This is a genomic window from Candidatus Nitrosopumilus sp. (assembly GCF_029882185.1).
Lineage (GTDB): Archaea > Thermoproteota > Nitrososphaeria > Nitrososphaerales > Nitrosopumilaceae > Nitrosopumilus.
Map to the genome: position 1 here is coordinate 1 of NZ_JAOULD010000003.1, position 88,696 is coordinate 88,696.

110 protein-coding genes, 3 tRNA genes and 1 pseudogene are annotated in these 88,696 nt (G+C 31.7%); 59 read left to right on the top strand and 55 right to left on the bottom strand.

Going from position 1 to position 88,696, the window contains the following annotated elements:
• A partial coding sequence (locus OEW78_RS01425; protein WP_300323054.1) for a hypothetical protein occupies positions 1 to 450 on the top strand: 450 nt, incomplete at its 5' end.
• Positions 451 to 546: 96 nt separating this feature from the next.
• On the top strand, positions 547 to 1,014 hold the full coding sequence (locus tag OEW78_RS01430; protein WP_300323056.1) for a transcriptional regulator: 468 nt from the start codon (positions 547 to 549) through the stop codon (positions 1,012 to 1,014).
• Positions 1,015 to 1,069: 55 nt separating this feature from the next.
• Here OEW78_RS01430 and OEW78_RS01435 read toward each other — a convergent pair whose 3' ends face one another.
• A complete protein-coding gene (locus tag OEW78_RS01435) occupies positions 1,070 to 1,717 on the bottom strand; it encodes a Snf7 family protein (protein ID WP_300323058.1) in 648 nt (215 codons plus the stop codon).
• Positions 1,718 to 1,856: 139 nt separating this feature from the next.
• Between OEW78_RS01435 and OEW78_RS01440 the strand changes: the two genes are divergently transcribed.
• The 4 genes from OEW78_RS01440 (at position 1,857) to OEW78_RS01455 (ending at position 4,367) form a co-directional block, all read left to right on the top strand.
• Positions 1,857 to 2,288: a hypothetical protein gene (locus OEW78_RS01440; protein WP_300323060.1), complete on the top strand. Its 432-nt coding sequence runs from the start codon at positions 1,857 to 1,859 to the stop codon at positions 2,286 to 2,288.
• 262 nt (positions 2,289 to 2,550) lie between these two features.
• Positions 2,551 to 3,294 (top strand): SDR family oxidoreductase, encoded by a 744-nt coding sequence (locus OEW78_RS01445; protein ID WP_300323062.1) that lies wholly within the window; start codon positions 2,551 to 2,553, stop codon positions 3,292 to 3,294.
• Between the two features lie 40 nt (positions 3,295 to 3,334).
• Positions 3,335 to 3,541, top strand: coding sequence for a hypothetical protein (locus OEW78_RS01450; RefSeq protein ID WP_300323065.1), 207 nt, complete (start codon positions 3,335 to 3,337; stop codon positions 3,539 to 3,541).
• A 10-nt stretch (positions 3,542 to 3,551) separates the two neighbouring features.
• A complete protein-coding gene (locus OEW78_RS01455; protein ID WP_300323067.1) occupies positions 3,552 to 4,367 on the top strand; it encodes a 3'(2'),5'-bisphosphate nucleotidase CysQ in 816 nt (271 codons plus the stop codon).
• Here the strand turns inward: OEW78_RS01455 and cysC are convergent.
• Both cysC and OEW78_RS01465 read right to left on the bottom strand, forming a co-directional pair.
• Positions 4,359 to 4,874, bottom strand: a complete 516-nt coding sequence (gene cysC, locus OEW78_RS01460; protein ID WP_300323069.1) for an adenylyl-sulfate kinase — start codon at positions 4,872 to 4,874, stop codon at positions 4,359 to 4,361. The two genes, OEW78_RS01455 and cysC, sit on opposite strands and share 9 nt — an antisense overlap.
• Before the next feature lie 37 nt (positions 4,875 to 4,911).
• Complete coding sequence (locus OEW78_RS01465) at positions 4,912 to 5,454, bottom strand: hemerythrin domain-containing protein (protein WP_300323071.1); 543 nt, start codon at positions 5,452 to 5,454, stop codon at positions 4,912 to 4,914.
• 100 nt (positions 5,455 to 5,554) lie between these two features.
• Between OEW78_RS01465 and OEW78_RS01470 the strand changes: the two genes are divergently transcribed.
• A complete protein-coding gene (locus tag OEW78_RS01470; protein ID WP_300323073.1) occupies positions 5,555 to 6,937 on the top strand; it encodes a cation:proton antiporter in 1,383 nt (460 codons plus the stop codon).
• A gap of 1 nt (position 6,938) precedes the next feature.
• Here the strand turns inward: OEW78_RS01470 and OEW78_RS01475 are convergent, their stop codons facing one another.
• Both OEW78_RS01475 and OEW78_RS01480 read right to left on the bottom strand, forming a co-directional pair.
• The gene (locus tag OEW78_RS01475; RefSeq protein ID WP_300323075.1) at positions 6,939 to 7,844 is read right to left on the bottom strand and encodes a TFIIB-type zinc ribbon-containing protein; all 906 of its coding nucleotides are present in this window, start codon (positions 7,842 to 7,844) and stop codon (positions 6,939 to 6,941) included.
• 96 nt (positions 7,845 to 7,940) lie between these two features.
• The gene (locus OEW78_RS01480; RefSeq protein WP_300323077.1) at positions 7,941 to 8,240 is read right to left on the bottom strand and encodes a hypothetical protein; all 300 of its coding nucleotides are present in this window, start codon (positions 8,238 to 8,240) and stop codon (positions 7,941 to 7,943) included.
• 111 nt (positions 8,241 to 8,351) lie between these two features.
• Here OEW78_RS01480 and OEW78_RS01485 point away from each other — a divergent pair, with 111 nt between their 5' ends.
• On the top strand, positions 8,352 to 8,561 hold the full coding sequence (locus OEW78_RS01485; protein ID WP_300323079.1) for a hypothetical protein: 210 nt from the start codon (positions 8,352 to 8,354) through the stop codon (positions 8,559 to 8,561).
• Positions 8,562 to 8,615: 54 nt separating this feature from the next.
• Complete coding sequence (locus OEW78_RS01490) at positions 8,616 to 8,888, top strand: hypothetical protein (protein ID WP_300323081.1); 273 nt, start codon at positions 8,616 to 8,618, stop codon at positions 8,886 to 8,888.
• A gap of 6 nt (positions 8,889 to 8,894) precedes the next feature.
• On the opposite strand, the gene OEW78_RS01495 is transcribed toward OEW78_RS01490, so the two are convergent.
• Together OEW78_RS01495 and OEW78_RS01500 are read right to left on the bottom strand one after the other, a co-directional pair.
• A complete protein-coding gene (locus OEW78_RS01495; protein WP_014966096.1) occupies positions 8,895 to 9,125 on the bottom strand; it encodes a hypothetical protein in 231 nt (76 codons plus the stop codon).
• A gap of 6 nt (positions 9,126 to 9,131) precedes the next feature.
• A complete protein-coding gene (locus tag OEW78_RS01500; protein ID WP_300323086.1) occupies positions 9,132 to 9,512 on the bottom strand; it encodes a CrcB family protein in 381 nt (126 codons plus the stop codon).
• Between the two features lie 134 nt (positions 9,513 to 9,646).
• On the opposite strand from OEW78_RS01500, the gene OEW78_RS01505 reads away from it, so the two are divergent.
• Positions 9,647 to 9,838 carry a DUF1059 domain-containing protein gene (locus OEW78_RS01505; protein WP_300323088.1) on the top strand — a complete coding sequence of 64 codons (192 nt, stop codon included), beginning with the start codon at positions 9,647 to 9,649 and terminating at the stop codon, positions 9,836 to 9,838.
• A gap of 176 nt (positions 9,839 to 10,014) precedes the next feature.
• Positions 10,015 to 10,935 (top strand): transcription initiation factor TFIIIB, encoded by a 921-nt coding sequence (locus OEW78_RS01510; RefSeq protein ID WP_300323090.1) that lies wholly within the window; start codon positions 10,015 to 10,017, stop codon positions 10,933 to 10,935.
• A gap of 15 nt (positions 10,936 to 10,950) precedes the next feature.
• Here OEW78_RS01510 and OEW78_RS01515 read toward each other — a convergent pair whose 3' ends face one another.
• From OEW78_RS01515 to hsp20, 4 genes are all read right to left on the bottom strand, one after another.
• Complete coding sequence (locus OEW78_RS01515; RefSeq protein ID WP_300323092.1) at positions 10,951 to 11,388, bottom strand: hypothetical protein; 438 nt, start codon at positions 11,386 to 11,388, stop codon at positions 10,951 to 10,953.
• 74 nt (positions 11,389 to 11,462) lie between these two features.
• Positions 11,463 to 11,681 carry a hypothetical protein gene (locus OEW78_RS01520; protein WP_014966091.1) on the bottom strand — a complete coding sequence of 73 codons (219 nt, stop codon included), beginning with the start codon at positions 11,679 to 11,681 and terminating at the stop codon, positions 11,463 to 11,465.
• Positions 11,682 to 11,715: 34 nt separating this feature from the next.
• Positions 11,716 to 13,851, bottom strand: a complete 2,136-nt coding sequence (locus OEW78_RS01525; protein ID WP_300323094.1) for a CDC48 family AAA ATPase — start codon at positions 13,849 to 13,851, stop codon at positions 11,716 to 11,718.
• Between the two features lie 27 nt (positions 13,852 to 13,878).
• Positions 13,879 to 14,379, bottom strand: a complete 501-nt coding sequence (gene hsp20 / locus OEW78_RS01530; protein ID WP_300323096.1) for an archaeal heat shock protein Hsp20 — start codon at positions 14,377 to 14,379, stop codon at positions 13,879 to 13,881.
• Positions 14,380 to 14,498: 119 nt separating this feature from the next.
• Here hsp20 and OEW78_RS01535 point away from each other — a divergent pair, with 119 nt between their 5' ends.
• Both OEW78_RS01535 and OEW78_RS01540 read left to right on the top strand, forming a co-directional pair.
• A complete protein-coding gene (locus OEW78_RS01535; protein ID WP_300323098.1) occupies positions 14,499 to 15,149 on the top strand; it encodes an ACT domain-containing protein in 651 nt (216 codons plus the stop codon).
• A 69-nt stretch (positions 15,150 to 15,218) separates the two neighbouring features.
• Positions 15,219 to 16,577, top strand: coding sequence for an NAD(P)/FAD-dependent oxidoreductase (locus OEW78_RS01540; RefSeq protein WP_300323284.1), 1,359 nt, complete (start codon positions 15,219 to 15,221; stop codon positions 16,575 to 16,577).
• Positions 16,578 to 16,582: 5 nt separating this feature from the next.
• Here the strand turns inward: OEW78_RS01540 and OEW78_RS01545 are convergent, their stop codons facing one another.
• A complete protein-coding gene (locus OEW78_RS01545; RefSeq protein WP_300323099.1) occupies positions 16,583 to 18,091 on the bottom strand; it encodes a peptidylprolyl isomerase in 1,509 nt (502 codons plus the stop codon).
• A 72-nt stretch (positions 18,092 to 18,163) separates the two neighbouring features.
• On the opposite strand from OEW78_RS01545, the gene OEW78_RS01550 reads away from it, so the two are divergent.
• Positions 18,164 to 18,655, top strand: coding sequence for a hypothetical protein (locus OEW78_RS01550; protein ID WP_300323101.1), 492 nt, complete (start codon positions 18,164 to 18,166; stop codon positions 18,653 to 18,655).
• Between the two features lie 2 nt (positions 18,656 to 18,657).
• Positions 18,658 to 19,371 carry a precorrin-6y C5,15-methyltransferase (decarboxylating) subunit CbiE gene (cbiE, locus tag OEW78_RS01555; protein WP_300323103.1) on the top strand — a complete coding sequence of 238 codons (714 nt, stop codon included), beginning with the start codon at positions 18,658 to 18,660 and terminating at the stop codon, positions 19,369 to 19,371.
• On the opposite strand, the gene OEW78_RS01560 is transcribed toward cbiE, so the two are convergent.
• Both OEW78_RS01560 and OEW78_RS01565 read right to left on the bottom strand, forming a co-directional pair.
• Positions 19,368 to 20,261 carry a hypothetical protein gene (locus OEW78_RS01560; RefSeq protein WP_300323105.1) on the bottom strand — a complete coding sequence of 298 codons (894 nt, stop codon included), beginning with the start codon at positions 20,259 to 20,261 and terminating at the stop codon, positions 19,368 to 19,370. The two genes, cbiE and OEW78_RS01560, sit on opposite strands and share 4 nt — an antisense overlap.
• Positions 20,262 to 20,350: 89 nt before the next feature.
• A complete protein-coding gene (locus tag OEW78_RS01565; protein ID WP_300323107.1) occupies positions 20,351 to 20,884 on the bottom strand; it encodes a stage II sporulation protein M in 534 nt (177 codons plus the stop codon).
• A gap of 76 nt (positions 20,885 to 20,960) precedes the next feature.
• Here OEW78_RS01565 and OEW78_RS01570 point away from each other — a divergent pair, with 76 nt between their 5' ends.
• Positions 20,961 to 22,406 carry a DNA-directed DNA polymerase II small subunit gene (locus OEW78_RS01570; protein WP_300323109.1) on the top strand — a complete coding sequence of 482 codons (1,446 nt, stop codon included), beginning with the start codon at positions 20,961 to 20,963 and terminating at the stop codon, positions 22,404 to 22,406.
• Here OEW78_RS01570 and OEW78_RS01575 read toward each other — a convergent pair.
• Positions 22,383 to 23,585 (bottom strand): AAA family ATPase, encoded by a 1,203-nt coding sequence (locus OEW78_RS01575; RefSeq protein WP_300323111.1) that lies wholly within the window; start codon positions 23,583 to 23,585, stop codon positions 22,383 to 22,385. The genes OEW78_RS01570 and OEW78_RS01575 overlap by 24 nt on opposite strands.
• A 488-nt stretch (positions 23,586 to 24,073) precedes the next feature.
• Between OEW78_RS01575 and OEW78_RS01580 the strand changes: the two genes are divergently transcribed.
• The gene (locus tag OEW78_RS01580) at positions 24,074 to 24,460 is read left to right on the top strand and encodes a hypothetical protein (protein ID WP_300323113.1); all 387 of its coding nucleotides are present in this window, start codon (positions 24,074 to 24,076) and stop codon (positions 24,458 to 24,460) included.
• 4 nt (positions 24,461 to 24,464) lie between these two features.
• Here OEW78_RS01580 and OEW78_RS01585 read toward each other — a convergent pair whose 3' ends face one another.
• The 3 genes from OEW78_RS01585 to OEW78_RS01595 all read right to left on the bottom strand — a co-directional run bounded on the left by OEW78_RS01585 (position 24,465) and on the right by OEW78_RS01595 (position 25,839).
• Positions 24,465 to 24,626, bottom strand: a complete 162-nt coding sequence (locus tag OEW78_RS01585) for an AbrB/MazE/SpoVT family DNA-binding domain-containing protein (protein WP_109877580.1) — start codon at positions 24,624 to 24,626, stop codon at positions 24,465 to 24,467.
• A gap of 122 nt (positions 24,627 to 24,748) precedes the next feature.
• Positions 24,749 to 25,351 carry a winged helix DNA-binding protein gene (locus OEW78_RS01590; protein ID WP_300323287.1) on the bottom strand — a complete coding sequence of 201 codons (603 nt, stop codon included), beginning with the start codon at positions 25,349 to 25,351 and terminating at the stop codon, positions 24,749 to 24,751.
• A gap of 125 nt (positions 25,352 to 25,476) precedes the next feature.
• Complete coding sequence (locus OEW78_RS01595) at positions 25,477 to 25,839, bottom strand: hypothetical protein (RefSeq protein WP_300323116.1); 363 nt, start codon at positions 25,837 to 25,839, stop codon at positions 25,477 to 25,479.
• Positions 25,840 to 25,903: 64 nt separating this feature from the next.
• Here OEW78_RS01595 and OEW78_RS01600 point away from each other — a divergent pair, with 64 nt between their 5' ends.
• Entirely contained in the window at positions 25,904 to 26,656 is a 753-nt protein-coding gene (locus tag OEW78_RS01600; protein ID WP_300323118.1) for a geranylgeranylglyceryl/heptaprenylglyceryl phosphate synthase, read from the top strand.
• 12 nt (positions 26,657 to 26,668) lie between these two features.
• On the top strand, positions 26,669 to 30,046 hold the full coding sequence (locus tag OEW78_RS01605; protein WP_300323120.1) for a DNA polymerase II large subunit: 3,378 nt from the start codon (positions 26,669 to 26,671) through the stop codon (positions 30,044 to 30,046).
• Between the two features lie 2 nt (positions 30,047 to 30,048).
• Here the strand turns inward: OEW78_RS01605 and OEW78_RS01610 are convergent, their stop codons facing one another.
• Positions 30,049 to 31,371 (bottom strand): serine hydroxymethyltransferase, encoded by a 1,323-nt coding sequence (locus OEW78_RS01610; protein ID WP_300323122.1) that lies wholly within the window; start codon positions 31,369 to 31,371, stop codon positions 30,049 to 30,051.
• Between the two features lie 103 nt (positions 31,372 to 31,474).
• Between OEW78_RS01610 and thsB the strand changes: the two genes are divergently transcribed.
• Together thsB and OEW78_RS01620 are read left to right on the top strand one after the other, a co-directional pair.
• Positions 31,475 to 33,169 carry a thermosome subunit beta gene (gene thsB, locus OEW78_RS01615; RefSeq protein WP_300323124.1) on the top strand — a complete coding sequence of 565 codons (1,695 nt, stop codon included), beginning with the start codon at positions 31,475 to 31,477 and terminating at the stop codon, positions 33,167 to 33,169.
• Positions 33,170 to 33,221: 52 nt separating this feature from the next.
• Positions 33,222 to 33,500: a hypothetical protein gene (locus OEW78_RS01620; RefSeq protein WP_300323126.1), complete on the top strand. Its 279-nt coding sequence runs from the start codon at positions 33,222 to 33,224 to the stop codon at positions 33,498 to 33,500.
• On the opposite strand, the gene glnA (OEW78_RS01625) is transcribed toward OEW78_RS01620, so the two are convergent.
• Positions 33,497 to 34,957: a type I glutamate--ammonia ligase gene (glnA, locus tag OEW78_RS01625; protein WP_300323128.1), complete on the bottom strand. Its 1,461-nt coding sequence runs from the start codon at positions 34,955 to 34,957 to the stop codon at positions 33,497 to 33,499. The two genes, OEW78_RS01620 and glnA (OEW78_RS01625), sit on opposite strands and share 4 nt — an antisense overlap.
• 53 nt (positions 34,958 to 35,010) lie before the next feature.
• On the opposite strand from glnA (OEW78_RS01625), the gene OEW78_RS01630 reads away from it, so the two are divergent.
• Both OEW78_RS01630 and OEW78_RS01635 read left to right on the top strand, forming a co-directional pair.
• Positions 35,011 to 35,568: a hypothetical protein gene (locus OEW78_RS01630; RefSeq protein WP_300323130.1), complete on the top strand. Its 558-nt coding sequence runs from the start codon at positions 35,011 to 35,013 to the stop codon at positions 35,566 to 35,568.
• Between the two features lie 31 nt (positions 35,569 to 35,599).
• A complete protein-coding gene (locus OEW78_RS01635) occupies positions 35,600 to 35,884 on the top strand; it encodes a hypothetical protein (RefSeq protein ID WP_300323132.1) in 285 nt (94 codons plus the stop codon).
• A gap of 2 nt (positions 35,885 to 35,886) precedes the next feature.
• On the opposite strand, the gene OEW78_RS01640 is transcribed toward OEW78_RS01635, so the two are convergent.
• Positions 35,887 to 36,108 carry an AN1-type zinc finger domain-containing protein gene (locus OEW78_RS01640; RefSeq protein ID WP_300323134.1) on the bottom strand — a complete coding sequence of 74 codons (222 nt, stop codon included), beginning with the start codon at positions 36,106 to 36,108 and terminating at the stop codon, positions 35,887 to 35,889.
• Positions 36,109 to 36,217: 109 nt separating this feature from the next.
• Between OEW78_RS01640 and OEW78_RS01645 the strand changes: the two genes are divergently transcribed.
• Positions 36,218 to 36,958: an SDR family oxidoreductase gene (locus OEW78_RS01645; protein ID WP_300323136.1), complete on the top strand. Its 741-nt coding sequence runs from the start codon at positions 36,218 to 36,220 to the stop codon at positions 36,956 to 36,958.
• Between the two features lies 1 nt (position 36,959).
• Positions 36,960 to 38,108 (top strand): FAD/NAD(P)-binding oxidoreductase, encoded by a 1,149-nt coding sequence (locus OEW78_RS01650; protein WP_300323138.1) that lies wholly within the window; start codon positions 36,960 to 36,962, stop codon positions 38,106 to 38,108.
• 1 nt (position 38,109) lies between these two features.
• Here the strand turns inward: OEW78_RS01650 and OEW78_RS01655 are convergent, their stop codons facing one another.
• On the bottom strand, positions 38,110 to 38,319 hold the full coding sequence (locus OEW78_RS01655; RefSeq protein ID WP_300323140.1) for a hypothetical protein: 210 nt from the start codon (positions 38,317 to 38,319) through the stop codon (positions 38,110 to 38,112).
• 56 nt (positions 38,320 to 38,375) lie between these two features.
• Here OEW78_RS01655 and OEW78_RS01660 point away from each other — a divergent pair.
• Positions 38,376 to 38,449: transfer RNA gene (locus tag OEW78_RS01660), tRNA-Pro, on the top strand.
• Here OEW78_RS01660 and OEW78_RS01665 read toward each other — a convergent pair.
• The 3 genes from OEW78_RS01665 to thpR are packed head-to-tail and all read right to left on the bottom strand — an operon-like array spanning position 38,450 to position 41,056.
• On the bottom strand, positions 38,450 to 39,211 hold the full coding sequence (locus OEW78_RS01665) for an RIO1 family regulatory kinase/ATPase (RefSeq protein ID WP_300323142.1): 762 nt from the start codon (positions 39,209 to 39,211) through the stop codon (positions 38,450 to 38,452). It lies immediately after the preceding tRNA gene.
• Positions 39,186 to 40,517, bottom strand: a complete 1,332-nt coding sequence (gene cca / locus OEW78_RS01670) for a CCA tRNA nucleotidyltransferase (protein ID WP_300323144.1) — start codon at positions 40,515 to 40,517, stop codon at positions 39,186 to 39,188. Before cca ends, OEW78_RS01665 begins: the two co-directional genes overlap by 26 nt.
• Complete coding sequence (thpR, locus tag OEW78_RS01675) at positions 40,514 to 41,056, bottom strand: RNA 2',3'-cyclic phosphodiesterase (RefSeq protein ID WP_300323290.1); 543 nt, start codon at positions 41,054 to 41,056, stop codon at positions 40,514 to 40,516. Before thpR ends, cca begins: the two co-directional genes overlap by 4 nt.
• Before the next feature lie 69 nt (positions 41,057 to 41,125).
• Between thpR and OEW78_RS01680 the strand changes: the two genes are divergently transcribed.
• From OEW78_RS01680 to OEW78_RS01690, 3 genes are all read left to right on the top strand, one after another.
• Entirely contained in the window at positions 41,126 to 41,677 is a 552-nt protein-coding gene (locus OEW78_RS01680; RefSeq protein WP_300323146.1) for an AAA family ATPase, read from the top strand.
• On the top strand, positions 41,674 to 42,072 hold the full coding sequence (locus tag OEW78_RS01685) for an RNA-binding domain-containing protein (protein WP_300323148.1): 399 nt from the start codon (positions 41,674 to 41,676) through the stop codon (positions 42,070 to 42,072). Before OEW78_RS01680 ends, OEW78_RS01685 begins: the two co-directional genes overlap by 4 nt.
• A gap of 84 nt (positions 42,073 to 42,156) precedes the next feature.
• A complete protein-coding gene (locus OEW78_RS01690) occupies positions 42,157 to 42,867 on the top strand; it encodes a hypothetical protein (protein ID WP_300323150.1) in 711 nt (236 codons plus the stop codon).
• On the opposite strand, the gene OEW78_RS01695 is transcribed toward OEW78_RS01690, so the two are convergent.
• The 5 genes from OEW78_RS01695 to OEW78_RS01715 are packed head-to-tail and all read right to left on the bottom strand — an operon-like array spanning position 42,862 to position 48,100.
• Entirely contained in the window at positions 42,862 to 43,587 is a 726-nt protein-coding gene (locus OEW78_RS01695; protein WP_300323152.1) for an NAD-dependent deacylase, read from the bottom strand. The genes OEW78_RS01690 and OEW78_RS01695 overlap by 6 nt on opposite strands.
• Position 43,588: 1 nt before the next feature.
• Positions 43,589 to 44,488 carry a ribonuclease Z gene (gene rnz, locus OEW78_RS01700; RefSeq protein WP_300323154.1) on the bottom strand — a complete coding sequence of 300 codons (900 nt, stop codon included), beginning with the start codon at positions 44,486 to 44,488 and terminating at the stop codon, positions 43,589 to 43,591.
• A complete protein-coding gene (locus OEW78_RS01705) occupies positions 44,485 to 45,432 on the bottom strand; it encodes a DNA methyltransferase (protein ID WP_300323156.1) in 948 nt (315 codons plus the stop codon). Before OEW78_RS01705 ends, rnz begins: the two co-directional genes overlap by 4 nt.
• Positions 45,432 to 46,310 (bottom strand): ribose-phosphate pyrophosphokinase, encoded by an 879-nt coding sequence (locus OEW78_RS01710; protein WP_300323158.1) that lies wholly within the window; start codon positions 46,308 to 46,310, stop codon positions 45,432 to 45,434. Before OEW78_RS01710 ends, OEW78_RS01705 begins: the two co-directional genes overlap by 1 nt.
• A 41-nt stretch (positions 46,311 to 46,351) precedes the next feature.
• Complete coding sequence (locus OEW78_RS01715) at positions 46,352 to 48,100, bottom strand: mechanosensitive ion channel domain-containing protein (RefSeq protein WP_300323160.1); 1,749 nt, start codon at positions 48,098 to 48,100, stop codon at positions 46,352 to 46,354.
• A gap of 140 nt (positions 48,101 to 48,240) precedes the next feature.
• Between OEW78_RS01715 and OEW78_RS01720 the strand changes: the two genes are divergently transcribed.
• From OEW78_RS01720 to OEW78_RS01730, 3 genes are all read left to right on the top strand, one after another.
• Positions 48,241 to 49,605 (top strand): lysine 2,3-aminomutase, encoded by a 1,365-nt coding sequence (locus tag OEW78_RS01720; RefSeq protein ID WP_300323162.1) that lies wholly within the window; start codon positions 48,241 to 48,243, stop codon positions 49,603 to 49,605.
• Positions 49,606 to 49,679: 74 nt separating this feature from the next.
• Complete coding sequence (gene glnA / locus OEW78_RS01725; protein ID WP_300323164.1) at positions 49,680 to 51,125, top strand: type I glutamate--ammonia ligase; 1,446 nt, start codon at positions 49,680 to 49,682, stop codon at positions 51,123 to 51,125.
• 88 nt (positions 51,126 to 51,213) lie between these two features.
• A complete protein-coding gene (locus OEW78_RS01730; RefSeq protein WP_300323167.1) occupies positions 51,214 to 51,873 on the top strand; it encodes a hypothetical protein in 660 nt (219 codons plus the stop codon).
• Here OEW78_RS01730 and OEW78_RS01735 read toward each other — a convergent pair.
• The 4 genes from OEW78_RS01735 to OEW78_RS01750 form a co-directional block, all read right to left on the bottom strand.
• A complete protein-coding gene (locus OEW78_RS01735) occupies positions 51,866 to 53,092 on the bottom strand; it encodes a cation:proton antiporter (RefSeq protein ID WP_300323169.1) in 1,227 nt (408 codons plus the stop codon). The two genes, OEW78_RS01730 and OEW78_RS01735, sit on opposite strands and share 8 nt — an antisense overlap.
• 61 nt (positions 53,093 to 53,153) lie before the next feature.
• Positions 53,154 to 54,440: an amino acid permease gene (locus OEW78_RS01740; protein WP_300323171.1), complete on the bottom strand. Its 1,287-nt coding sequence runs from the start codon at positions 54,438 to 54,440 to the stop codon at positions 53,154 to 53,156.
• Between the two features lie 6 nt (positions 54,441 to 54,446).
• Positions 54,447 to 55,133: a VIT1/CCC1 transporter family protein gene (locus OEW78_RS01745; protein ID WP_300323173.1), complete on the bottom strand. Its 687-nt coding sequence runs from the start codon at positions 55,131 to 55,133 to the stop codon at positions 54,447 to 54,449.
• 47 nt (positions 55,134 to 55,180) lie between these two features.
• Positions 55,181 to 56,008 (bottom strand): CBS domain-containing protein, encoded by an 828-nt coding sequence (locus tag OEW78_RS01750; protein ID WP_300323175.1) that lies wholly within the window; start codon positions 56,006 to 56,008, stop codon positions 55,181 to 55,183.
• A 124-nt stretch (positions 56,009 to 56,132) separates the two neighbouring features.
• Between OEW78_RS01750 and OEW78_RS01755 the strand changes: the two genes are divergently transcribed.
• The 3 genes from OEW78_RS01755 (at position 56,133) to OEW78_RS01765 (ending at position 58,472) form a co-directional block, all read left to right on the top strand.
• Positions 56,133 to 56,555, top strand: a complete 423-nt coding sequence (locus OEW78_RS01755; RefSeq protein ID WP_300323177.1) for a universal stress protein — start codon at positions 56,133 to 56,135, stop codon at positions 56,553 to 56,555.
• 95 nt (positions 56,556 to 56,650) lie between these two features.
• The gene (locus OEW78_RS01760) at positions 56,651 to 57,799 is read left to right on the top strand and encodes a J domain-containing protein (RefSeq protein ID WP_300323179.1); all 1,149 of its coding nucleotides are present in this window, start codon (positions 56,651 to 56,653) and stop codon (positions 57,797 to 57,799) included.
• 73 nt (positions 57,800 to 57,872) lie between these two features.
• On the top strand, positions 57,873 to 58,472 hold the full coding sequence (locus OEW78_RS01765) for a P-II family nitrogen regulator (RefSeq protein WP_300323181.1): 600 nt from the start codon (positions 57,873 to 57,875) through the stop codon (positions 58,470 to 58,472).
• A 221-nt stretch (positions 58,473 to 58,693) separates the two neighbouring features.
• Here OEW78_RS01765 and OEW78_RS01770 read toward each other — a convergent pair whose 3' ends face one another.
• Positions 58,694 to 59,023 (bottom strand): P-II family nitrogen regulator, encoded by a 330-nt coding sequence (locus OEW78_RS01770; protein WP_300323184.1) that lies wholly within the window; start codon positions 59,021 to 59,023, stop codon positions 58,694 to 58,696.
• A gap of 203 nt (positions 59,024 to 59,226) precedes the next feature.
• On the opposite strand from OEW78_RS01770, the gene OEW78_RS01775 reads away from it, so the two are divergent.
• From OEW78_RS01775 to OEW78_RS01790, 4 genes are all read left to right on the top strand, one after another.
• Positions 59,227 to 60,555 (top strand): ammonium transporter, encoded by a 1,329-nt coding sequence (locus OEW78_RS01775; protein WP_300323186.1) that lies wholly within the window; start codon positions 59,227 to 59,229, stop codon positions 60,553 to 60,555.
• On the top strand, positions 60,552 to 60,917 hold the full coding sequence (locus tag OEW78_RS01780) for a DUF6659 family protein (protein ID WP_300323188.1): 366 nt from the start codon (positions 60,552 to 60,554) through the stop codon (positions 60,915 to 60,917). Before OEW78_RS01775 ends, OEW78_RS01780 begins: the two co-directional genes overlap by 4 nt.
• A 62-nt stretch (positions 60,918 to 60,979) precedes the next feature.
• Positions 60,980 to 62,737: a cache domain-containing protein gene (locus OEW78_RS01785; RefSeq protein WP_300323190.1), complete on the top strand. Its 1,758-nt coding sequence runs from the start codon at positions 60,980 to 60,982 to the stop codon at positions 62,735 to 62,737.
• 101 nt (positions 62,738 to 62,838) lie between these two features.
• Positions 62,839 to 63,831: a plastocyanin/azurin family copper-binding protein gene (locus tag OEW78_RS01790; RefSeq protein ID WP_300323192.1), complete on the top strand. Its 993-nt coding sequence runs from the start codon at positions 62,839 to 62,841 to the stop codon at positions 63,829 to 63,831.
• Positions 63,832 to 63,867: 36 nt separating this feature from the next.
• Here the strand turns inward: OEW78_RS01790 and OEW78_RS01795 are convergent, their stop codons facing one another.
• Together OEW78_RS01795 and OEW78_RS01800 are read right to left on the bottom strand one after the other, a co-directional pair.
• Positions 63,868 to 64,167 carry a 4Fe-4S binding protein gene (locus OEW78_RS01795; protein WP_007402606.1) on the bottom strand — a complete coding sequence of 100 codons (300 nt, stop codon included), beginning with the start codon at positions 64,165 to 64,167 and terminating at the stop codon, positions 63,868 to 63,870.
• 111 nt (positions 64,168 to 64,278) lie between these two features.
• A complete protein-coding gene (locus OEW78_RS01800) occupies positions 64,279 to 64,893 on the bottom strand; it encodes a hypothetical protein (RefSeq protein WP_300323194.1) in 615 nt (204 codons plus the stop codon).
• Between the two features lie 26 nt (positions 64,894 to 64,919).
• Between OEW78_RS01800 and OEW78_RS01805 the strand changes: the two genes are divergently transcribed.
• Complete coding sequence (locus OEW78_RS01805) at positions 64,920 to 66,071, top strand: aminotransferase class V-fold PLP-dependent enzyme (RefSeq protein ID WP_300323196.1); 1,152 nt, start codon at positions 64,920 to 64,922, stop codon at positions 66,069 to 66,071.
• Here OEW78_RS01805 and OEW78_RS01810 read toward each other — a convergent pair.
• Entirely contained in the window at positions 66,066 to 66,323 is a 258-nt protein-coding gene (locus OEW78_RS01810; protein ID WP_300323198.1) for an Lrp/AsnC ligand binding domain-containing protein, read from the bottom strand. The two genes, OEW78_RS01805 and OEW78_RS01810, sit on opposite strands and share 6 nt — an antisense overlap.
• Positions 66,324 to 66,398: 75 nt before the next feature.
• Between OEW78_RS01810 and OEW78_RS01815 the strand changes: the two are divergent.
• Both OEW78_RS01815 and OEW78_RS01820 read left to right on the top strand, forming a co-directional pair.
• Positions 66,399 to 67,040: pseudogene (locus OEW78_RS01815) on the top strand (cyclase family protein).
• 47 nt (positions 67,041 to 67,087) lie between these two features.
• Positions 67,088 to 67,582, top strand: a complete 495-nt coding sequence (locus OEW78_RS01820) for a dual specificity protein phosphatase 23 (protein ID WP_300323200.1) — start codon at positions 67,088 to 67,090, stop codon at positions 67,580 to 67,582.
• Between the two features lies 1 nt (position 67,583).
• On the opposite strand, the gene OEW78_RS01825 is transcribed toward OEW78_RS01820, so the two are convergent.
• Genes OEW78_RS01825 through OEW78_RS01835 form a run of 3 tightly spaced genes read right to left on the bottom strand, consistent with a single transcriptional unit; the run spans position 67,584 to position 68,460 of the window.
• Positions 67,584 to 67,730, bottom strand: coding sequence for a hypothetical protein (locus OEW78_RS01825; RefSeq protein ID WP_300323202.1), 147 nt, complete (start codon positions 67,728 to 67,730; stop codon positions 67,584 to 67,586).
• A 9-nt stretch (positions 67,731 to 67,739) separates the two neighbouring features.
• Entirely contained in the window at positions 67,740 to 67,892 is a 153-nt protein-coding gene (locus OEW78_RS01830; RefSeq protein WP_179362696.1) for a hypothetical protein, read from the bottom strand.
• A gap of 31 nt (positions 67,893 to 67,923) precedes the next feature.
• On the bottom strand, positions 67,924 to 68,460 hold the full coding sequence (locus OEW78_RS01835; RefSeq protein ID WP_300323204.1) for a hypothetical protein: 537 nt from the start codon (positions 68,458 to 68,460) through the stop codon (positions 67,924 to 67,926).
• Positions 68,461 to 68,511: 51 nt separating this feature from the next.
• Here OEW78_RS01835 and OEW78_RS01840 point away from each other — a divergent pair, with 51 nt between their 5' ends.
• The 6 genes from OEW78_RS01840 to cobJ are packed head-to-tail and all read left to right on the top strand — an operon-like array spanning position 68,512 to position 73,681.
• Positions 68,512 to 68,790 carry an RpoL/Rpb11 RNA polymerase subunit family protein gene (locus tag OEW78_RS01840; protein ID WP_300323206.1) on the top strand — a complete coding sequence of 93 codons (279 nt, stop codon included), beginning with the start codon at positions 68,512 to 68,514 and terminating at the stop codon, positions 68,788 to 68,790.
• A 1-nt stretch (position 68,791) separates the two neighbouring features.
• Entirely contained in the window at positions 68,792 to 69,109 is a 318-nt protein-coding gene (locus tag OEW78_RS01845; RefSeq protein ID WP_300323208.1) for a transcription factor S, read from the top strand.
• A 34-nt stretch (positions 69,110 to 69,143) separates the two neighbouring features.
• Positions 69,144 to 69,890: a proliferating cell nuclear antigen (pcna) gene (pcn, locus tag OEW78_RS01850; protein WP_014966024.1), complete on the top strand. Its 747-nt coding sequence runs from the start codon at positions 69,144 to 69,146 to the stop codon at positions 69,888 to 69,890.
• 35 nt (positions 69,891 to 69,925) lie between these two features.
• Positions 69,926 to 71,329 (top strand): aspartate kinase, encoded by a 1,404-nt coding sequence (locus tag OEW78_RS01855; RefSeq protein WP_300323211.1) that lies wholly within the window; start codon positions 69,926 to 69,928, stop codon positions 71,327 to 71,329.
• Positions 71,330 to 71,366: 37 nt separating this feature from the next.
• The gene (locus tag OEW78_RS01860; RefSeq protein ID WP_300323213.1) at positions 71,367 to 72,827 is read left to right on the top strand and encodes a hypothetical protein; all 1,461 of its coding nucleotides are present in this window, start codon (positions 71,367 to 71,369) and stop codon (positions 72,825 to 72,827) included.
• Between the two features lie 47 nt (positions 72,828 to 72,874).
• Entirely contained in the window at positions 72,875 to 73,681 is an 807-nt protein-coding gene (cobJ, locus tag OEW78_RS01865) for a precorrin-3B C(17)-methyltransferase (protein ID WP_300323215.1), read from the top strand.
• On the opposite strand, the gene OEW78_RS01870 is transcribed toward cobJ, so the two are convergent.
• Positions 73,665 to 74,711, bottom strand: a complete 1,047-nt coding sequence (locus OEW78_RS01870; protein WP_300323217.1) for a tyrosine--tRNA ligase — start codon at positions 74,709 to 74,711, stop codon at positions 73,665 to 73,667. The two genes, cobJ and OEW78_RS01870, sit on opposite strands and share 17 nt — an antisense overlap.
• 94 nt (positions 74,712 to 74,805) lie before the next feature.
• Between OEW78_RS01870 and OEW78_RS01875 the strand changes: the two genes are divergently transcribed.
• Positions 74,806 to 75,015, top strand: a complete 210-nt coding sequence (locus tag OEW78_RS01875; protein ID WP_300323219.1) for a hypothetical protein — start codon at positions 74,806 to 74,808, stop codon at positions 75,013 to 75,015.
• A gap of 3 nt (positions 75,016 to 75,018) precedes the next feature.
• Here the strand turns inward: OEW78_RS01875 and OEW78_RS01880 are convergent, their stop codons facing one another.
• Together OEW78_RS01880 and OEW78_RS01885 are read right to left on the bottom strand one after the other, a co-directional pair.
• Positions 75,019 to 75,207: a C2H2-type zinc finger protein gene (locus OEW78_RS01880; protein WP_014966018.1), complete on the bottom strand. Its 189-nt coding sequence runs from the start codon at positions 75,205 to 75,207 to the stop codon at positions 75,019 to 75,021.
• A 67-nt stretch (positions 75,208 to 75,274) separates the two neighbouring features.
• Entirely contained in the window at positions 75,275 to 75,847 is a 573-nt protein-coding gene (locus tag OEW78_RS01885; protein WP_300323224.1) for a hypothetical protein, read from the bottom strand.
• A 79-nt stretch (positions 75,848 to 75,926) separates the two neighbouring features.
• Here OEW78_RS01885 and OEW78_RS01890 point away from each other — a divergent pair, with 79 nt between their 5' ends.
• Both OEW78_RS01890 and OEW78_RS01895 read left to right on the top strand, forming a co-directional pair.
• Positions 75,927 to 77,012 carry a DegT/DnrJ/EryC1/StrS family aminotransferase gene (locus OEW78_RS01890; RefSeq protein ID WP_300323227.1) on the top strand — a complete coding sequence of 362 codons (1,086 nt, stop codon included), beginning with the start codon at positions 75,927 to 75,929 and terminating at the stop codon, positions 77,010 to 77,012.
• Positions 77,009 to 77,413 carry a tetrahydromethanopterin S-methyltransferase subunit A gene (locus tag OEW78_RS01895; protein WP_300323230.1) on the top strand — a complete coding sequence of 135 codons (405 nt, stop codon included), beginning with the start codon at positions 77,009 to 77,011 and terminating at the stop codon, positions 77,411 to 77,413. Before OEW78_RS01890 ends, OEW78_RS01895 begins: the two co-directional genes overlap by 4 nt.
• 61 nt (positions 77,414 to 77,474) lie before the next feature.
• Here OEW78_RS01895 and OEW78_RS01900 read toward each other — a convergent pair whose 3' ends face one another.
• From OEW78_RS01900 to OEW78_RS01910, 3 genes are read right to left on the bottom strand one after another with little or no spacing between them, the layout of a single operon-like run.
• Positions 77,475 to 77,825: a dUTPase gene (locus tag OEW78_RS01900; protein ID WP_300323233.1), complete on the bottom strand. Its 351-nt coding sequence runs from the start codon at positions 77,823 to 77,825 to the stop codon at positions 77,475 to 77,477.
• Positions 77,826 to 77,864: 39 nt separating this feature from the next.
• Positions 77,865 to 78,758, bottom strand: a complete 894-nt coding sequence (locus tag OEW78_RS01905; RefSeq protein ID WP_300323235.1) for a PfkB family carbohydrate kinase — start codon at positions 78,756 to 78,758, stop codon at positions 77,865 to 77,867.
• Between the two features lie 11 nt (positions 78,759 to 78,769).
• Positions 78,770 to 79,219 carry a hypothetical protein gene (locus OEW78_RS01910; RefSeq protein ID WP_300323238.1) on the bottom strand — a complete coding sequence of 150 codons (450 nt, stop codon included), beginning with the start codon at positions 79,217 to 79,219 and terminating at the stop codon, positions 78,770 to 78,772.
• Positions 79,220 to 79,350: 131 nt separating this feature from the next.
• On the opposite strand from OEW78_RS01910, the gene OEW78_RS01915 reads away from it, so the two are divergent.
• Positions 79,351 to 79,839, top strand: a complete 489-nt coding sequence (locus OEW78_RS01915; protein WP_300323241.1) for a hypothetical protein — start codon at positions 79,351 to 79,353, stop codon at positions 79,837 to 79,839.
• Here the strand turns inward: OEW78_RS01915 and OEW78_RS01920 are convergent.
• On the bottom strand, positions 79,832 to 80,023 hold the full coding sequence (locus tag OEW78_RS01920) for a hypothetical protein (protein ID WP_300323244.1): 192 nt from the start codon (positions 80,021 to 80,023) through the stop codon (positions 79,832 to 79,834). The two genes, OEW78_RS01915 and OEW78_RS01920, sit on opposite strands and share 8 nt — an antisense overlap.
• A gap of 48 nt (positions 80,024 to 80,071) precedes the next feature.
• On the opposite strand from OEW78_RS01920, the gene OEW78_RS01925 reads away from it, so the two are divergent.
• Positions 80,072 to 80,227 carry a hypothetical protein gene (locus OEW78_RS01925; protein ID WP_300323247.1) on the top strand — a complete coding sequence of 52 codons (156 nt, stop codon included), beginning with the start codon at positions 80,072 to 80,074 and terminating at the stop codon, positions 80,225 to 80,227.
• Here the strand turns inward: OEW78_RS01925 and OEW78_RS01930 are convergent.
• Together OEW78_RS01930 and OEW78_RS01935 are read right to left on the bottom strand one after the other, a co-directional pair.
• Entirely contained in the window at positions 80,214 to 81,110 is an 897-nt protein-coding gene (locus tag OEW78_RS01930; RefSeq protein WP_300323250.1) for a hypothetical protein, read from the bottom strand. The genes OEW78_RS01925 and OEW78_RS01930 overlap by 14 nt on opposite strands.
• Positions 81,111 to 81,587 carry a peptidylprolyl isomerase gene (locus OEW78_RS01935; protein ID WP_300323253.1) on the bottom strand — a complete coding sequence of 159 codons (477 nt, stop codon included), beginning with the start codon at positions 81,585 to 81,587 and terminating at the stop codon, positions 81,111 to 81,113.
• A 244-nt stretch (positions 81,588 to 81,831) separates the two neighbouring features.
• On the opposite strand from OEW78_RS01935, the gene OEW78_RS01940 reads away from it, so the two are divergent.
• Positions 81,832 to 82,062, top strand: a complete 231-nt coding sequence (locus OEW78_RS01940; protein WP_300323256.1) for a hypothetical protein — start codon at positions 81,832 to 81,834, stop codon at positions 82,060 to 82,062.
• Between the two features lie 82 nt (positions 82,063 to 82,144).
• Positions 82,145 to 82,618, top strand: a complete 474-nt coding sequence (locus OEW78_RS01945) for a hypothetical protein (RefSeq protein WP_300323259.1) — start codon at positions 82,145 to 82,147, stop codon at positions 82,616 to 82,618.
• Positions 82,619 to 83,184: 566 nt separating this feature from the next.
• On the opposite strand, the gene OEW78_RS01950 is transcribed toward OEW78_RS01945, so the two are convergent.
• The 3 genes from OEW78_RS01950 to bluB all read right to left on the bottom strand — a co-directional run bounded on the left by OEW78_RS01950 (position 83,185) and on the right by bluB (position 84,595).
• Positions 83,185 to 83,715: an NADPH-dependent FMN reductase gene (locus OEW78_RS01950; protein ID WP_300323262.1), complete on the bottom strand. Its 531-nt coding sequence runs from the start codon at positions 83,713 to 83,715 to the stop codon at positions 83,185 to 83,187.
• A 52-nt stretch (positions 83,716 to 83,767) separates the two neighbouring features.
• Positions 83,768 to 83,860: transfer RNA gene (locus OEW78_RS01955), tRNA-Arg, on the bottom strand.
• A 24-nt stretch (positions 83,861 to 83,884) separates the two neighbouring features.
• Complete coding sequence (gene bluB, locus OEW78_RS01960) at positions 83,885 to 84,595, bottom strand: 5,6-dimethylbenzimidazole synthase (protein ID WP_300323265.1); 711 nt, start codon at positions 84,593 to 84,595, stop codon at positions 83,885 to 83,887.
• Between the two features lie 69 nt (positions 84,596 to 84,664).
• Here bluB and OEW78_RS01965 point away from each other — a divergent pair.
• Positions 84,665 to 84,738: transfer RNA gene (locus tag OEW78_RS01965), tRNA-Val, on the top strand.
• 8 nt (positions 84,739 to 84,746) lie between these two features.
• Here the strand turns inward: OEW78_RS01965 and OEW78_RS01970 are convergent.
• On the bottom strand, positions 84,747 to 85,223 hold the full coding sequence (locus OEW78_RS01970; protein ID WP_300323268.1) for a hypothetical protein: 477 nt from the start codon (positions 85,221 to 85,223) through the stop codon (positions 84,747 to 84,749).
• A gap of 99 nt (positions 85,224 to 85,322) precedes the next feature.
• On the opposite strand from OEW78_RS01970, the gene OEW78_RS01975 reads away from it, so the two are divergent.
• Positions 85,323 to 85,820 carry a CopD family protein gene (locus OEW78_RS01975; protein WP_300323271.1) on the top strand — a complete coding sequence of 166 codons (498 nt, stop codon included), beginning with the start codon at positions 85,323 to 85,325 and terminating at the stop codon, positions 85,818 to 85,820.
• Here the strand turns inward: OEW78_RS01975 and rtcA are convergent.
• Positions 85,797 to 86,822 (bottom strand): RNA 3'-terminal phosphate cyclase, encoded by a 1,026-nt coding sequence (gene rtcA / locus OEW78_RS01980; RefSeq protein WP_300323274.1) that lies wholly within the window; start codon positions 86,820 to 86,822, stop codon positions 85,797 to 85,799. The two genes, OEW78_RS01975 and rtcA, sit on opposite strands and share 24 nt — an antisense overlap.
• 61 nt (positions 86,823 to 86,883) lie before the next feature.
• Here rtcA and OEW78_RS01985 point away from each other — a divergent pair, with 61 nt between their 5' ends.
• Entirely contained in the window at positions 86,884 to 87,378 is a 495-nt protein-coding gene (locus OEW78_RS01985) for a nicotinamide-nucleotide adenylyltransferase (RefSeq protein ID WP_300323278.1), read from the top strand.
• Positions 87,379 to 87,417: 39 nt separating this feature from the next.
• Complete coding sequence (locus OEW78_RS01990; RefSeq protein WP_300323281.1) at positions 87,418 to 88,563, top strand: alanine--glyoxylate aminotransferase family protein; 1,146 nt, start codon at positions 87,418 to 87,420, stop codon at positions 88,561 to 88,563.
• Positions 88,564 to 88,696: the final 133 nt, after the last annotated feature.

Here is an 88,696-nt window from a genome sequence, read left to right on the forward strand (position 1 = left end):
AGAGAATATGGAGCAATTATTACTGAAAAAATGGTTGATGGGAAGCTAATAGTCAGTCATCATGCGATATCTGATGAACTATCAAAAGAGGACTATGAGAAAAAATTGTCATTTAAGGGCCAGACATCATGGGCATATGTCAATTATAGTGCATATAATTCGGGGATTGTTATCTTTAATGGGAAAATAACTAAAATTGGAGATGGTCTATTGAATATTTCAACTGACAAAAATATCTTTGAAGATCTAAGTTTCAAAGTGATATTTTCTGAAAAAAATGCTGAAATAGATCAAGAAAATGCATTTGTACTTTTTTTAATGAATTCAGTAATGAAATATCCTGAGATAACTCATGATATCAAAATACTACATACAGGAGAAATGGTCATAAATTCAGAAAAATCAAATGGAATCAACCAAGAATTTAGAAATTCAGTATCAGTAAAATAATCACCATTTTTCTTTAATTGAATAAAAATCATTCACAAGGTCAGCTTTGAGATGCAATGTAACTTTTTATTCCCATTTTGAAAAGTAAATCATAAAATGTTTGATAAATTCAAAAATGATGAGGGTGGAGAAATGGTAGAAGAAAGAAATGAGGGAGTTGATTCTGAAGAATCTAGTTCCATAACTCATTCATCTAGTCAAATTGGAATTGGAGAATTAATGGGAAAGCGGGCAAAATTAGAAGAAGCCATAGATTATGTTGGTTTAATGATAAAGAATCTCAAAGATAAGAGAACTTTACTTGAAAAAGATATTGAAGAGGAGTCAGTCGATATTAAAAATCTAAAAGAAAAGCTTCAGAAAGTTAGTGAATATATTGATGATGAAAATAGAGGAATAGAAGAACTAGTCAATAAAAGAAAACAAGTAGAAAACGAAGCTGATGAAGTAGGCTCAATAATCAATAACCTAAGAGAAAAATTATCTAGTGTTGATAGAGTTATTGATGATGAGGGTAGTAGAGTTAAGAAAATTAAAGAATCAAGGGATTCTCTAGAAAGTTAGATCTAAAAAATCAGATAATTCTTACAAATAAAAATAATTTTTCAAAATATTGTGTTTAATAAAACTTTGAGGTTGTTGCAACTGATGAATTTGTATCAGAAGGAACTGATGGGAACATTTGTCCTGTAGAACTTTCTGCAACAGCAGCAGCCTCTTTAAGAATACTTTCAGATTCAGCGCTAGTAGTTGCATCATTTCCAAATGCTGTATCTCCAGAGAAACTATCTGTCATAAAGCCTCCAAGCATCTCAGCCATTTGACCAATTTCTTGTTCTGCTCCTGGCATGATTTTTCCAAGGGATGATTTGAGATTTTTCATCAATCCCATTGTAGGCATTATTGCTACTACAGTATCTCCAAGATCACTACATGTAGTTAATCTTAATTCGATTTGTTCTAAGGCTATTCTAGCACCACTCAGAATCTTTGTAACTTTTCTCACTTCTGCTAATTCATTTCCAAGAACTTTGGTAGTTTGAGTGTCATGCTTTTGTGTTGCTTCTACAATTCGTTGAAATAATTTTGCATCACGGGCTTGTAGATTTGTCAACATAGAATCTAATTTTTTAATTTGTAATTGTAATTTTTTAATTCCTTCTTGAACTCTTGGTTTCAAGGCACCTTTAGGCTTGATTGTATCATTGAGTTTTTCAGTAATACTAGGTTTAGGCTGACTGGACCATTTATCAGACAGATTAGGCATGAGTTTAATTTTATAATATGTACTTAATTTCCTGTGTAAAGAATGGTTAACAGGACATTAAAAATTACTAACCAATATAGGAGACGATAGGCTTTCGAGATAGATTTTTCTAATTTGAGATAAGGAAATGCATGTAATAATGAATAAAAAATTGATGATAATTCCACTAGTTTTGATAATCATATTTGGGATAGCTGGTTTTTCAACAGATTCATCTGATAATGAAAATAATACTATTTTTCATGTAACATTTGCAGATCCTAATCTTTACAAAAATGGAGAGTACAATAATTCATTAATTCTTGAGAAAGGAGAATATTTTTTTAGATTTGTTCCAAATGGAAGTAGTCCTAAAATTTTGTCAATATCACTAAACGGAAATACATTTGATTTTTCTGAAGATTTCAAACTTGTAGGCACGTTACACAAGACTACAATTTCTGAATATTTTACTTGGGATTATGATGGAGAAAAAGAATTTTCAATTTCTGAAATGCAAGAAATCGTAATTTCTATTAATCCAAATGGAGAAACTATGGGCTCAATATCAGTAGATATTTTAGAAAATTAAAAGGCGTACACCCCTTTGTTACAGAACATTGAGAGATTTCCTCTCTTCGTCAACCGTTAACGGCTGATCACCTTTTTCGTTCTGCGGGGCTACGCAGTTTTAGTCGATAGTGATTATATCTTTCGACATTGTTTACTATAAGAACTTCAAGTATTTAAAATTTAATATTAAAATTTATATAAAATTATCATTTTTAATGTAATTTTTAAAATCTATCATAGACTAATGGATCTATAAATTACGAATTTGGCTTTGGACATTATTGAAATTATCAGGTAAGATCGCACTAGTAACTGGTGGAAGTCGTGGTATAGGATTAGCTACTGCAAAAATATTGTCAGAACATGGAGCAACTGTAATAATTACTGCAAAAAACAAAGAAAGATTAGAAAAAGCAGTGTTAGAAATTCCCAATACAATAGGTATTGCAGCTGACATTAGAAAAACAAATGATGTAAAAAATGTCATGAACAAAATTATTGAAAAATTTGGTAAATTAGATATTCTTGTAAATAATGCTGGAATATTTCCAGAGATAAAAAAATTACATGAAATTGATGAAGACGAGTGGAATAAAGTATTAGATGTAAATCTCACAGGGCAGTTTAGATATACAAAAGAGGCAATTCCTCATTTACAGAAAACATCTGGTTCAATAATCAACATTTCATCAGATGCAGGAATCAAGGCATATCAAGGATTTAATGCAGATGCATATTCTGCATCAAAAGCTGCTTTGATATTATTAACAAAATGTTGGGCATTAGAATATTCTAAAGACAAAATTCGAGTCAATTGTATTTGTCCTGGAGTTGTAGATACGGATATGACTAAACCATTTTTGAAAACTGAGAAAGATAAAGAATTTATGAATAATGAACACCCTATTGGAAGAATTGGACAACCAGACGAAATAGGAAAAGCAGTGTTGTATTTTGTCTCAGATGATGCATCTTGGACTACGGGAGCGGTTCTCACTGTAGATGGAGGGGAATCAATTAAATGAATTCACATGAATTTAATACAACTCTAGAGATTGAAAGATTATGAAAGATCGAAAAGCCAAGGCAAAATTGATTATTCTTTTAGGAATTATTTGGATAATTATCACTTTACCATTACCATGGGTAGTCAACAATCCCGATGTCTCGACTGCACAATTCAATACAATAATTGCGATTATAGGAGTAATGTCAATCCCATTCATTGTTTTAGGAGTTGCCTGGACACTAAAGCCAGAACTCACAACTTAGGTAATTTCTATTGAAAGACATTCCAATTCCTGATAAGATTCCTGAATTAGATATTGCTATCAAGGCAGCAAATGAAGCTGGGAAAGCTATTTTAGAAATTTATCAAGGAGATTATGAAACATCTACAAAAAATGATGATTCTCCTATTACAGATGCTGATCTTAAGAGTAATGAAGTCATAAAGAAAATTCTTTCACAGTCAAAGCACCAAATTTTATCTGAAGAGGATAAAGATGATCTAAGTAGATTATCAAAGGAAATAATTTGGATTGTAGATCCTCTTGATGGAACTTCAGATTTCATTGATAAGACAGGAGAATTTACAGTAATGATTTCATTAATTAAAAACAAAAAACCAATTCTTGGTGTAATTGGGTGGCCTACAGAAAAAACATTGTTTGTGGCACAAAAAGGTAATGGTGCATTTAGATTTTCAAATGAAGAGTGGAAAAAAATATCAGTTACAAAAGTTTCAGAAATCTCAAAATGTAGAGCTGTTGGATCAAGACATCATTTATCAGATAAAGAAAAAGCATTCATTAAAAAATTAGGTATTGAGGATTTTACAAGTATTGGCAGCTCATTAAAAGTTGGAAAGATTAGTTCGGGTGAAGCAGAAGCATACATTACAACTACAAACAAAATGAAAGAGTGGGATTCGGCTGCATCATATTGTATAATTTTAGAAGCGGGGGGCAAGATGACTGACATGTCAGGAAATGATCTCATATACAACAACAAAGATGTGCATCACCAAAATGGAATTCTAGTGACTAATGGATTAGTTCATAATAAAATAGTTGAAGAATTTAAAAAATTAGAGTAAGTTTCTTCCCTTAAGGAAGTCCTTTACTTTGTTTGCACTATCTGAAAGCGAATCATGTTCTGTATCTATTACTAAATCAGCTTTTTCTGGAGCCTCATACGGATCATCAATTCCTGTAAATCCTTTGATCTCTCCTTTTCTTGCCTTAGCATACATACCTTTGACATCTCTTTCTTCACATTTTTTAAGTGAACATTTTACATAACATTCTGCAAATTGATCACCTGCATCGATAATCTCTCTGGCATTTTCTCTGTTCTCAAGATATGGAGATACTAGAGAAACTGCACTTGGAACACCATGTTTTAGTAAAAGCTTTGCCAAATGAGCTACTTTTTTGTTATGTTCATCACGTCCAGCTTTTGAAAAGTCTTTTGGAGAAAACCATTCTCTTAGTTCATCTCCATCAAGCATTGCCAAATTTGGAATATCTTTCTGCAAATCTTTTACGATTGTAGTCTTTCCTGAACAAGGAAGACCAGTCATCCAAAGAACGAAAGGTTTCATGATCAAAAATATCGGAATAACCCATAAAGAGCTTACGTTAATTTTTTGCCCAAGGTTGGTTTTCTAAATAATCAATTTCAGCGATCATTTCATCTACTTTTTTCACTATTGCAAACACTGATCTGTATTGCTCATACATCTCAATTTCTTCTTCTTTAGATAATACGTCTGCTTCAGCTTCATCAAAAAATTTGTTTTCCTTGTTGAGATGGTCATTTAGGAATATACCATAAGTTCTCAAATATCTTGATACTGGTTCTTGTGCATCTTCTCCATCTTTCCACCTTTTAAGATGATTTGATATTTGACGTGCAATGTTTCTTCCAAATTCATGTTCAATCATAAATTTTCGAATTTCTTCTTTCAATGAATCATAGCTTGCTACACAAGGAAAATACGAATCCTCTTCTCGTGAATGATGAATAGTGTCAACGAATTCTGAAATTATTATAGTAATTTTGGTTAGATCCGAAAATGGAATTTTAGTACCTTTGTATAGTTCGTCAGCACATTTGGCAACTAATTTTTCTAAACGACGAACTTGGATATGATCTGCACGTAGTTGATTTGTAGCACTCATAATGTTCTAATCAGTAATATGTTATTTAAAAATCAGTAAATAGCCTATAATAGTGAATTAACCGAGTTTAACTTTAATCCAGAAATATTTACAATTATTCATGAATTTTATAGTTTTATCAATCTTGAATTTGTTTCAAGGTCAAATTGACAATATTCAGTTATCCAATTTTGATATTTCTATGATTTTTGACAAATTTACAGAATTGCAAGATTCCATAGGAGCATTATCAGCTCATGATGGACCCATTGCTGAAGCTCATATTATTTTACTTGCAGCAGGAGTGGTTATTTTCCTAGGAGTAGCTGGTGAAGCATTTTTCAAAAAAACTGGCATTCCAGATGTTGCTTTTTTAATGATTTTAGGTGTAGTTATTGGACCAGTACTTGGATTAATTCAGCCTGAAGCAGTAATCCAAGTTGTTCCATATTTTGCAGCACTTGCATTAATTATAATCATGTTTGATGGTGGGTTAAATCTAGATATCAAACATGTCATAAAAACTGCTCATTTTTCAGTTACACTAGCAGTACTTGGTTTTATTTTATCAGTTGTAATGATTACTCTTGCTGCTCATTTTGCTTTAGGATGGTTATGGTTAGAAAGTATTCTTTTAGGATCAATTGTTGGTGGTAGTAGCTCTGCAATAGTTTTTGGTCTAGTCAGAAATGTAAAAATTTCAGAAGAGACTAAATCTATGTTAAGTTTTGAATCTGCGTTAACTGATATTTTAGCTACAATCATTGCATTCATTTTATTTGAGGCTGTATTAGCAGGTCATTTTGATATTCAAACATTACAAGAAACTATTGGAAGAGCTGTTGTTGTAGGTTTAGTTCTTGGATTTGGAGTGGGTATTCCATGGATGTATGTTTCAACAAAACTTGGAAATGCTCAACACGGCTATATGCTTACATTAGGTGTTTTGTTTGTTTTATTTTTCTTAGCAAATTCATTTGGAGAATCTGGTGCATTAACTGCATTGGTTTTTGGTTTGATGGTTGGAAACAAAAGCCATCTAGCAAAGGTACTCAGATTCAAATTACCAAGAATTGAATTAGATGATCCTACACATAATCAATTGACATTTTTGGTAAGATCCTTTTTCTTTGTATTTGTAGGTTTGATGGCAAGTTTTGGCCAAATCGAGTATTTGGTTTTTGGAGTCTTCATGACAATTGTTGTATACTTTGGAAGAGTGTTTGTTGGAAAGATTACATTGACAAAAAGATTTTCACATTTGGATAGGGCTGTAACAAACTCAATGATTCCACGAGGTTTGGCTGCTGCTGTACTTGCAACATATCCTATAACTATGGGATTACCAAACGCAGAAGCGTATCCACAACTTGTGTTCTTTATTATTTTATCATCAGTAGTTATTACAACAATAGGATTAGGAAAATCAAAGAAGATCCCCCCTCCAGAATCGGTTGAGGGTGGATTTGTAAAAAAAGAATTTGATAATTCTAAAAAAGAATAGATTATAGTTCTAGAGATTCTTTGAGACCTTTGTACCTATTTCGAATTGTAACTTCTGTAACATTTGCAGCCTCTGCAATGTCACGCTGAGTCTTGTCTTCACCATTTTTCACACAAGATAGGTACAGTGCTGCAGCTGCCAATCCCATTGGATCTTTTCCTGCAGATACTTCGTTTTCTTGTGCCATTTTCAACACTTTGGTAGCATATCTTTTTGTTTTCTCAGCAATTCCAATCCTGCTTGCAATTCTTGCAACACATTGAATTGAATCAGTTACAGGCATTTTCAAATCTAATTCTTTGATCAATAATCTGTAACATCTTGCAATATCTTTTCTTTTGATGTTAGCTGCTTGCTCTACGTCTTTTAGATTTCTTGGAGTTGATGTATCACGACATGCAGCATATAGTGCTGCAGCCATTAATGCTGAAATAGAACGACCTCTAACTAGTCCTTTTTCTAGTGCTTTTCTGTAAATGTAAGCTGCTTTCTCAATTACAGAGTCAGAAATTGCAAGTTTGTCTTTTAATCTGTTTAATTCACTGAATGCTTGTCTGAAATTTCTATCAACTGGCTCATGTACTTGGCTTCTACTATCCCAAGTTCGTAGTCTCTCAATGGTACTTTTCATAGATGCTGAAAGTGGTCTACCAGATGCATCCTTGTTGACAGGGTTGATAATTGTTGCAAGACCCATATCGTGCATTGTTAATGATGTTGGTGCCCCAGCTCTTGCTTTGTTGCCACCCTCATCTTGGGTAAAGGATCTCCATTCAGGGCCTGCTTCTTGTAGTTTTTCAGTAATTACAAATCCACATTTAGAGCAGAACATTTCTCCTGACTCATTATCAGTAACAAGCTTTCCCTGAGCACATCTAGGACACAGTTCTTTTGTTTTGCTTACCATGAACGATTCTGGAGTTGTATGTTGTTTGGTATTTATGAATCAACAGGTTTTTTACAAATTAGCCATAAAAATAACTAAAAATTGTAGATTAGAAAGTTATGATTCGAGTTTTTCTTTAATTGATTGGATGTATTTTTGATTATATACATTGAACATCTGAATTTTATCTTGAGCCAATGCCATGGCACCAGGTCTGCTGTTGATGTGGGTTTCAGCAATTTTTTGTTCATCTAAAAGTTTTTCAAGATTAATTTTTGGTTGTGACGATAATTCTGTAAGTAGTGTTGAGAGTTCTTTTTCAAAATTATCTCTGGTTTCAGGTATTGCCGGCGGATCTGCACCTATAATTTCTTTGGTTGTAATGTTTCCAAATACTTTTTTGTCTAATTCAATCAATAATGAAAAGTAGAATCAGTTCTATAAATTTAATTTCATTTTAAAAGAAATTTGAAAAAGTGAGTGCAGTGCAATCAAACTTTTTATCTTTGGATAATTTTATTTTATTTTATGACATATTGTATAGGCGAATGCAAAAAATACAAGGCAATAAAACCATCAGAAATAGGCAGATATGCTGCTGGACAAAAAAGATGTAATTATTGTGAGATTTTTGTTGAATATGAGGGAATTGTTTGTCCATGTTGTAATAGACAGTTAAGATGTCTGCCAAGAAGCAGAAAAGGTAAAGAAAAGTACATGACTCAAATCGTTAGATAAATTCATGCCTAAGAATTAAAGTTCTGTTTATAAGAAGTCAATACAAGGATAGTTATGGCAATACCTGCAGATGTTCAAGAATTTGTAGAGAAGCATATCAAATTAATGATTTCTCAGACTGAGACATATTTGCCATTTATCAAAGTTGCATTTCCTTATTCAAATAATATTGCAGATGGAGTATACAATCTGATCATTGGAAGTGCATTATCTGTATTTGTTAATCAATTTGCTATGAAGATGAAATATCCAACAGCTGATGATTTTACAGATTTTGGAAAAATTGCCTTAAAGTATAGAGATCAAGTTGATCAGTTTTTCAAATAATCTATCTTAAGCTAATTCGCCTAGAAAATGAATAGTATGATTTGTAACAACAACGGTTCTGTCTTTTGGTACATGGTATAGTTTTTTGGAGCCGTTTGCAGATTGAACAATAAGTTTAGCAAAAGGATCCTTAAGTGATTTGTAAAGAATGCCTTTATCACCTACTGACTGAGACCAATGATTTCCTTGTACAAAAGAAATTGTTTGGAACTTTACAACTTGATATGAATAGACCATTTCTAATTAATTATTAATAATTGCACTCATTAATGACTTTCCTCCAATTAGTGCTGCAATAGATAATCCTACGTTAGCAATTAGGTTGATTGCAAATGCTCCATAATGGCTTTGTTCAAGAAAAGTATTGGATTCAAGTGCAAGACCAGACATTGTAGTAAGTGAACCACAGAATCCTATAGCAGCAAAAAGAGAATATTTTCCATCAAGATGCCAGTGTTGAGACATTACAATAAATGCTCCCAGAATAAATGCCCCTAACACATTGACTACTAGAACATTAACAGGTAATGTATTGAAAAGCAAGGGCGATTCAATGACTTTGAATCTCAGATATGCCCCTAACAGAGATCCCACTGCAAGAAAAACAAATTCTAGACCTTTCATCTATACATTATAGAAATCAAATGACATTATTAGTGCTATTTGAATGAAATTTAGGTTCATTTTGTTCCTGTTATTGTTTAATTTAGAAAAATAAGTCTACAGTTTTTATAGGTTCAATATTTTTCCCAGACTGAATGACATTAAAATTGAGATGTGATGACTATGGTTTTGAATGTGAATTTATCCTAGATGGAGAAAAAACCGTAGGACTAATCGAAGAATTAAGAAATCATTTTGAAGAAGAACATGGAATTGATTATACCATAGAGGCAGTAACTCAAATGATCCAAAACCGTGGCCATTCTTTAGAATCAATCAGAAAATAGATTTTTCAAAAAGTTATTTTCATTTTTAACATTTATTATAATGTGTGTTGTATAGGGATTAAGAATCAAGTTTTAACAAAAATTTAAGGAATTTTTAGTATGTAGAGAATAGTTTTGAATCTAAAATTACCTGAATCATATTATTTTTATTTTATAATCACTTATAGAAAATAATAGTGGTAGAAAATTATTCAAACGATTATGATGTAAAGTGTCAACTAGATACTTGCAAAACCTACCCTGCAATAACAGATTCTGAAAGAGGAGAAATTGTTTGTGGGGGTTGCGGTCTTATCTTATTGCAAAATATGGCTGACGCATCATATGAAAACAACGGTTACACCTCGGAAGACTTTATGAAAATGTCAAGAACAGGTCCTGCATCATCACTAACAATGAATGATAGAGGATTATCAACTGTTATTGGCACGAATAAAGATTCTACTGGAAAAGCATTATCTAGCAAAACAAAATATGAGTTTAACAGACTACGAACTTGGGATCAAAGAAGTAAATCTAGAAAGACTGCCAGTTTGAGCAAGGCATTCACTTTACTTCACGGAATGAAAACAAAGTTAGCAATATCAGATAACGTAGTTGAAAATGCTGCATATATTTACAGAAAAGTGGTTGGTGTAAAACTGACCAGAGGAAGAACAATGGCCTCATTGATTTCAGCCTCACTTTACGCAGCATGTAGAGAGAACAATATTCCAAGAACATTAGACGATATTGCAAATGCTGGTAATGTAGAAAGAAGAATACTTTCTCGAGATCTGAGAACCATAATCAAAAAGCTTGGAATGAATCTTAACCAATATGATACCACCTCATTCATCTCAAAAATTTCAAACAACATGAATCTAAAAGAGAAAACAAAACGAGATGCGTTTGAAATCCTTAGAAGATGTGAAAAAGAGGGAATCACTGCTGGAAAACACCCTGTAGCACAGGCTGCAGCATCATTATACATTTCATGTATAATGAATGGAGAAAAAATTAGTCAAAAGAAATTTTCAGTAGAATCTGGAGTAAGTGATGTCACAATCAGAAACAGAACTGTATTGATTAGGAAAACATTAAAGCTTGTTGAGTAGATAACCCAAAAAATCCTACAATTTTATTGTAGGAGAAAATATTTTTTCAAAGATTGTTTCTTTTAGTTGATTTACTAAATCCATAATTATTCGAACTTGCTCTAATGTAATTTCTCTGAGTTTTTGAACTGAATCATTAAGTTCTGAAATTTCTTCTTGTAATCTTAATTTGTCATTTTTAAGAGAAGATATTTGATTATGTAGATCAGTATTTTGTTGTTTTAATTTGTTATTTTCTTCAGTTAATCGTTTTACTTTTTCTGAATCAATTTCTCCTGGAAAAGGATCTGGTGCAGGCGGAGGTTCTGGTATTCTTATTGGTTCTGGAGGTGGACTAGGTTCTGGTATTTGTGGTGGTTCTGGTTCTTGTTCTGTTTCAAATGCTAATGTAATTTGAAAAAAACTGACAGATGCAAGTAAGGTAATGATACCAAAAAGTAGGATAGATTTCATTTTAAAACCTCACAAAAATATTAGAGCAGTTTTGTATATGAATATAATTACTAATTTCTAAGAATGAAAAAGGATTATTTGTAGAAATCAGGTTCTTGATCTCTTTTTTGTTTTGGAAGATCTTCCATAACTGCTTGAACAACTTCATTGTGATTGTATGTTAGATGTCTGAGAAACTTTGCTGATTCATCAGCTCTAGTTTTGTCATCAGCAAATAACATCTCAGGACTGCTCAATTCAGTCATCATTGTATTGCATTCTTTGCATGGTTCAAAGTCAAGATAGAGTTTCATGATTTTTCCACATTTTCTTAGTATTTAGACTATTTTATGGATTAGGTATTGGTGCCTCTTTCTTTCGAGGCTTTACCTTATCCACAGCGTCAATAAGATCTTGTTGAGTAATCTTGATCTCCTTGACATTCTTTGATTTACCAGCAACATATCTTTTCAAAGCTGCAATAGCTGCTCTGTTTGTAACTGCTTCAATCTCAGCACCGCTAAAGTCATGAGTCAATTTCACAATTTCTGGGATTTTTACATCAGTTGCAAGAGGCTTTTTCTTTGTATGAATCTCAAAGATATGTTGTCTTCCTTTTTCATCAGGATTTGGAACTTTTATGATTCTATCAAATCTGCCTGGTCTGAGAAGTGCTTCATCTACAATGTCTAATCGGTTTGTTGCGCCAATAATCAACACGTTGTGTAGTTCTTCTAATCCATCAATTTCTGTTAGGATCTGAGATACTACATTTTCTGTAACATGTGAATCAGAGCCACCACTTCCTCTTCTTGGAACAAGTGCATCAACTTCATCTAGGAATATGATACATGGAGCTGCTTGTCGTGCCTTTCTGAATATTTCTCTGACTCCTTTTTCAGACTCTCCAACCCATTTTGAAAGTAGTTCAGGACCCTTGATGCTAATAAAATTAGACTCTGTCATTTTTGCAAGAGCTTTTGCTATCAATGTTTTGCCGGTTCCTGGAGGACCATGAAGTAGAATTCCTTTTGGTGCTTCCACATCAACATAATCATAGGCATCCTTGTATTTGATTGGCCATTCAACTGCTTCTTTGAGTTCTTCTTTTAATTCATCTAAACCACCAACATCATCCCAGCTTACATTAGGAATTTGGACTTGTACTTCTCTAAGTGCACTTGGTCTGACTTCTTTTAATGCATCTCTAAAGTCATCGCTGGTGATTTGGATCTTTTGAAGAATTTCTGTTGAAATCTTTTCTTCATCAAGATCAATTTCAGGAAGAATTCTACGAAGAGATCTCATTGCAGCTTCTTTAGATAATACTTCTAAATCAGCTCCTACAAATCCATGTGTAGTTTTTGAGATTTGTTTCAGATCTACTTTTTCATCAATGGGCATACCACGTGTATGAATTGAAAGAATATCGAATCTACCTTCATCATCAGGAATTCCAATTTCAATTTCCCTATCAAATCTACCTGGTCTTCTTAGTGCAGGATCGATTGAATCTGGTCTGTTAGTAGCTGCAATAACTACAACTTTACCTCTAGATTTCATTCCGTCCATTAGAGTAAGTAATTGTGAAACAATTCTTTTCTCTAGCTCACCAGAAACTTCGTCTCGTTTTGGAGCAATAGAATCAATCTCATCGATGAAAATTATGCTAGGAGCATTTTCTTCAGCCTGAGTAAAGATTTCTCTGATTCTTTCTTCACTTTCTCCATAATGCTTTCCCATTATTTCAGGACCGCTTAAGGAGATAAAGTGAGCATTTGTTTCTCCAGCTACTGCCTTTGCCAGTAGTGTTTTACCAGTACCTGGAGGACCATACAAAAGAACACCCTTTGGTGCTTCCACGCCTATTTTATCAAATAATTCTGGATGTCTCATTGGTAGTTCTACCATTTCGCGAATTTTTTGAACTTCATTTTTTAAACCTCCAAGTTCATCATATGTAATTCTTGGAACAGAAGAATCAACAGCTTTGGTCATTGCTCCAAGTTTGAATACAGTATTTTCTGTAACTAAAACTGGCTTTGACGGTTTTGTACTTGTTACAATAAACTGAACTCTTCCGCCCATCTGTGTGTTAAGAGATATTGAATCTCCTGTTGTAAATACATGATTAAGATAGTTGTAAATCATATATTCTTGCAATCCTTCTGCAGAAATCTTTTCAGTTGGAGACAAAACAATTTGTTCAGCATTTACAGCTTCTACTGATTTTAGTGAAATTTTATCACCAATTCCAGCTCCAATGTTTTGCCTTGTCATTCCGTCTATTTTGATAATACCTGAACCATATTCTTCAGGTGCACCTGGCCAAAGTTTTACATGTGTTTTTTTATTATATGTTAATTCTAGTATTTGTCCAGTATTCCATTTTTGATCCTCAATAGTTTTTGGATCAACTATAGCTCTTCCTCGTCCAACATGTTGTTGTGGACTCTCCTCAATTTTTAAAACTATTTCACTCATATTATTACCTCAAAAATAAAGAGGGGTTTATTCAACCTCCACTGTTTTACCTTTTGGTTTTTCCTCTTCAATTAACTTGAAGGTAATTTGCAAAACCCCGTTTTTGTAAGAAGCTTTTGCTGAGTCTTCATCAACTTTGTGTTGTACAGGAACTTTTACATGATATTTCTTGTCACCGTGTTGTGCTGAAAGATCAACTGTCTTGTTTTCAACAACAATTTTGACATCAGACTTTTCAACTCCTGGCATCTCAGCTATGAGTTTTACTACTTTTTCTTTTTCGTCGACAATTGTGTCAACTATTGGTTCTCGTGTATCAGAAGTTGGTAAAAGTCCTGGTTTGACATTTCCATACTCCTTTACAACAGGTTTTCCATCAGGACCAACGGTCATTGTATAACCATAATAATATGGACCAGATTCAGAACCATTTCCCTTGAATTCCTCAAAAATGTCATCTATATCAAAAAAAGAGCTTGACATTCTTTTGAAAATTCTATCAAATTCACTATCAAAGAACATTGTCATATTCACCTATGTTATGTAATATGTATGACATTATATAAAGATTATTGATATTAATTTGATTTCTTACATAATCCTATTATAACTGACATATTATAATAATTTTGATGAGGACTGCAAATATGTCCATACCAGAAATTGTAAGAGAAATCATCACCAGAAATCGTTCGATTTATGATTGTATGAAGATGGATTTGATTAACTATACAGCTCTGGCAGTAAAAATCCAACCAGAGATTGAAAAAATTCTGGGAAATTCTGTGAATCTCAATACTGTAGTTGTTGCAATCAAAAGATATGCTGATTCATTTGAGATTAAAGACGAAGTAAGAGAAGAATCAGTTTTGAAAAATGCAAGATTGGCTTTGACTGATGGTATAATGGATATCAAATTTTCAGTAAAGGATTCAAACGAAATAGATCCTATGATAATTTTAGACAAATTCTCCAAGGTAACGAATAACTATGATTTTTTCAGACTATCTGATTCGTTTAGATTTCTAACAGAGGATATGGATGATATTAGACAGATTTTCAGTAATGTATCAAAAAATAATGAAATGTTTAGTACGGGTCTTGCAAAAATTAGAATTTCAATTCCCAATTCCCAAAATCAATCAGACGTAGTATCTTATGTTGCTGAAGTTTTACATACAAATGGGGTAGAACTAGTTAATGCATTTTTCAGTCAGGATAGCATTACAATCATTCTAAACGAAAGGGATTCATCCAGAGCCTATGATATTTTACATTCAGATATTATGAGAACCTGAGGCTAATAAGGGACATATTGAAAATTGTTCTTATAGCATATATTCACCCAATTTGTGAAGAAAACACAATTGGCAAGAAATAAAAAAAAAATTGTAATTTTAGGGGGAGGATTTGCAGGTGTGGAATGTGCAAGACAATTAGAATCAGAGTTTGGAACTGATTCAGAAATAGAACTAGTTATGGTAAGTGAAGATAATTTTCTATTATTTACACCAATGTTACCACAAGTTGCTTCTGGAATGATTGAAACCAGACATATTGTTTTACCAATCAGAACTATTTGTAAAAAAACAAAATTCTATGAAGGCAGAGTCAAAAATATTGATCCTTATGGAAAATTAGTAACATTATGGGGAACTGGAGATAAAAGAAGTATTTCAATACATTATGATTTTCTAGTGGTTGCACTTGGCAGTGAGACGAATTTTTTTGGGATGGCTGATGTTGAAAAAAATGCTTACACTATGAAGACGCTCAATGATGCTGTAATGTTAAGAAATAGAGTAATTGATATGCTTGAACAGGCAGAAAATGAAACTAATCCAATACTAAGAAAAAGTTTTTTGAATTTTGTTGTTGTTGGTGGAGGATTTGCAGGAATTGAGACTGCAGGAGAATTAATGGATCTTCTTTTAGATGCAAGAAAACATTATCCAACAATTCACAAAGAAGATCTCAAAGTAATTGTATTAGAAGCTCTGGGAATGATTTTGCCTGGATTTAATACGAAATTGGCAGACTTTGCAAAAGACAAGATGGTAGAAAGAGGAATCGATATCAGATTAAAAACTGCGGTAACAAGTTTTGATGGAAATGAAGTCACTATCAAACCATTAGATGAACATCCAAAAGATTCAGTAGATACTTCTAAAATTGATTCAATAGTGACAAAGACTTTGATTTGGACTGCAGGTGTTACACCAGTTAATACAATTAAGAGATCTATGTTCAAAACTGATAAAGGAAAAGTTATTGTAAATGATTATTTGGAAGTTTCAGATTTTCCAGGAGTATTTGCTATTGGTGATTGTGCATTACATTTAGATCCTGAAACACAAAGACCATTACCTCCAACTGCTCAAATTGCAGAAGCTCAAGCAAAAATTGCAGCTAAAAATTTGATTGCAATAATTAAAAATTCTAAAAAAGAAAAATTTGTTTATCATTCAAAAGGACAAATGGCAATTATTGGAAAAAGATCAGGAATTGCTACATTTTTGGGAATGAATATTTCAGGATTTTGGGCTTGGCTAATTTGGCGAAATGTATACCTCTCAAAAATCACAACATTTGATAAAAAAACTCGTGTGTTTCTTGATTGGACAATAGATTTGTTCTTTGATAGAGATATTTCTAGACTAAAATTAATGAAACGTGAAACCGAGAAAGAATACAAACTACTTGATGAAGTAGATGATGTTTGGTAAAAAAATTATTTTCTAATTTTATAGATAATTATTGTAGGTGCTATAAAATACATTCCAATGTTAAGAATAATCAGACTAATTCCATAACCTAGAACTGATTCTTCTGAATTTACATCTACATAATTAAGAATTGATAGGGATGTAAGTAGTGGTGTTAGGGTAATCTTTACTGCTTCCTTGAAAAGAGGGTTTTCACGTTCTAAATCTGCAATCATAGGTGAAAATGAGTAATAGAATTGATTAAATCCGCTCATAAATGCAGTACCTGATTTTGTTGATAAGATGAGATTATCTCTAATCTCTCTTAATTGTTGAACTTGAGGAGCTAATTCTGAACCATATGTTGCAGTTGCAATTAGACAGCCACCACCTTCTTTATTTTGTGATAATATTTCAAATGAATCAATTGTTTCTTCAAATCTTGGAAGTTGTGAATCAAATTCGTTAACTCCATTGCTATATGCAAATGTGTAAACTTTTTCCGTATCAAAAATCATAATTTCTCTGAATTTTACATCAAAACTTTCATTATTTGAAAAGAATGTACCTATTGCATTTATCGCATAAGCTTGATTTCCATTAACAGAAATTTTTTCTTGTGAAATTATGTCTAGGTTACCTGCCTCTACAACTTGCTTAATTGTTTCAGTTTTATTGAAAATAAGATCATCCATAGTTCTTTGATTGGTTTCTTCTACTGTTAATGAAATCACAGGATTTATGGCTCCAATTTTTGGTCCTACTGCTACTACGTCAGGAGAATTTGGTGTTGTTTTATTTGGAGTTTGTAATAACCACCCTTCAGGTACACTAAATCCTATTTCATGCTCAGTGCTTTCATATTTTTGATTACCAGTAGATGGAGTAATGGTTGATTCAGTACGTTCTGGTTCTTGTAATTCAAGAATATTTGAGACTTCTGAACGATTAACTATTGTAACTTTAGTAATTCGTACTTGTTCAGGATCTTGTGGTCTGTCTTGAGTAGTTTCCACTGATGCAATTTTATCTAATGTTTCAAAACTTTCTTCAGTTATAATTCTACCAAATACAGTATATTGTTCATCAAGAAAATTTGAGTCAGCATGCACGATAAAGAATTGTGAGCCACCACTGTTTGGATCAGCAGATCTTGCCATTGAAACAATTCCTCGATTATGTTTTATTGTGTTAAATTCAGCATCCACACTTGTTTTTGGGCCACCAGTTCCCCAAGTACTAGGATCACCTTCTATTGTGTTTGGATCGCCTCCCTGAATCATAAATCCAGGAATAATTCTATGGAAAAGAGTTCCATCATAAAATCCAGATTGAGATAATTTAATAAAATTTTCAACGTGTTTTGGTGCATCATTATAAAAAAATTCTATTGTAATGTTTCCAAGATTGGTCTCTAAAACTACTACAGGATCTACAAAGTTAATTTTGTTAATCTCATTTTCTTGCGCAAATGTATAGTTTCCAAAACTAACTAAAAGTAATGAAATTGTCAAAATTAGGAAGATTTTATTCAATATTTTTTTCCATAAATTCTTACTTAAAAGCTAATTGTATTGATTTTTAACAAAGTCAAATAAATCAAGTACATGGAACCTGAAGAAAAGATTCAGGCACACATAGTTTCAGTGTGGAGAGAATCCAAGAAATTCTTTTCAATTGGTGGGAAAGAAGGTATGTTGGTATTAACTGACAAACATTTGATGTTTATTCATAAGACAGAAGCTAAAATGAATTGGTGGAAAGCTATTACTCAAAGACAAGTAATCAATTTTATTAAATCAAAAAATACAATGATCCGCCATGATGGGTATAATGAAGAAGATTTGATGAATGATTGCGAAGATGACAGGAATATTGAGTTAGGGTTTGATGATATTTCCAGTATTAGTTTTACAGAAAAAGATTGGGGAAATTCATTACAACTAGAATATCAAAAGAATGGAAAAGATGAGAAATTTCAGTATTCAATAGCCCAAGACTGGGTGAAATATCCTGTAAAAGAGCCTACAAAATACATGAAAGTGGATTGGAAGCCTTTTGTGCAATATATTAAAGACAGACAGAAATTTACAAAATAAAATTGAAGGTTTATGCTGTAGGTGTCGGGCCTGGTTCTCCAAAATATGTGACAGAAATAGTGAAAGAGATTATTCAAAATTGTGATGTAGTTATCGGTTACAAATACACTCTAAAAACTATTGAAGAGTTGATTGTAGGAAAAGAAATCTATGAAATTACTATGAATGATCAAGAAGATTCCTATCAAAAGATTCTGCCAGAGCTTGGTGACAGAACATTAGTGATTCCATTTACAGGCGATGTAAATTTTTCAGAATCAGAAGTAGTTGACAGATTAATAGAAATTTTTGGCGAAGTAGAAATTATTCCAGGCATTAGTTCAATTCAAGTTGCTGCATCAAGAGCAAAGGTTCCTCTTGATAAATCAAAAGTAATTACAATGCATGTAACTACTCCAATTGAAGATAAAAAATTAGAATTACAAAAGGCATTGATTGATGGTTTTAGTGTTGTTTTGGTTCCAAGACCTTGGCCAAAACAACCAGATAAGCATTTTATGCCTTCTGAAATAGCCATTTATCTTCGAGAATATGGTTTTGATACTGAAAAGATGAAGGTTCATGTTTTTGAGGCAATAACCACTGAGAATGAAATATGTTTTGAAGGTACGGTAAAAGATTTGGAAGAGAAAGAATTTTCTGATTTGTCGGTAATGGTGTTCAACCAAGTAAGTCTTGATTCATATATGAATTATAGATGGCAGTGGGAGAGTTAATTTCCTTGTTTATTTTTTGATGTACCAAACGAAACATTATCCACGTTAGGGAAACTTGCTACTTCAATTTTCATATAATTATAGTCTGGATCATATAATTTGTAAATTCCTATACCATCAAATGTAATATTAGCAGATTCGCCAGGTGCAATATATCCAGTTAAAATTCTTCCATCAGGTGTAAATGGATTGTATCGATCACCATACTTTTCTTTTCCACTAATTATGCTATGTTGTACTACATCATCATTTACTAAAGTAATAGTAGTACCTGGCTGTACTGAAAGTCTATCAATAGAAAAGAATCTAAGATAACTTGAGCTGTCAAATCCAGGAACAGTGTTATCAGTTTTTTGTGCAGATGAACCTCTAAGAATGTGAATAATTAGATTTGATTTTTCAGTGTCTGTTGAAGTTGGTGTGATTTTAGAAAAAGTTGACAGTTTTGTTGTGTAAATAATCTTATATGTTTCATCAGATGTCGTAATTCTTCCAGTAAAACCATAAATTGATGCATCTTTACTTTCTTCAACTAGTCTTCCAAAAAAGCTAATTGATGTATCAAAACCAGTTGAACTTTCAACTAGACCATTTATTCGAATATATTTTCCTTCACGTAAAAATTTTCCTTGTAAATTGGAAATTACAAATTCTTCATCATTTAATGTGATAAAACCATCATGTACAAGAAAATTAATCGTACTTCCACTCTGTTTTTGAGAAGATAGACCAAGATCAATTTCCGATATTTTGATAATTTCCTCAGTTACAGCAAATCCAGATCCTTCTAAAAGAAATGCTTGATTTTCAGAAATTTCCGCAAATGAGGTATTTGCAAAATATCCAGATGAAATCAAAAGTAAAACTAATAGTGAAATGGTTGCTTTCATGATTAAATTCTCATCTAATTTGGTTTATAATTTGCTACTAAATTATTTTAGACTGATTAGGCAAAACGAGAGGAATTAAAGATCAGAATTCAGGCATTGTTCATTAGACCTTCTTTTTGAGCTATTTCTATCATGTAAAATTCAATATATCCACCAGCTAAAAGAAGACCCGTAACAATTCCAATTTCAATTAATGTTGGTTTGATAAATGGCATCAAATCAAATTTTTTGAGAATTGCTCTGATCAAAATAAAACTCCTAGAAATTCCAAGAGAATATGCTACTAGTTCGATTAAACCAAACGGAGAAAAGAAAAGAATTGACAGTGGTGGAATCTCACCAATTTCTGGTGCAGTAAAGGCTATTGATGCAAATGCAAATCCTGTAGACCATGAAGCAAATAATCCCCATACAATCCCAAATCCAGGAATAAACATTGGAAGAGCTATGGTCAAATTATGTGTAAATATTCCAAATGCATCAATATCCAAAACAAGTGCTTCAAATTCTGCCATAAATGCATCTGCTTCCTCTTCAGTAACAGTAGATAATGAGCCGATTTGAAATAAAGCTGCAAAAAGCCCTAAAAATACAAAGAATGAGATAATTCTAAGTTTATTCACACAGCATAATATTATGAACAATATTTGAGGGTTGGTGCAGGCGCAGATTTAATTAAACCAGATTGTACTTTTTGATATGAAAAAGGAACTTACTTTTGCATTAAATTATGCGTTAAACAAGGGATTCCAGATTCATCCGGACGCTTTTAAAATTTTAGAAGATATAGATGTAAAAAAATTGGAGAAGATAATAAAAGAAATAGTCAGAGAGAAAACTAGACAAAAATTATTCCAGATTAATCAAGATGATTTAGAAACATATCTTGGAATTAAAGACGATCTTTCATTACAAAATGAAATTAAAATATTATCAGATCCTACAAGTAAGATAACTTCAGGTGAAGGGGTAAAAGGATACAATGCATTATTTTCTAGTCGTTTTAACAAACTTAAACGAATTATTTCAGACAGACCAGAGTCAAAAATGCTCAAATCTGCAGCATCTCTAAAAAATACAAAAATTGAAGATGATTTGTATGTTTGTGGATTAGTTTCAGTTAGAAGTTCTGAGAGAAACATCACAAAAATCGTTCTTGAAGACCCATCAGGCTCATTTGAAGGCATTATTTTTGATGAGGAATTACAAAAAACTGCTGGTACTTTGTTATTGGATCAATTTGTAATGGCAAGAGTAGGTTCGGCTAAAAACTCTGGATATATCATCAAGGATTTAATTTTGCCAGATATTCCAGAACAGGCTAAAAACAAGTCAGAAAGTGAAGCATATGCCGTATTTCTTTCTGATTTGCATATAGGAAGCAGATATTTCATGGAAGAAGAGTTTTCAGATTTTGTATCATGGATCTCTAGTCCTGATCCAATTGCAAAGAAAATTAGGTTTGTCTTGATTGGAGGTGATGTTGTAGATGGAGTAGGAATCTATCCAAATCAGAATAAAGAACTGGTATGTCAGACAATCCAAGAACAGTTAAAAAAAGCAGAGGATTTGATTGACAAAATCCCAAAAAATGTAAAGATCATCATAATGCCTGGAAATCATGATCCTGGAAGAAGAGCACTACCACAGCCAGCCATACCTCAAAAATATAATTCTGGTTTGTGGGAAAGGGAAAATGTGTTTATGGTGGGTAATCCTGCCGTAGTCTCATTAAATGGAGTTAAGGTTTCAATGTTTCACGGACAAAGTATAGATGATATTGTAAAGACCACCCCAGGTCTAAGTTATGATAGACCTACAGATGTGATGAGACATCTTCTTAGAGCAAGACATTTGAGTCCAATTTATGGTAACCAGACACCGATAGCACCTGAGATGGAAGATCTTATGGTAATTCAAGATATTCCAGATATTTTTCACGTCGGTCATGTCCATAGAGCACAACTAGACATGTACAAGGGAATTTTATTGATAAACTCAGGTTCATGGCAAAAGCAAACACCATTTCAAGCCAGTGTTGGGATGACACCAAATCCAGGAATTGCTATTTTAGTAAATCTCAAAACTTTCCAAGTTTTCCATCAAAACTATAGTTCTAATTTAGATAATATCTTGCAAAGTTAGATCGTCTTTGAATGTTTTTTTTATCATTTCAGACGATATTGTAAGTTTGTATTTTTTTGTCCTGCCATGAATTCCTTGATGAATTAGTCTTCCTGAAATTATTCCAGATAATTCAATTTCACTGAGCATTTGTGTTATTCTTCTTTGAGTTAGCTCGTCTTTTCCAACTGCCTTACAGAGATTTTTGTAAGATGAATAAATCTCGCCTGTAGAAGAACCATTTGCCTTCATTATTGCAATAAGGACTAGTTTTTCATGTAGTGGAAATGATTTGAGAGATTTTTCCTCTTTATTTTCTTCCATTTTTTGAGAGGCTTCTCTCACATGTTCAACAGTGACTTTCTCTGATTGTTGACGTTCAGCAAGTTCTCCTGATACTCGAAGTAAATCTATTGCTCGTCTGGCATCACCGTGTTCTCCTCCAGCAAGTGCGGCAATGAGATTTAGTGCGGGTTCATCTACTGAATTTGCAACAAATGATTCATTGATTCTTTCTTCAAGAATTTTTTTTATTTGTTCAACATCATAGTTTGTAAATACAATCTCCTCTTCTCCTAGGCTGCTGATTACCCTAGGATCCAATCTTTCTTTAAATGTCAAATCATTTGAAATTCCAACCAAAGTTAGAGAACCTTGTGTTAGACGTTCATTTGCTCTAGTGAGTTGATAGAGTATATCCTTGCCTGTTTTTGCTACTAATTGGGCTAAATAATCAATTTCGTCAATCACAAAAATTGCGTTAAGTTTTTCTTCATCTATTTTTGTTAGTAATCTTTTGAATACCACGCTGATTGCCAGTCCATTTGAGGGTAATTCCTTCTCATTTAGGCCTAATTGCCTGCCTAGACTCACTAATAATCCATAAAGGGTTGTTTCTTCTTTAGAATTAGAATATATTAATTTAATTGGAAAGTTTGATTTCTCTACCCTTTCTTGAATTTTTGAAAGAACTTTTTTCACAACCAAGGTTTTGCCTGTACCTGGTTTTCCATATACTAGAAGATTTGATGGTCTGGATTTTTTCAAAATAGGTAACAATGATTGAGTAACTTGTTCTTGTTCAGATTTTCTATGTAAAATAATTTCTGGAATATATGTATAATGAAGAATATCTCGATTTTTTATTATTGATTTTCCTGATTCTGCAGCATCTAACATATCATCTATAGGATCAGACATACTCACACACCTTTGTTTCCTCTCAACACTAACACAATCATATCTGAATTAAGAGAGTATAGAATAGAATAGTAATTGTAGTTTAGTTTGTAATTAATTATTTTTAGTTAGTTTTAGATTTTCTAATAAAAAAATTAAAGAAAAAGATAGAGTGGAAATATTGGTGTGTGGGTTGTCCTTGATTGAAATTAAGTTAACATTTGTGTTAAGTTGGTGTTAAAAAAAACCAAAAAAACCCAATTTAACCCCTTTATTTCCATTCCAGGCGTTAAGGTGAATGTTAACACTGTGAATATCATCAAAATAACCCCTTTATTTCCATTCCAGGCATGAAAATCTATTAAATTAAAGGGTTTATTGAGAGTTAACTGTTAACAACAAAAAATAGGTTAGGCACGGGTTAGGCAGTCAATGTTAACAAACCATTTAGTTAACAAACATTCTTGGATCATTTGAACTGTTAACATTCGATCCATTAGATCTCAAAGATGGCTAAAAAAAGGATTAGAATAGACATGGAAGATTCTGATGGAGCTCGTTATGATATTAAATTAGAAGGTAATGTTACCAGAGACAAAGTCCTCAAAATCTTTGAAATGATGGACTTGATGAATATTGAAGAAGAACAAGAGGTTACAAATATGGATTCTGTAGGTTCTAAAATTTGGAATATAGTGGATAAATTCTTCCCAATGGGCAAATTTACCTCTACAAACATTCTTGAAAAATATGAAGATGAATATAATGAACCTGTAAAACTCAGTGTAATTTCCACATATTTGTCAAGATTTTCCACAAAAGGTAGGGTAAATAGGACCAGAACAGGCCGAGAATGGACATATCAAACCATTAAACTAGCGCAAAAACAACAATAACTAATCAAGAAATAGTAACTTTTCTAATCAATAATCGATCTTTTCCCAAAATTACTTTGACATATTCCCCTTTTTGAATATCCATATACTTTCTAAACTGTTTTGGAATAGAAATTGTTCCCGCAGAAGTGATTTTTACCAACACTTCATTGTCTTGGACTGACATAATACCACTATAAATTAATAATATATATAATTTATTAAATTATCTAATTATATTTTCATTATAAAATATGGCTAAATTACTCAAAATATTGTAAATTTACTATAAAAAATTCTTAAATTATTCTAATCTGAAATTGGATTGACTTCTAATTCTCCAACTTTTGCCATTCCTTTTTCAGTAATTGAATAAGTATATGGTTTTGATTCTGTGTTTCTTTGTACATATCCATCTTCAAACAACTTTTTCATCAGGCGTGAAGTATGTTCCCTACTTTTCTTTAATGTGATTTGTATGTCACGTGATGTCATAGCCTTGTTTGTGATTAGATGCAACACATAATCAATTGGGTTTGCAGGCGTAATAGTTGGTATTTTTGGTGTTGAAATCACTTTTTCAGGTACAACTTCTGGTTTGCTAACAACCTCAACAGGTCTTTCAGGAGCCTCATTCTTTGCCAATTTTTCTAAGAATTTTTTTAATTCCAAATTAGGATCCTCTGCTTTTTGTTCTATACCTTGAATTTCTAATGCATCTAGGCGTATTTTCATATCTATCAACTGCCTTTCGTAATATTCTAATCGTTCAGTTTGGGTTGCATCAAATACTTCCTTCTTAATTTTCACGAATGGACTTATCTTGAAATATGCATACAAACCTAAAATCCCCACAATAAATGCTAAAATCACAGACAAAATCACTTCAGGTTCAGGAATTTCCACTAACATCACAACATCTATGCCTGCATTGTGATTTATTGTGATAGAACAACATTATTTCACACTTTAGATTAACAAACCACACATAATCACAAACAAAATCATTTTGTTACTTTACTAGATAATCACATACATCATATATTACATGCCTGACGAATGAGCCTATCTATCACACTTATCACTTCATCTTCTCTTTCAGGAAAAATATCACTCTCATTTATCACACTAATTTGCTCAGAAAGTTTTGAAATCACATCTATATCATCAGGTAAAAGTATGCCTAAACCACGAAAAAGTATGATTGAATAGAATAATCCGATTAATTTGTCTCTAGATTGACCAACCTGTCTATAATACGCACCTTTACTAATAGGAAAACTTGATTCTAGAAGATCTTTCTGATTTAAAATAATTTCAACTTGTCGCTCTGTAAACAGTGATTTTTTGATAATTTTACGTATAATATTGTTAAAATTAGATCCTTCAGACTTGTTCATAGCTATACAAATCTGTATACAGTATTCCAATTAAACTTTAAAGAGACATCTACAGACATTCTTTATGACTGAAAACAAAGTAGAATCATTCCTAAAATCAGAATTAAAAAAGAAAAATGCATTATTGTTTGTATTAATCGACTCTGAAGTGTCAAATCTAGAGGCATCAAGCAAGCTTGCTAAAGATGTGGAGAAGATTGGGGCTTCAGCAATTTTAGTAGGAGGCTCATCAGCAACTGATCAAATTGAAATGGCTCAGGTAGTAAAAGGAATCAAAAAAGGTCTAAAAATTCCAACTATTCTATTTCCAGGTAATGTTACAGGTGTTGTACCAGATGCTGATGCAATCTTATTTAGTTCACTAATGAACTCTGAAAATCCATATTTTATAACACAAGCACAGGCTTTAGGAGCTCCAAGTGTCCTTAAATTTGGATTAGAACCACTTCCAACTGCATATTTAGTGATTGGAGATGGAACTTCTGCCTGGTTTGTTGGTTCAGCAAGAGGAATTCCATTTGAAAAACCAAAAATTGCTGCAGCCTATGCTCTTGCAGCTCAATTCCTTGGCATGAGATTTGTATATCTTGAAGCAGGTTCTGGTGCAAAGACTAACGTTACTCCTGAAATGGTAAAGACAGTCAGACATGTATTTAATGGATTTTTGATTGTAGGTGGAGGAATTAAAGATGAAAAAACTGCTGAAAGTCTAGTTAAAGCGGGAGCAGATGCTCTAGTAATAGGAACCTTCCTAGAAAAGGGAGGAAGTATCAAAAAACTCGAAAAAATAGCAAAAGCAATTCAAAGAAGTAAGTAAAAAGACTGTATTATGTCCAAAAATGATTCAACATCTCGAATTAGTAATACCGAGATGCCTGATTACTATCTTAATTACTATTCTAGCCTCTCAGATGAGGTATATTCAATTTTTGAGCATGCGGCATCAGCTAAATCTAGTCTTACAGATTCCTCAGGTAATATTGAGCCTAAAATAGCATTTGATTTGGCTGATAGAGTTGCAAAAATGCACGAAATCGATATCGCCGAACCATTAAGAGAAATTCTAAAAATCAATGGAAAAGAACTCTCGGCATTAATTTTAGCAAAAGAGATTGCTTTAGGCAAATATTGTCTTCCAGACGCTACTTTAGAAGACAAATTAGATCTTGCAGTCCGTGTAGGATTAGCGATAATTACTGAAGGAGTAACTATTGCACCATTACAAGGAATTAGTGAAGTAAAAATAAAAAAAAATAAAGATGGAACAGAATATCTTTCTGTTTCTATTGCAGGACCAATGCGTTCAGCGGGTGGAACTGAATCTGCAGTTACTCTACTAATTGCAGATCATGTTAGAAAGATTGCTGGCCTTTCAAAATTTCAAGCAAATTCTTTTGATGATGAAACTGGCAGATTTGTTGAGGAATTAAGAATCTATGAAAGAGAAGCTAGTAGCTTTCAATTCCATATTTTAGATGAAGATATTGAACATGTAATTTCTAATCTTCCAGTTGAACTAGCTGGTGTTGACACTGATCCATATGAGGTTGTAAATCATAAATCTATGGCTAGAATCCAAACAGACCGAGTAAGGGGAGGTGCCTTACGTGTTTTAAATGATGGATTGATTGGAAGATCAAAAAAACTCCTCAAAAGAATCGAATTGTATAATCTGGATGGCTGGGAATGGCTTAATGATCTTAAAGGAGCAGTTCAGACTGGGGAAAATCAGGAAGATGCAGCTGCAAAAAGAATGCGTGAAGTGATTACAGGCAGATCTGTATTATCAATGCCTAACAAATTAGGTGGATTTAGACTGAGATATGGAAGAGCATGTAATACGGGTTTTGCAGCAGTAGGAATACACCCAGTAATTGCAGAAATTCTTGATCATACTGTAGCAGTAGGTACTCAAATCAAAATTGACATTCCTGGTAAAGGAGCAACTATAGCATTTGTTGATTCAATTGATACCCCAACTGTTCGTCTCAATAACGGAAATGTTGTAAAGATTCTAGATGTAAAACATGGATTAGAAATCAAAAATGACATTGAAAAAATTCTACATTTAGGTGATATTTTAATTTCATTTGGTGATTTTTTAGAAAATAACGCACAATTAATACCCTCAGCATATGTAGAAGAATTTTGGATAGAGGAACTAAAACAAAAAATTGAAAAATATGAACCAAATGATCAGTACCTAAATCAATTTCTAAATAGAATTCCAACAATTGATGAAGCACTAAAAATTTCACTTGATTTTAAAATTCCACTTCATCCACATTATCTATATTTCTGGGATAAAATATCGTCTAAAGAACTCCTCAAACTTTTAGAACCTAAAAATGTCAATGAAACATCAATCGAATATTCAAATGATGTAAAAAAAATTCTTGAAGATTTAGGTACTCCTCATAAAATTGAAAACGATTCAATTATTCTTGAACACCAAGAAGCAAAAATTTTCTTTAATGTTTTATTTAAAAAGAAACCATCTATTGATGATTTATCAGTACCAAAAATTCTAACTAAATCATCTGGCATTAAAATTAATAATAAATTCTCAACAAGCATTGGAGTTAGAATAGGAAGACCAGAAAAAGCAGCAGCTAGACAAATGAAACCTGCAACACATGTATTGTTTCCAGTTGGTGAGAAAGGTGGACCTACTAGAGATCTTCTTAAAGCTTCTAGAACTGAACATTTTTTTGCTAATATTTACAATCGACATTGTAAAAAATGCAATCAACCATCTATTGGAATTAAATGCTCTATTTGTGGCACAAAAACTTCTATCACATACAGATGCACAAATTGCAGAGATACTCTTAAAGAACCATTTTGCGAAAAATGCAAGCGTAAATCCCCTGCTCATTCACATAAAGAATTTCCATTAAAAACTAGGTTACTTTTAGCTCAGGAAAAAATGGGACTTCGTGCTAAAGAACCATTCAAAGGAGTAAAAGAACTCATCAATCAAGATAAAATTGCAGAACCTCTTGAAAAAGGACTTGTACGACAAAACTTTGGATTAACCACTTTCAAGGATGGAACCGTAAGATTTGATGCAACAAATTCTCCATTAACACAATTTAGACCATCATGGATTGGTACATCAATTGAAAAACTAAAAGAACTTGGGTATACTCATGACATTGACGGAAATCCAATTGAGTCTGAAGAACAAACTATAGAACTTCGTATGCAAGATGTGATTATACCATATGAAAGTGGAAATTATCTAGTCTCAACTTGTAAATACATTGATGTCTTATTAGAAAAATTCTATGGCAAATCTGCATTTTATAATGTAAAGAATTCAAAAGAGCTTATTGGACATTTGATAATTGGTTTAGCTCCTCACACGTCTGTAGGAATAGTAGGCAGAATCATAGGATATACTGAAACTCATGTTTGTTTTGGAACTCCTAATTGGCATTCTGCAAAAAGAAGAGATGCTGATGGTGATGCTGATTCAATAATGCTATTAATGGATAGCCTACTTAATTTCTCAAGACAATTTCTATCTGATAGAATAGGTGGATTGATGGATGCACCATTACTTGTTCAACCACATGTTTTACCACATGAATCTCAACCACAAGCACATAATCTTGAAGTCACAAAAATACTTCCTTTGGAATTCTTTGAATCTACATTTAAACAAGTAAAAGCTTCTGATGTGACCTCAATTGAAATTATTAAATCTCGGCTTGAAACTAAAAGACAATTTTATGATTATCATTTTACGCACAAAACTTCATCATTAACAACTTCAAAATCAAGAAGTGCATATTCCACACTTGGTTCAATGCTTGATAAATTTGACATGCAAGTTAAAAATGCTGAATTAATCAACGCTGTAAATACATCAGAGATTGTTTCGAATGTAATTTCAACACATCTTGTTCCAGATCTAATGGGAAACTTAAGAGCATATGCTAGACAGAGCTTTAGATGTACTGCATGTGGAAAATCATTTCGTAGAATGCCTCTTATCCAAACTTGCGTTTGTGGTCACAAATTAATTGCCACAATTACTAGGGGCTCAGTAGAGAAATATCTAAAACTTGCAAAAAGATTAGTTGAAAAATATGATGTGGGTGAATATCAACAAGGAAGAATTCTTGCTTTATCAGATGAAATAGAATTAGTGTTTGGTAAAAGTAGAGGAGATCAATCCTTATTGACAGATTATTCGTAAATCTATCTTAATTTGACGTACTCGTAAGCACCTAATTTATTATCAAAACAGAACTTAACTTTCTGATAATCTTTTCTGAATGTTTTAACTTTAGAAAGAATTTTCTTTGGATCCTTTTTATCAATTACAACTTGTTTGATATATGATGCAATTTCTTGCATCTCGTTCTTTTTCATTCCTAGTCTTGTAATTTCAGAAACTCCCAATCTAATTCCACCTGGATGGAAATAGTTTCTTCCAGCTTTAATATCTCCTGGAATTAACTGTCTATTTACTATGATGTTTGCTTTTTCTAAATCAGCTTCTACTTTCCCTCCATCTGAATAATCTAAAACATTAACTGCAATTTGGTGCGATTGTGTAAATCCTCTGCTCTCTCCTAATACTTTAAATCCCATATCGCTTAATGCTTCGGCAAATGCTTTTGCATTTTTGATCACTGCAGTAGCATAATCTTTACCAAACTCTAAAGCTTCGGCAAATGCAACTGCTTTTCCTGCCATATGATGAATGTGGTGACTACTTGTGAGTCCAGGGAAAGTTGCTTTTTTGATTACTTCTTCATGTTCTTTCGAACCTAAAACAAGTCCACCTTGAGGGCCAAACAAAGTCTTGTGAGTACTCATAGTCATGGTATCTGCACCTTCTCGAAGAGGATCTTGGAATTTTCCACCTGCAATTAATCCCGCAACATGTGCCGCATCATAATTAATATGCATATCATAGCTTTTGAGAAAATCTGATAATTCTTTCACAGGATGAGGAAACAAAAATAATGAACCACCAAACATTGCCATTTTTGGTAAACGGTTTTCATTTTTGAGATCTTTTACTTTTTGTTTTGTCTTATCTACATCAATTGTCATTTCTTCTGCATCAAATGGATAGAATTCAATTTCTAATCCATGAACTAAACCTGCAGTTCCAAAATGTTCCTTTTTCCCATGTGAAATATGTCCACCAGCTGGAATTGAAGGTGCTAACATGATATCTCCAGGATTAGTAAATGCAGAATATATTGCCAAATTTGCAACAACTCCTGAAATTGGTCTGACATCAGCAAATTTTGCTTTGTATAATTTCTTAGCTAATTTCATACATTCAAACTCTACATCATCAATGTAGACACAACCCGCATAGACTCTTTCTCCAGGCCATCCTTCAGCATATCTATTTCCAAAATCAGAAATTATTGCTTCTCTGACTGCAGGACTAGGAATATTTTCACTTGCAATTAATGGAATTGAATTCTCAAACCATTTATGATGATCCTTTAATTTTGTAAATATTTTATCATAAGCTTCTCTATTTTGTGATTTAGCCATATTTTGCATCTTGATTTTCCCAATTTAAAAACACCGATATGATCTCAAAAATATCCTTCCTGATCTGGAAGGTATAAAAGGGGAATCTGGAGTTTTGGCATCTATGGGAATGCAAGCAACCTCAAAGGGAACTATGCCCGTTGTTTTGCTAAAAGAGGGTGGTTCTGAAACTAAAGGACGAGAAGCCCAAAAAAATAACATAGCAGCAGCTAAAATTATCTCTGAAATTGTTCATACCAGCCTTGGACCTCGAGGTATGGATAAAATGCTAGTCGATTCATTAGGTGACGTTACAATTACCAATGATGGTGCAACCATCCTAAAAGAAATTGATGTACAACATCCAGCAGCAAAAATGCTAGTTGAAATCTCAAAAACTACAGATAACGAAGTTGGTGACGGTACAACATCTGCTGTAATTCTAGCTGGTGCTTTATTATCACAAGCAGAATCATTAATTGATTCAGATGTACATCCAACAATTATTGTTGATGGATATAGAAAGGCTGCAAGAAAAGCAAAAGAATTCTTGGAAGAAATTGCTGATACAATTTCTGCAAATGATAAAAATATTTTAAATAAAATTGCAAAAACTTCAATGCAAACAAAACTTGTTAGAAAGGATTCTGATCTTCTTGCAGATATTATTGTAAAATCAGTGCTTGCTGTTTCAGAAAAAACTGGCGAATCTTTCGATGTTGATATTGATGATATCAAGGTTGAAAAGAAAGCTGGTGGTTCAATTAAAGATTCTACGATTATACAAGGCATTGTTCTTGACAAAGAAATTGTTCATGGTGGAATGCCTAGAAAAATTACAGATGCTAAAATTGCATTAATCAATACCGCATTAGAAATTAGTAAAACTGAAACTGATGCAAAAATCAATATTTCAAATCCTCAACAATTAAAATCATTTTTAGATGAAGAAAATAGAATGCTAAAAACAATGGTTGACAAAGTTATCGGTTCTGGTGCTAATGTAGTCTTATGTCAAAAAGGATTGGATGATATGGCTCAACATTATCTTGCAAAAGCAGGAATTATTGCTGTTAGAAGAATTAAAGAAAGTGATCTTACAAAATTAGCAAAAGCAACAGGTGCTCGAATAGTTACAAATCTTGATGATCTTTTTGAAAAAGATCTTGGTTCTGCTGAGGTTGTTGAAGAGAAAAAAATTGAAGAAGACAAATGGGTATTTGTTGAAGGATGTAAACATCCAAAATCTGTAACATTACTTCTTCGTGCAGGTTCACAAAGAGTTGTTGATGAAGTTGAACGCTCTGTTCATGATGCTTTAATGGTTGTAAAAGACGTAATGTTAAAACCACAAATAGTTGCAGGTGGAGGAGCTCCTGAAACATTTGCTGCAACCAAAATTAGAGGTTGGGCAAAGTCTTTGGAAGGTAGAGAACAACTTGCAGCAGAAAAATTTGCAGATGCTCTAGAAGAAATTCCAATGGCACTTGCTGACAATGCTGGAATGGATCCAATTGATACACTTACACTTCTTCGTTCAAAGCAACAGAAAGGAGAGAAATGGACTGGAATTGATGTAATGAAGGCAAAGATTGGTAATATGAAATCAAGTGATATTATTGAACCACTTGCAGTCAAACTTCAAATTGTTTCAGCAGCTGCCGAGGCTGCATGTATGATTCTTAGAATAGATGATATTATTGCTACTCAAAAATCTGCAGGTGGACCACCTAGTGGTGAAGGCGGAATGGGTGGAATGCCTGGAATGGGTGGAATGCCTGGAATGGGTGGAATGCCTGACATGGGTGGAATGATGTAAATTATTTTGAAATTTTTTAAAACTTTAATTGTTAATCAAATTACAAACAACATTGAATCAAATTACCTCTAAAGCACTCACTGGTTTCAAATACATTTACCTGATTGTATTTTTTGCATTACTAGCAGGATTCTTTCATCCTCTTATCACAAATACAAGTTTTGATGGAGTTGTTATTGGAGTGTTGGTATTATTTGCAGGACTTGCAGGAGGCGTTTTACTATACAGAGCTGCAACATCTGAAAGTAAAAGAGCAATATTTCTTGGAAGTGGATTTGCCTTAATGTCTATTTCATTATATTATATTTTTCAGTTAACTGGAAGAACCTAGACATCAAAATAAAGATAAAATTCATGTGGATGCGGTCTAATTGCAATCTCACGTTGATCTCTTCTTTCTAGTTCAATAATTTTATCAATAACATCGTTTGTATAGATTGGACTAAGGAACTTTCTATCACTTTCTAATTCATCTAATGCTTCACCAAGACTTTTTGGAAGAACTCCAATTCCTCTCTTAGCTCTATCTGATTTTGTCATTTTGAAAATATCATCACGAACTTGATCACCGGGATCAATCTTTTTCTTTATTCCATCCATTCCTGCTGCTGTTACAGCTGCAAATACAAGATATGGATTTGATGAAGGATCTGGTGCTCTAAATTCAAGTCTTTTAAGATTAGAATAATTTCTGCCCTTGAGATGTTTTGGAACTCTCACTATTGCAGAACGATTTCCAGAACTCCAAGCAATATATGCAGGAGCTTCATATCCAGGTACTAATCTGTGATATGAATTAGTTGTTGGATTACCAATTGCTGATAGTGCTTTTGCATGATTAATTATACCGCCACAGAAATATCTTCCAACTTGACTTAATTCAATTTCATCATCTGGATCATAAAATGCATTTTCAGTTCCTTTCCATAAACTAACATTAACATGCATACCGGAACCAGAATCCATTGCAATTGGTTTTGGCATCATTGTTGCAACTTTTCCATATTTTTGTGCAACATTTCTAATTACATACTTGTAAGATTGTGCAGCATCTGCGGCATTTGTCATATAATCATATTTGATATCTATCTCACATTGTCCTGCTGTTGCAACTTCGTGATGATGATTATCACATAAGATGCCAAAATTTTTGTTTAAAATATTTACACATTCATTTCTATATGGTGTAAGAGTATCTGCTGGAGTACTTGGATAGTATCCTTCTTGTAGTCCCATAGGATATCCATCTCCTGATTGACTCCATGGAGCTTCTTTTGATTCAATTGAATATGATTGGCCTTTATAAGGTGTCAAAACATCCCAATGTACTTTATCAAATACAAAAAATTCAACTTCTGGACCCCATGTACTAAAGTCAAATCCTTGAGACTTGATATACTGTTCAGCTTTCTGAGAAATTCCTCTTGGATCTCTTGACAGTCTTCCTCTGTTTTCACCCCAATAAACATCACATAGAAGTCTGGCAGTTTTATTTTCAGTTAACCAAGGAATAATTGCAAAAGTGTTTGGATCTGGTTTTAAAAGCAAATCAGAATCATCGATACTGGCAAATCCAATAATTGATGAACCATCTAATTTTGGTAATCCATCTCGCATTTGTTCTGGAGTAAATGTATTTGCTGAAATTGTAGTATGGTGAAAATGTCCTGTTAGGCCTGTAAATTGCAGATCAATAAATTGAATTCCTTCATGTTGAATTCTTGAAAAAACTTCGTCTGGTGAATATGTTACTTGGATTGCTTTACCGTGACTGACTTTATATGGCAATTTGTTCTTCAATCAAACACAAATACATCAGTCATTTAAGGATTAGGTAAGAAATGTCAGAAGAAAATCAAATTGATATTACCTCATTACATCATACAGTTTTACGTGAAACTGAAAGTGATTCACTTTTAGAAATTACTCCTAATTTTTATAGAAATCTAGCTGATTTCATAGGAAATTTACAAAAACAAGAATTTGATGGAATTGAAAATAAAATTAAAGATGCTATGATAGAAATGGTTACAGAACTAACATCATTATTGATAGAAATTAGATTAGATAAAATTTCAAGTTCCTCTGATTTAGAAATAAGTAATTTGTTAGATGAAGAAAAATTCATCCTTGATTCTCAAGAGAAACAAAAAGAAAGAACTGAAATGATTCTTTCAGCTACACTAAATGGAAAATCAAAATTTTTAGAGTCATTATCTCAGAGTCACAAAACTAAGAAAATTGTAATTAGATTCCTTCACGAAGTAGATGAAATTGTCGGTGCTGATCTTGAAAAATATGGACCTTTTAAAACTGAAGATATTGCTACAATCCCATATGAAAATGCCCAGGCTTTAATTGTCAAAAATATTGCAACTAAGGTTCATTTAGAAGATTAGATAGAAATTATACCTTTTATCATCATAATACATGTCTCATACAGGTGTTGATGTGATTGATTTTCTTTTTTATACAATTTATCCTGTAATTGGAATTTTTATGATAGAAATTATTAGCAGAGTTGTAAAATCTCCAAAATGGATAAAATTGTGGATACAAGCAATTGTATCAATTGGTTTTGGAGTTTACTATTGGTTTATTTTACCTGCACCACAAAATTTTCCGTTAACTGCTATGGTAATGTTTGCACTTGCTATTGCCCTGATTTATCAAGGAAGACGTGCAAAAATTTCTCCTGATAAAAGTCCTTATTGATTTTAAAATCTTCCAAAAATTCGTTTTAAAATATTTGGTTTGTTACGCCCACCATCCCGAATAACTTTTTTTTCACCAAATCTTTTTGCCCTGATCTGGCTGAGTTTCACACATCTATGTTCCTCAGGAAGTCTGTGTTCAGAACAAAAAGGATCCTTACAATAATTACATTGAAACGGCATATCCGTCAGATCTCCACAATATGCACATTTTTCTGATTGCATATTTTCAATTACTATTTTTCTTTTAATAAAGGTGCTAGTTTTTATTCTAAAATTACTAAATGACTAAACGTTTTTACGATGTTCAAATTTAGATTGATTCAGATATCAAATGATCAAAGACAAAGTTGCAATAATTACTGGAGCTAGTAGCGGAATTGGATTTGCCACTGCATTGGCCTTATCAAAAGCGGGAGCAAAAGTTGCAATAGGTGCTAGACGAGTTGACAGATTAGAAGAACTTGCAAAAAAAATATCTGCAGAAGGTGGACAAGTATTTTATCAAAAATTAGATGTGACACAAAGATCTGAATGTGAAAATTTTGCTAAAGCTGTTTTGGACAAATGGGGCTCTATTGATATTCTTGTGAATAATGCAGGACTGATGCCATTAAGTTTCTTCAAAAGCCTAAAGGTTGATGAATGGGATAGAATGGTTGATGTGAATATTAAAGGCGTTTTGTATTCTACAGCTGCTGTAATTTCTCATATGAAAGAAAAAAAATCTGGTCATATAGTTAACCTTTCATCTGTAGCTGGAAGAATTGTTTTTCCTGCTGGCAGCGTTTACTGTGCAACAAAACATGCAGTTGCTGCATTTAGTGAAGGATTAAGACAGGAATTTAGTGTTCGTTCTAATATTAGAGTAACTAGTATTGAGCCAGGAGTAGTTGCAACAGAACTTAATGATACCATTACTGATGAATCTCTAAAAGGATTTGTAGAAAATACAAAGAAAATGGAAGCTTTACAAGCAGAAGATATTGCAAATGCAATTTTGTATGCAGTTGATTCACCATCATATGTCAATGTGAATGAGATTCTAATTCGACCTACAACACAAGAACGCTAAATTGGTAAATATTCCTCATGTTGTTATTTTAGGGGGAGGATTTGGTGGACTCTCAGCTGCAAATGAATTAAGAAACACACTATCATCATCTCAAGTAAAAATTACTGTAATTGATAAAAAAGACTGGTTTATGGTTGGATTTGCAAAATTATGGATAATGAATGGGACACGAACTTTTGAAAATTCTATTGGTTCATTAAAAGAACTAGAAAAAAAAGAAATTGATTTTGTTAAAGATGAAATTACATCAATAAATTTTGAAAGTAATCATGTTGAAACTAAATCACAAAAATTTTCTTTTGATTTTCTAATTATTTCAATGGGTGCAGTTTTAGCTCCCCAAAAAATTCCTGGATTGGTAAAAAACGGATTCAATCTATATGATCATGAACAGCTTTCAGAAATTCATGACAAACTTCAGAATATCACATCTGGAAAAATAGCAATTTGTATTATGGGGATGCCTTACAAATGCCCTCCAGCACCATTTGAGGCTAGCTTACTGATAAATTCCATGCTTAGAAAACGTGGTATTCGTGATTCTGTTCAAATTGACTTTTACAGTCCTGCCCCAATAACACTACCTGCGGCTGGACCTGAAGTTAGCAAACGAATTCTTGAATTAGTGAATTCTGAAAAAATTGTTTTTCATAACTCATCCAAAATAAAATCTGTTGAGCCAAAGAAATTAATTTTTGAAAACAGTGAAGCTGATTTTGATCTACTTTTAGCTATACCTCCACATATTGCTCCAAAAGTAATTTATGATTCTAGATTAGCTAAAGAATCTGAGTTTATTCCAATAGATAGATCTTGCAAGACATCTTTTGAAAATGTCTTTGCAGTAGGTGATGTTACTAATTTAACTGTTACAGAAAAAATAACAGTTCCAAAGGCTGGAGTTTTTGCAGAAGGGGAAGGAACTACAGTTGCAAAAAATATTATCTCAAAAATTCAATCAAAAGAAGACTCTGCATTATTTGATGGAAAAGGTGGATGTTTTATTGAATCTGGAAGAGGTACTGCATCTGTAATTGAGGTCGATATGTTCACAAATGATAAACCATCAACAAATCTCACAGAATTAACAGCTGATAATCTTTCTAAAAAAATTGAATTTGAAAAAGAAAGACTATCAAAATGGCTCTAATTTATTCATCCGAATTTTTATTTTTTGAAATATGTTCTAAAATGGCTCTAATCTCAACACTTAATTCATGATTGTTATTTGATAGATTAAGTTTTTCTGGAAGGCCATTTTTAAAATCTTCAGATTCTGTTTCTATACTTCTTTTTTGAATACAATCTAAATGATCTTCATCTGTTGCAGAAATTTTGTGACAAATCTTACAAAGTTTCATTACTTTTCTTTATTGATAGGACGATTTAATAATTTCATTTTGTGCCTCTGAAGCAAGGGAACGTAGTCTAGCTTGGTATGATACTAGTCTGGGGGACTAGTGGTCGCAGGTTCAATTCCTGCCGTTCCCATTACAATTTTAGATTTTTAAGCAACTGTTCAAAATTTTTTTGAGATTTGTCTTGTTTGTATAATTGTAAAGCCTGAATAATTTTTTCTTTAGATGGAATTTTGATAATTTTTTGAGTTTTTTTGGAAATCCCTGATCCAATAAAAAATGCTTGGGTAATTGATGTAACGTTAGATGGTTTTCTCTTAGTACTAGAACTTTCAAAATCAATTATGGAAGCCTTTGTCTTGCCTACAATAACATGTTTTGAAATATTGCTTAATTCACCATGATCAAATCCAATTTGATCTAATCTATAACAATCTTCCAAAATACTTTTAATTGTTGATTTTAATTTTTTTGCGCTACCAGTACCTTTCAATGAATTGATCCATTCGCTAAATTTTTCTCCTTCTAGATACTCCATCACTAAAAAATTTTTACTAACATCAATTATTTTTGGACCAACTTTTACAAAATTCACTAATTTCAAAAACTCTGATTCATTTTTCATGTTTTTTCTTTGAGAATCAGTTCTTCTAATTTTTAGAGCAACTTCTTTGTTTCCTCTTTTTGCAATAACTACAACGCCAACGTATCCCTTTCCTAAAATTGCTAAATTTCCAAGTGTAGTAGGACCTGTTAAAGAAATTGATTTAATTTTTAATTTTTCCAATTCATTAATTCTTAATTTAATCTGATGATCAGTTGCTTTTGGATACCCTAAAATATTTGAATAAGGTTTTTCTGAAAATTTTTTAATTGAAATGAATGAGTGTGCCATCTACTGAGATTAATTCAGCGGCTTCCTCTTTAATTGATTTGCTTAGGGCTTTATTTCCTATAGATATCTTGAAACCTTTTTTGAAATCATTTTGAAGACCTTTTGGTATTCCTGTCTGAAGATTTTTTTTCAAAAATTCTTTCAAGAAATTTATTGCATCAGTATGAATTCTTTTTTCTAATGAAATTATCTTTCTTTCATCTCCAACCCATACTAATTCTGCATTTCTAAGATTTTTAGAAATGAAACTATGAGAGCTGTCTTCTCTGAAGAATTCTGGTCCTTTTTTTTGATATACTTGACTGATTTTTATAGATTCTAAAAAGAAGAAAAGATAAGCTTCTTTTTGCTGATCAGTATAAGATTTACTTCTTAATACTGTAAATCCTCCCAATTCTAACTGTGTACTTATTGTAGATGTAGCTCTTTTGATTTGTCCCCAAATGATATCAGGACTTCTAGCTTTGAAATCAAATTTGATAACTAGTAAATTATTCCAAAACTTGTTTGCGATTCTAGGTTTTTTATTTTTAAAAAACCCTAAACTTGGTTTATTCTTAAATGCTCTGGAAATTAGAATAAACTTTCCAATATTCTCGTTGGAAATAGCAGCTGCCAAATTTCTGTTACTGTCAATTGGATCAATTACTACAATTGAAGTATCAAATGATCTTGATGTTTTTCCAATTATTTGATTCTCTTTGATTTTTGAAATTGATTTAATTAAATTTTCAAAACTTCCAAATTCAAAAATCAAAACTTCTGAAATATAACCACTAAACCCTTGTTTTGCAATTTCTGCACCATAAATTTTATTTGATTTTAAAAATGTCTTCAAAACTCTGACTTCATTTTTCATTTTTAATGTCAATGATTTCTTCATAAATTCTGTATGAAATGATGATCTATCCGCAGCGCTTTTCCATTCTCCAATTTTTACATCATAACATGGTACTACATTGATTTTTGTGTTTTTGATTTTAGCTTCAACATATGGGTGCTGAGAAAATCTTACATACGGTGAATATTTTTTTAAAGAATCAAAACCAATTTTTTGCGAAATTTTTTTAAACTTTTCTTCAGATGTATTCTTTTTAAATTTGATAAAAATATCAATATCTGCATCTTTTGATAACCATGTACCTTTAGCAAAAGAACCTCCAAATTCTAACCCAATCGCTTCAGAATACTTTTTAATTTCTTTTTCTACCAAAGAAAAAGCTATATCTGCAATTTCTTTTTTTGATCTTTCTATTGTTTTTGGAGGAACTACGAATTTAGACACTATAGAAATTATTTGTTTCATTTTTTTGCACTAACCTCCATCAAATCTGAATAAATTGATCCATTAGAAGTAAGCTCACTTTTTTTTAATTTAATACTAGATACGTGTTGCAATCCAAAATTAATCATTTTTCCATTCTCCAATTCTTTTAATATGTCACCAATCTGCTTTTTAATTCTAAATACTGTGATATGAGGTTTGAATGGTTTATCAGGAAAAAATCCAAGTGGTTCTAATATCTCGTTTACTTTTTTTGATAGTTGAATGAGCATATTGCCACCATGTTCATCTGTACCAATCCAAATCACTCTTGGAAATTTGGGTTTTGGAAATGCTCCTACTCCTTTTAAAAATACATCAAAACTTGAAAACTCAATTTTTTGAAGAGATTGACTGATTTTACTATTCATTTTTTCTGATACGTCACCAATAAATTGTAAAGTGAAATGAAAATTTTTTGATTCAACTGGTTTTGCATCAATTTTGCTTTCATTCTGGAACTTTTTGATTGATTCAACGATTTCATCATTTGTTATTTCAATCGCAATAAAAACACGCATCATGATATTTTTTAAATAATGTTTATAATTATTTCCGGTAACTTCATAGACTTGCTTTATTTTTGATATATGTTGACAAAATTAATTGTATGTTTAACGGGAATGCCTGGTGCTGGCAAGTCCACAATTGCAGATGGACTCAAATCTAAAGGGTATGAGATTATCAATATGGGAAACGCTGTAAGAGAGGAAGCAAAAAAACGAAATCTAGAATCTACTAGAGAAAATCTTGGAAAATTAATGTTAGAATTAAGAGAAAATAACGGACCTGGTGCAATTGCAGAATTGGTAAAACCCCAAATCGAGTCTTCTAGATCAAATGTAATTCTAATAGATGGTGTAAGATCAAATGATGAAATTAATGTATTAAAAAAATTTGGTACTGTAAAATTATTAGCCGTTCATGCATCTACTGATACAAGATTTAATTTTTTACAAAAAAGAGGAAGATCTGATGATCCACAAACCAAAGAACATTTTGAAGAAAGAGATAATCGTGAATTAGGTGTTGGTATAAGCAATTCAATTGCATTATCTGATTATGCAATATCAAATGTTGGTTTAACAAAGGAAGAATTAATTGAACAAACTTTCAAAATCATTCAAAGTTGGATAGAATGAAAATTCCTAACATAAATTGTAAAATTGAAATGATCTGTCCAGTAAATCTATCTGAAGATCCAAAAAAAGTCGAATTAGCAATCTCTAATATTCTTCCATTTTCAGATATAAAAAATGAAAATTTTTCAATAAAGGCACAATCAAATGAATTAAGATCATTGGAAAAAATTTATGAAACAATCACATCGACACAATCTCATAAAAGTTATACCAGAAATCTAGAAAATAATCTGGAAAATAACAAAACTTGGTTTTTTCTAAATAAACAAGCAGCTTTTGTTGAAAAAGTAGCTATTTGTGACGAGGCAGAAGAATCTCCACTAGGCCCAATCAAAGTAATTCTAACATCGTCAAATATTAATGAAATAATAGATTGGATTGCATTTCCAAATTGATGAAAATTAGCTAAGAAAATTAACTCTTTTTTGACTATTTTTTTTAGTTTGAATCTAAAATCTATTTTTTTAAATTATTGATTAATGTTCATTAAACTAGGCATAATTGTAAGTATTGTAATTTTAGGAGGCATGATATTTTCTAATGAAATTGATACTTTATTCCCTTCAACATCTGCAACCGTATTTGATTACTTAAAAAATGACGTTAGTAATTTTGGATCTAAGGCTTCTGATTCTGTTGAGCAAAGAATTGATGAATCTATTAATAAAATTACAGATAAGACAACTGAATCTATATCTGAAGAAATTAGTGAAGCTGGAAATAAAGTGACAAATGAAATTTCTCAAGTAAAGGAATCTTCTCAAAAAATGATAAAAAAAGAAATTTCAAATTTTAATCCTATAGAGTCAATTCAAAATATTTTTACAGGTGATTCTAATTCAATAACTCAATCACAAAATAATATTTCTACACAAGATTCTATTTCAATACCTTCTGAAACTTTGTCTTTATCAACTAAACAATCTGATGAAAATATCATTCTTCAATATATTGATACAAGTGGAAAAACAAAAAGTGTAAACGTTGTAATTAGAACTATAGACAAAGAAATTTTTACGGGAACATTTCACACTTCAATATTTGAGACAAATGTTAATGATACAACTGGAACTCCATATTATATTGATATGATCGTTGATCATGAGGATTATGGAACTGTAACATCATCAGTTTATAATCCTGGTGACTCATATGATACAAAAATTAATGGCATATTTTATCAATCATGATTTATTTTTAAATAAAGAAACTAGTTTTGGTATTGACTCTGCACTAGTGTTTCTAATTATAATATCCATATTTTCTGACATAACTGTATGTTCTGGATTAATTTCTACTAATGTAGCATTATTTTGTTTTGCATAGATTGGAAGTGTGTTTACTGGAGATACAACAAGCGATGTTCCTACAATAATCATTAAATCACAGTTATTTGCAAAATTAATGGCATTTTTCCATACCTCTTGAGGTAATAATTCTCCAAACCAAACAACATCTGGTCTGAGTACATTACCACATTTACACAAAGGCGGTAATTTAGAAATCTCTCTGAAGATTTCTTCTTTATAGTCACAAACTGAGCACTTGATCTTTACAATACTTCCATGGAGTTCTAAAACTCTTGAGCTACCAGATTTTTGATGTAATCCATCAATATTCTGTGTTAAAACTACAACTTCAGCATATTTTTCTAATTCAGCTATTGCTTTATGACCCGCATTTGGATGTGCCTGAAAAATATTCTCTCTTCTCTCATTATACCACTCCCAAACTAATTTTGGATTATCATAAAATGCATCAATTGTGGCTAATCTCATTGCATCATGATTTCTCCATAATCCATCTTTTCCTCTAAATGTAGGAATTCCACTTTCTTGTGAAATTCCAGCTCCAGTAACAAAAACTATTTTTTTAAATCTATGAATATTATCTTCAATTAAATCAAACATATTACTTAATTTTTACTTCTAAAAAATCTCTAGCTGTAATCACTGAATCGTGTATTTCTTGTGCTTCTTTCAAATGTCCAATTTCATCTTTATATCTCGCTGAAAAGTGTGTCAAAATCAAATTTTTTACTTTAGCATTCTTACCTAATGTTGCAGCCTGTTTTGCAGTGGAGTGACATGTTTCTTTTGCTCTTAGTTTTTCTTCATCCAAAAATGTAGAATCAAATACTAAATAATCACAATCTTCAAAGAATTTTTCTAGATATTGTGTAGGCATTGTATCTCCAGAAATTCCAATCTTTTTACCTGGTCGTCTTTCACCTAAAACTTCTTCAGGTTTTATTGTTTTTTCATTAATTTTTATTTCATGACCTTTTTGTAATTCACTCCATAACTTTCCTTCAGGAATTCCCAATTGTTTTGCTTTTTCTAGATTGAATCTACCTGGCTTATCCTTTTCTTTAAATAAATATGAAAATGCATCTATTGAATGATTTGCTTTACCTACATGTATAGAAAATTTTTCATCTTCAAAAATTTTACCTTCGGTGATGGTTGTAATCATTACAGGAAATGATAATCCAAAATTTAATACTTTGATGTTAGAACCAATAAATTCATCAATACCATTAGGCCCAAAAATTTCTAATTTTTCAGTTCTATTTTGCATAGACATTGTTTGCAATAATCCTAAGATTCCTACACAATGATCTCCGTGCAAATGTGTAACAAATATCTTCATTTTTTTATTCCATCCTAAACCTGATTTCATAAATGATATCTGTGCAGATTCACCTGCATCAAACATTAAGATCTCTCCATCTTTTTCCAAACAGATACATGATAATCCTCTATTTTCAGTAGGCTGGGCTGCTGATGTTCCTAAGAATACTAGTTTCATTTTATCAAAATTGTTCTTGTTAAGCTTTTATGCCTATAGATATGGTACTTTTTTAATCCAGTCAATTTTAAATTGAAATCTAATTCTTTTTTGTACATTATTGCCACTCTTTTTCGTTTAGGCAGAATTGAAATGAATTTCTTTAGTATTTCTTGAGGTTTATCTGATGTTTTTGAGGCTATTCCATATGGTAAATCAGTCACAATTCCATCAAATTTTTCTGATATTTTTGATAATCCTTGAAATTCTGATTTTATAATTTCAGAATGATATTTGTTAGCTTTTAGATTTTCTTTGGCTATCTCACACATTTTTTCATCAAAATCAAGACCAATACCATGAATTCCCATTGATTCTGCCTCTAGAAGTGTAGTTCCTGTCCCACAAAATGGGTCACAAACAGTTTCTCCTTTCTTTAATCCTATCAAATTTATCATCAGTCTTGTTAATTTCCAATCTAATTCATGAGGAAATGTTTTGATCTTTTTGGGCCTTATTTGATTTTTGACACGTTTTGAAAATCCAAAAAAATTTTCATTATTTGTAAAAATCAAATACACTGTAATATCTGGATTATCTAATTTTACTTTTGCATGAGAAAATTTTGATATCATATCTCCCATGGAACTTTCTAATTCTGGAATGTTAAATTGATTTGATGACAAGTTTATTACTCTACAAACAAATGTTTTTGCATTTTTTAATACTCCTACATTTTCTTCATCCAAAAACAATCCTGACATTTTTCTTAAAACTTGCCCTGAAATTTTTACAAATGTTACTCGTTTTGTTATTTCATTCCAATTTGTTTTAGATTGAACAATGACTAAATTAGAAATCACTTTAATTTTTGAAAATTTGTCATACATTTTTGCAATTGCTGTAATTTCATCTATTGCAAGTTCTAAATAATCTTTAGATAAGACAAAAAAACTTTCTGGCATTATGAAATTGCCTTTACAATGATATTAGAAATATCAACAATGGATGTTTTACCTGGAATAGTATTTGTACTAATAATTTTTGTTACTCCTGCTTTTCTAATTTTTTCTTCTGCATTATTCATTAATAATGCATGTGTACATGCAACATACACTTTTTTACATTTTTGTTTTTTGAGAAATTGAGTAGCTTTTACAATACTACCTCCAGTACTAATCATATCGTCAACTAAAATTAAATCTCTATTAGCAACTTCATCAAGATTCTTTGTTTTTATCTGAACCTTTCCTGTTTTTCTATCTCTTTTTTTTTCCAAGGTGATATACTCCGAACCTAATTCTCTTGCAAACTCTTTTGCTCTTTCTTTTCCTCCTTGATCAGGTGATACAACAAAAGGATCTTTTAGGCTCAATTTCTTAACAAATCGTACAAGTTCAGGAATTGCAGATACATTCTCTGTTTTTATTGTAAAATGTCTGAATCCCATCATACTATGAATATCGACAGCAATAATTTTTGATGCACCAGCTCCTTTGAATAATTTGCCAAGAACCTTCATTGTAATAATTTCTCCTGGTAAAAACTCTCTATCTTGCCTTGCATAGCCCATATATGGTATCACAGCAATAACCTCAGATGATGTCTCTTTGGCTTTTGAAATTAATGATAACGCTTGAATTAGATTTGTATCAACTGGAGGATAAATTGATTGCACAACAATAGATTTCCCCTTTGAAATTTTTCCACTAAGAGTAATTTTGCTTTCTCCGTCCTCAAATACCCTTACCTGTGATTTTACAAAATTTGCCTTCATTTTTTTAGATAATCTTTTTGCTATGTCCTCAGAAGATTTACCTGCAATTACTGATAATTTACTCAACAAGAAATGTCAATTAATGGGATTCTTAAGTTTTGAGAAGATCATTCTTCTGCAGCTCCACCACGACCTAAGTCACCAAGACCAAATTCATCAATGACTCTATTTCTTTCTCCATCAAGCTTTCGAATCTCCTCGTCTTCTCTCTTTTCATCACCTTGATACACGGTTCTAATTGGCCATGGAATTCTAATATCATATTTTTTAAATTCTTCATACATGATCATCCTGATACCTGTTTTAATCTTGAATTGTGAACCATAATCCCTAACAAATACCCACAAGGAAAAATCAAGGGATGAATCATTAAATTTGTTAAATCTCACAACTGGTTGATTCAAGTCAACATGAATATCTTTATCACATCCACAACTAGGTTTATTTTGATTTAAGTAAGGACATCTATGTTGTACAACCATATGTCTTCCTCTATCATCTAAGACTTCTTCCATAGCACGCTTACCGATCTTTACTAAAATTCCAGCTACTTGTTTTGGATTGTTTAGATAAGAAACTCCTACTTCAACAACTGCAGGCACCATTTTGAGCTCTTTTGAATAATTAATAATTTGAGCAGTAACAAGCTGTCTAGTTGGAATTATGGCAAATGACTCATTTAATGCATCTCGTATGAAAGTCACTCTAGGAGTAATTTTGTGCACATAGCCATTATATCCAGAATCTAATTGAATACGCTCCCCCTCTGAAAAAATCTTGTCTTTTCTAATCAAAATATATGCAAAATAATTTTGCATAGTTTCCTGTAATGCTAATCCAATACCTATAGCTAATCCTCCTGTAGCAGTTGCAAGTATTATCAAATCTATTCCCCACCAACTAATTACCCCAAGTATTACTGAAACAAATATTCCCAATGGTAAAATTTGAGAAATTGATTTTGGAAGATCTTTTCTTTTTCTTTTAGCATGACCTGGAGGTTTTGATCCAGGAATTATTGGATCAAAACTGGAAAACCTTCTCTCTTCTCTCCATGTATCTATAGGATAAATTTCCTCAACATCTTGTCCTGGCATTAATTCTTTTCCAGATTCATTATTTCCAGAAATACAATCCTCATAATATTTTAGATATTTACTTCTTTCAGACTTCTTCCATTTTTCAAATGGATCTTCTACTAGTTGTTTAAAACTTCCAATAGGTAGTCCTTTTGAGGTTCTAAACTCTTCGAGGAATTTTATTCCCTCATTAGTCATTAATTTTTCTTCATATTCTTCCTTAGTCAATTCATCTGGAATGTGTTTTGGAGGTACCCATTTGTAGAATTTATGGAAAAGATCACCTTCATCATCTTGGAATCCACGTAGTTCTTTCCATGACTCAAAATCTTCTTTTTCTAATTTTGATTTTTCTTTTTTACTAAGTATTATTGGAATTATATGCGAAACTGAATACCCAATAACAAGAATGTTTATTGTATTGAGAATTTTTGCAAATGTTTCCTCAGGAGTTAATTCCCCATCTGCATAATATGAAACATCATTATCAAACAGTTCAAATGATTGTATGTACAAATTCACTGATGTAATTAATATGATGGCAAAAATTGGTAATACTATTACCCTGACAAATCTTGAAAAATGAGGTCGTACATAATTTAATTTTTGTTTCTTTACCCATTTTGAAAATGTACGATAAACAATAACAATTCCAATTATACCTACAATTAATACAATAAATGCCGCACGAAGGGATTCAGATGAGTCTAGAAGCTGAGATATGCCTTGAAACTGGTCTACTTGATTTGATACTGCATCAATTACTTCTTCAGCCATTTAGAATCCCTTATTCTTATTATAATACATAGGTTAACCCTCTTTTTCCTAACAGAATTTTTAATAAAACTGAATGAAATATAAAATTTAGCCATAAAAATTCTGTAATCCTTATCAAGGGTAACATCACTAATTATACAATGACATATCAAGAATCAGCATGGGATAATTCTCCATCACTAAAATCTTATACATTATCAAATTTCAGAACTCTCCCTCAAATTCAAAAATTAAGTGAAAAAACTCAATTTGAAATGGAAGTTGTAGGAAATGTTTTACCGTTTAAAGCAAATAATTATGTTGTAGAACAATTAATTGATTGGAATAATATCCCTAATGATCCTATCTTTGTACTGACATTTCCTCAAAAAGGAATGTTAAAGCCAGAACATTATGAAAAAATGGCTAATGCATTAAAAAATAATTTAGATAAAAAAGAAATCACATCTATTGCAAATGAAATACGTTTACAACTTAATCCACATCCTGCAGGTCAAATGGAACTTAATGTTCCAACTCTAAAAGATGGGACAAAACTTTATGGAATGCAACACAAATACAAAGAAACTTGTCTTTTTTTCCCCAGTCAAAGTCAAACATGTCATGCATATTGCAGCTTTTGTTTTAGATGGCCACAATTTGTAGGAATGGATGAAATGAAATTTGCAATGCAAGAAGGAGAACAACTAGTTCAATATGTTAGAGAACATCCAGAAATCTCTGATGTCTTATTCACAGGTGGTGATCCGATGATTATGAAAGCAAAAATTTTCTCAAAATATGTTGATACATTAATTGATGCAAAATTACCTAATCTCAAAACAATTAGAATTGGAACAAAATCCCTTGCCTATTGGCCTTACAAATTTTTAACAGATTCTGATTCTCAGGAAATGTTAGACATATTCAAAAAAATTACAGATAATGGATTACACCTTGCATTCATGGCGCATTTTAATCATCTAAATGAATTATCAACGGACGCTGTAAAAGATGCAATCAAAGCTGTAAGAAACACAGGTGCAGAAATTAGAACACAATCTCCATTATTGGCACACATTAATGATGATTCAGAAATGTGGGCAAAAATGTGGACTAAACAAGTTCAGCTTGGATGTATCCCATACTATATGTTTGTTGTAAGAGATACAGGTGCACAACACTACTTTGGAGTTCCACTGGTAAAAGCATACAAAATTTTTAGAAAAGCATATTCTTCAGTTAGTGGATTAGCAAGAACTGTTCGTGGACCTAGCATGTCTGCTACTCCAGGCAAAGTACACGTTATTGGAACCGCAAACCTAAATGATCAAAAAGTAATTGTTTTGAGATTTTTGCAGGGCAGAAATCCTGACTGGGTACAAGTGCCATTCTTTGCAAAATATGATGAAAATGCAATTTGGTTAGATGATCTAAAGCCTGCATTGACTGAAAAATTCTTTTTTGATGATGAAATGAAAAATTTCAAAACAAAACATCCAATTGAAGATTATCCTGAATCTTAGAATTAACCTGACTAACTTGACAACTCTAACTTACAAGACCATATTAGTAAAATAAGAAATAACAAATATCAAAATTGAATGTAGAACAAGTATTACAAGCTATTAAAAATGAAAATATTTCATTCATTGATTTTTGGTTTGTAGATATTTTTGGTGAATTACATAATGTTGGAATGCCAAGTTATGCCATTGACGAAAACAGTTTTGTAAACGGTCTTGAAAAATTAGATGCAAGTTCAATTGTTGGATTCAAATCTGTTAATAATTCTGATATGATTTTAATGCCTGATCCAACTTCATTTAAAATTCTTCCAAATGATTATGATCCTGGCAATAGAAAAAATGCAAGAATCTTTTGTGATCTTTATGACGGAAACATAAACAAAGAATCTCGATACAATCGAGATTCAAGAGGAATTGCACAAAAGGCATCAGAAAAACTCCATGATTTTGGTTTAACTCATACTAATTGGGGACCTGAAATAGAATTTTTTGTATTTGACGCTATCAATGTTTATCCTTCTCCCTATGGTGCAACCCATTCTGGAGGTGGTTCTGGATATTCCATAGAATCTAAAGAATCTCCTTGGGCAAAAGGAAATGTAAGTACTGCAATAGATATCAAAGAAGGGTATTATCCAGCACAACCAAAGGATACTCTTGAAGGATTTAGAAAAGATGTATGTGATGATTTGTATAATTATTTTGGAATAAAAATTGAAGCAGAACATCATGAAGTAGCAACTTCTGGTCAATGTGAAATCAATCTAGTCTATGATGAAATGGTTTCTATGGCTGATAATGTAATTGCAGTTAAAAATTTGGTAAAGGTAAAAGCAAAAAGAAAAAATAAAGTAGCAACTTTTATGCCAAAACCAATTTTTGGCGATAATGCATCTGCAATGCATACACATCAAAGTTTATGGAAAGAAAATTCAAATATAATGTACGATAAAGATGATGATGTAGCTCAAATGAGCCAAACTGGAAGGTATTATGTCGGAGGAATTCTAGATCATGCATCAGCATTATGTGCAATTTCAAATCCTACAACAAATTCTTACAAACGTCTTGTTCCTGGATTTGAGGCCCCTGTCAATGTATGTTGGGGATTAGCAAATCGCTCAACTGCTATTAGGGTTCCTATGTATAATAGAAATCAAGAAAAAAGTAAAAGGATTGAATATCGTGTACCTGATCCAACTGCAAATATCTATCTTTTAGAAGCTGCATTATTGTTAGCAGGATTAGATGGAATCAAAAACAAAACTGATCCTGGTGATCCTATTGAAGAAAATGTCTACAAACTTTCTTCAGAAAAGAAGCGAGAGTATAAGATTGGATCTTTACCAGTGTCATTGAAAGATTCACTTGATTCTTTAGCAAGCGATTCAAATTTCTTAAAAGAAACTTTTACAAAAGATTTCCTCGATGCTTATTCTGAATTAAAATACAAAGAATATACTGCATTTGCACAAACTCCTACAGCCTGGGAGGTTTCAATGTATGCTGATGCTTAATTGGTACAAGTGTCAAAATATTCTAAAAATCAGTATTTTTGATGAAAATTAGTAGAACATTTTTAAAATTAGATTTGTTTTTTTTAGTATGAAATTAAAATTATTGATGCTATTTTTGTTAATTATACCTAGCTTGGCTGGAATTGCTCATGGACATACAATTGATTCTGTAGGAGAATATAGAGTAGAAATTGGATGGATGAATGAACCTGTTGTATCTGGAGAAACCAATGCAATTGAATTTTATGTTAGCCCGTTAATCCAATGTCCAAATATTCCTAAACCAATTAAATGTGCAGAATCACAAGAATTTCAAAATGGAATTTCTGATTTAAACAAAACAATCAAAATGAAATTGATCTATAAAGATCAAAGTATTACACTTCCTTTTTCCCCTGATCATGATATTCCAGGAAAATATTATGCATTTGTAAATCCAACTGTTTCTGGATTTTATCAAGCAAATATTTTAGGAACAATAATAGATACCCCAATTAGCATATCAATGCATCCACCAAAAGTAGAAGAGCGCTCATACATTGAATTTCCTGAACCATCAGATATTACAATAACACAAATGATTGATGGACATACTGCATTGATTGAAGATGTAAGTGATCTTAAAGAAACAGTGAGTAATCTTAAAGAAACACAATCAGATGATGTAGGATATACAGGTATTGGAGTTGGATTGATTGGAATTGCAATTGCGATAATAGCATTTGTAAAGTCTAACAAAACTAATTAGAATTTGATATTTCATTTTTTTTAAAGGAATATCTCAATAATATAGGACCAACAAATATTGTGCCTAAAATTACAAAAATCAATGTTGAGAAAATACTGTCAGAAATTATTCCATAAGACAATCCTACTCCAGAAGTTATGAATGCGATTTCTCCCCTGACAATCATTCCACAACCAATTCTCAAGCCTTTGTTTTTATTTTTTAGTAAAATGATTGCTGGAATTCCAGAACCTAAGATTTTACTAATAATTGCAATTATCAAAATTACAAAAAATAAGATAAAATCTATATCCAAAATATTTGAGATATCTACATTTGCACCAAGTATTGCAAAGAAAAATGGCGCAAAAATAATTTGCAATTCTCCTACAAACTCTCTAACCTGTCTTGCTAATTTTGAGCCTGCAAGTCCCATTCCTGCTGCAAATGCTCCTACTATAGGATTGAGACCTATAATTGAAGCAATAGCTGCTATACCAAATGCTGAACCTAATGCAGTTGCTTGTTTTGTTCCACGAGATTCAAGAGATGTAGGTCTTGATGCTGCAACCACATGTACTATTTTTGGAAGTAAAAATACAGCCCCTAATAACAGAATAAACCATAGAATTAACGATTCTGATACTTCAAAAATTATTGTCTCCAATGACGGGAGAGTATGTGCAATTACTATAGAAATTATTGAAGATAGAATGGCTAATCCTATCACATCATCAAGTACTGCTGCATTGACCAAAATGTTTCCTTCTTTTGTTTTTTCTTTTCCCATTTCTCCCAAAATTGTTACAGCTGCTGTAATACTTGTTGCACTCAATGTTGCACCAATAATCATTGCAACCATCCAATTGATTCCAAATAAAATAGAAATTCCATATCCAAGTCCTAATGGAACAATTACTCCTGCAATACCAATAATCATAGCATGAATTCCTACATGCTTTAAACTAGAAAAAGTGAAATGTAATCCTGCTGAAAATAATATTATGATTCCAGCAATTTGCCAAAATGACATCATCAGATCATTTAGATCAACTAATGGTCTATCAAAGAAAAATGTAATTCCTCCTAATACAAATGGACCCAAAATTATTCCACCAATTACAAAACCGACTATCTCAGAAATTCCAAAATGTTTACAAATTCTACCAAAAAGCATTGATGGAATTACCAAAACTAGGATTCCAACTAAAGTTGGAATAACATCAATTTCTGTGACCATTCACGATTAAATCTAATTCTATTAATTAAAACTAATTTTTAAAATCAAATTTGATATTTTATTAAAATTTGAGCCTAGGATTTTTCCAAATTTTATAGAAAACTGCCCCAATTCCTATTATTGTAATTCCTGCAAGAATTATTTCAACTTGAAATTGTAATGCCATGTAAACTGTTGTTCCAAATCCAACTAATGGTAAAATTGGAAATTTCCCAATATTGATTGGAACTCTAAATGGTCTTTTTAAAACAGGTTCTGTATATCGTAAAACTATAACTGCTAAATTAATTGCTGCAAATGTTATGACGATAGCAAAAACTACGATGTTGGCTATAATTACAATATCTCCTATAAATGAAAATCCTACTGAAGTGATCAAAATAACAATTACTGCAATCCATGGTGTCTTAGTTTTAGGATGAACTCTGCCCAAAAACTGTGGTAACGAATTACTTTTTGCCATTCCATATAGTATTCTTGCTCCTGCTACAAGTGTGATTAAAACAGTACTTGCTGTAGCAAATAATGCAATTATTGATAATGTAACACTACCATTAGTACCTAAGACCTTATGTGCAACATCAGCAAGTGGGGCAGATGATACTGATAATTCTTGCCAATCTAAAATTTTTACAACCGATAATGAAACTAGAACATAAATTACTCCAGTTATAAGAATTGATAAAATAATAGCTCGAGGAATTGTTTTGTGAGGTCTTCTGACCTCTTCAGCAACATTTGCCATATCTTCAAATCCAATAAATGCAAAGAAAATTAAAACAAATGCAAGAATTATTCCTGAAAATCCATTTGGTGCTTCAAAATAATCTATTGATTCTACAGGTTCAACAGTAAGTCCAAGAAAAATAATTAATGCTAATCCTCCAGCAGTTATAATTGCAAAAATAGTATTTGCCCATGCAGACTCTTTAATACCAATAAAATTTACCAAGGATAAAATTACAATTAGAACAATTGCTCCGATAGTTATTGGTATTTCAATAAACTGAATTAGATAACCTCCAAACCCTAAAGATACAGTGGCAGCAACTATGATGGATGTAATTGCAGTTAACCATCCAATTATAAAACCAAAAAAATTACTTTTGAATGCATTTTTAACAAAAGTATATTCTGCTGCTGCTTTTGGATATAATGCTGCAAGTTCAGAGTAACTCAACCCAGCAAATACTGCAACTATCGCACCTAGCAAAAAAGAAATCCACATTGAATTTCCAGCAAAACCTGCAGCCTCTCCAATTAGAACATAAATTCCAGCACCAAGAATCAAACCCACTCCATACATGGTAAGATGAAAAAGACCCATGTGGCGCTTTAATTCATACATATACCATCAACCTGTAACCAAGAAATTTAATCCAAATCCTATCAAATATGCGACAATTGCAGCAATTCCACCAATAATTAATGTATTAACTCCTGAGCGTATCATTGATTTCTTTACAATTTTTCCTTTAATCATTCCAACAAGAAAGAACGCAAAACATACAGATACAATAGAATAAACAAAAGCTTCAGAATTCAATTCAATTCCAACAATCATGAAAATCATAAACGGAATCAATGGAATTAATCCTACAAGATTGAAACCAACAAATGTGCTGACAGAACTATCTAATGGGTTTTTTTCATCCTCCATCAATCCTAATTCTTCTTTCATCATTGTATCTATCCATACTTTTCTTCTTGATGTTATAATTCGCACAACATCTTCTAACAATTGATCCTTGAAACCTTTTTTTCTATAAATTTCTCTGATTTCTTCAATTTCTTGTTCTTCTAAATTATCAATTTCCCATTCTTCCTGTTTTCTTTTCATCTCCATAAACTCATTTCGTGCTTTTGATGCTTGATAATTTGAGGCAGCCATAGAAAGCCCATCTGCAAACAAATTTGCAAAACCCAAAATTAAGATAATTGTTGAAGGTAATGAGGCACCCATTACTCCTGCAACAATAGCAAAAGTTGTGACAGCACCGTCTATAGAACCATAAATAAAATCATCAAAATGCCATTTCATTATATCACAATGATTTTCTGTTTGTTGTTTTAATGTATTTAGAATTATTATTTTGCAATTGCCTTCGTAATGTCTGTCTTGCCAATTATTCCTGCAATTGATTCATTCCCATCTAGTACCACTAAACCACTAATATTGTTTTGTAAAATTAGTTTGCATGCATCTGACAAGCTTTGATTGAATTTGATAGTAATCAATCCTTCAGTCATAACTTCTCTTGCTAATGAAATATTTCCAAATCCTTCTTTTGAAAGAAATCCTTTTCTAATTTGATCTGATATCCCATATCCCAGGTCATCTTTCTCATCTCCAAGCTCAATTGCAATTCTAAACAAATCTCTAAATGAAATAATTCCGACTGGTTCTTCATTTTGATTTTTTACAACAAGTCTGGAGATTTTCTTTTCTAGCATTTTTCGTACAACTTTGTATAATGGTGCAGCTGTATGAGTAAATTCATAATCATGAGTCATAAAATCTACAACTTTTTTTCCATCTGTAATGTTTTCAGCATAATAATTAACAAGATCACTTTTTGTGAAAATTCTTTTCACTTCATCCTTTTCGCCAATAGCTAATGAACTAATACCTTTTTTAATCATTATTTTTGCCGAGTTTTCAGGAGTAATTTTTTGATTTACAAATTCTATTGGTTTCATTATTTTTGTTATAGGAATTTCATCTAATCCCTGTTTTGTATTCTCTGAAAATAAAAATAATCCAATATCTTTTTCAGTAATTATTCCAATATGCTTTCCGTTTTCTACAACAACTAATCTACTAATTTTTGTGTTTAATAGCATTCTAATAGCATCTGAAATTGTTGATTTCTTCATAATGGAAATAGGTTTTTTTGAAATATTGTTAATTGACAATTGTCTATTTTTCAGATTTTTTCTATAAAAATTAGAGTTATAATTTCCAACTTTGATTGCAATTTAGTTTTCAACTTTGGAAATTAATAGTCATTTTATATTAGAATAACTGTAATTTTTGTACATGGCTAAATTTAAAAAAATTCTTGTTCCTCTTGATGGTTCTGCAAATGCTACTCGTGGTTTAGATAGAGCAATTGAGATTGCTAAAGGTACTGGTGCTGAAATTACTGGATTTTATGTATTCCATTTACCTCTAACTGCAGGAATAAAATATACAGCAAAAATGAAAGAAGATGCACAAAGAAAAGCTGTCAAAGCTATTGGCCCTGCTATGAACAAAGCACAAAAAGCTGGTGCAATTTTCAAATACAAAACAAGTGGAGGAAATACTGGTTCTGAAATTGTCAAATTTGCTAAAAATGGAAAATTTGACATGATTGTAATAGGGGCAAGAGGATTAGGCGGTGCAAAAGAAGCATTTCTTGGCAGTACATCCAATTATGTAATGCACAAAACCAACATTCCAGTTTTAGTAGTGAAATAGTGTAATCTCACTATTATATTTTTCAATATTCTTGATATTTTATGTGTGATAACGTAAAAGTATAAGACTTTGAAAAAATAATTTTGGTATAGTTTATGGTTGAAAATAATTATGATATTCTAGGGATTTTAGAAGGTTCAACAGAAAAAGAAATTCGAGATGCTTTTAGAAGATTAGCTCTCCAATTTCATTCAGATCGTGGAGGTGAAAATGAACAATTTATCAAAATTAAACAAGCATACGATGATCTAAAAATTGGAAAAAAATATCCAGAAACTGATCATGAAAAATTAAAAAATTCCAAAGTATATTCTGAAGATTCTGAGGCTGATGTTAGGAGGAAAAATCAGATTTTAGGTCAAGAATTATCCAAAGAAATGAAAACTGCTGAAGATTGGGCTTCATCTCTAAATAACACAAACACTACAGGAACTAGATTATTTGGTTCGAAAACTCTTGGCGAAATTGAACTAGAAAGAAAAGCAACTGGCGCATTATCAATTAAAGGAAATTTCATGGCTGGAAAATTTACTTATGATGGTCCGATTATAATGCAAGGAAGTATTACTAGTCCATCATGGACGCAAGAATACCAAACAAACATTCGAGTAACTAATGGAGATTTTAAATTTGTAAATCCGTTAGAAAATAAATACAAAATTGATAACGGTGCTAAAATTATTGTTGACAATGGTGATGTTATAGTCGGAAATGTTTATGGTAGGAAATTTCGAATTGAAGATCCTGTACGTGTAGGAGTTTTCCAAATTCAAGAACACAGAACTCAAATCTTAGCTCCTAAAGGAAAAATTATCGTAGAAAATCTTGTTAACACGGTATCACTTGAAGCAGATTCAGTCATTGTTTTGAATGTAGAAGATGATGTAATAATCTCTGCAAGAGAGATTTTATTTTATGGTGGAAAACTCACTTATGATTCTGTAATTGAGCTAAAAAAAGGTGGAATAATCAGATTTTTTGAAAATTTTTCTATTCAGGGTTTAAGCGGTGACGCAATTATCAAACTTGAAAATGGTAAAAAAATTAGATTGTTTGATCTAAAAACTAAAAAAATCAAAGACTTGGCAGACGAATTTGTACAAAATAAAGAAAATTACAACAAAGATGCTACAATGGTTGGACATGGATTTACAATCACATATGAAATGCTAGATAATCTATCTCTGAAACCTGCAAAACAAAAACAGGGATGGGGATCAAAATTTAGTTTTTTTAAAAAATAATTTCCCCCAAAATCAAATTTTAGGCGTAAAAATGACCCTTTCTCATAAATAAGCCTCTTTTTTGAAAATAATAATGAAAAAGATAGAGGCTGTAATCAAACGAAGAAATTTTCCTACAATTAAAACAGATTTGAACATACTTGGAACATACATTATTGATAAACGAAACTTGGATGACAGTCAAATTTATGACGAATCACAAGGTTCTCGCGCAGGAGCAACTGGATTAAAGTCAGTACCTCTTGCAAAAATCGAAATGGTAGTTTCTGACAAAGATGCTAGAAAAGTCGTTGAAATGATTTCAAAAAATTCTGGTTTACCATCATTTCATGGAGGAAAAATCTTTGTTTCTGAAATGGAAGAGGTTGTAGACATGGAAACTCTTGATGCACAACAAGATCTTGAAATGACTACGCAACCAAAAACAGAACCAAAAAAATCATCTAAACGAAGCAGATTTGTTCCTTTACAAAAATTCATTTTAAACAAATTACAAATCATTTATGAAGAAAATAAAGAAACACTTCATGATGATTACAGAATAAAATCATTTAGTGACTTTGTAAACTATTGTATCATGAAATCGTTACCAACTCTAGAAAAGCAACTAAAGAATCCTACAATGATATATGAAAATAATTTTGGCGAGATTACTAATTACACAAAAATATAATCGCTGAAAAGATATAATCCAATTAATGTCATTCCGATAGCTGCCATTGCTAGTTTAGCGATAACAATTTTTGATACTTTCATACAACTAAACCCACAACTAGTGGTACAATAATTATTCCTGACATGATAATAATCTTAAGAAAATCATTACGACTTAATGGTTTCATCTCTTCTCTATGAAACAATTTGTTCTTACGATAAGAGTCGATTTTCATATCTTTAGATTGTTTTGTCCCCTTCTTCACCTGTAGCAATATCTACTGCACGTAATATTTGTGAAACAAAGATTTTACCAACTCTACCATGTTCTTTAATGATATTTATGACTTGATCTTCTTTTGCTTCTGAAATTATGGCTTCTAATCTATATTTATCATTGAATTGTGGTACGAAAATCTCACTTCCCTTTGATGCGTGAATCTCAGAACCTGGTTTCTTTCCTCTTCCTCTTACTTTAGAGACAGTTAGACCGCCAATACCAATTTCTTTTAATCCTTCACTAATTGCCATTACGTCATTTTCTCCTAGAATTACTTCTATTTTGAGCATTTAGATATTATATGACAATTTACACAAATATAATTTCTGATTTTGATAATCATTTGATAATCATTTGATAATCATTTGATAATCATTTGATAATCATTTGATAATCATTTGATAATCATTTGATAATCATTTGATAATCATTTGATAATCATTTGATAATCAAATTTAGACATTGTTATTAATTTAAAATCAAATTTTTTATCATGGTACTGGATTCTGGAGATACAGCATGGATGCTTGTCGCTGGTAGTCTCGTACTTTTAATGATCCCTGCATTAGGTCTCTTTGAATCTGGCCTTTTGAGAAAGAAGAATGCGGCATCAATTTTTATGCAGATCTTCTTTGGTTTGGCACTTTTGAGTGTCATGTGGTTTGTATTTGGATTTAGTTTATCATTTGGTGAATCCACTATGGGTTTTATTGGTAACAATGAATGGGTATTCCTTAAAGGAGTTCCATCTGATGCTCCACTGGAACAATATGCCCCAACAATTCCAGGTGTGTTATTTGTCAAATTCCAATTGATGTTCGCAGCAATTACTCCACTTTTACTAACAGGAACAATTGCTGAAAGAATGAAATTTAGCTCATTTATCATCTTCATCGCTGCATGGTCCATGCTAATCTATTATCCTCTCGTACACTGGGTATGGGGTGGCGGTTGGTTAGCACAATTAGGTGTTGTTGACTTTGCTGGTGGTATTGTAATTCATACAAGTGTCGGTATGGCAGCACTTGCTGCAGCAATAGTACTTGGTAAAAGAAGAAATTATGGTCCTGCCATTATGATTCCTCACAGTATTCCACTTGCTGTCCTAGGTTCTTCATTACTGTGGCTTGGATGGTTTGGATTTAATGCTGGTAGTGCTCTATCTGCATCTGGTGGTGTTGCAGGTAACACTGTAATTGTAACTCACATGGCATCTTCTGTTTCTGCTTTAATTTGGGCTGGTCTTTCTTGGATTAGAACTGGAAAACCATCTGTTGTAGCAACAATTAATGGTGCAATTGCAGGTTTGGCAGGTATTACTCCAGCATCTGGATTCGTTAGTGCCGAACATGCTTTTGTCATAGGAATTGCAATCGGTGCAATCTCATACTCTGGTGTGGTATTATTCAAAGAAAAATTAAAGATTGATGATGCACTTGATGTAAGCTCTGTTCACGGGGTTGCTGGTATTGTTGGTGCATTAGCTATAGGAATTTTTGCAAGTACCGCAATTAATCCTGGAGGCGTTGATGGTTTACTCTTTGGAAATTCTGATCAGCTCTGGATACAAGCAGTAGGTGTTGCTGTTGCAGCTGTAATGGGCTTTGGTGGAACTTGGATAATTTTACAAATACTTAAGCGTCTTATTGGAATTAGGGTCTCACCCGAAGTGGAAGATATTGGATTGGATATTAGCGAACATGCTGAATCTGCATATTCTGATGAAGAGGAGTTCTTGTTAGGCATGGATGAATATACAGATGATTTGCAGGAAAAGGATGAAATACTATTCAAGAAGAAGTCAACTAGCGCTGAAAAATGACAATCAATTACGACCAATTAACAAAACAAGTCCTTGAATTAGATAATAAAGTAAGATTTGCAGGTGTTGCAAATAGTAAAGGCGAAATGATTGCTGGTGGGCAAAAAGATGGTGTTGCAAAGATTTTAGACGGTGATAATGTCAAAATGTCAATTCATTATGCATTACAAAAACGGGATCTTTATACCAATCTAGCATACAAAATTGGTTCAGAATTATCATCAATAACAGAATACGAAAAAGTTACAATGATTAGTATTCCCATAAATTCCAACGACTTGTTTATGATCAGTACTGAACCAAGAGCAGACTATTTGAAAATTATTGATTTTGTTCATTCAGAACTTAATTCCCAAAAATAACTACTGTAGGCATAATATTCTAGGAAGAGTTGATATTAACATAAAATCAAATTAGAATAAAAATGTCAACCAAATTCAATCTTGGAAAAAAACTCGTTTTACTTGTAATGTTAGTTACAATTACTGCATTAGGAATTACATCATACATGAGCACTGATTATGCATCTGAAACTCTCAAAGAAAGAGGTGGAGAATTATTAATTGGAGAATCTTCTATTAGAGGAGAATCTCTGAGATTATCTTTTGAATCAAGAATTGAACAAAATAATATTCTTGCAAACGATCCTATGATTCAATCATTAGTTTTAGAATTGAACAAAATTCCAAATAACAAACTAAAGGAATTCCAAGAGAATAATCGTAGAGACTTTTTAATTCAGGTTCAAGCATTTCAAGAATTAATTGGTTTTTCAATTGGATTTGAGGATACAAAGATAATTGGCAATAACGGCAAAGTTTTCTTTTCTCTTAGCGGTAATGCAGATGAAGATTATATTCAAAATGAATTATTTCAAAAAGGTCTAAAAAAATCATTTATTGTATTTGAACCGACAGAATCTGGTAAAAGATTGGTTGTTGTTTCTCCAATATTTGCAGATGATAGTAAAAAAGGAGATGAGCCAATTGGAGTGATTATTTCAAAAACTAGAACTACATCAATTGATAATATTTTGCTTAATAGAAGTGGACTGGGTGAAACTGGCGAAGTTTACATTGTAAATGATGATTATCTGATGTTATCTGAATCTAGATTCTTTGAAAATGCAGTATTTCATCAAAAAGTAGATACAATTGGTGTACAGAAATGTTTCAATGAAAAAGAAAACCATGTAGGATTCTATCCAGATTATAGAAATGTTCCAATATATGGTGCATCTAACTGTATGCCTGAATTTGGAATTGTTTTACTTGCAGAAATTGATGAAAAAGAACTCGTCGAACCAATCAAAATTTTACAAACTAGAATTTTGCTAACCAGTTTATTCATAACAATGTTAATGGGATTGCTTGCATACTTTGCTGCAGAATCATTATCACATCCATTAAAAGCCCTCAAAAATGCTGCAAACAAAATTGCAAATGGTAAGTTTGATGTAAGAACAAACATCACAACCGGTGATGAAATTGGTGAATTATCTCGTGCGTTTGATTCAATGGCACAAAAACTAGAAGAGTCATTAATTGAAATCAAAGAGAAAGAAGAAGTTATTAAGCAACTTGAGGGAGGCATGCTTCTAAAGTTTTCCCAACATGAAGAAAATGATTGTGTGGGTGTAATTGACATGAGTGATTCCACTAGAATATCATCTAAACTTTCAGATAGCGATGTTAGTAAAATGTATGAAATCTTTCTAAATTTTATGGCTAAAATCATTCTCAAATACAATGGTGAAGTTGTAAAAAATATTGGAGATGCATTGATGTTCAGATTTGCAAATATTGATTCCAAGGATTCTGCAGCAATGAAGAATGTAATAGAATGTTGTTTTTCTATGATTGAATCTCATGCTGAACTAAAAAAAGAACTTAATGCAGAAAATATAGATGCACTAGATTACAAAATTAGTGCAACATATGGTTCTGTTAAGGTAGCTGAAAGTACAACCTCGAAAATTTCAGATATTTTTGGCCCTACAGTTAATAGATGTTTTAAAATTAATTCATTTTGCCCAAAAAACAGTATAGTAGTTGACAATAACACGTATGAAAGTCTAAAAGACTGTAAAGAATACGAATTTATGCAATTCTGTTCAATTGAAATCAAACAAAAATACGGTTATAGTATTTTTGAAATTAAAAGAAAAGAATCCAAAACATGATTAAAAAATCATTTGTGCCTAAATTAGACTCATTAAAAGAATGATTCTTTGTGATGAAAATAACATCAAGTATTTAATTAACATAGTAACGTCTTTAGAATATGAAATTTTTGGTATTGTTTACAATATTTACAATTTTAGTATCTTCATCATTTGCTTATGCTGATGAATATGTCATTGATATTCCACATGGAGCATATAATCCTGAATTAAATACTCCTGCAGAGGTATGGTATGACCCTCCTCAATTGTTTGTAACTGTTGGAGATACTATTACATGGTATAATGATGACAAAGAAGGTCACACAGTTACAAGTGGTGAAGGTTCTGGAAGATTTGGTTGGATGAGTGATAACTTTGGAAAAGCAAATGGAATTTTTGACAGTGGTAGATTTATGCCAGGAGAGTCATGGTCATACAAATTTGAGGAATCTGGAACATTTTCTTATTATTGCACAATTCATCCATGGATGGAAGGAATTGTAATTGTTGAAAAACTTATTCCTGATTATCCACATGATGCAACTGGTAAAAAATTAGAATTCCCATTATTACAATATACTCCAGATAGAAGTATAGAAGTAAATCTGGCATGGGATCCGCCTGTAATTAAAACTCATGAAAAAATTCAATTTGTTTATCAATTCTATGATCCACAAACAAATTCAAATTTAGCTGAAATGAAATATGATTTTATCATTTTTCAAAATGGACAAGAAATTTTTCGTGATGAGGGTCTGAGTCAAATTGGTGGAGATTACCGCAATTTTGTTTTTAGTGATTCTGGATCAATTATAATAAGAATAGAAGGAATTCAATCACCTTCAATTTTTGCTGAGGAAAGTGTTACTGTTTTTGGTGATATACAAACTAAAGAACAACGTTCTGTTGATTTTACTAGTGCAGTTTATGATAATCCTGAAAAAACATCTCATGAAACTTATCATATAAAACCCGCCCAAAGACTAACAACTTATTACGAATTAATGTTGTTCATCATTTTGATTCCTGGCATAATGTTCATCATTGCATTGCTTTGGTTAAAGCAAAAACCAAAAATCCCTGATGAAAAACCTGGTGCTGTTAAAATCTAAAATAATAAAAAGAAATTAAAAATTGATTGAACTAATCTAATCGATTAATTCAGTCCAACCTTTGACGAAGACTGAGTTCTTGTAGAGTGGAACTGGTTGTCCAACAGTAAAGTCCATTGGTCTCATCCAGAAGATTGCTTTTGTTGGGCATACACCGATGCATGCACCATCAGAAATACATCTTTCTGGGTAAAAGACAAATGCTTTACCTCTCTTCCAGCCTTCAACTGGTTTTACTCTAAGGACATCTGGTCCAAGTGTGGTACAGATTTCTACACATAGTGCGCATCCGATACACATTTGTTCGCTGATGTCTGGAATAATTCCTACTGGCATAACAAAATTAATTCTTGATTTGGCATTAATATAATTTGCCTAAAATTATGGTCTTATAACGGCGTTTGATAATTTATAACGACGTTTTAAAATTGATCGCTCTAATCAAAATCAAATATTCTCTTGTTTTATAATGAATTTACTTGAATTAGCATCTGTTTTCTCTAGAGTGGTAATTACCAAATCATTTTGGATTTTTTTCAGAAAATAAACTCCTGTATTTTCTGATGTAATGATATGTTTTCCTCCTGGAGATAGTACCCACTCATCGTCTTTTTTTCTTGCCATGCCAGTAATAATTACAGATGATTTAGTTTGATTTCCAATAGATGATAGCAACATAATACATGAATTAATCAATCTTGCAGACTCTAATTCATCAAACAGATTGTAAACCCCATTAAAAGAGTCAATAATTATTAAAAATCGCTCTTTTGATACTTTAGAAATAATATCAGTTAATCTTTTTTTCCAATCTGATTTATCAGGATAAAAAATCATAACATTTTCTTTTTTTTGAATCATTCCAGATTGTACATATCCTGTATAAAGTAAATCCATATCCACAATAATTATAGAATTCTCAATAGTATTGATCAATCTATTAAGAAATTCAGTTTTATGAAAAGGCTTTAAGCATAATATGATATTGGGATTTTTTTGTTTAAATTGAATTTGAATTTTTGTCATATCATCTACAGATAGCTCAGGATTTTTATCCAACACTGCTTTAGGAGTTTACAGATATAATAATGAATTTAGTGTCAAAAGACATCCTATCTGATTTTCCAATTTCAGATAAAATCTATCTTAACAATGCATCTGTATCTCTTATGCCTAATCAAAGCATTGAGGCCATGAAAGAATTCCTTGTTACATACAACTCTATAGGTCCAGATTCAAAAGATTCTGAACCGTTTGTAACTGAGAAACTTCGTAATGTTAGAAAAACTATCTCAAAAATTATTTCATGTCAACCTGATGAGATAATTCTTACTCAGAGTACAACTGATGGAATAAATTTTGTAGCAAATGGATTGTCTTTTGAAAATGATTCTAACATAATTATTCGAGGAATGTCACACGAACATCATGCAAATTTTTATCCTTGGATTAAATTAAAAGAAAAAATTTCTATAAAAAATCTACCGATTGATATCAATGGCTTTTTCAAATTAGATGATCTAGAATCATATCTTGATAATAATACAAAATTGGTTGCTCTTAGTCATGCATTATACAACACAGGTTCCATATTGCCTGTTGAAACAATAGGAAAAATCCTTCATGACAAAGTCCCATTTTTTATTGACGGGGCACAATCTATAGGATGCATTGAAGATGTTGACGTATCACGAATTCAATGTGATTTTATGTCTTTTAACGGTTCCAAATGGCTTTGTGGTCCTATGGGCACAGGATTATTTTACTGCAACAGAAAATCAAGTGAATTGTTAGAACCTAAGACCATTGGTGGAGAATCTGCAATGATTTATGATGATTCAAAAATAGCATACAAAGAATTACCAGATAAATTCCAAGCTGGATTTAGAAATTATGTAGGAATAGTAGGACTAGAATCGTCTGCAAATTATTTACTAAATTTTGGGATAAGGAACATTCGTGAAAAAAATCAATATCTATCAAATCTATTTCGAGAAGAATTGTCAAAAATACCAAATGTCATTCTATATGGTCCAGAAGATCCAAATGATAGAACCAGCATTATCTCATTTAATATCAAAGGATCAGATTCACAAGAAATTGTAGACAAACTTGAAAAACAAAATATTGTTTTATCTGTTAGAGAAATAATGGAAAAGAAAATTGTACGTGCATCTCCTCACTTTTTCAATACTGAATCTCAAATTCTTAAAGTAATTGATGCAATAAAGAAACTATAGATTTTCTTGTTCTTCAATTACCATCATCGTTAATGTTGATTGAACTTTAGCGATTCTTCTGATTTTGTTGGTAATGATTGCACGTAATTTTTCAGCATCATCAGAGGATAATTTCAAGACAATGTCATATACGCCATAAACTCCCTGAATTTCAAACTTGACCTGTTCTTCGGCAAGAATTTTCTTAATTTCCTCTATAATTGACTCGTCTGTTCCTAAATCCGAATTCAATAATACATATGCTGTAGGCACAAGAAGTTTTTTCATAAACAGTATTTAACCTTTCATTGTTCAAAAACTGATTAATCACCAATACATTATCTTGATATGAAACCAATAGATCTCTCACTTTCCATATCTGAATCTCTTCCCACCTTTTCAGGATCTCCAAAACCACAATTCATTACATGGTCAGACATCAACACTGATAGGTATAATCTTGAACTCTTGTTCCTAAGCTCACATACAGGAACACATCTTGATGCACCATTTCATTTTGTCAAAAACGGTAAGAAAATCAACCAAATTCCACTTGATAGACTCATCGGAAAGGGTATTCTAATAAAACTAAAAAAAATCAAAAACTCTCCTATTACAAAATCTGATATTACATTATTTGAAAAAAAGAATGGCAAGATTCCAAATCATTCATCAATTTTTTTCTATACTGAATGGCAAAAAATTTAAAAAACGATAATTATTTTACCGAAAATCCAGGTCTAGATCCATCTTCAGCTAAATATCTTGCATCAAAAAAAAACCAACCTTGTTGGTATAGATTCTCCAAGTATAGATCTTGGAAAAGATGAATCATTTACTGTTCATAAAATTTTATCAAAAAATAATATTCTGATTGTAGAGAATTTGACAAACATGAACAAAATACAGTCTAAGGAATTTGACTTTACTATTCTTCCATTAAAGCTAAAGGACGCTACAGGCTCACCTGTTCGCGCAGTAGCAACATAATCTATCATTTCGTAATACTAAAAATGTAGAATAATTATAATTTCATTATGAGCAAACCTGGTAATATTTGGAGAAAAGTTCATGGGAAAATCACTAAAAAACCAACAAACTTTTCTTGGCTTATTGAAGAAAAATTAGCTGGTTCTGGTATTCCGACTAGTTATGATGAATTTGATTGGCTTCTAAATCAAGGAGTAAAATCAATTGTGACAATGACTGAAAATGCACTTCCAGATGATTGGGTACAAAATATTGGTTATTTACATGTGCCAACACCTGATTTTACTGCACCTGATATGGACAGAATAGATTCTGCTGTAGACTTCATTCATGAACAAATCAATAATGATCAGGCAGTAATGGTTCATTGTGCAGCTGGAATGGGCAGAGCAGGAACAATACTGGCATGTTATTTCATTAAATACAAAAAATTTTCTGCAGATGATGCAATTAAAAAAATTCGAGATGAAAGACCAGGTTCAATTCAATCTGAAGTACAAGAATTAGCTATCGGATTTTATGAAAAACATGTAAGAAATTAGTTTAAACAAATTCTGAAACTAATTTTCCATCTACAACTTTAATCTTCAAGATTTTGTCTTCTTGAAAAAACAAAGTTAATCCACCGTCTGAATCAGGATCTTCTATTTTTACAAGTTCTAGCATTTTGATTGGATCAAATTTTTCCATTCATATCACCTATTCTGGAATTGATACGGTCTCAATTTTACCATCAACTGCCTTAATGAACATAAACCTGTTGTCTTTGAAGATAAAGGTGATTCCTCCTTCTTTATCTGGTTCTTCAACTTCAAGTATTGGTTGTCCTAGCAGACCATCGTATTTTGCCATTGATATTTCCAGAAAAAAGTTCCTTATATCCCTAATTGATTGTTATCTCAATTTCACTAGAACTATTTTTGATACTTCCAGTTTCTGTAAAATCATGTTTTTGCCAGGATGCAAAAGCTTCTGCTCCTATCTTATGTTTACCTGATCCTAAATCAGATGCTTTGAATACAAATTTTTCATTAAAATCAAACAATTCTTGCCTAACTTCTTCTTCTGTTAGTCTGATAAATGGTTCAAAATTTTTGGCTACTTGGACCCAAATTCGTCTGTCTTTCATTGGATTGACTAGTTTTGGATTTCTTGTCCAAAATATTGATGCCTTTCTGTACGTGTCAATGGTTCTTCCTAATTCCTTCTTTCTGAACCCACCAGATGTCAATTTTATACCATATTTCAATTTGAATGAAACATCGTTATTGTTGTATGCTTTTGTCCAATTAGCCTCATTAAAGGCATCTCTAATGTCGCCTTCAACTGAAAATTGGACATTTATCTCAATATTTTCGTCAGAAGAGTACGCATCCTTGGATTTTACTAGTTCAATTGCTGAAATCCTGCTTTCTCCCATTGTTACCGCTCATAATGATTTATATCCGCAATAAGTGCTTTTTCTGAATACATGAACGCACAAGTGATCAGTTCCGAGCCTAAAGAAATCAGCCTTTCAATCACTGAAACTGATATTGGAATTTTGTACATAATTCAGCATGAGCTACTAAAAGCATCAAATATCGATTTTGCAGGTGTTATAGTAAAACATCCTCTTACCAACGAATGTTGGATGAGGATCAATTCTAGTTCAAAGCCACTTGATGAGATCAAAAAAGCAACAGATTCAGCAATTAAAATGGCTGAAGAGCTCAAACAACTATTCAATTCTAAAATTAAGGTAAATTAAATTGAAATTTTGCCCCAAGTGTGAGGTTAAATTAAAAAATAGTGGTTCAGGCCTTCAATGCTCTAAATGTGGATATTCTGAAGGAGGAGAATCTAAAACAACAAAAAAAATAACTACTGAAGAAGAACCTGATTTCTCACTTCTTGCTTTTGAAGGAGATGAAGGTGAAGACACTAACCCAACAGTAAAAATTGATTGTGAAAAATGTGGACATGATGAAGCAGTTGGTTGGATGTTTCAAACTAGAAGTGCTGATGAACCTACAACTAGATTTTATAGGTGTCAAAAATGCAAATACACCTGGCGTGATTACACATAACGTTTAACTTGTACTTAAAGAGAAGAAAATTGATTTGACTTTTGGAGCAAAAACAAGTGGTTCAGACGATCTAAAGGCTATCATTTCTGCAATATCTACACTAGTTGAAGAAGCAACTTTTGTTGCAACCGCAGAAGGAATTACTTTCAGAGGAATGGATCCATCACATGTTGCTTTAATTGATATTTCTTGGCCTAATTCTGCATTTGAAAAATATGAATGTGATAGTGATATTAAATTCGGAGTAAGGATTGATGAATTTTCAAAACTTATCAAAAGAGCTGATAAAAAAGACAGCATAGAAATTAGTATATCTGAACAAAATATGTTACTTGTAACAGTTGGAAAAAATAAAAAATACAAAATGCGTCTAATTGAAAGTTCTGCAACTGATACTCCATTACCAAAAATTCCATATGACTCTAAAATCATTTTGACTTCTTCAAAATTTGATAAAATACTCGGTGATGTACAAGTTGTATCTGATTATCTAACTATCCATACGTCTGATTCAAAAGGAGATTTTTCAGGAAAAGGAGACTCTGGAGAAGTTGTAATAGATTTAGATAAAGATGATAAAGAAATTGAAGAAATTTCATCTAAAGAAGACAGTGTTGGTACCTATAGCTTAGAATATCTAAATCCGGTAGTAAAAGCAGTAGGTTCCAATGCAGGCTCAATCACATGTGAATTTTCAAGCGCAAAACCGCTTAGAATCGAATTCAAGGTAGCAAATATTGGCAGAATTCACTTTTACTTGGCCCCACGCGTCGAAAGTTAAAGCATTTAAAGATTAACTAGTTCAGGTATTTTGAATTGAGACTCGTAATAAAATATGGTGGAACATCAATTTCTGCTGCAAAAGACATCCAAGCAGTAGCTAAACACCTTAATGAATTATCAAAGAAAAATCATATTGTTGTTGTATGTTCTGCAACTACTGGAACCACTGATGATTTAATAGAAATTTCAGAATCAATAAAAAAAGAAAATAAATCAAAAGCAGAACAACTTGCATCAAAAATTACCAATAGACACAAACAATTGGCTAAACAGACAATCAAAAAACCTGACATAAGGAAAAAGTTACTTGCAAAATTTGATCAAGATTTTACTGAACTCCTTGCACTAATTGACGGTATGGTGTTGCTAGGTGAAGTTACACCAAGAACAATGGATTATCTATTTTCATTTGGAGAAAGACTTTCGATAAAATTAGTTTCATCTGCAATTGATGATGCTGGAAAAAAATCAATTCCTCTTACTGGCAAGGAAGTAGGCATCGTCACTGATTCTAATTTTGGTGAATCAAAACCGCTTATTGATACAACTAGGTTAAGAGTATCAAAAACTATAGATGCTTTATTCTCAAAGAAAACAATCCCAGTGGTAGGAGGATTTGTAGGTGCTGATCAACATGGACATATAACCACTTTCGGTAGAGGTGGTTCTGATTATTCTGCAACAATCATAGGCTCTTGTATCAAAGCAGATGAAATCTGGTTAATGAGTGAAATAGATGGATTGATGACTGCAGATCCTAAAATTGTAAATAATGCAAAATTACTCAAAGAAGTTTCTTACATAGAAGCAATTGAAATGGCTTTGTTTGGTGCAAAGCAAATACATCCACGAACATTTGAACCTCTAATCACAAAAAAAATCCCAATGAAAATTAGAAGTTCTTTCAATACTAAAAATGAAGGAACACTAGTTTCAGCAACAACCTCACAAGCAGTGAGAAATACTGTAAAATGTGTAAGTAATGTAAAAAATAATGGATTAATTGATGTCCAAGGAGGCAGTATGGTTGGAACTCCAGGTACTGCAGCAAAAATATTTGCAACATTGGCAAAAGCTGGAATCAATGTAATGATGATTTCTCAAAATCCCTCTGAATCAAGCATAACAATTGTAGTGAAAAACACTGACCTTGACAAAGCTGTGAGTGCACTAGAACTGGAATTATTGGGCAAAATAATCAAAAAATTAGATGTCACTACAGATGTTGCCATCATTGCATTGATTGGCTCAGGAATGAGAGGAACAGTTGGAGTTGCCTCAAAAGTATTTGGAGCAATTGAGAAAAATAAAGTAAATGTATCTATGATCACACAAGGTTCATCTGAACTTAATCTAGCATTTGTTGTAAAAAATTCTGATACAAATGCTGCTGTTCGTGCTTTGCATAATGAATTTGCACTAGATAAAATCAACTAAGACAAATCATTTAAGGGAACAATCTTCAGATAGTTTATTGAAAAAATTTCCAGCTCTGGTATCCATTGCAATTTTTGTAGTTAGTATAATTTTTGTTTCCTCAACGTCTGATCAATTTGTTGATGCAGGTTCTAGGAAAAAAATTCATTTTACTCAAACCATAACATCCTCTCAAGATCCAGGTCAAGGACACAATAATCATCAATTGGCATTAGTTTTGTCTCCAAATGAGGGAACAATATATGATGGTTCTATGACATTTACTTCAAGCGAACCTGTACAGATTGTAATTTTACATGAAATTAATTCTCAAGAATCAAAAGGTCAGCCTATATGGACTGTAGATGGAAAAACGATTTATGGTTTATCTTTAGTAGATTTACAAAAAAATTCAGGCTCATTTGAGTTTACAGGCGCTGCACTTGCATTACATTCCCCAAGTTCAAAAGAATTCACCGCAACTGTTAGTATAGACGGATGGATTAGAGGACAACCAACTGAAGTAATTATGCAAAAATTAGAATTACAAAAAGAACCATCACAATTACTTTCAAGAACTAATGTTCCAGCCACAATCCCGATGCACAAAGGAATCTATGAAGGAGATCAAGTTCTTTATATCATAACTGATGGAAGTGATGAAGATTATGCTAAAACAATTACAGAAAAACAACAATGGAATGTAGAACATGCTCCTGTAATTGCTAATGTTCCAGAAAACACTTTTCAAAAATTATTTGTTTTTAAAAATGGTGTAAAAGGTGATGGAATCTATGGTTTTCAAAATGATGTATTTTCCAGTACACCTGCTCAAGAATCAAAATATAGTGCTTTGAGTTCTATTATAGAAGTTACATGGAAGATTGGCCAAAAAGAAACTGAATTTAAATCTGCAGCAGATGTTATTGCAGCAGAAGAAGGTGGTAGAGTTGAGTTTAATGAAACGGGTATTGTGCTAAATACACCTCAAATTGTTTGGCCTGATGGACAAATGACAATTCGTTCAGATAAAGAAATATCTAATGAAATGTCTTACAGCGGCGGTCAAATTACAGAAATTAATGAAGAAGAAATGTCTGTAACTTTTGTGGCTCATAGAGGTTGGGGACCAGATGGTAGAACAATTTACTATATTGTTACTGATGCTACACCATCAGGACCAGCTGAATCAATGGGTGTAGTTTCATCACCAAAATCTGCAAGTCTTATAGCTCATTCAGGCGCAGTTGATCTTTTCCAATTCAAAAATGGAATCATCGGTTCTGGCCCATTAGGCTTTCAAGCAGGAATTGCTGGTGCTTCACTTGATGATGAGAATTATAGTCCAATGTGGAGAATTTACCTTGTTGAATGGAATGATCCAAAATATGCAAAAATCTTAGAAACAAAGTCAGATATTGACTCATTTCGTGCAGATGGTTTGTTATCAGTAACTATTGCAAGACCAACTAATAGTGATCATATAGTTAATTGCCCATTTATTGATCCGTTTCAATAGAGTACCGCTAAACGGATAAATTACTTGAGAAAAAATTTCTTTTAAAATTGACTGGTAAACTCTACATTGTTGGTGTCGGACCAGGACATCATGATCATATGACATTTAGAGCAAAACAAGTGATCGGTGAAAGTGACACAATTGTAGGATATGAAACTTATGTAAATTTAGTCCAAGATCTAATTAAAGGAAAAACTGTTCATCGTTATGCTATGACACAAGAAGTTGAAAGAGCTCATCAGTGTATTGATCTTGCCAAATCTGGAAAAATAGTTTCACTTGTTTCAAGTGGTGATCCTGGAATTTATGGAATGGCTGGTTTAATCTATGAAACCCTTGCTGAATCTGGATGGAGTCCTAAAGATGATCTTCAAGTTGAAATTGTCCCAGGTGTATCTGCACTTAATTCATGTGCATCAATTATTGGTTCTCCACTAATGAGTGATTTTGCAGTTGTTAGTATGAGTGATTTGTTAGTTCCATGGGAAGTAATCTCAAAAAGGGTAGAGGCAGCAGCACAAGGTGATTTTGTTATGGTCATTTACAATCCTGCAAGTAAGAAAAGAACACATCAATTACAAGATACACGAAAAGTTCTTCTAAAATATAGAAAACCCACTACTCCTGTTGCAATAATTAACGGCGCATTTAGAGAATCTCAAACTATTATAATGACTGATTTAGAGAATCTACCTAATCATTCAGATGAATTAGGCATGACTTGTACCGTAATAATTGGAAATTCATCAACATACACTTACAAAGATTTGATGATTAATCCAAGAGGTTACAAATCAAAATATAATTTAGAAGAACAAACCAATCCAATCTCAAAGTCTAAAAGCTTTTCTTGATTGCTTCGCTTAATTCATCATTTAGGTTTAATTTTTCTCTGATAGGGGAAATGACCTTTACTAAATAATTTCCAACAGTTTGTTTCAAATCTTCTGGATGTAATTTTTTTTCTACAAAATCTTTTTCGAGTTGTTTGTAATTTGTATATGATACATTACCGCCAAATTTTTCTGGCCTTTCAACTTTAATTTCATCAAATTCATGAAAAATTACTGTTTTTGAAATTTCTAATAGTGGGTTATTTTCTATATTTGCCTCTTCACACCACGCCTTACTGATTTTTTTCGTTATTTCATCATCAGTATTATGTACAAAAATGCCTGAATTTGGATCTGATTTACTCATTTTGCCCAATATTTTATCGTCATTTGAATCTGCAGGCTTTGAAAGTCCTGGAAGTAATTTATGATGAACAGCAACTGGAACCTTCCATTTCATTTTTGGAAAAATTTCTCTTACAAGCATGTGGATTTTCCTTTGATCCATTCCAGCATGTGCAATATCTACATCTAAAGAATGAATATCCACTGCTTGCATTGCAGGATAAAGTAACTTTGCAACATCAATTTTTTTATCATCTTCTGATCTTCCCATTATTGTTAAAGTTCTCATTGTTCTTGCAATTGACATATGTTTAGTAAATTTAACAAGATCAGACCAGTATTCTGTTTTGTCTTCATATAATTTTGAACCTAATACAATTTCAGCATCAGGACAAACTAATTTGAATGCATCTTGATAATATTTTGAGACTTTTGCAATTGTTTCCCAATCTCCACCCAGTTTGTCATTTATCAGAGTATGCCAATCAGCAAGAAAGATTTTACATTTTACACCAGCCTTGACAAAATCATTGACTTTGAATCCAGTACTTATTAGACTGCCAAGATGTAAAAAACCAGAAATTTCTAAACCAATATAGTGATTTGGAGATGAATTTGTTTTGAATAATTCAATTAATTCTTCCTGTGTTACTATTTCTTCTGTTGGTGGTCTTTGAATCAAATTTACTTTTTCTATAATGTCCAAATCAAAACAACTTTTGAGAATAAACGTATAAAGTTATTCAAAAATTTAATTTGAACTTGGAAGCTTTGAATATAGGATAATCCCTTTATTATTTATGACTCTAGAAGAAGGATTAGAATTAATTGAAAATTACAAAAAGGCCCTAAAGAAATTTTTGGAAACATTACCTGAACAATCAGTTCAATTAGGCTCAGAAATGATCCAAACATTATCAATGAATTCTAAAAATGAAATTGCAAACTTAGAAGCAATTGAAAAAGCACTCAAGCAACAACCAAAATATCAATCTGGATTGTCTGAATAATTTTTACTTGCAATTTTTTTTGTGCTTTCGCAAATCTTCTGAATAATCAAATTCAGTTCCACATACTCTACATTTCTCCTTTTTCTTGTTATGGGCTTTTTCTTGGTGTTTTTTTAATCTCTCAGAATCAGGAAGAACCGTTCCACACTTTTTACATTTTAATTCATTTTTGTTTGAACCAAATAATCCCATGATAAAGACATCTAAACATACTAGAAATAGTTTTTTTGTAAGATTTATCTAAAAATTTACTATTGATTCAAATTTCTGCTTCATTTAGAGTTTTTCTAGGTTTTGTGCTTAGATAGAATGCATGAGTACTAATTATGAATGCTGCAAGAAACATTTTGATAGCAAAAATTGTATTCCATGGACGTTCAGGATCTGGATATGCAATTGATAATCTGTCAATATCAGGAAGTACTCCATCAACAATTCCTCCAGAGATTTGAGCAGTTAATACTGTAGAATTGTACAATACCTCAAACAAAGTGATTATTGCAAAACCTAGTAACATCAATTGTAATAATGCCATTTTTACACCTACAATTTTATTTCCTGCGGTTCTTTTCCATCCAATTCTTGAAACACAATACCATCCAATGATTGTAGAGAAAAATATCCAAGTTGTCACTCTTGCAAAATTTTCAAACGGAATAGTTGTATTGTGAATTGCTTCACCCATAACATAAGTTCCATTTTCAATCCATTCTATCATGGTAACATATACTCCAAAAATCAGCGATGACGCCATTATGAATCCACAAATATAGAAAATATACAAATAAACTTTGTAGCCTGTATCTGATTTTTCAAGATGTCGTGGTTTCATTATGCGGTTTGCCAAATTTTGAAATATAAAAATTCATGTTTCATTATTGAGATTTATAGACTAGTTATTAACAGAAATAATGTTGAAAATTCCAATTAATGTTCCTCTAATAGGCAAAGAAGAAATATCTGCAGTTACATCTATTCTAAAAAATGGTGCTTTAACATCAGCTTCAAATCAAGGTGGAAAAAATGTTCAAAATTTTGAAAAATCTGTAGCATCTTTTGTAAAATCAAAATATGTAATTGCAGTAAATTCTGGGACTTCTGCTTTACAGGCTGCACTTTATGCATTGGATATAAAAAATGGAGATGAAGTTTTAGTTCCTTCGTTTACATTTGTAGCAACTGCAAATGCAGTTATTTCAACAGGGGCAAAACCTATTTTTGTTGATATTTTGAAAGAAAACTATACTATTGATCCATATGAACTAGAAAAAAAAATTACAAAAAAAACCCGTGCAATCATTCCTGTTCATCTTTACGGAAATATGGCTGATGTAGATAGATTAAATGAAATTTCTAAAAAATATAATATTCCAATCATTGAAGATTCTGCTCAATCTTTAGGTAGTATGTATAAAGGAAAACATTCTGGTACTTTTTTTGAAATGGGATGTTACAGCATGTATCCTGCAAAGGTAATGACAGCAGGTGAAGGTGGGTTTGTTGTAACTGATAATAAAAAACTCAAAGATAGATTATTGATGATTAGAAATCACGGAATGATTCATGGGTATGATACTAAGATATTTGGATTAAATTTAAGATTACCCGAAATTAATGCTGCAATTGCAACTGTACAAATGAAAAAACTTCCTAACTTTTTAAAAATCAGAAAACAAAATGCCGAATTATTAACAAGATTACTTTCTGATCTTAAAATTACATTACCTCGTCAACGAAAAAATGAAAATGTAAATTGGTATCTTTACACAATTGCCCTTGAGAAACGCGATAAACTTTTGAAAAAACTAAATGAAAAAGGAATAGGTGCTGCATCGTATTATCCTACACCTGTTCACAAGACACCATTTTACAAACTTGATACAAAACTTCCTGTTACTGATTGGGCATCATCACATGTCCTTTCATTACCAATTCATCCAAAAGTTACTCAAAAAAACATTGAATTTATTGCTAAAACTATTCGTGATATTTTGTGAATGCTATAGGTGAAGCAATTGGAGAACTTTGTAAGGTAATTTTACCAATCCATGAGGACTATTATCTTGGAAATCCAAATTCCGCAATAGCAGTTTGTACACTTTCAAGCATGAATTTGCTCAAAAGCTTTGCAAATCCTGAAATTCTAAATAAAATATCAATAGTGGGACGACTACTTTCCGAAAATAAAGGAATTGATTCTATAATCAAACATGTAAACAAAAATTCTCAAATAGACACAATCGTTGTTTGTGGAAAAGAAGTTTGGGGGCATAGATCTGGTCATTCTTTATTTGAATTACACAAAAATGGAATTGATCAAAAAAATCGAATAATTAATTCCATCAGTCCTGATCCGTATCTAACAGTGTCAAAATCAGAAATTTTCAACAAAATGTAAATCTTGTAAATTTGATTAATGAGACTAGATTTGAATCAATCTTAAAAAAATCCAGAATTTTTTAATATCCATTTCGCTGTCTTTTACGATTAATCTCATTTTTCTTTTTGTACTCTTCTAAAATATCATCAGGAGTTAATTTCAACTCTAATGATGCTTGTACAACAAAATGCCAAATATCAATTAACTCTTCTCTTGCTTCTACTTCATCAAATTCAATTGGAGTTTTCCACCATTTCCAGTTTGTTGTACGTTGCAATTCAATTGCTTCATGCATAATGGCTGTACATAAAGCAGAAATTCTTCCTTCAGAATCTTTTGGATATCTATCTAACTTCATCATTTCTGAAAGACCTTTTTGAAGTTTGAAAATTGTCTCTAGTCGATCTTTTTCTGATGTTGTATGGGACAATGGTAAATTGATTTGATAAATTATTGAACTTAAGTCTTTTTAGAATCTAATCATCTTTTCATAAATTTTGACACGTTTTGTAATGTCAGCATTTTTAATTTTCAACAATCCATCCAAGCCATATTTTTCAACTGCAAATGAACCTAAAACATTTCCATATACTACAGCTTTTTTAATATCTGATAATTTCGTAGATTTTTTACTTGCAAGATAACCTATCATTGCCCCTGCAAAAGAATCTCCTGCTCCAGTCGGATCTACCACATCCTCTAATGAAAACCCTGCAGTCGGAAAAATTACATCATCATAAAACATCAAGGAACCATGTTCTCCTTTCTTAATTATAACATATTTTGCTCCCCATTGCATGATTTTTTTAGCACACTTTATCAAATTGAATTCTTTTGTTAGAAGTTTAGCTTCCTCATCATTGATTACGACTGCATCAACTGCCTTGATCATTTTTATCACTGCATCGCGTTTAGTGGATATCCAAAAATCAATTGTATCACACATAGAAAATCTCACTTTATCAAATTCTCTAATCAATTTGGTATTTTGTTCTGGATCATTATTTGCAAGATATACAAACTGAGATTTTTTATAAGCTTCTGGCACTGTTGCTTTAAAATCTTCAAGTACATTTAGTTCAGTTTTTAAAGTTGATCTTGTACTTAGTGTATTGTCATATTTTCCATCATAACGAAATGTTTTACCTTCCTTGATGGTCAATCCTTGCAAATCAAGGTATTCCGATAAAATTTCATGATGTGTTTTGGGAAAATCTTTTCCAACCACTGCAATTAATCCTGTATCTACAAAATTACTAGCTGAAATAGCTGCAAATGTAGCAGCTCCGCCTAAAACGTTTTTGAGTGTTTTTTTTGGGGTTCTAATGGTATCTAATGCTGTAGATCCAAAAACAGTAAGCATTAAATGAAAAATTAATTTTGATGTATAAATTCTCTTGTTTGTTCTTCTGTTGGATAGTACACAAATGGAATATCAATTGATGTAACTACCATATCATATTTTGTTATACCCGAAATTCTAATTGATTTGGATTCATCTGAATTTGCATCTGTATGGAATGTACCTTTGACATAACTATTGTCTAATGGTTGTAAAGAAAATGATTCCAAGTTACCCTTTCCAATAATTTCATCATTAGAAATTATAAAAAATTCAGTTTCTCCAGCTGTTAAAATCAATAATGAAGGGTTTTCAAATCTTAACTCTACATTATAGTTTGATCCTTTTTCATCTTTACTTGATAATTCACTTTGACTAATACTCACTCCTATTTGTGAAACAAATGCATATTGTGAATAACTAAAAATACTAATTGCTAATACAAATAAAACAATAATTCCTGTTTTTTTGGATGATTTCATGACTAGTTTTAACAAATTTACTTTTTAACCAAAAACGAAAAAAATCCCAATAAATTGTGTAAAAGTTTTGATCTAATCTTAAACCTCCTTAAAGCTAACAGAATAAATCAAAATTATACAATAATTTGGTATTGGCTAGAATTAAACTGAAAATAGGTGAAAACGAAATCGAGGTAGATTCTAGAGATTTCTATGTTGATAATCAAACATTAGGTGAAATCATTGATGATATTTCTAATCATTTACCTGAAAATCAGGCAAAAATGGTATATGAAACTGAAGATACTCAAAAACCAACTTACGTTGAACAATCTGAAGTTCCATTTGGCTTAGAATACCTTGATGATGCCGAAGCTTACGAACCAGAATTCAACGAACCAAAATACATAGCTTCACATGAAATTAAATCAAAATTACGAATTTTAGAAACAAGTAGATTTTTTGATTCTCCTAGAACAGTTACTGAAACTGTTCAACAACTTAGAGAATATGGCTGGGCTACTAGTCCTTTAGACGTGTCAAAAGTATTAGCAAAAATGGCATCTAACAAAGAAATCTTGAAAAACTCTGAAGAAAATAGAATTCATTATTTTGTTCAAGAATCATTAATGACTAACTAGAAGAATAATCACACTTTTTGCAAGTAAGAAAAATTTCTCCATCTAAATGATCAAAATGTGCATTACATTTTTTGCAGGTGTGATGCATATCATAATATCCATCTTCCTCAATTTCTCCAATTCTATTTGATTCTAGATCTGTACTTTTACACTTTATACAATGACAACCACATTCAATTTTCATGACTATTCTCCGACAATGTATGTATACATGAATTGACTATACAAATCATTGGAAAAGAAAAGAGAGATCCCAATAGAAATCGATGATCATTTCAAACTCTTTGGCAAGGAACCATGGGAAGTAGATTATGGTGAAAAATGTGTTATTTGTAACGTTAGGATTGATGAATATGGTTTTTGTTCTTGTGGTTCTAGTGGAGACTAAATTTTCTTACTAAAGGAATAATCATTACCATCAAAAATCCAATAGCTATGGGTGCAAATATTGGAAATTCAGGTATTACCGTTGTACCTATAATTGTTATTTTACCTGTACTATCTGGTTTCATGTTAATCCAAACATGTGTTCCATTATTGACATATTCATGAAAATAAGTTTTCTCATCATTCAAAAATACCTCATATGGTCCCCACAATAATTCTAGAGGTACCACGGTTGTAACAAATCTATTTTCGTTATTTATTTTGAAACTAATTTCTTTGTTATGTTGGCTAAAATTAAAATCACTTATTTCTGCCAATGTCTTAACCTCAACTGCAAATTTCATATTTTCCCAATTTATATATTCTATATTTTTTGGTTCATCTATAGAATATTCCAAAATCATTTGACATCCATGACAAGCAAATCCTTTTTTGTCATCTAGGTAAACTGGCCTTTCATTAACAAAAATTAGATCAACTCTTTCTGGAATAATAAAAGATGTTTTTTCAAGATATCTAAAATCCCATGTCCATACATCATCTATCTTAGAAAGTGCATCTTCAAGTTCGTATTCTATAATCAATTTTTCACTTGATGGTTGAAGTAATAGCATGGTGTTATCTGCATTTGTAGAAAAAAGCTCTTCTTCTCCTTGGTTATTTAATACTGAAATATTTGAAACAGTCCCAGAAATCAATTCAAGATCTACTGGCAAATTTGATGCACGGGTTATGTGTTTGACATGAACCTTTCCATCTTGAGAAATTGAAATCTTGACTAGTTCTTGTCTAGCTTTTTCACCCATTGAAATCTGAGCATCTGCCAGTGGAACTAATGATATAATTGTTAAAATCACTAAAAGACTACAAATCTTTGTATTCATTTATTCCACAGTAATATGAATCATTATTGCTTTTTCTAGTGGACAATCATTACTATCTCTATCTAGATTAACAATTTTATCTGCAACATCCATTCCTTGGGTTACTTCTCCAAATACAGTATATTGTCTATCTAGAAATACACTATCAGAAGTAACAATGAAAAATTGTGAACCTGCACTATCTGGATCTTGTGATCTAGCCATAGAAACTATGCCTCGCAAATGTGATCTTGAATTAAATTCGGCCTTGATACTATATCCTGGTCCGCCCATTCCCCATGAACCTTTGTTATCTGTCTTTGTATTAGGATCGCCTCCCTGAATCATAAATCCTGGAATAACTCTATGAAAAAGTGTCCCATCATAAAATCCATCTTTAGCTAATTTCTCAAAATTTCTTACAGTTTCTGGAGCTAATTCAGGAAGAAGTTTAAATGAAATGTTTCCCAATTTAGTTTCAATATTTACTGTAGCCATTAGGATGAATCGACAAACACATCTTAATAGTCTTTTGCGAATCTAGTTTTGAATATTACTTCAGATGTTTTAACAATATTGAAAAATTTATAATAATTAATACGTTTTTCGTTAGAAAATTTATTGTTATAGACTAGAAATTTCTGATTCATAATTATATCAAAAATCTGAATGAGTAAGATGTAACAATTTTAAAATTTCAAAAGTTATAGTGTTATATAGAACAATTAAAATTTAGAATTCGTTGAATCGTACAAACCAAAGCACGATAATTAAAGAAGCGATTAATTCTTATCTTGACAAAGGAGTAACCGACAAACAGGATATCTACACCAAAGTCGTTGATGAACTTGGCGTTCCAAGACCAACCGTAAGAAGAGTTGCAAGAGATCTAAGAACCGAACTATTGCAAAAAATTCAAATCTTACAATCAGATATGCCAAAAGCAACTGCTACCCCTGAAGAAGACGAATAAACTCGGCTCTTTTTTCTTTTTAATTATATTATTTTCTGATTTTTAGCATTACTGTTATAAATAATGAGATTTTCAAATAATCATGGGATACTTGGGTAACCATTTAGCAACAATCGTAACTGGAGTATTTGCAGCTATATTGACAGCATTATGGCCATATTTTGTTGACTTTGCACCAATACTAAACTTTGTCTTCATTATGGCAGTACCAATAACATGGTTCTTGACTTTTACTTGCTGGATCTCCCAGAAGAGTACTGATTACATGCATAGACACGCTCCATTACATTCTGAAAAAAAAAGCTTGAGTAATACTCAAACTATTCAAACTACGTCGACTTCACAAGTAAATCTTTTAGAAATTAAACATATTCAAGATGAATTGCTACTTGAATTAAACAATGTAAAAGAATCAGTTAAACTCAAAGATAGTGAGATTGAAAGATTAAATCAAGAAATTTCTAATCTTGAAACTCTTGTACAAATTGAATCACTAAAAACTGAACTAGCTAATCTCAAAATGTTGGCTTCTGGAAAAAAAACCAAGAGTAAATAATCTAATCTTTACAGTTACAACAAATTTCTCCATGATTATTTTTACAACTTGGACAACTAACAGCTCCACCAAAATGGCATTTACATGAACATAATTCAGTAGGATCTTTTTTTACACTCATTAATACAAATTCTATTTGATGTTAGTATTTGACTTTTACACATTAAACAATGATAAATTGTAACAAATCTTTAATTCCAAATTAGTAACATGATTTTTAATGTGAAACATTTTGTTGAAAACATATCAATTATTATTTGACAACTTTTTACATTTTATTTTCTTACTGAATTAATTATCATAATTTTAGATAATTGATTTCATATCAATTGATTCTCTAAATATATCTCAAATATATAATAAATTTTGAAAAGAATTCATTAATAATTATGCAAAACCATAATCCATTTTTTTGTAATGATATATTTAAGTTTGAAAAATCATGCATTGTATACTATAGAAAATGACAATAATTTTTGAATAAATTTACAGTACTTGGCTTGATCAAGGAAAATTGAGATCAAACTAGATATGGTTATCATATAAAATACTAAATTATAATTGAATTAATTTTGATGTAATTTGGAAGCAATCTCTAATGTCTCATCTACCATTTCTTTTAATCTATTTCGAGTATCATTATCTGTAATAGAATTTTCTGATACAGATTCAGTGGTTAGAAACACGGCTTTAGGATTTGTTATTACTCTAAAATATGACAATAATTGTGTGATCAATGTTTGAACATTAGTAAAACCAATATTTCCAGCAGCCAAGATTGTGATTCCCGCAACCTTTCCTGAAGTTTTTTTATAATCAATATATTCAAACAGATTTTTTAATGCTGAACTAAAAAATGAATTATAAATTGGTGATCCTATTAACCATACATCTGCATCCATAATATCTCTTGCAGCAGTTTTTGTTGTTTCATTATATTGTATGTCTAGGCCTCTATAGTATTCAATTTGACCTTCTGAAAGATTGATAAATTTTGTCTCTTGATGTTTTGATTTAGTATATTCAAAAACATATTTCATTAACACTTGTGTATTTGCATTTTTTCTTGGACTTCCAGAGATAACTACAATTTTCATAACATTAACCGTTTGTCTTTGTATTTAAATTTCTAAAAATTTTAAACTTAAACGGGCTTGGAGGGCTTCGATCCCTCGACCTGTAACTTAGGAGGCTACTGCGCTATCCATGTTGCGCGTCAAATTGACTCTGCGCTACAAGCCCAGCAAAAAAAACATTCTTAATTATTTAAGCGTAATCAAGATTCTCTTTGATCATGTTTTGAATTTTTCCCCAATCTTTGTTTTCTTTATCATTCCATTTTTCAAAAAATACAACATCTTTCAATTCTAATCTTGGTAACCAACCTTTAGTTTCAAGATCTGGTTTTTCAGCAAACTCATCAACATATCCTAAACACAAGTATGCTACAGGAATTACATGCTCTGGTAAGTCTAAAGTTTCTTTTAATGTTTCATTTGATAGAATACTTACCCATCCAAGACCTACTCCTTCTGTTCTAGCTGACAGCCATAAATTCTGAATTGCACAACATACACTATAGAGACCAGCTTCTGGAATACTTGATCTACCAATCACAAATGGTCCAAATTTCGTAGGATCATATGTAACGCAAAGATTGATTGGAGATTCCAAAATTCCTTCTAACTTAAATGAAAGATATTTTGATCTTTTTGGTTCTTCAACTAGTTGTGATGAACGATTTTTTTCTTTCTCAAACGATTCTTTTATTTTCCTTTTTGTATCAGGATTTTTTATCAAAATAAAATTCCATGGTTGAGAAAATCCCACTGATGGTGCATGATGTGCAGCATTGAGAATTTTTGATAAAATATCATCCTCTATTGGTTTTGAGGTAAAGTGAGATCTTACATCTCTTCTTGAATAAATCGCCTTATAGAAGCCTCTTTTTTCTTCATCAGTAAAATTCTCTGTCATCTATTTTCTACCTTCTTTCTTTCTTTTGTTAAACGTTAATAATGTCAATTATCTGATTTATTTTTCAATGGGCCTGTAGTCTAGCTGGTTAGGATACCGCCTCGACATGGCGGTGATCATGAGTTCGAATCTCATTAGGCCCACTTTTTAATTAATAACCTGTCTTGAAATCTTTATCAGTTTCACTCCACGAAGTCTGTGTAGTAATTTTTCCTTCAACAAAAAAACTAACGAATCTCTCATTTATTGCATCTTCATAAAGTTCTGAATTTGTTTCAGATTTACTTAGTACAAATATATTTTTTAAAGGAATTTCAGCACCTGAATAAAATAATGCTCTTCCTGGAAGGGCAATATCTGCTGTGGAATAGATACCTTTGCCTAATAATTTTCCATCTCCATACAATTGATAATCAATTTGTGAAACTGTCAAGGTCTTGTCACTTGGATTCTTTACTAGAAATGTAACATCAAATTTTGCTTGATTATTTACTGTGTTAATTTCTTTTAATTTTACATTTGTTAATTCAATTTCAACTAGTTCTAGTCCTACGTTGTCTAAACTTGCATAATAAATAATTCCACCCATTAAAGCAAACACTCCAGCTATTGCTAGATAAACTGTCATCTTACTCTGAAGTGCCATTTTATTGATTTGAGAGTTGTACAACTAAAAAAGGTTGTCAAAATCCAAATACATAATATTTGATTCAAAACACCATAAGCTATGACTGCAATAGAACAAGCAATTATCACTTGGATTCATCTTGTTGCAGCTGCAATATGGGTAGGCGGTTCTTTATTCATTGGAATTGTATTTTCCCCTCTTTTGAAAACAATGACAAATTCTATTGAAGAAAGGATGCAAATAATGATTCGTGTTGGAAGACGATTTAACAAAATTGCTGTTCCATCATTGATTATTCTAATGATCACAGGATTGTATACTTCACATGTATTACTCAGCAAACCTGATCTTCTTGTTTCCACAAGTTATGGCGTATTTTTAATCATCAAAATCATTCTTGTAATTGCATTAATTGTTACATATGTTATTCATGTAAGAGTGATACGTAAAGATATAGAAGAAAAAATCATGTCTAATCAAATGTCAGAACCGGAAATTCAAAAATTAAGAAAAAAAATTATCATACTAGGAGAAATTACAGTAGTTTTGTCTGTTGCAATTCTCTTTTTTGCCTCATTGCTTGATGCTGGAGTCTGAAATTCCCTCAATAATTACATCATACCCATAACTTGTTTTCCCAATTCCATATTTACAACCTGTAATTTTTGATGTAACAAACAAATTTGTCTCCAAATGTTTTGTAATTTCTCTTACTTGGAAAATTGTTTTTCCATTAGCTAAACTTGCAGGAACTACTATCATATCTGCCAAATTATCATCTATAGAATAACTTTCAATAAATTTCTCAATATTCAAATCAAAATTATGTATTTTATTATTATACAATCCATCCAATCCTATTATTGATTTATCATCCGTACTATAGATTAACAATGATGCTCCTAAATCTAATGCTTCTTCTGATTTAATTTCTACATCCACAATAAAATTTGCGGCAGTTAATTTCTTTACTATTTCTTTTACTCCATTTTCAATTTCTTCTCTTATTAGTTTTGAATATGTACAAATTAATTTTACATTATTTGTTTTTCTTTTTGAAAATAATATTGGTTTAACATTAGATGGATTAATTTGTAAATTAATTTTTCCACCCCCTTTTGGATAATAACCACGTTTACATAATTCAAATGAAAATTTTATTCCCATTCTTGAATATGCATCTCTTAGAACATATTGAGTATAATCAATTGTTGGACTCCAAAGAACATCTGTACCTCCTTTAATTTTCAAATTTAGTTTTTTTTTCGAAACTGCAACTACTGGAATCAAAACTTGTAAAATTAATGGAATACTTCCAGCAGTTCCTACATCTGCTTGTAAATCTAAATTTTCAATATTACCTGGAATAAATTTTAATTCTGTTGATCCTACATCTGCTCCAATCACTTTTGCATTTACAATTTTTTGAAGTAAAGTAATTGCTGTAAGATGTTGTGGTTTTAATCCAGAAATTTTTCTATTTTTTCTAATATTTTCTATATGTATTGGTTGTTTTGTAATACATGAAAGTGAAATTGCTGAACGAATTATTTGTCCTCCCCCTTCACCATATGCTCCATTAATTTTTAAAAAATTCATATTTTTTCCTAATATCTACTCTTTATGATAGTTTTTTAAAAAGAAATTTTCTATAGTTGATATGAATGGATTATTGATAGGTAGATTCCAACCTTTCCACTTGGGTCATCTTAAAGCATTACAATTTGCATTATCAAAAGTTGATAAATTATGGGTAGGTTTAGGTAGTTCCAATAAACCAATCGACAAAAACAATCCATTTACTCCTGAACAACGAAAAGAAATGATTCTGTCCTCTATTGATGATTCAATGAAAGAGAGAATTTCAATTTATTTTATTCCAGATGTTGATAATCATATTAGATGGATTGAAAAAATAGATACTATTGTACCAAAATTTGATATAATTTTTTCAAATGATGAATTAACAAAACACCTGTATTCAAAAAGAAATATCCAAGTCATGTCAATCCCCTTTCTAAATCGAGAATCTTTATCAGGAACTAATATTCGCGATCTAATAGTAAGCGATCAAAAATGGGATAATCTTGTACCTGATGGCACTAGAAACTTTTTGAAAAATACTGGTGCCAAAGAACATTTGAAAAATCTCTAATTATAAATAAACCCCATAACAGACTGTGGTAGATAACAAATGGAATATCTTTCAATGCTTCCAGGTCCAACAAATGTACCAAATAGAGTTATGAGAGCAATGCTTGCACCTATGATTAATCATAGAAGTGATGATTTTGTCGAATTATACACTGATGCTGTTGCAAAAACTCAACAAGTATTTGAAACACAAAATGATATTGTAGCATTATCTGCATCGGGAACAGGTGCAGTAGAGGCAGGCGTTGTAAATTTAGTTAAAAAAGGTGACAAAATCATCATTCCTGTTAATGGAGAATTTAGTAATCGACTATCACAATTAATTGAAGGTCAAGGAGCGAATGTTATAAAACTTGAAACTCCACCAGGAGAAAATGCAACTTTTGATCAGGTTAAAGAAGCATTTGATAATAATAAAGATGTAAAGGCATTCTATGTTGTCCATAACGAAACTTCAACTGGAACAATGGTCAATTATCTTGACAAAGTATCTGACTTGACTTCTAGAAATGATGCATTCTATGTTGTAGATTCAGTTTCATTACTTGGCGGTGCTCCACTTCCAGTAGATAAATGGAATATTGATGTATGTATGACTGGTGCGCAAAAAGCAATTGCTGCACCTCCAGGAATTTCACCAATATCTGTTAGTGCTAAAGCCAAAAAATACATGATTGAAAATCCACCATCTACAATGTATTTCAATTTAGCAAGATACTTCAAATATTATGATGAGGAGAAACATACTCCTTTTACACCTGCACTTCCATTACTTTATGCATATAGAGAAGCATTATCTATAATATTGGAAGAAGGGCTACAAAATGTCTTTAAACGTCACAAAGTTTGTTCAGATGCATTATACACTGGATTAAGTGCAATGGGTCTCTCTCCATTTGCAAAAGAAGAAGATCGTTCAATCTCAATTGTTGCATTAAATTACTTAGATGGACTTGAAGATAAAACATTCAGAAGTACATTAGCCGATAAATTCAAAGTTTTAGTTGCAGGCGGATTTGGCAATCTTAAAGGCAAAGTATTCAGAGTTGGATGTATGGGAGAAGTTAGTCCATATCATGTAATGAGAACTATCTCTGCAATTTCAGCTACATTATCAATGATGGGATATGATATAGATGCTCAAGCAGGACTCAAAACTGCAGAAGAAAAACTAAAAGCTCTCTAAACCCTGTTAACTTAATATAAGGAAATTCGAGACCGATCACATTGACATTTGATAAAGGATCATTAATTCTAGTTGATTATACTGCAAAAGTAAAAGATACTGAAGAGATTTTTGATACCACTATTGAAGAAGA

Excerpts from the sequence above, each read along its gene's own strand:
- OEW78_RS01430 (WP_300323056.1), top strand. The coding sequence starts at position 547 with ATGTTTGATAAATTCAAAAATGATGAGGGTGGAGAAATGGTAGAAGAA.
- OEW78_RS01435 (WP_300323058.1), bottom strand. The coding sequence starts at position 1,717 with ATGCCTAATCTGTCTGATAAATGGTCCAGTCAGCCTAAACCTAGTATT.
- OEW78_RS01440 (WP_300323060.1), top strand. The coding sequence starts at position 1,857 with ATGAATAAAAAATTGATGATAATTCCACTAGTTTTGATAATCATATTT.
- OEW78_RS01450 (WP_300323065.1), top strand. The coding sequence starts at position 3,335 with ATGAAAGATCGAAAAGCCAAGGCAAAATTGATTATTCTTTTAGGAATT.
- cysC (WP_300323069.1), bottom strand. The coding sequence starts at position 4,874 with ATGAAACCTTTCGTTCTTTGGATGACTGGTCTTCCTTGTTCAGGAAAG.
- OEW78_RS01465 (WP_300323071.1), bottom strand. The coding sequence starts at position 5,454 with ATGAGTGCTACAAATCAACTACGTGCAGATCATATCCAAGTTCGTCGT.
- OEW78_RS01470 (WP_300323073.1), top strand. The coding sequence starts at position 5,555 with ATGAATTTTATAGTTTTATCAATCTTGAATTTGTTTCAAGGTCAAATT.
- OEW78_RS01475 (WP_300323075.1), bottom strand. The coding sequence starts at position 7,844 with ATGGTAAGCAAAACAAAAGAACTGTGTCCTAGATGTGCTCAGGGAAAG.
- OEW78_RS01485 (WP_300323079.1), top strand. The coding sequence starts at position 8,352 with ATGACATATTGTATAGGCGAATGCAAAAAATACAAGGCAATAAAACCA.
- OEW78_RS01490 (WP_300323081.1), top strand. The coding sequence starts at position 8,616 with ATGGCAATACCTGCAGATGTTCAAGAATTTGTAGAGAAGCATATCAAA.
- OEW78_RS01495 (WP_014966096.1), bottom strand. The coding sequence starts at position 9,125 with ATGGTCTATTCATATCAAGTTGTAAAGTTCCAAACAATTTCTTTTGTA.
- OEW78_RS01500 (WP_300323086.1), bottom strand. The coding sequence starts at position 9,512 with ATGAAAGGTCTAGAATTTGTTTTTCTTGCAGTGGGATCTCTGTTAGGG.
- OEW78_RS01505 (WP_300323088.1), top strand. The coding sequence starts at position 9,647 with ATGACATTAAAATTGAGATGTGATGACTATGGTTTTGAATGTGAATTT.
- OEW78_RS01515 (WP_300323092.1), bottom strand. The coding sequence starts at position 11,388 with ATGAAATCTATCCTACTTTTTGGTATCATTACCTTACTTGCATCTGTC.
- OEW78_RS01520 (WP_014966091.1), bottom strand. The coding sequence starts at position 11,681 with ATGAAACTCTATCTTGACTTTGAACCATGCAAAGAATGCAATACAATG.
- OEW78_RS01525 (WP_300323094.1), bottom strand. The coding sequence starts at position 13,851 with ATGAGTGAAATAGTTTTAAAAATTGAGGAGAGTCCACAACAACATGTT.
- hsp20 (WP_300323096.1), bottom strand. The coding sequence starts at position 14,379 with ATGACAATGTTCTTTGATAGTGAATTTGATAGAATTTTCAAAAGAATG.
- OEW78_RS01535 (WP_300323098.1), top strand. The coding sequence starts at position 14,499 with ATGTCCATACCAGAAATTGTAAGAGAAATCATCACCAGAAATCGTTCG.
- OEW78_RS01550 (WP_300323101.1), top strand. The coding sequence starts at position 18,164 with ATGGAACCTGAAGAAAAGATTCAGGCACACATAGTTTCAGTGTGGAGA.
- OEW78_RS01560 (WP_300323105.1), bottom strand. The coding sequence starts at position 20,261 with ATGAAAGCAACCATTTCACTATTAGTTTTACTTTTGATTTCATCTGGA.
- OEW78_RS01570 (WP_300323109.1), top strand. The coding sequence starts at position 20,961 with ATGAAAAAGGAACTTACTTTTGCATTAAATTATGCGTTAAACAAGGGA.
- OEW78_RS01575 (WP_300323111.1), bottom strand. The coding sequence starts at position 23,585 with ATGTCTGATCCTATAGATGATATGTTAGATGCTGCAGAATCAGGAAAA.
- OEW78_RS01580 (WP_300323113.1), top strand. The coding sequence starts at position 24,074 with ATGGCTAAAAAAAGGATTAGAATAGACATGGAAGATTCTGATGGAGCT.
- OEW78_RS01585 (WP_109877580.1), bottom strand. The coding sequence starts at position 24,626 with ATGTCAGTCCAAGACAATGAAGTGTTGGTAAAAATCACTTCTGCGGGA.
- OEW78_RS01590 (WP_300323287.1), bottom strand. The coding sequence starts at position 25,351 with ATGTTAGTGGAAATTCCTGAACCTGAAGTGATTTTGTCTGTGATTTTA.
- OEW78_RS01595 (WP_300323116.1), bottom strand. The coding sequence starts at position 25,839 with ATGAACAAGTCTGAAGGATCTAATTTTAACAATATTATACGTAAAATT.
- OEW78_RS01600 (WP_300323118.1), top strand. The coding sequence starts at position 25,904 with ATGACTGAAAACAAAGTAGAATCATTCCTAAAATCAGAATTAAAAAAG.
- OEW78_RS01605 (WP_300323120.1), top strand. The coding sequence starts at position 26,669 with ATGTCCAAAAATGATTCAACATCTCGAATTAGTAATACCGAGATGCCT.
- OEW78_RS01610 (WP_300323122.1), bottom strand. The coding sequence starts at position 31,371 with ATGGCTAAATCACAAAATAGAGAAGCTTATGATAAAATATTTACAAAA.
- thsB (WP_300323124.1), top strand. The coding sequence starts at position 31,475 with ATGGGAATGCAAGCAACCTCAAAGGGAACTATGCCCGTTGTTTTGCTA.
- OEW78_RS01630 (WP_300323130.1), top strand. The coding sequence starts at position 35,011 with ATGTCAGAAGAAAATCAAATTGATATTACCTCATTACATCATACAGTT.
- OEW78_RS01635 (WP_300323132.1), top strand. The coding sequence starts at position 35,600 with ATGTCTCATACAGGTGTTGATGTGATTGATTTTCTTTTTTATACAATT.
- OEW78_RS01640 (WP_300323134.1), bottom strand. The coding sequence starts at position 36,108 with ATGCAATCAGAAAAATGTGCATATTGTGGAGATCTGACGGATATGCCG.
- OEW78_RS01645 (WP_300323136.1), top strand. The coding sequence starts at position 36,218 with ATGATCAAAGACAAAGTTGCAATAATTACTGGAGCTAGTAGCGGAATT.
- OEW78_RS01655 (WP_300323140.1), bottom strand. The coding sequence starts at position 38,319 with ATGAAACTTTGTAAGATTTGTCACAAAATTTCTGCAACAGATGAAGAT.
- OEW78_RS01665 (WP_300323142.1), bottom strand. The coding sequence starts at position 39,211 with ATGGCACACTCATTCATTTCAATTAAAAAATTTTCAGAAAAACCTTAT.
- cca (WP_300323144.1), bottom strand. The coding sequence starts at position 40,517 with ATGAAACAAATAATTTCTATAGTGTCTAAATTCGTAGTTCCTCCAAAA.
- thpR (WP_300323290.1), bottom strand. The coding sequence starts at position 41,056 with ATGCGTGTTTTTATTGCGATTGAAATAACAAATGATGAAATCGTTGAA.
- OEW78_RS01680 (WP_300323146.1), top strand. The coding sequence starts at position 41,126 with ATGTTGACAAAATTAATTGTATGTTTAACGGGAATGCCTGGTGCTGGC.
- OEW78_RS01685 (WP_300323148.1), top strand. The coding sequence starts at position 41,674 with ATGAAAATTCCTAACATAAATTGTAAAATTGAAATGATCTGTCCAGTA.
- OEW78_RS01690 (WP_300323150.1), top strand. The coding sequence starts at position 42,157 with ATGTTCATTAAACTAGGCATAATTGTAAGTATTGTAATTTTAGGAGGC.
- OEW78_RS01695 (WP_300323152.1), bottom strand. The coding sequence starts at position 43,587 with ATGTTTGATTTAATTGAAGATAATATTCATAGATTTAAAAAAATAGTT.
- rnz (WP_300323154.1), bottom strand. The coding sequence starts at position 44,488 with ATGAAACTAGTATTCTTAGGAACATCAGCAGCCCAGCCTACTGAAAAT.
- OEW78_RS01705 (WP_300323156.1), bottom strand. The coding sequence starts at position 45,432 with ATGCCAGAAAGTTTTTTTGTCTTATCTAAAGATTATTTAGAACTTGCA.
- OEW78_RS01715 (WP_300323160.1), bottom strand. The coding sequence starts at position 48,100 with ATGGCTGAAGAAGTAATTGATGCAGTATCAAATCAAGTAGACCAGTTT.
- OEW78_RS01720 (WP_300323162.1), top strand. The coding sequence starts at position 48,241 with ATGACATATCAAGAATCAGCATGGGATAATTCTCCATCACTAAAATCT.
- OEW78_RS01730 (WP_300323167.1), top strand. The coding sequence starts at position 51,214 with ATGAAATTAAAATTATTGATGCTATTTTTGTTAATTATACCTAGCTTG.
- OEW78_RS01735 (WP_300323169.1), bottom strand. The coding sequence starts at position 53,092 with ATGGTCACAGAAATTGATGTTATTCCAACTTTAGTTGGAATCCTAGTT.
- OEW78_RS01740 (WP_300323171.1), bottom strand. The coding sequence starts at position 54,440 with ATGTATGAATTAAAGCGCCACATGGGTCTTTTTCATCTTACCATGTAT.
- OEW78_RS01745 (WP_300323173.1), bottom strand. The coding sequence starts at position 55,133 with ATGAAATGGCATTTTGATGATTTTATTTATGGTTCTATAGACGGTGCT.
- OEW78_RS01755 (WP_300323177.1), top strand. The coding sequence starts at position 56,133 with ATGGCTAAATTTAAAAAAATTCTTGTTCCTCTTGATGGTTCTGCAAAT.
- OEW78_RS01760 (WP_300323179.1), top strand. The coding sequence starts at position 56,651 with ATGGTTGAAAATAATTATGATATTCTAGGGATTTTAGAAGGTTCAACA.
- OEW78_RS01765 (WP_300323181.1), top strand. The coding sequence starts at position 57,873 with ATGAAAAAGATAGAGGCTGTAATCAAACGAAGAAATTTTCCTACAATT.
- OEW78_RS01770 (WP_300323184.1), bottom strand. The coding sequence starts at position 59,023 with ATGCTCAAAATAGAAGTAATTCTAGGAGAAAATGACGTAATGGCAATT.
- OEW78_RS01775 (WP_300323186.1), top strand. The coding sequence starts at position 59,227 with ATGGTACTGGATTCTGGAGATACAGCATGGATGCTTGTCGCTGGTAGT.
- OEW78_RS01780 (WP_300323188.1), top strand. The coding sequence starts at position 60,552 with ATGACAATCAATTACGACCAATTAACAAAACAAGTCCTTGAATTAGAT.
- OEW78_RS01785 (WP_300323190.1), top strand. The coding sequence starts at position 60,980 with ATGTCAACCAAATTCAATCTTGGAAAAAAACTCGTTTTACTTGTAATG.
- OEW78_RS01790 (WP_300323192.1), top strand. The coding sequence starts at position 62,839 with ATGAAATTTTTGGTATTGTTTACAATATTTACAATTTTAGTATCTTCA.
- OEW78_RS01795 (WP_007402606.1), bottom strand. The coding sequence starts at position 64,167 with ATGCCAGTAGGAATTATTCCAGACATCAGCGAACAAATGTGTATCGGA.
- OEW78_RS01805 (WP_300323196.1), top strand. The coding sequence starts at position 64,920 with ATGAATTTAGTGTCAAAAGACATCCTATCTGATTTTCCAATTTCAGAT.
- OEW78_RS01820 (WP_300323200.1), top strand. The coding sequence starts at position 67,088 with ATGAGCAAACCTGGTAATATTTGGAGAAAAGTTCATGGGAAAATCACT.
- OEW78_RS01825 (WP_300323202.1), bottom strand. The coding sequence starts at position 67,730 with ATGGAAAAATTTGATCCAATCAAAATGCTAGAACTTGTAAAAATAGAA.
- OEW78_RS01830 (WP_179362696.1), bottom strand. The coding sequence starts at position 67,892 with ATGGCAAAATACGATGGTCTGCTAGGACAACCAATACTTGAAGTTGAA.
- OEW78_RS01835 (WP_300323204.1), bottom strand. The coding sequence starts at position 68,460 with ATGGGAGAAAGCAGGATTTCAGCAATTGAACTAGTAAAATCCAAGGAT.
- OEW78_RS01840 (WP_300323206.1), top strand. The coding sequence starts at position 68,512 with ATGAACGCACAAGTGATCAGTTCCGAGCCTAAAGAAATCAGCCTTTCA.
- OEW78_RS01875 (WP_300323219.1), top strand. The coding sequence starts at position 74,806 with ATGACTCTAGAAGAAGGATTAGAATTAATTGAAAATTACAAAAAGGCC.
- OEW78_RS01880 (WP_014966018.1), bottom strand. The coding sequence starts at position 75,207 with ATGGGATTATTTGGTTCAAACAAAAATGAATTAAAATGTAAAAAGTGT.
- OEW78_RS01885 (WP_300323224.1), bottom strand. The coding sequence starts at position 75,847 with ATGAAACCACGACATCTTGAAAAATCAGATACAGGCTACAAAGTTTAT.
- OEW78_RS01890 (WP_300323227.1), top strand. The coding sequence starts at position 75,927 with ATGTTGAAAATTCCAATTAATGTTCCTCTAATAGGCAAAGAAGAAATA.
- OEW78_RS01905 (WP_300323235.1), bottom strand. The coding sequence starts at position 78,758 with ATGCTTACTGTTTTTGGATCTACAGCATTAGATACCATTAGAACCCCA.
- OEW78_RS01910 (WP_300323238.1), bottom strand. The coding sequence starts at position 79,219 with ATGAAATCATCCAAAAAAACAGGAATTATTGTTTTATTTGTATTAGCA.
- OEW78_RS01920 (WP_300323244.1), bottom strand. The coding sequence starts at position 80,023 with ATGAAAATTGAATGTGGTTGTCATTGTATAAAGTGTAAAAGTACAGAT.
- OEW78_RS01930 (WP_300323250.1), bottom strand. The coding sequence starts at position 81,110 with ATGAATACAAAGATTTGTAGTCTTTTAGTGATTTTAACAATTATATCA.
- OEW78_RS01935 (WP_300323253.1), bottom strand. The coding sequence starts at position 81,587 with ATGGCTACAGTAAATATTGAAACTAAATTGGGAAACATTTCATTTAAA.
- OEW78_RS01945 (WP_300323259.1), top strand. The coding sequence starts at position 82,145 with ATGGGATACTTGGGTAACCATTTAGCAACAATCGTAACTGGAGTATTT.
- OEW78_RS01950 (WP_300323262.1), bottom strand. The coding sequence starts at position 83,715 with ATGAAAATTGTAGTTATCTCTGGAAGTCCAAGAAAAAATGCAAATACA.
- bluB (WP_300323265.1), bottom strand. The coding sequence starts at position 84,595 with ATGACAGAGAATTTTACTGATGAAGAAAAAAGAGGCTTCTATAAGGCG.
- OEW78_RS01970 (WP_300323268.1), bottom strand. The coding sequence starts at position 85,223 with ATGACAGTTTATCTAGCAATAGCTGGAGTGTTTGCTTTAATGGGTGGA.
- OEW78_RS01975 (WP_300323271.1), top strand. The coding sequence starts at position 85,323 with ATGACTGCAATAGAACAAGCAATTATCACTTGGATTCATCTTGTTGCA.
- rtcA (WP_300323274.1), bottom strand. The coding sequence starts at position 86,822 with ATGAATTTTTTAAAAATTAATGGAGCATATGGTGAAGGGGGAGGACAA.
- OEW78_RS01985 (WP_300323278.1), top strand. The coding sequence starts at position 86,884 with ATGAATGGATTATTGATAGGTAGATTCCAACCTTTCCACTTGGGTCAT.
- OEW78_RS01990 (WP_300323281.1), top strand. The coding sequence starts at position 87,418 with ATGGAATATCTTTCAATGCTTCCAGGTCCAACAAATGTACCAAATAGA.